This is a genomic window from Micromonospora orduensis (assembly GCF_006228125.1).
In the GTDB taxonomy this organism is placed as follows: Bacteria; Actinomycetota; Actinomycetes; order Mycobacteriales; family Micromonosporaceae; genus Micromonospora; species Micromonospora orduensis.
Genome location: NZ_VDFY01000208.1, coordinates 1 through 101,110, shown reverse-complemented (window position 1 = coordinate 101,110; position 101,110 = coordinate 1). Strand labels below are relative to the sequence as shown.

Below are 101,110 nucleotides of genomic sequence, written 5' to 3'. Positions count from 1 at the left end.
GCCCTGTACCCCGACGTGTTCGTGTCCGGCGCCCTGGATGCTGTACGCCTCGACCTGGACGGTGCCGCTGGCGTCGGCGTACCTGCGCCGGTTCCAGTTGGCCTGCGGCGTGTCGGTGGAGGTCGGTGTCTGGCTGAGACCGAACACGTTGGTCCACTGCTCGATCGTCTCCTGAAGGAGCGAGTACGGCACGAGCGTGTCGTTGGTGCCGTGCCACACCTGCACCCGTGGGCGGGGGCCGGAATAGCCCGGGTAGGCCTGGCGGACCGCGTCCCCCCACTGCTGCGGGGTGCGGTTCATGGCGCCGCCGGTGCACTGGCTGTTGGTGGGCGGGTAGTCGGCCGCGTTGGCGAAGCAGTTGAAGGGAACGCCCATGAACGCGGCGCCGGCCTTGAACACGTCGGGGTACAGGGCCAGCATGTGGTTGGTCATCATGCCGCCGGACGAGCTGCCGGTGGCGTAGACCCGGTCGGGGTCGGCGCCGTACTGCTGCTGCGCGTACCGGATCATGGAGATGATCGACACCGGGTCGCTGCCGCCGCCACGACGCTTGGCGGCGTCCGACCAGACGTCGAAGCAGTTGCCGAACCCGGCCTGCTGGGTCGCGGTCGGGTAGATCACGATGAATCCGTACCGGTCGGCCTGTGCGGCGAACTCGCTACCGGAGTAGAAGCCGGGGCCGGACCCGCCGCAGCCGTGCATGGCCACCACGACCGCCGGCCGGGCCGGACGGGTGTCCGGCACGTAGACGTGCATGCGCATCCGACCCGGGTTGTCGCCGAAGCTGGTGACCTCGACCAGCGACGCGGCGTACGCGGGCCGGATGGTGGGAACCATCAGGCCGGCGGCCACCAGCGACACGGCGAGGCCGAGCAGTAGCAGTTTCCTTCTGATTGTCACGGGGACGACTCCTTCGATCACCTGTGCGGGCTGGGACTGGCCGCGCGTTCCGGTCGCGGGTGTGCCCGGCCGCCCGCGTGATCGCGCATCGCCTGGTACGTGTGCATGCCCTGCCGGCTCCGTACGGGATCGCGTAGCAGATAGTGTTCCCTCCGGGCGGATAAGTGTCAATCGATATGCCTCGATCAAGAAGGTGGGCGGGTCCGGCGACGTTCGGTCTACAGTCGGGGCAACGTCCCCGAGCCGAGCCCGGAGGGCCTGTGGCGAGCCCGTTCGACATCGAGGAGATATATCCGGACGACGGGGAGCACTCGCTTCGGCTGCCCCGGCGGCAGGCCGGCAACTCGCCCCAGGGCGTCGCGGTGACCCTGCTGGCCGACTACACCGTGCGGACCCGCGCCGCGCTCCCGTCCGCCGCGATCGTCGCGCTGCTCGCCGAGTCGGGGGTGACCACGGCCGGCGCGCGGACCGCGATCAGCAGGCTCTCCCGTCGGGGCGTGCTGGAGGGCAGCCGGCACGGCCGGCGCAGCTCCTACCGGCTCAGCCGTGCCGCCGCCGCCAACCTCTCCGCCGGAGCACAGTGGATCCTGACCTCCACCGCCGCGACGACGTCGTGGGACGGCTGCTGGACGACAGTCGCCTTCTCGCTGCCACAGGACCGCAGCGCGCAGCGGCGGGCACTGCGCGGCCAGCTACGGTGGCTCGGATACGCGCCGCTGTACGACGGACTGTGGATCTCGCCGTACGAGCTGACCTCACCGGCGCGGGAGCTGCTCGGCCAGCTGGCGGCGGGCCGGGTCACCGTGTTCCGCGGCCGACAGTCCGCGCTCGACACGACCAGCCAACGCGCGCCCATCGAGGCCTGGGACATCGACGCGATCAGCGGACACTACGAGGTGTTCCTGCGGCGGTGGACGCCCCTGGTGCCCCTCGTGCGGTCGGGGCGGGTCGACGGCGCGGCCGCGGTGCGGGCGCGTACCGAGGTCATGGACACCTTCCGGCGCTTTCCCATCCTCGACCCGCGGCTGCCGCTGGAACTCCTTCCGGCCCGATGGCCCCGGCAGCCGGCCCGGGAGCTGTTCGCGGCCGTCTACGACGGCCTCGCCGAGCCGGCCGAGCGGCACGTCCGAGCGGTCGTCGCGCGGTTCATCGACAGCGGGGAGCCGGGCGTGCGGGCACACACCACCACGGACCTCGTGACCGGGGTACGCGGTGACGAGAGCCCGGGGGAGGGGTGCCGGGACGGGGCGGCCGGTTGATGATCACCGGGCCGTCGGCCGGGCATCGCGCCGGTGGTCCGCTGTGTACCTTGTGGAGGCGACGTGGCGATGGGAGGCCCGGGGTGACGTTCCGCAGCGGAGAGCTTTCGGCGGCAGACCGGATCGACACCACGGTCGCGCACCCCGCCCGCAGGTACAACTACCTGCTCGGTGGCAAGGACAACTTCGCCGCCGACCGGCAGTCCGGCGACGCTCTCGCGGCCGCCATGCCCACCATCCGGCTCGCCGCCGTGGAGAACCGGATGTTCCTGCACCGCGCGGTGCGGTTCCTGGCGCAGCAGGGTGTCCGCCAGTTCCTCGACATCGGAACGGGCATCCCGACCGCCGACAACACGCACGAGGTCGCCCAGGCGATCGACCCCGCGGTGCGGGTCGTCTACGTCGACAACGACCCGATCGTCCTCGCCCACGCCCGTGCGCTGCTCAACAGCACGCCCGAGGGCCGCACCGCCTACCTCGACGCCGACCTGCGTGACCCCGAACGGATCCTCGCCCATCCGGACCTGCGCGCCACGTTGGACCTCACCCGGCCGGTCGCGTTGATGCTGGTGGCCATCCTGCACTTCATCCGCGACGACGAGGGCCCCAGGAGCATCCTCGACCGCCTCGTCGCCGCGCTCCCGTCCGGCAGCTATGTCGTCGCCTCGCACGTGACCTGGGAATTCCTGCCGCCCGAGGTGACCGCGAAACTGGAGGCGAACAACCAGGACGGCCGGTTCCAGGCCCGTACCACCGAGCAGTTCGCGGGCCTTCTCGACGGGTTGGAGCTCGTCGAGCCCGGCATCGTCTCGGTGTCGCGGTGGCGTGCCGACGACGCGCCGCAGCCGCGACCATCCGTGCGGGACGTGTCGTTCAACGGCGCCGTCGCCCGGGTCAGGTGACGGGCCGCAACCGGTACGCGCTCCAGCTATCGACCATCGTCACCGCGTCGAGCTAGGCTGCGACCACGTTTCCCTCGAGATGAGGAGATGCTGTGTCCCGCCGTACCGGCAAGCCCTCCTACCTGCTGCCCACCGCCGACGCGCGTCGCCGGCGGGTCCCGCGTCTCGCGGCAACCATCGCGGCCGTCGGACTCGCGGCGGCTCTCGTCGGCGGTGCCGTCGGTTACACGGCCGGTCGACCGGACGGCACCGAGTCGGCCATCGCGGACATCCGCAAGGCCGAGGCGCACCGTGACAGCCAGCAGATCGTCGAGCTGACGTCGACCGCCCGTCGCCTGCGGGAGCAGGTACAACCCATCCTCACCGCCATCCAGGCGGATCCGTCGACATCCCGTCCCGCGAGCGCCGAACAGGCCCGCCAGTGGCAGCAGGCGATGGTCCGGGCGGCGGAGCCGTTCGCCGACCCGCCGTCCGGCACCACCGCGACGAACGTGGCCCGCACGGCTCTGCGCAGCGCCGTGGACCAGGCGTCCCTCGCCGTCGACGCCTATCTCCTCGCCGTCACCGTGCCGCCCGCGCAGCGGGCCCCGCTGGCCGAGCTGGCCGCGCGACAGGCAGCCCAGGCGGCTGCCGCGTGGTCCGTCGCCGCCACCCAGCTCGACCAGGTCAACGTCGACTCCGGCCAGGGGCACCAGCATGTCTACCTGGAGGGCGACAGTCACGACGGCGCGCAGGAGGGCTCCGGCGGCTGACCCGTCGCGGTCGCACCCCGCCCCTGTTCCGGCGGTGTCCGTCACCCGGGCAGGTCGGAGCCTCGCGCGGAGGCGATGACCCGCCCGCGTTCCGACTCGGGAAACCGGTCGAGCATGGCGCGCACCTCGGCGGCACTCACGTTGGCGCCGAACAACTCGCTGCCCGGTTCGAGCCGTACCCCCTCGGCGAGAGCTCCGGCGACGACCGGGTCGAAGCCGAGCGCGTCGACGAGGGACGCCACGGCGGCGAGATCAGCGGGGTCGTCGCCGGCGATCGCGATGGCCTTGCGGCCGGCGGCTCCGGCCGGCCGCGCCTCGTCCTCGAGATCGTGGTAGCCCATGTGGTTGAACGCCTTGACGACCCGCGCGCCGGCCAGGAACGCCTGGACGATCTCGCTGGACGACGTGCGTGGATCGGTCAGGTCGTCGCGGATGCCGTCGACCTCCCACCAGTAGTTCATCGCGTCGACGACGAGCTTGCCGCGCAGCGCCTCGGCGGGGATCGCCCGGTACTTGCCCAGCGGCAGGGCGAGGATGACGATGTCGGCGTCGGCCACGGCGTCGACCGACGTGGTCGCGGTCGCCCCGGGGGTGAGCACCTCGATGGTGAGGGCGATCTTCGCCGGGTCGCCGGAGCCGGCGACGAGCACCCGGTAGCCGGCGGCGAGCGCGAGCCGGGCGAGGACGGTGCCCACCTTGCCGGCCCCGAGGACGGCGAGGGTCTGCGGCCGGTCGTTGGCGTTCATGTCTTCCCTCCAGGGTGCCGGTGCGGTGGTTCAGCCGGCCAGGATGTCGCGGACCATGGGGATCACCCGGGAGCCGTAGAGCTCCACGGCACGCATCCGCGCGCTCACCGGCTGGGCTCCCGCCGTGTAGATGAGGTCGAACCGGCCGACGCCGAGGCTGCCGATGGCGCCTGCCATCCGGCGTGCCACAGTCTCGGGTGAACCGATGTACAGCGAGCCGTGCTCCACCTCGGAGTCGAACTCCTCGCGACGGATCGGTGGCCAGCCCCGCAGCGCGCCGATCCGGTTCCGCATGACCCGGTAGTGCGGCCAGAACACCTCCCTGGCCTCCTCGTCGGTGTCGGCGATGAAGCCGGGCGAGTGCATCCCGACCGGGTGGGCGGTGGTGCCGAGCTGGTCGGCCGCCCGCCGGTACAGGTCGATGTAGGGCGCGAACCGCTCCGGAGCGCCGCCGATGATGGCCAGCATGAGCGGGAAGCCGTACTGCGCGGTGCGGACGACCGACTGCGGCGAGCCACCGACACCCACCCAGGTGGTGAGGTGCCCCAATTCGGTCTTCGGGAAGACGTCGGCGTCCTTGAGGGGGGCACGCAGGGTGCCGCTCCAGGTCACCGGCTTCTCGTCGAGGAGCTTCGCGAACAGCTCGATCTTCTCCTCGAACAGCGTGTCGTAGTCCGCCAGGTCGTAGCCGAACAGGGGGAACGACTCGGTGAACGACCCGCGACCGAGGATCACCTCGGCCCGGCCGTTGGAGAGCGCGTCGACGGTGGCGAAGCGTTGGAACACCCGGACCGGGTCGTCGGAGCTGAGCACCGTCACGCCGGAGGAGAGCCGGATCCGCGAGGTGCGCGAGGCGATGCCCGCCAGCACGGTCTCCGGCGTCGACACCGAGTACTCCGGTCGGTGGTGCTCGCCGAGGGCGATGACGTCGACGCCGAGGTCGTCGGCCAGCACCGCCTCGTCGACGACCTGACGGATCGCTGCGGCGTGCGAGATCGGCCTACCGTTGTCGTCCTGCGGTACGTCGCCGAAGGTGTCGAGGCCGAACGCGAGGTCAGACATGGGTGGGCTCCTTCGCCAACAGCTCCCGGACGCGCGGCGCGACCTCGCTGCCCAGCAGCTCGATGGTTCGCGCGCGTGCCTCGCGAGGCAGGTGCATGATGTCGTATTTGAGGTCGAATCGACTCAGCCGCAGATCGCGGGCCATGGTGGCGATCTTCTGGGCGACCGTCTCCGGCGACCCGACGAACAGCGCTCCGTGGTCGATCTCGGCCTCGTAGCGTGCGCGGTCCGGTTTGTAGAAGCCGCGCTCCTCGGCGAGCCGCGCCACGGTCGGCTGCCAGTACCGCCACCATGTTTCCACCGCCTCCTCGTCGGTGTCCGCGACAAGGCCGAGTGAGTGCTGCCCGATCGGCTGTACGGGGTTCCCGAACTGCTTGAGTGCCTGGAGGTAGAGGTCGACATGGCCGGCGAACCGCTGCGGCCGCCCGCCGATGATCGCGAGCATGAGCGGCAGTCCGTAGCGGGCGGCGCGGACCACCGAGTTGGGGCTCCCACCGACGCCGATCCACGTCGGGATGCCGCCCGGCCGCATGCGCGGATGCAGTCGCTTGTCGACCAGGGGAGTTCGTACGGTGCCGGACCAGGTGACCGTTTCGTCCCGCTGGAGTCGGACGAAGAGGTCGAGCTTCTCCTCGAACAACCGCTCGTAGTCCGCCAGGTCGTAGCCGAACAGCGGGAACGACTCGGTTGCGGAGGCCCGCCCGAGGACCAGTTGGGCCCGACCGTCGGACACCGCGTCGAGGGTGGCGAACTCGTGGTAGAGGCGTACCGGATCGTTGGTGCTGAGCACCGTGACCGAGGTGCCGAGACGGATCCGGTCGGTCGCCGTCGCCATCGCCGCGAGCAGCACCGGTGTGGCCGAGTCGTTGTGGCCCTCCCGGTAGTGCTCACCGAGGCTGAAGACGTCGAGGCCGACCGACTCCGCGAGTCGGGCCTCGTCGACGAGCAGTCGTACCGTCTCGGCGTCGGTCAGGGTCCGGTCGCCGTCGGTGGCCACCTCCCCGAACGAGTTCAGCCCCAGTTCGAAGTGTTGAGCCGTCATGTCTCCTCCTCGGCGCTCCCGCCGGTGACCCGCGGGAAGCGGCCTTCCCTGTTGACGTGTCAATGCTGCTAACCTGCCGATTGACACGTCAATTCCATGGAGACAGACATGACCAGCGCCACACCTGAGCGGCGGAGGGGACGCCAGCTGCCGACCGCGGATGAGCTACGGATCTGGCGGGACTTCATTGAGACGACCGAGGCCCTGACCTCCCAGGTCAGCACCCGCCTCCAGGCCGACTCCGCGCTCTCGCCGGGGGACTACGCGGTGCTGCTCGCCCTCAGCGAGGCCCAGGGCCGGAAGATGCGCTCGTCCGCGCTGGCGGCCCACATCGGCTGGGAGCGCAGCCGGCTCTCGCACCACCTGGGCCGGATGGAGCGGCGGGGGCTCATCCGCCGCCAGGAGTGCCAGACCGTCCCCCGTGGGTCGGAGGTGCTCCTCACCCCGACCGGAGCGGACGCGTTCCGGAATGCCACCTTCCCGCACCTGCGCGCCATCCGGGAGTTGTTCGTCGACGCTCTGACTCCGGAACAGCTCCGCGCGGCCGGCGAGATCGCGGCGGCGCTGCGCGCGCACCTCGGCACGCGGCGCGAGGACTGACGGCAACGGCGACCCCGGTGATGTGTTCGGTGCAGTTCGGGCCGCAGCTCACGTCGGCGACGCCCGGCTCGGCAACGGCGTACCTGGTCGTGTCCGATGTCGAGGCGGCCCGCGACGCCCTGCTCGCCGTCGGCGTCGAGGTCAGTGGTGTCTTCCACGTCACCCCGACGGGCCGGATCCCGAGCACCGCAGCTACTTCTCGTGCGCCACGTTCCGCGACCCGGACGGCAACACCTGGCTCGTGCAGGAGATCACCACCAGGCTCCCCGGACGGATCGAGGGGGGAGTGACGTCGTACACCTCCGACAGCGACCTGGCGAGCGCGCTGCGGCGCGCGGCCGCCGCCCACGGCGAGCATGAGAAGCGCACCGGTACGACTGACGACAACTGGCCCGACTGGTACGCGGCGTACATGGTGAGCGAGCAGTCGGGGGCGAAGCCGCCCGAGTGATCCGGGCCGGCGCGGACGGCGGTCAGGCGTCCTTGTCGGCGAGGTGCCAGACCTCCGGCACGGGAACCCACCAGTCGTCGCTTCCCTCCGGGGCCAGCGACTGTTGGCACGGCTCGGTCAACTTCCACCACTCCTGCGTCTGTGGGTCGGCGGCGATACGCGCCTGGTCGGCGGCGTGGTCGTCGCCCACGTACTCGTAGTAGCCGAACAGCAGATCGTCGTGCAGGAAGATGCTGAAGTTGCGCATGTTCGCCTGCCGCAGCGTCTCCTCGACGGTGGGCCAGACGGCGGCGTGCAGCCGAAGGTAGGTCTCCCGGTGCTCCGGTCGGAGCCGGATGACCATTGCGTGTCGTCGCATCTCACGCCTCCGCGATAGTGGACCGTGGGGCGTCGGTGCGCGCCTGCGCGCGCCTGTCCCTCCCCGGACGCCGCGACCATACCGACCCGGCGTGGGCCCGTCGAGACACAGGCAGTGTATCGATGCCAATCGTTTGACGTATGACGTTGTGAACGCTAACTTTTGACTCGCGGGTCGCGTGGGCCGCCGGGGGCCCGGATACGCCGCAGCGCTCCATCGGGCCGGCCGCATCTCGCCCGCACCACACACCCCCCAACGTGCTGACGCCACCACCAGACGCCGGCACACACGCCAGGGCACGCGCGTGCGTCTCGCCCGTGGGTGACCCCGATCGAAGGAGTGGACCATGAAGGCCATCGGTGAGGCTCGTCCCGCCTCTCCACCGAGACGTCGCTGGCGGTCGGCGTCGGCCGCGGCGGCGGCCGCGGTCATGACCGCCGGCATGCTCGTCGCGGTCGACGCTGCGCCCGCGGCGGCGGCGACCGTGGACACCAACGCCTCGTACGTCCTGGTGAACCGCAACAGCGGCAAGGCGTTGGACCTGTACGGCTCGGCCACCAACGACGGCGCGCGGATCACCCAGTGGACGCGTAACAACGGCGCCAACCAGCAGTGGCAGTTCGTGGATTCGGGAGGCGGCTACTACCGGCTGAAGTCCCGACACTCGGGCAAGGTCCTCGACGTGTCCAACTTCTCCACCGCCGACGGCGGCGCCATCGTGCAGTGGTCCGACCTCAACGGCACGAACCAGCAGTTCCGGCTGGCCGACTCGGACGGCGGCTACGTCCGGCTCATCAGCCGGCACAGCGGCAAGGCTGTGGAGGTGCAGGGCGCCTCCACAGCCGACGGAGCGAACGTCGTGCAGTACTCCGACTGGAACGGCGCCAACCAACAGTGGCAGCTCGTCCCGACCGGCAGCACCGAACCGCCGCCGTCGGGCGGTAGCGGGTGCGGCAAGGCGCCGATGCTGGCCAGCGGCACGCACACGATCCAGAGCAACGGCAAGAGCCGGACCTTCATCCTGCGGGTGCCCGCCAACTACAACAACAGCAACCCGTACCGCCTGATCTTCGCGTTCCACTGGCGGGGCGGCACCATGCAGGACATCTCGTCCGGCGGCACCAGCGGGGCCGCGTGGTCCTACTACGGGCAGCAGGAGCAGTCGAACAACAGCGCGATCCTGGTCGCGCCGCAGGGGTTCGGCAACGGCTGGGGCAACGCCGGCGGCGAGGACATCACCTTCGTCGACGACATGATCAGCCGGATCGAGAGCGGCCTGTGTGTCAACCCGCGGCAGCGGTTCGCCCTCGGCTTCAGCTGGGGTGGCGGCATGAGCTACGCCGTGGCCTGCGCGCGGGCCAACGTCTTCCGGGCCGTCGCGGTCATCTCCGGCGCGCAGATCAGCGGTTGCAGCGGCGGTACGCAGCCCATCGCGTACTTCGGGCTGCACGGCATCTCGGACAACGTCCTGAACATCTCCCAGGGGCGGGCGCTGCGCGACACGTTCGTCCGGAACAACGGTTGCACCGCCCAGAACCCGCCCGAGCCGGCGGCGGGCAGCCGGACGCACATCACGACCACCTACTCCGGCTGCCGGTCTGGTTATCCCGTGCAGTGGGCCGCGTACGACAACGGCCACATGCCCGGACCGGTGGACGGGACGTACGCCGAGAGCGGCATCACGACCTGGACCAAGGGTGAGATCTGGAGGTTCTTCTCGCAGTTCTCGTGACGTCGGTCGGCGTCCGGCGGCGGCGCCTGCTCCCGTGTGCCGGGGGTGGGCGCCGCTTCGCCGTCCGCGACGCTCAGCGCTGGAGACGGACCGGCTTGCCCGAACCGCCGCGCCGCACCAGCCACGCCTCGGTGATGTGGGTGAACATCGCCTCGGCGGCGCCGTCCTGGTCGTGGGCGGCGATGCGCTCGTAGATGCGCCGGTGCCCCTTGTTGGACGCCACGCAGAGGGAGCGTTCGGTCCGGCCCATGTACCGGGCGGTGTTTATGACCTGACTCTCCAACGCCCGTACGACCCCGCGCGCGATCCGGTTGCCGGACGCCTGCATGACTTGGTCGTGGAACGCCCGGTCGTGCTCGTGGTACGTGACGTGGTCGTCGACGAGCTCGTCCATCCGGTCGACCAGGGCGCGCAGCCGGTCGATGGTGTCGTCGTCGGCGAGGCGGGCGGCGACGTTCGCCATGTCGGACTCCAGCACCCGCCGGGTGACGACGAGGTCGTCGAGGATGGCGAGACTGTCGTCCTCGGCGATGGTGGCGGCGAGGACGAGCTCGTCGAGCATGTCCCAGTTCGATGGCGGGGTGACCATGGTGCCGGCGCCCTGGCGGACCTGCACGAGCCCCTTCTCCTGGAGGATCTTCACCGCCTCCCGGACAACGGTCCTGCTGACCGAGAAGGTCTCGCAGAGGACCGGCTCGGGGGGTAGCGACGTCCCGGACGGGTGCACGCCGCGGACGATGCGCTCCACCAGTTCGGCGGTGACCGCCCTGGCGAGGTTGGCCGGCCGATGAACCCACGCCGGGGTCGCCGAGTTGTTCAGGGCTGTCTCCTGCGGTGGCGTCATGTCCCCCTCCGAACTGCTCGCCGTGGCACGACGTCCGGCTCAGTGTACGGCCGAGTATTGACGTCACACGTCATACGAGTTACCTTCCCGTCAACATTGGCTCGCGGGATGCCCGCCGGCCGCCCCACTTTCAGAGGTGACAACTGATGAGACAGCGAGCAATATGGTCGGCCGTCCTCGTTGTGAGCCTGGCCTTGGCCGGCTGTGGAAGTGCCAGCGATTCGGGGAAGTCCACCAGCTCGGACGGCAAGCTGGTGGTGTGGGACTTCAAGTCCGGTGAGGCGTTCGCCAAATCCTATCTGGACAAGGCGAAGGCGGACTTCAAGAAGAAGCATCCGGATGTCACTGTCGAGTTCGTCGCGCAGCCCTTCGACCAGTACTACACGTTGCTCGGCGCGGCCATCCAGTCCGGCAAGGGCCCGGACGTGATGATGTTCAACGGCGGCGGCCAGATCCGAGACCGGGTGGACGCGCTCGTGCCGCTCACCGACTACGTGGCCGAGGACAAGCAGCGCCTGGCCGGCTGGGACGCGTTCACCAAGGACGGCAAGATCTACGGCGGCCCGGTGACGCTGCAGGGCTACCCCATCTACTACAACAAGGGGATCTACGAGAAGGCCGGTCTCGACCCGGCGAGCCCGGCGACCACGTGGGACACGTTCGTCGCCAACTGCGCCACCATCGCCAAGGCCGGCGCCAAGTGCTTCGCCCTCGGCAACAAGGAGGGCGTCGGCATCCAGTTCTGGCTCTCCAGCCTGGGCTCTACCACCCTCACCGCCCAGGAGTACGACGCCTGGATCGCCGGCAAGCGCGACTGGAACTCGGCGAACGTGAAGCGGATCTTCCAGCTCTGGAAGGAGGCCGGGGACCGGAAGATGAACAGCGACGGAGCCAACTCGACGGCGATGTTCAACGACTCCTTCGCGTTCTTCCAGTCCGGCAAGGCCGCCCACGTCATGGGCCTGATGTCGGACGTCGGGCACTGGCAGGACTTCAACGAGTTCCTGACCCCGGAGAAGCTCGGCGTCATGAAGGCGCCGGTCGTCACCGCCGGCACCACCCCGAGCCTCCCGTACGACGGGGGCATCGGCTACGCGGTCGCCAAGTGGACGAAGGACCCGAAGGTGGCCGCCGACCTGGTGCGCTCGCTGACGTCGACCGAGGCGCTCAACGCCTTCTACTCCGGAGCGGGCGCGATCGTCGCCGACACCACCATCGACGTGTCGCAGGCCGGCCCGGCCGCCGCCACGATCGTCAGCGAGCTCAAGAGCGGTAAGCCGGCCCTGCACGTGGCGCTCTCCTCGAAGACGATCGACCTGATGGGGCGCCTCTCCCAGCAACTGCTCAGCGGCTCGGTCACCGTCGACGAGGTGGTGAAGCAGCTGGCCGCTTCCGACCAGGCGGGCTGAGCACGTGCCGATCGGAAACACGCGACCGTCGGTCCGTCCGGCTCCGGCCGGGCGGGCCGGCGGGCCCGCGGTCACCTCGTCCCCCCGGCGTGACGGCGCCCTCCGCCGTCGCGCCGGCGGCGGTTCTGGGGCCGAGCGTCTCGCCCCGTACATCCTGGTCGCCCCGGCCGTCCTGATCATCGTCCTGCTGCGGCTCTACCCGCTGGTCCTCGGGGTCAACTTCTCCTTCACCGGCGACGGTGCGCAGAACGGAACGGCGGTCGGGTTCGGCAACTACCGGGAGCTGTTCGCGGACCCGCTGTTCCGGACCGCGCTGAGCAACGTCGGGCTGCTGGTGCTGCTGCTGCCGGTGGCGGTGGCGATCCCCGGCCTGCTCGCCACGTTCATCTACCTGCGAGTGCCCGGGCACCGCCTCTACCGCAGCGTCTACTTCTTTCCCGCAGTGCTGTCCCCGGTCATCGTCGGCGCGATCTTCAACCTGCTGCTCGCCTTCGACGGCCCCCTCAACGCCGTCCTCGGTGCGGTCGGCGTCGGCCCGATCGACTGGCTCGGTGACCCGGGCATCGCGATGTTCATGGTGGTCGGCGTGCACATCTGGGCCACCTTCGGCATGGCCCTGGTGGTGTTCCTCGCCGGGTTCGCCACCCTGGACGCCGCGCTGCTGGACGCCGCAAGGGTGGACGGCGCGTCGATGCCCCAGGTCGTCTGGCACGTGATCGTCCCGAGCCTCTCGCGCACCATCCAGTTCGTCTTCGTGACCACGATGATCGGGATGCTGACCTCGATGTTCGGGCTGCTCTACGTCATGACCAGCGGCGGGCCGGAGGGTGCGACGTACCTGCCGGAGTTCTACATCTGGAAGCAGCAGGGCCAGATGAACCGCCCGGCTCTCGCGTCGGCCGCGTCGACAGTCCTCTTCATGATCATGCTCGTCGTGGGGCTGTTGCAGATCAAGCTGCTCGAACGATCCGGAAAAGAGGACTGATGCCTCGCCTCCGTCTGGGACGGTGGCTGATCGCCATCCCCATGTCGCTGCTCGCCCTGGCGACGATCTACCCCCTGCTGTTCACCGCCAACGTCGCGATGAAGACCCGCCGGGACTACATCCTGGACCGGTTCGGCCTGACCGATGCCCTGCGCCTGGAGAACATCGAGACGGCGTGGACAAGCGTCGGCTTGGGCCGCTACTTCGCCAACTCGCTGCTCGTGGTGACGTCGTCGGTGGCCCTGCTGCTACTGCTCGGGTCGATGGCCGGCTTCGCCCTGAGCCAGCTGCGGTTCCGCGGCTCGTCGGCGCTGTTCCTGGGCTGCCTGGCCGGACTCTTCATCCCCTTCCAGGTGATCATGGTGCCGTTGGCCCGGATCATGGCCGACACCGCGCTGATCGACACGTACCCCGGTCTGGTCCTCGTCTACGTGGCGCAGTTCCTGCCCTTCACCGTCTTTCTGATGACCAGCTACTACAGGGGCATCCCGCCGGAGATCGTCGATGCCGCCCGGATCGACGGCAACACCGTGTACGGCGTGTACCGCAGGATCATGCTGCCCCTGGGCACCCCCGCGCTGCTGTCGGTCGGCATCCTCAACGCCCTGTTCTGCTGGAACGACGTCCTCATGGCGCTGGTGATGATGCCCTCGGCCGAGCACCGGACGCTGATGGTCGGGGTGACCTCCCTGCGCGGGCAGTACTCCGACAACATCCCGACCTTCGCCTCGGGCGTTCTGATCGCCGCGATACCCGTCCTGTTGGTCTACCTGTTCCTCCAGCGCCAAATCGCCGACGGCGTCGCCGCCGGTTCCACGAAGGGTTGACATGCGGATCACTGGATATCGGACACTCGCCACTGTCCAGGAATGGGGGCGGTCCGTCGGCGATGCCAACGGCGTCTTCGCCGACGGAGTGGTCCCGGTGTCGATCGTCATCGTCGACACCGACGAGGGCATCTCGGGGATCGGCCTCGGGCCGCATGTCGAGATCGAGCGGATCTTCGCCGCCGTCGAGGGCGAAGATCCCCGAGCGGTGACGACCCTCTACGACCGCATGCTGCGGCACACCTTCAAGGCGGGCCACGCGGGCCCGGTCTTCGGCACCATCGGCGCCATCGACACGGCGCTGTGGGACATCAAGGCGCAGGCCGCCGGGGAGCCGCTGTGGCGGCTGCTGGGCGGACGCGACCGGCGCGTACCCGCCTACGCGTCCGGCCTGGACATCGGGCTCACCGACGACGAACTCGTCGCGGAGTACGAGGTCTACGCCAGCCACGGCCTGCGGGCCGCCAAGCTCAAGGGTGGCCTCGACATCGAGCGCGACAGGCACCGCCTCGCCCTGGTCCGGGACGTGCTGACCGAGGCCGGGAACGGGCTGCGGCCGGGTCTGATGCTCGACGTGAACGAGGCGTGGACCCGCAAACAGGCGGTCCGGCACGTCAGTGAGATCGAACGCGGCATGGACCTCATCTGGATCGAGGAGCCGGTCCGACGCTGGGACGCCGAGGGCCACGCGGCGGTCGGCCGGGGGATCAACGCGTCGGTCGCCACCGGCGAGAACCTCACCGGGCTCGAACAGTACCGGCCGCTGATCGCCGCCGGCGCTGTCGACATCGTCCAGATGGCGGCCGTCTGGGGGGTCACCCACTTCCTGCGGGCATCGGCCCTGGCGCACGCCTACGACCTGCCGGTCAGCCCGATCGGCAACAGCCCCATCGGACTGCTGCACGCGGCGACATCGGTGCCGAACCACCTGACCAGTGAACTTCAGGACCTGCGTCCACCGGTCGGCGTCTCCGTCGACCACCACGTCGAGGACGGCGCGTTCGTCCTCGCCGACACACCCGGACTGGGAGTCCGCGTCGACGAGGAGCGGATCCGGGCGGCCAACCGCCGCCCGCGGGCGCAGACGGCCGAGAGCCCCAACGTCCGGCCGGAACGGGCCGGGCGCCGGTTGCTGGCCGGAGTCGACGGCGTCTCCGCCCGCAAGGTCCCCGTGGTGCCGCTGAACTCGCACACCGAGGTCTCGTCCACCGCACGTCACTGACAACACGTGAGCTGACCACCCACCCGGTCGGGACTATCGACGTTCCGACCGCCGAGTTGGAGGATCGATGAAGGCAGTCGTCTACCGGGGGACACGAGACCTCAGGGTCGAGGAACGTGACCCGGAGGCACCGGGCCGCGGCCAGGTGCGTATCGAGGTGGCCTACACCGGCATCTGCGGCACCGACCTGCACATCTACCACGGAGACATGGACACGCGGGTCGGCGCCTCGGCGATCATCGGGCACGAGATGTCCGGACGGATCGCGGCCCTCGGCGAGGACGCCACCGGCTTGACCGTCGGCCAGGCCGTCACCGTCATGCCGACCCGGCCGTGCGGGCGGTGCGCCGCCTGCCGACGCGGGCTCTCCCACATCTGCCACGCCATGAACTTCCTCGGCATCGACTCACCCGGCGCCATGCAGTCCTCCTGGACCGTGCCGACGGACCTGGTCCTGCCGCTGCCCGAGGACCTGCCCCTGGACCACGCGGCGCTCGTCGAGCCGGTCGCCGTCGCGGTGCACGACGTCCGCCGGGGAGACGTGACCGCCGACGACCAGGTGGTCGTGGTGGGTGGTGGCCCGGTCGGGGTGCTCATCGCCACCGTCGCCCGGGGCCGGGGGGCGCGCGTGCTCCTCGTCGAGCCGGACCCGTTCCGCCGCGACGTGGCGGGCAGGATCGGGGTCGAGGCGGTCGATCCGACGACGACCGACGTCGTGGCGCTGGTCGACGACCGGACCGACGGCGCGGGCGCCGACGTTGCGTTCGAGGTCTCCGGCTCCGCCGGCGGTGTCGCCACCGCGGTCGACGTCCTCACCACCCGGGGCCGGCTGGTGATGGTGGCGATCCACCCCAGGCCGCGCGAAATCAACCTGCACCGGTTCTTCTGGCGTGAACTGGAGTTGCTGGGCGCCCGTCTCTACCAGCGCGACGACATGGTGGAGGCGATCCGGTTGGTCGCGTCCGGCGCGATCCCGGCCCGTCAGCTCATCTCCCGGGTGGAGCCCGTCGAGGCGGCCGACGCGGCGTTCGCGGCGTTGGAGGGTGGCGGCGTCATGAAGGTCCTGCTCGATCTGTCGGAGGGCAACCGATGACCCTGTTCGACCTGACCGGACGGACCGCCGTGGTGACCGGCGCCCGGCGCGGGATCGGGCTCGCGATGGCCGAGGCGCTGGCCCTGGCCGGTGCCGACGTGGTCGGCGTCTCCGCCCAGCTCGAAGCCGACGGCAGCGAGGTGGAACGCCTGGTGCGCGCCGCCGGCCGCCGGTTCACCGCCCTACGGGCCGACCTCGCCGATCGGGCTGCCGTACACCGGCTGGCCCGGGACCTCACCGCCCTCGGCCCCATCGACATCCTGGTCAACAACGGCGGCACGATCGCCCGTACGCCGGCCGTCGACCATCCGGACGAGATGTGGGACCACGTGATCGAGGTCAACCTGAGCAGCCAGTTCGTGCTGAGCCGGGAGATCGGTCGGACGATGGTGGAGCGTGGCCACGGCAAGATCATCTTCACCGCGTCGTTGCTGAGTTTCCAGGGCGGCATCACCGTCCCCGGCTACGCGGCGTCGAAGTCGGGCATTGCCGGGCTCACCCGCGCGCTGGCGAACGAGTGGGCCGGTCACGGGGTGAACGTCAACGCCATCGCCCCCGGCTACATCGCCACCGACAACACCCGGGCCCTTCGTGACGACCCGGACCGCGAACCGGCGATCCTCGCCCGGATCCCGGCGGGCCGGTGGGGTCGCGCCGACGATCTCGGTGGTGCCACGGTGTTCCTGGCGTCGGCCGCGTCTGACTACGTCAACGGGATCGTGCTGCCCGTCGACGGCGGCTGGCTCGGCCGGTGACGGGAGCGCGCCGGCCGGGACCGGCTCCGTTGCTCGGATGCCGGCCCCGACCGGGGCGCCGTGGTCAGCGCGGTTTCGTCACACCTGGGTGAACCTCCACTGCTGGTTGCTCGCGCCGTGGCAGGTCCACTGCAGGAGCCGGGCGCCGTCCGCCGTGGAGGCGGTGTTGACGTCCAGGCAGAGACCGCTCTGCACGTTGCGCACCGTGTAGACCCCGGAGGTCGTCGTGGCCGTGGCGGTGAACTTCTGCTGGTTGCTGTTGGTGCAGGTGGCCTGCTGGAGGAAGGCGCCCGCCGCGGTGGAGCCGCCGATCACCTCGGCGCACTTGCCGCTGTGGACCGCCTTGAGGTAGACCGCCCCGCTGCCCGCGTCGACCGCCTGCCACTTCTGGTTGTTGCCCCCGGTGGCCGCCCACTGGTTGATCTGGGCGCCGTCGGCGGTGGAGACGCCGCTGACGTCCATCAGCTTGCCGCTGTGCTGCGCGGTCAGCGTCCAGGTCTTCCCCGCCACTCCGGTGCCGGTGCCCGTGCCGGGCACGCCGACGCCGGCGCCGCCGAACGTGTGCGAGTCGAGGTCGAACCAGTTGTTGCCGCTGCCCTTGAACACCATGTAGAGCGTCTGCGTCCCCGCCAGGGCGGCGACGCTGACCGGTGCCGTGGACTGGTAGTTGTCCCAGCCGCCGGTGCTCGGCACCGGTGTGGTGGCCAGCAGCGTTCCGGTGGGTGAGCCGGCCCGCAGCTCGATGGTGCCACCACCGGACGGCGACGACAGCCGGTAGCTGACGGTCGAGATGCCCGACAGGCTCATCGGGCTGAACGCGATCCAGTCGTTGTTGGAGATGTCACCGACGCGCTTGGTGCTCTCCGCGGCCGCCTGGTCGACGACCCGGATGCCGGACTGGCTGCTGAAGTACTCGGACTGCTTGTGCTTCGGCTGGAGGATCGCCTGCGCGGTGCCGGTGAGCGGAGCCGCGCCCCCCGCCCCGCCGTTGTCGGTGTACCGCGCGTTCAGCACGTAGAACAGGTTGGCGCCGTCGGGGTGCCCGCCGAGCAGGTCGGTGGAGATGGTGCCCGAGCAGCCCGGGTACTCGGTGGTCTCGTGGGCGTGGTCGTCGTGACCCAGCGCCGGGTTGAGGATCACCTTCGAACAGTCGATCGTGCCGCCGTCCGGGTCGGTCACGGTGATCTGGTACGGCACCTTGTCGCCGAAGGTGAGCATGCCTCCGTTCGGCGGGGTGGTGATGGTGACCACCGGCGCGCTGTTGCCGACCGTGATCTGGACATTGGCGAAACCCGTCTTACCTGTGTTGTCGGTGACCTTCAACTGGGCCGTGTAGTTGCCGTTGGAGGTGTACACCTTCGACGGGTTGGCCGCCGTGGAGGTGGTGCCGTCGCCGAACGTCCACTGGTAGCTCAGCGTGTTGCCGTCCGGGTCGGAGGTGCCGGCGCTGCTGAACTGGACGGTGAGCGGCGCGGTGCCGCTGGTGGGCGTGCCGGTGGCCTTGACGATCGGTGACCGGCCGCCCTGGATGTAGTCGATCCGGTAGAGCCCGGAGTCGCTGTTGCCGCCACCGAAGTTGGTGCCCCACTCCAGCAGGTAGAGCGAGCCGTCCTTGCCGAACTCCATGTCCATCGGCTTGTTGAACCCACCACCGGGCAGGAACGGGTTGGTGCGGGTCACCGCCGAGGAGGAGTCGAAGTGCACCTCCTTGATGTAGTTGCGCGACCACTCGTAGAAGAAGTGCACGCCGTCGTAGTAGGGCGGGAACTTCGTCGCGGATGGGTTCGACGCGTCGTACCGGTAGACCGGGCCGCCCATCGGCGCGGAGCCGCCGGAGCCCAGCTCCGGGAAGGTCGGCGAGGTGCCGTAGCCGTACCAGATGTTCGGCGCGACGATCGGCTTGAGGGTGGTGAGGCCGGTGTTGTTGGGCGAGTTGTTGACCGGCGCGTTGCAGTTGAACTTCGCGCCGACGACGCCGGTGTCGGGGTTGTACGGCGCGTAGGGCTGGTTGTCACCGTGGCAGAACGGCCAGCCGTAGTTGCCGGGCGTCTTGATCACGTTGAGCTCGACCAGGCCCTCGGGGCCCCGGTTGGTGGTCGGCGGGTTGCGGTCCGGTCCGTAGTCGGCCAGGTAGACCCAGCCGGTGGCCGCGTCGATCGAGAAACGGAACGGGTTGCGGAAGCCCATCGCGTAGATTTCCGGCTTGGTCTGCGCCGTGCCCTGGGGGTAGAGGTTGCCGCTCGGGATGGTGTAGCCGCCGTTGGCTCCGGGGCGGATGCGCAGCAGCTTGCCGCGTAGGTCGTTGGTGTTGCCCGCGGTCCGGGCGGCGTCCAGGTTGGACTTGCCCGAGCGCCAGTCCAGCGGGGCGTAGCCCTGCCAGTTGGGGTCGAGGTTCGGGGGCGTGTCGTCGCCGGTGCCGATGTAGAGGTTGCCGTCCGGACCGAACTCGATGTAGCCGCCGGTGTGGCCGGGCTCCGGGAACGTCCGGTCACGGTACGCCGGGATGTCGATGATCGTCACACCGCTGGACATGTTCAGCGTGTCACCGCTGAGGGTGTAGCGGGAGACGCGGTTGACGTCGGTCGAGCTGCTCGCCGGCGAGTGGTAGAGGTACACGTACCCGTTGGTGGCGAAGTTGGGGTCCAGGGCCATGCCGGTCAGGCCATCCTCGCCTCCGGTGTAGACACTAAGCGTGGCGGCGGTGACGGTGCTGTTGGTGGAGGGCTTGAAGATCTTGACCTGTCCGCCGCGCTGGGCGTAGATGACCCGGCCGTCCGGTGCCACGGCCAGCGCCATCGGGTCGACGGTGTTGTCGTCGAGGGTCCGCTTCTCGAAGTTGCCCCAGACGGTGCCGCCGCAGTCGCCGGGGACGTTCCCGGCGGCCCACTTGACACCACCCAGGACGTGGTTGCGGAAGTTCGTCTCGCTGTACGAGTCGATGGCGTGGCCCATCGCGGTGGCCCACACCCGACCGCCGCTGACGTTGCGGCACCAGGAGATCGGGTGGTCCGGGCCCATGGCCCGGGATCCCGGGTTGTACGTCCGCTCGTCGGCGGTCACCAGGACGTGCACGTTGCCGCGCGGGTTGGTGTCGAAGTTGTACCACTCCTCGCTGCGGTTCCATCGGTCCGGCAGGCCGGCCGTCGACGGGTGCTGCTTGTCCGCGACGATGGCGGTGCCGGGCAGTACGCCGGGGGAGTGCTCGGGCATGTGGGCGCCGCCGTTGATGGTCTGGTCCCACCACGGGTATTCGGATTCGATGCCCATGTCGGTGGCGTTGTGGACGCCGACGATGCCCTTGCCGCTGGCGAGGTAGCCCTCGACGGCCTGGCGCTGGGCGGCTGAGGTCCAGACCATGCCGGAGGTCTGGAACATGATGATGACGTCGAATGTCGCGAGGTTGGCCGGGGTGAAGACGCTTGAGTCCTCGGTCTGCACCAGCTCGAAGTTGTTCGCCGCGGCCTGCTGCTGGAACATGGAGATCCCGGCGGGGATCGAGTCGTGCCGGTAGCCGGCGGTCTTGGTGAACAGCAGGGCGCGGAAGGCCGGGGCCGCCGAAGCGGGTGGCGCGAGGCCGAGCGACAGTAACAGGCCGGCGATCACTGCGATGATCAATGTGGTGCGGCGCATGCCGTCTCCTAGGTTGGGCGAGCAACTCCGATTGCGACCACGGGCCCCACGGCGCGTCTGGTTCCGCCTGGACGCGTGCGGGGGCGCGAGTGTGCTTGGTCGGTCCTCGTGCCGTTCGCCGAAACGGCAGTCAGACCCGCAGGTCGTCACACAGCGTGATGACCGCTGTGGTCCCCATCCCGTGGCCGACGAGGCCAGGATGAGCTAGCAATAGATGGCTGTCAATTAACGGAGCGACGCCCGTCGCCCTGCCCAGGTGACGACGGTCGTTATCGACTCCCTCGCTGCGGCGCCGCTGCCGATCGAGTGGCGGCCCTGGCAATCAGCCCCGGTCGAGGATTGCGGACCTGCATCCAAACATCTATCTTCATACGTGTGATGTTTCGTCTATGTCAAGGGAATGTTCGCAACGCGCGAACGTAAGCATCCGGCGGCGCCGACGAAAGTCTGTTCGTCCAGTGCCTCGAACCCGGCCGTCGTGCGGTGCCGGCTCCTGTCAATGACTACTGTCTGTGAGGGCTTTCCGGATGTCAGACCCACGGCCGGCGCCGCTGCTCACCCTTCGGGGCATCGGCAAGTCCTTCCTCGGGGTACGCGTGCTCGACGGTGTCGACCTCGATGTGGCGCCCGGCGAGGTCCACGCCGTCGTCGGTGAGAACGGCGCTGGGAAGTCCACCCTCATGAAGATCGTGTCGGGCGGGTACGCCCCCGACGGGGGGACCGTCGAACTCGCCGGCGAGCCACGTGTGTTCCGTGGACCGCGCGACGCCCAGCGGGCCGGCATCGGGATCATCCACCAGGAGTTCAACCTGCTTCCGGGGCGCACCGTCGCGGAGAACGTCTACCTGGGACACGAGCCGGTCCGCCGCGGGTTCGTCGACCGTCGGGAGATGCTCGACCGCACCGCTCGGCTGCTCGCCTCGATCGGGGAGACCGCCCTGCCGGCCGACGCCCGGGTGGGACGCCTCGGCGTCGCACAGCAGCAGGTCGTCGAGATCGCCAAGGCGCTCGCCCTGGACGCGCGCCTGCTCATCATGGACGAACCGACGGCGGCGTTGGCCGACCACGAGGTCGAGCTGCTCTACGGGCTGGTGCGCCGGCTCCAGGAGCGGGGCATCGGCCTGCTGTACGTCTCGCACCGGCTCACCGAGGTCTTCGACCTGTCCAGCCGGATCACGGTCCTGAAGGACGGCCGTCGGGTCACCACAGTGGACACCGCCACGACGACCGCCGACGAGCTGGTGCGGCACATGGTCGGCCGGGAGCTGTCCAGCTACTACCCCGAGCGGGCGGCCCCCGAGGATCTCGGCCCGGTACGGCTCACCGTCCGCGACGCGGGGAACCGGAAACTGCGCGACGTCGACCTCCAGCTGCGCGCCGGCGAGGTGCTCGGCATCGGCGGCCTCCAGGGCTCCGGGCGGTCGGCGCTGGCCCGCGCGCTCTTCGGCGTCTCCCCGTTCACGACAGGCGACGTCACGCTCGACGGCCGACCGGTCCGGCTCCGATCTCCGCGCACCGCGATGCGGGCCGGCATCGCCTACGTCACCGAGGATCGCAAAGGCGAGGGGATCGTGCCCCGGCAGTCGGTGCTCGACAACGCGCTGCTCGCCAGCCGGGCCGTCTTCGCCGCTCGGTCCGGCCGCGCGGCGAGGACGGTCCGGGTGCGCGAGTTGCTCGCCGCCGTGGAGGTCCGTGGCGCCGGTGACGACCAGGAGATCCGTTTCCTCTCCGGCGGCAACCAGCAGAAGGTCGTCCTGGCCCGGTGGCTCGCGCTCAACCCACGGATCCTGCTCTTCGACGAACCGACCCGGGGGATCGACGTGGGAGCGAAGTCGGCCATCCACGATCTCGTGCGCCGCCTGGCCCGCGACGGCGCCGCCGTGCTGATGATCTCGTCCGATCTGCCCGAGCTGTTGGGGATGAGCGACCGGATCGTCGTCATGCGCGACGGCCGGATCGCCGGCGAACTGCCCGCCAGCGCGAGCGAGGAGGACGTCGTGGCCCTGGCCGTCGGCACCGTACGGGAGGCCGCCGCGTGAGCGCGAGGAGTGAGCCGGGTTTGCGAGCCCCGCAGTCGCGAACGGAGGTGGCTCGGTGAGCGCGAGGAGTGAGCCGGGTTTGCGAGCCCCGCAGTCGCGAACGGAGGTTGGTCGGTGAGCGCCCTGTCGCTGCTGCCGGCCCGACGCCCCGTGCCTGGCGTGTTCGTGGCCCTGACCCTCACCCTCGTCATCGGCTGGCTGGTCGTCCTGGTCGACGGTGGTCAGCTGTTCAACCAGTCCACGACGGTGAGCCTCCTGCACGTCGCCGCCGGCCTCGGGCTCGTCGCCGTCGGCCAGACCCTGGTCATCCTCGGCGGTTCGTTGGACCTCTCCGTGGCGTACGTGATCAGCCTCAGTACTCTCGTCGCGGCCGAGACGATGAACGGCAGCGACGGCGCGCTGATGCCGGCGATCGGCCTGGCGCTCGCGGTCAGCGCGGCTGTCGGGCTGCTCAACGGGCTCCTGGTCACGAAATTCCGGGTCAACGCGTTCATCGCCACCCTCGGCGTCGGACTGCTGCTCAAGGGGTACCTCGACAGCGGCTACGACGGCCCGGCCGGCACCACCTCGCCCACTCTGGTGCAGACCCTCGGCTACCAGCGGATCGGTCCGGTGCCACTGTCGTTCCTGCTGCTGGTCGCCGTGACCGGGGCGGCCTGGTTCGCGCTCTCGCGGACCCGCTTCGGCCACCACCTGGTCGCCGTCGGCGGTGACCCGGAGGTCGCCCGGCTCTCCGGCGTCCGCAACGACCGGGTTCTCGTCACCGCCCACGTGCTGTGCTCGCTGTGTGCCGGGCTCGCCGGGATCTACCTCGCCAGCCGGCTCGGCTCGGGCGCCCCCCGGGTGGGCACCGAGGGCCTGTACGACCTGGAGTCGATAGCTGCGGTGGTGATCGGCGGCACCGCCCTCGCCGGTGGGCGCGGCGGTGTCATCGGCACCGTCGGCGGCGTGCTGCTGCTCGCCAGCATCGACGCCATCTTCAACCAGCTCGAGGTCGACGCCTTCTTCAAGCAGGTGATCCGGGGCGTCATCATCATCGCCGCGGTCGCCGTCTACGCCCGCCGGGCCATGCGAAAGGCGGCCTAGTCATGCAGACCGTCCAGCCCCGTTCGTTGCCGCTGCGTCTGCCGCGGGTGCGTCCCGGTGGTGTGCTGCCGATCCTCGCGATCCTCGCGGTGCTGCTGGTGCTCGTCGCCATTCGGCAGCCCGACTTCCTGGCCCCGTCGTCGCTGATGTCGTTCCTCGGCCGGTCAGCGCCGATCATCCTGCTCGCCGCCGGCCAGTACTTCGTGATCGTCTCCGGCGAGTTCGACCTCTCCGTCGGCTCGCTGGTCACCGCACAGGTGGTCGTGGCCGCCCGGCTGATCGACGGCGATCCGGCGCGCACCTGGCCGGTGGTCCTGCTGCTGCTCGCCTTCGGGGCGGTGGTCGGGTTGGTCAACGGCCTGATCACCACGCGGCTGCGGGTGCCGTCGTTCATCACCACCCTCGGCATGTTCCTGATCCTCGTCGGCGCGGTCTACCTGTGGTCCGACGGCGCGCCGAAGGGTCAGCTGTCCGAGGAGTTCCGGCGGTTCGGCCGGCGGGCCGTCGAGGACGTGCCGCTGCTGGGCCGCGTGCCGTACGCGCTGATGGTCCTGGTGGTCCTGGCGGTGGCGGCCGTGCTGCTGATGCGGTCCGACTTCGGCCGGACGCTTGTCGCCGTCGGCGACAACCCGCGCACCGCAGAGCTGAGCGGGGTACGCGTCTGGCGTACCCGGACCATCGCCTTCATCCTCAGCGGGCTCGCGGCGGCCGTGGCGGCGATCCTCCTGGGCGGCTACAGCGGCGTGTCGTTCCAGGCCGGCGCGGGCCTGGAGTTCGGTGCGATCACCGCGGTCGTCCTCGGTGGAGTGGCCCTGGGCGGGGGGCGCGGCGCGGTCGTCGGCGCGATGCTCGGCGCGCTGACCCTCGAACTGCTGTTCGCCCTCATGAATTTCTACGGCGTCTCCGGCGCCCTCAGGTCGACCGTCCAGGGCGCGATCATCCTGCTCGCCGTGGCGGTCTCGGCAACCCGTTCTTCGTCGAGATAAAGGGGAACCATAGTGCGACGTTCCATGGCGGCTCTGGCCGCCGTCACCCTGCTGTCCCTCGCCGCCTGCGCCACGGACGAGCCGGCCGCGAGCCCGTCGGGGAGTGCATCGGCCGCTGCTGGGTCCGGCACCGGGGACCAGTCGAAGTTCTTCGTGCAGGCCGACTACGACGCGGAGCTCGGGCTGCTCGACGCCGCCGCGACCGGCCCGGCCGACAAGCCGTGGGAGCAGGTGCTCAACCCGACGATGGTCGACACCGCCAAGTTCAAGAAGAACGGCCCGCACAAGATCTGCTTCTCGAACGCGGCATTGAACAACCCCTGGCGGCAGGTCGGCTTCAAGACCATGCAGGCCGAGGTCGAGGCACAGAAGAGCCGCATCAAGGAGTTCGTGCACGTCGACGCCGAAGGCAAGGACCAGAAGCAGATCGCGGACATCAACGACCTGCTCGGCAAGGGCTGCGACGCGCTCATCGTCTCGCCGAACACCACCGCCACCCTCACCCCGGCCGTCGAGGCGGCCTGCCAGGCGGGGCTGCCGGTCGTCGTCTTCGACCGTGGTGTCAACACGAAGTGCCCGGTGACGTTCATCAACCCGATCGGCGGCTACGGCTTCGGTCACGTCGGGGCCGAGTTCGTCAGCCAGAAGATGAAGCCAGGCGGCAAGGTCCTCGCCCTGCGGATCCTGCCCGGCGTCGACGTCCTGGAGACCCGCTGGTCGGCGGCGAAGGTGGCGTTCGACAAGGCGAAGGTCGACGTTGTCGGCGTCGAGTTCACCGACGGCGACCCGGCCAAGACCAAGAAGATCGTGGACGACTACATCCAGCGGTACGGCACCATCGACGGCGTCTGGATGGACGCCGGAGCCGTCGCCGTCGCCGCCGTCGAGGCGTTCCAGGACGCGGGCAAGCGCGTTCCACCGATGAACGGCGAGGACCAGCTCGACTTCCTGAAGATCTGGAAGGACAAGAACCTCACCGCGATCGCGCCGACCTACCCGACCTACCAGTGGCGTACGCCGATCATCGCCGCGCTGCGGATCCTCGACGGCGAGCAGGTGTCCAACCCCTGGAAGCTGCCCCAGCCGACAATCACCCAGGACAACCTGGACCGGTATCTCGACCCGAACATGCCGCCGCTGCACTACGCGATGTGCGGCTGCACCGACCTGCCCGGTTACCCGCAGCGCTGGAAGTAGGTGCCGGTGTACGCCATCGGCGTCAACCCCTGGGTGTGGGCCTCGCCGGTCGACGACGAGGCCCTCGCCGAGCTGATTCCCCGGATCGCGTCGTTCGGCTTCGACGCGGTCGAGTTGCCGATCGAGCAGCCCGGGGACTGGGACCCGATCCGTACCCGGGACCTGCTGGCCGCGCACGGTCTCGCCGCGGCCGGGGTCTGCGCGGTCACCCCGCCGGGTCGGGACCTGGTGGACGCCGCCCCGGTCGTCGTCGAGTCGACAGTCGCGTACCTCATGGGGTGTGTGGCGAGCGCGGTGGCCGTCGGGGCGCCGTGTGTCGGCGGTCCCGTGTACGCCTCGGTCGGCCGCACCTGGCGGATGTCGCCGGCGGCCCGGGCGGCCTGCTACGCGGACTTCCGGCGGGCTCTGGCGCCGGTGGCGGAGCAGGCCGGTGAATCGGGCGTCAGCATCGGTGTCGAGGCGTTGAACCGCTACGAGACGAGCGTCGTCAACACGGTCGAACAGACCCTCGAACTGATCGACGGACTGCCACCGAACGTCGGCATCATGATCGACACCTACCACATGAACATCGAGGAGTCCGATCCCTACGCGGCCCTCTCCGTCGCCGGCGGGCACATCAAGCACGTCCAGGTCAGCGGCACCGACCGCGGCGCTCCCGGCACTGACCACTTCGACTGGCCCCGCTTCTTCACCTTCCTGTGCGACACCGGCTACCAGGGCGCCGTCTGCATCGAGTCGTTCACGGCGGAGAACGAGACCATCGCCACCGCCGCGTCGATCTGGCGACCGTTGGCACCCTCGCAGGACCGTCTCGCCACCGACGGTCTGCGCTACCTGCGGGAGGTGCTCGCGTGATCCGCCGCCGCGTTCCGAACCCGCGCCGTCCAGGCGCCGCACCCCTCTCACGTCAGGAGAACCCTCCCGTGCCCGTCCCGTCCATCGCAACGCCGCGCCGGTTGCTGACCGGCGCCGCCGCGACAGCGTTGACCGCGCTGGTCGCGGTGACCGCCTCGGCGTCCCCGGCCCAGGCGGCGACCACCACCCTCTACGCGTCACCCTCCGGCACCGGCACCACCTGCTCCGCCAGCCAGCCGTGTTCGCTGTCCGCCGCGCAGACCGCGGTGCGGGCGGTCAACAGCGCGATGTCCGGTGACATCGTCGTGGAGCTGGCCGACGGCGCGTACCGACTCTCGTCGCCCATGCGGCTGACCGCGGCCGACTCGGGCACCAACGGCTACCAGGTGATCTGGCGGGCGACCGCCGGCGCGCGCCCGACCATCACCGGCGCCCGGGCCGTCACCGGCTGGTCGCTCGTCGACTCCGGGAAGAACATCTGGCGTGCCAACGTCGGCGCCGGGCTCGACAGCCGTCAGCTCTACGTCAACGGGGCCGTCGCCACGCGGGCGCGGACTGCCGTGAACCGCTCCGACTTCACCTTCACCACGAGCGGTATGCGGTTCAGCAACAGCGCGCTCAGCTACCTCAACAACCTGGGCAACCAGAACCGGGTCGAGGTGGAGAGCGTCGGCTCGTTCACCGACCGGTACTCGCCGGTGCAGAGCATCAGCGGGAACTTCCTCACCATGCAGCAGCCCGCGTGGAACAACAACACGTTCGGCTTCGACACGCTCTCCAGCCCGCACCGGGCGGGGCCGTTCTACCTGACCAACGCGTACGAGTTCCTGGACTCGCCGGGGGAGTGGTATCTCAACCCGGGCAACGGCCAGCTCAACTACATCCCGCTCGCGGGGCAGAACATGGGCACGGTCAGCGTCGAGCTGCCGCAGTTGCAGTCCCTGGTCAACGTCGGCGGCACCTACGACGCGCCGGCGCACCACATCTCGTTCAGCGGCATCACCTTCACCGGCACCAGCTGGCTCGGCCCGAGCAGCAGCAACGGCTTCGCCGACCAGCAGACCGGCGCCCACATCACCGGCACCTGGTCCCGCCCGTCCGACGCGCTGACGTCCTGCCAGGCCGGCTGCCCGCAGTTCGAGGCCACCCGGCCGAACTGGAACCAGATGCCCGCCGCCGTGCAGGTCTCCGCCGCCAACACCATCACCTTCAGCGACTCACAGTTCGTCAACCTGGGGCAGACGGCCATCGGGATCGGTAACGACGCCAACGCCCACGCCAGCGGCGTCGGGCTGGGCGCCAGCAACATCACGGTCACCCGTTCCGAGATCGCCCGCAACTCGGCAGGCGGCATCGTGGTCGGCGGCGTACGGGCCGACGCCCACCACCCCAGCGACCAGCGGATGGTCAACCGCAACATCACGGTCAGCAACAACCGGGTGCACGATCTCGGGCTGGAGTACCGGGGCGTGGTCTCGATCCTGACCACCTACGTCAACACCGCGCTGGTCTCGCACAACGAGGTCTACAACATGCCGTACACCGGCCTGTCGGTCGGTTACGGCTGGGGCGCGAACGACGCGGGCGGCAGCCAGCACTACGCCAACCGTGGCCTGTACAACTACCAGCCGCGCTACACCACGGCCACCACGGCGGCCAACAACCAGGTCATCGGCAACTACGTGCACGACGTGATGCAGCAGATGACCGACGGCGGGTGCATCTACACGCTCTCGGCGAACCCGGGCGGGACCATCAACGAGAACTACTGCCTGCGTACCAACGGGTGGTTCGGGCTCTACTTCGACGAGGGCTCCCGCTACTACACCGCCCGCAACAACGTGTTCTCCTCCACCGGCACCTGGGCCACCGCCAACTACTGGTACGCGGAGAACATGGGCAACTTCACCGTCACCAACAACTGGTCGACGAACAACAGCACGAACGTGACGAACGGCGACCGCGGCAACGTCGTCAACGGCAACGTGACGGTCAGCAACGGGAACTGGCCGGCGGGCGCGCAGACGGTGATCAACGCGGCTGGTGTGCAGAGCGGTGGCAGCACCAACCCGCAGAACGTGCAGATCGTGGGCGTCCAGTCGGGTCGCTGTGCCGAGATCGCCGGGTCCAGCACGACCAACGGCACGCAGGCCCAGATCTGGGACTGCATCAGCGGCGCCACCAACCAGCGGTGGACCGCCACCGCCAGCCGGCAGCTCATGGTCTACGGCACCAAGTGCCTGGACGCCACCGGCCAGGGCACCAGCAACGGCACCGCGGTGGTCATCTGGGACTGCAACGGTCAGGCCAACCAGCAGTGGAACATCAACGCCAACGGCACGATCACCGGTGTGCAGTCGGGCCTGTGCCTGGACGCGAACGGTGCCGGGACGGCGAACGGCACCATGTTGATCCTCTGGTCCTGCAACGGCGGCACCAACCAGCAGTGGCAGCTGCGCGGCTGAGACAGCGGCGTGCTCCAACAGGTCCGGGCCGGGGCGACACCGCCCCGCCCGGACCTGCGCGGTTACGGCTCCTAAACGACGGTCAGCCCGGTCGAGGAGCCGTACCGTACCGGAATGGGGTCGGTGAGTTCCCCGACGAACGTCTCGTCGACGTGGTCGAGGAAGCCGATGAGGGACCAGTCGTCGGCGGGCCCGGGGACCAGCCGGGGCGCGTACAGGTGCGGGTGTGCGAACGGCTGGGCGGACGCGATGTCCCACGGGCCGAGGGTGGTCTCGCCGGTCGCCACCCAGATCCGGTGGTCGTCCCGCCGGGCGCTGCCGGTGGCGTCGGTGGAGAACAGCAGCAGCGGCTGTCCGTCGAGGACCGCGACCTGGGGCACCTCGAGGTGGCCGAAGCCGGCCGGCGTCGACAGGGGTGGCCGCACCGTCCAGGTCAGCAGGTCGCTGGAGGTGGCGTGACCGACAACGCCGCGCGTGTCCGCCGGACCGGTGTTGGCGCGGGCGGTGATGAGCATGTGCCACCCCGCGCCGTCCGGGTCGGGGAAGACCCACGGGTCACGCCAGGCCTGCTCGTACCACAGGTCCGTGTCGAGCAGCTCGTACCACGTGGGGTCGGCCTGGACGATCGGCTCGGTGCCGTGCCGGTGCCAGGTCGTCAGGTCGTCCGAGACGGCCAGACCGATGCGCTGGACGAGCCCGCCCTCGGCGTGACCGACGCCGGTGTAGAAGAGGTACCACAGTCCGTCCGGGCCTCGGACGGTGCAGCCGGTCCAGGTCGCCAGGTCGTCCCAGCCGGGAGCGTCGGAGGGGACCACCGCGTCGGCGACCAGGCGCCACGAGCGCAGGTCCGCCGAGACGGCGTGGCCGATCGTGGCACGGCGGTGGCGTCGGTGCGGATCGTGCAGGGCACGGGACGCGCGCAGGAAGAAGACGTGCCAGAGGCCGTCGTCGTCCCGCGCGTACCAGCTGTCCCACACCCAGTGGTCGGCTAGACGAAGCATGGCCGGAAACCTAGCACTAAATCGTTTTAGCCAGCGAGGGCGTCGGACCCGTCGGGCCGGACCCAGGACGCGTCTACCCGGCGGGCGGCGCGAGGGACCTGCGTCGGCGCAGGGGCATCGGCACCAGCGCGTTGCCCGTCGGGGCGCCGTCCAGGAGCAGCTCGACCGCGCGTCGGCCCATCTGTTCGTGTGGCAGCGCGGTGGTGGCCAGACCCGGGCGCAGCCACGCGGCGATCGGGTCGTCGTCGAACGAGATCACCGAGATGTCGTCCGGGACGGTCAGCCCGGCCTCGCCGAGCGCCTGGTACGCGCCGAAGGCCAGGCGGTCGTTCATGCAGATGATCGCGCTGGGTCGGGGCGACCGGTTCAGGAGCCCACGCGTCGCGGCGTAGCCGTGCTCGGGCAGCCACTCGGTGCAGAAGCTCTCCGCCAGCAGGGTGACGCCGGCTTCGCCCAGCGCCTCCCGGATGCCGTTCAGGCGGGCCTCGGCGGCGAGCGACACCTCCGGGTCGCCCTCCTTGAGGCGGTTGCGGCCGATCAGGGCGATCCCGTCGCGGTGACCGTGTTCGAGCAGGACGGCGGCGACCGAACGGCCGGCCCGGTCGTCGTCGGGGAGTACGCACGGCAGGTCGTCGGAGCTGGTGGCGTTGAGCAGCACCACCGGGCCGCCCAGGATGGCCGGGGGCACCGTCAGTCGGCGGGTCGCCATCGCCGCGTAGATCACTCCGTCGACCTGCCGGTCGAGCATCGCCTCGATGGCGTACTGCTCGAACGTGGCGTCGCCCTGTGTCTCGGTGATGAGCAGCACGTGGTCACGTTCCCGAGCGGCGTCGAGCGCGCCCCGGATCAGGCCGCCGGCGAACCGGGTGGTGGCGACGATGTCGGAGACGAACGCGATGGTCGCGGTCTTGCGGGTACGCAGGCTGCGCGCGGCGACGTTGGGCCGGTAGCCGAGCTCCTCGGCGGCGGCGAACACGCGTTGGTGCGCGTCGGCCGAGAGGCGGGTGCCCTCCCTGCCGTTGAGCACCATCGACGCGGCGGTCTTGGACAGCCCGGCTCGCCGCGCGACGTCGGCCAGGGTTGCTCTGTTGCGGCCCATCAGTCCTCCGAATCAGGCGCGGTGCCACGGGCCCGCTCCTGCCCATCATGATGCGTCGGCGTCCGACGACACGTCCGGCGGGGTTGTGAACCCGGTGTTTCCGGACCGTTGCCAACTTGTCCTTGACAGCTTCCCGTGCCACGCGCATGCTCTGCTAAATCAGTTTAGCGACCACCTTTTGCACGTGGAGACACACCTCGTGGCCGTTCCCGCGGCCCCGAAATTTCCGGTGGGAGCGGTCGCGCGGCCGACGGCCGCGCGACGCGCGGAGGAGTCAAGGAGTCGTGAAGTGGCAGAGTTGTTGACCAGGTTCCCGCGACGTCGGATGGCGGTCCTCGCCCCGCTGCTCGCCGTCGGGCTGGCCGCGACGGCCTGTAGCGCGCCGGGCGCGGACAGGTCGTCGACCGCGGAGTCCGACGCCGTCGTCAAGACGGACCTCGGGACCGAACCGATCACCCTGGAGATGTACGCCGAGACCGGCTTCCCCCTCGCCAAGGCCCTGGCCGACGAGTTCTCCAAGCAGCACTCGAACGTGAAGTTCAACATCCGTGAGGACCAGTTCACGGTCATCGTGGAGAACGCGCCGCGGGTGATGGCCTCGGACAACTCGCCCGACATCATCCGGCTCCCCACCATGGTCGACCTGGTCAAGGACGACCTGCTCAAGAACCTGGACCCGTACTTCACCGCGTACGGCTGGGACAAGTTCCCCGCCTCTCAGCTGATGCAGCTGCGGGTCGGCGAGAACACCCGCGGCACCGGCTCGCTGTACGGGATGGGGCTCGGCTACAGCGTGACCGGCGTCTTCTACAACAAGAAGCTGGCCGCCCAGGTCGGCATGACCCAGCCGCCGGCCACCGTCGCCGAGTTCGAGCAGCTCCTGGCGAAGGCGAAGACCAGCGGCGTACAGCCGATCATGCAGTTCAACAAGAACACCGCGGGTATCAACTTCCCGCACCAGGCGTTGCAGAACCAGTTCGGCGACCCGACCCAGGTCGCCGACTGGATCTTCCAGAAGCCGGGGGCCACATTCGACACCCCGGCCGCGTTGAAGGCCACCCAGACCATCCAGAAGTGGGCCCAGGCCGGCTACTTCCCCAAGGACGCCAACGCCCTGGACTACGCCGCCATGGTGGGGGAGTTCCAGAAGGGCAACGGCCTGTTCATGTTCAACGGCGACTGGGAGTCGGCCAACCTCGACAAGTCGATGCCCGGCAACGTGGGCTTCTTCCTGTTCCCCGCCGAGACCGCCGGTGGCAAGCACGTCGCGATGTCCGCCCCGAACACCTTCGGTGTCTCCGCCAAGGCCAAGAACCCGGACGCCGCCGCCTACTTCCTGAACTGGGCCCACACCAACGCCAAGGCCCGCGAGATCGCCGTCACCGTCGGCGGGTCCAGCCCCGGCGGGCCGAGCGACCTGCCGGTGCCGGCCGCCGCTCCGAACACCGTGCTGGCCGAGACGCTGAAGGCGTCCCAGCAGCTCGGCGCGGAGAACGGCGCGGTGGACTTCACCGCCAACGCGACAGGTGGCATCTTCGCCGCCGCGATCACGCCGGAGATGCAGAAGCTGGTCGCCGGCCAGCAGACGCCCGAGGGGTACGTGAAGGCGGTCCAGGCCGAGTACGCGAAGGAACTGTCCCGATGACGTCTGCCCTCGGCAGCGCACCAACCGGGCGGGACGACCGGGTGTCGTCACCGGGTCGTCCCGCCCGTCCCACGCCCGCGCGGGCCCACCGACGTCGGTGGGCCCGCGCGGGCGGGACCGGCTGGTTGTACGTCCTGCCCGCCCTGGTGATGTACGCGGTCTTCGTGCTGCGCCCCCTCGCCCTGACCGTCCAGTACTCGTTCTACGACTGGAACGGCATCGGGGTGGCCCGGTGGACGGGCCTGGACAACTACCTCACCGTGTTCACCGACAGCGATCTGCTGAAGATCATCTCCAACGCGATCATCCTGATCGTCTTCTTCAGCTTCATCCCCGTCGCGCTCGGGCTGTTGGTGGCGAGCATGGTCCGCCGGGTCACCACCGGCACGTTCGGGACGGTCGTCCGCACGGTCCTGTTCCTGCCGCAGGTCATCCCCCTGGTGGCGGCGGGCATCGCGTGGAGCTGGCTGCTCTCCTCGAACGGCCTGATCAACCAGACGCTGCGCGCCGTCGGGCTGGGCGGCGTCGCCCGCGCGTGGCTCGGCGACTTCGGCACGGCGCTGCCGGCCGTGGGCGTGATCGGCGCGTGGGTCCTGCTCGGCCTCTGCACCATCCTGCTCGTCACCGGCATGAGCAAGATCGACCCGGCCCTCTACGAGGCCGCCCGCCTGGACGGCGCCGGGCCGGTCCGCGAGTTCCTCGCGGTGACCCTGCCCAGTCTGCGGCAGGAGATCGGCGTCTGCCTCACCGTCACGATCATCGCCGCGCTGGCCAGCTTCGACATCGTCTACATCTCCACCAGCGGCGGCCCCGGCCTGCAGACCACCGTTCCCGGTCTGGAGATCTACCGGCTGGCGTTCTCGCAGCGGCAGGTCGGGCTCGCCTCGGCGCTCGCCGTCGTCCTCATGGTGCTGGTGCTGGTGTGTGTGCTGCCGATCCAGCGTCTGACCCGAGGGGAGAAGCCGTGAACCTGAGCCGACGTGAACAGGTGACCGGACGGGTCTTCCTGATCGCCCTGATCCTCGTCACCCTGCTGCCGTTCGTGAGCATGCTCTCGGCGGCGTTGCAGCCGCGCGGCACCGTACCCAGCGGGCTGGCCTGGCCGTCGGACCCCCAGTGGGGAAACTTCGCCGACGCCTTCACCGCCGCCAACATGGGCGCCCTGCTGCGCTCCAGCCTGCTCATCGTGGCGGGTGTCGTACCCGTGTCCGTGCTCATCGCCACGATGGCCGGCTTCGGGCTCGGCCAGCTGCGGGTGCCCGGCGGCCGGATCGTCTTCGGCCTCCTCCTGCTCGGTCTGACCCTGCCCTTCGAGGCCGTGGTCACCCCGCTCTACTACCAGATGCAGGGTCTCGGCCTGCTCAACACCCGGTGGGCCATCATCCTGCCGCTGATCGGCCTGTACATGCCGTTCGCGGTCTTCTGGATGCGGGCGCACTTCACAAACGTGCCGGTCGAGCTGTCCGAGGCGGCGCGGGTGGACGGCAGCAGCACGTGGCAGCTCTTCTGGCGGGTCCAGGTGCCGCTCGCACGCCCGGCCATCGCCTCGCTGACGATCCTGATGTTCCTCTGGACGTGGAACCAGTTCCTGCTGGCCATCGTCCTGGTCGACGACGCCACCAAACGCACGATGGCCGGCGCGCTCGGGGCGTTCCAGGGCCAGTGGGGCACCGACCTGGTGCTCCTGTGCGCCGGATCGCTGTTGATCCTCACCCCCACCCTGATCGTGTTCCTGATCTTCCAGCGACAGTTCATCAAGGCCCTGATCCAGGGGTCACTGAAGGGATAGGCAGTGGTCACACAGCCGCAGATCCACGGCGACGTCGACGAACGCTACGGACGCGTCGCCGACGTCTTCCGCGACAACTTCGCCTCCAGGGGAGACGTCGGCGCGGCGGTCACCGTCTACGTGCGGGGTCGCAAGGTCGTCGACCTGTACGGCGGGATCGCCGACACCCGCACCGGCCGGCCCTGGGACGCGCACACGCCCGTCGTCGTCTTCTCCTGCACCAAGGGAATCCTGGCGATCTGCGCGTACCTGCTCGTGCAGCAGGGTCGGCTCGACCTCGACGCTCCGGTGACGCGCTACTGGCCGGAGTTCGGGCAGCACGGCAAGGAGCACATCCCCGTGCGCTGGCTGCTCACCCACCAGGCGGGCCTTCCCGCCCTGGACCGACCCCTGACCCTCGACGAGGTCCTCGCCTGGGATCCGGTCATCAAGGCGATCGAGGCGCAGGCCCCGCTGTGGCAGCCGGGCACCGCGCACGGCTACCACTCGATGACCTACGGCTGGCTGGTCGGCGAGGTGATCCACCGCATCACCGGCCAGCTGCCCGGCGCGTTCTTCCGGGACACCGTGGCCGGGCCCCTCGGCCTGCGTACCTGGCTCGGGCTTCCCGCCGCCGAGAACGACAGCGTGGCCTGGGGACTGGCGCCACCACCGGACGCCGCCCCGTTCGTCGACCCGGTCGCCGAGCGGGGAATCACCATGGGTGGCGCCTTCGCCTTCCCCGCCGACGCCGACGGCCTGGTCAGCTTCAACGACCCCGCCATCCGGGCCGCCGGCATCCCCGGCGCGGGCGCGGTGAGCACCGCGGACGGCCTGGCGCGTCTCTACGCCGCCTGCGTCTCCACAGTCCGGGACGAGCCCCTGCTCAGTGGGGCGTCCCTCGACGACGCGACGGTCGTCCGGTCGCGCGGTCAGCAGCGGCACGGCCCGCCGGACACCGGACAGCGCTGGGGCAGCGGCTTCCTGCTGCACTCCCCGCCGGCCCGGCCGCTGCTCGGTGAGCGCAGCTTCGGCCACGACGGCGCCGGCGGGAACCTCGCCTTCGGCGACGCGGATCACCAGGTCGGGTTCGGTTACGTGGTCAACCAGATGCGCGGCGTCGGCGACGACCGCGCGAACTGTCTCACCGCCGCCGTCCGGGACTGCCTCGACGCCTGACCCGCTCGCCCGCGCCGACGACCCGGGGCTCCCCGGTGTGTCCGCTGCCGCGTCGACACCGCGGAGCCCCGCGTCGCGTGCCCGGCCTCAGTCCGCCGTCTTGTCCTGGTCGAGCAGCCAGCGAAGGATGCCGCCGTCCTCGTAGGTCGGGCCGAACGCCGCGTGGTAGTCCGGCAACGAGAACGACCCGTCGGCGTACTCGGTGTAGCGGACCAGGTCGGCGGCCTGCTCCGGGGTCCGGCCCCGAGCCTCGTACGCCTGCCGCAGCAGCGCCGAGGAGTTCCGCGCACCGGAGACGTTGAGCAGGTGGTCGTGCTCGCCGTGCGTGATCCACAGTGGGATCTCGGCCGCCGCGATGGCGGTGGCCTGCGTCGCGTTGACCGGGAAGCCGCCGGTCACCAGTCCGCCGGCGAACAGGTCCGGTCGCTTCGCGAACGCCGCCCAGAGCAGCTGGGAGCCGTACGACACGGTGGTCGCGTACACCCGGCTGGTGTCCACGGCGAACTGCTTGACGAAGTCGTCGAGCAGCTTGACCAGCAGGTCCGCCTCGGCCGCTCCGCCGACCCGCTGGTGCTGCGGCGCCAGGACGATCACGTCCTCGGAGGTGCCGGTCCACTCCGGTTGAAGCCACGCGGTCGCCGGGATGTCGGCGGCGAGCTGGACGCCGAGGTTGTCGCCGTCCCAGCCCATCCCGTGGCCCGGCAAAACGACCATGAGCGGGTATTCACGTCCGGGCTGGTAGTTCTTCGGCAGGTGGTAGTGGTACGGCAGCACCATGCCGCCGCTGAGGAAGGAGCCGTAGGTGAACTCGTCGACCAGCCGGTTGACGGGCTTCTCGGTGAGCGGGCGGGACTCCCGAGGGGTCGCCCTGGCCAGCACCGGCCCCTTGCCGGACCCGCGGCCCGGCTGGCCGTGCACGTCCTTGCGCTGCACCACCCGGGTCGGCAGCTCGGGGTTGACCTTCACCGTGCACAGGAACGTCGGGCACTTGGAGACGATGACCGTCCAGCCACCCGGGTCGGCCGGGTCCAGCTCCACGATGACGTACCTGCCGGGTGCCGACCGCTGGTCGGCCCGGGTGTCCGGTACGCCGTTGGTGTAGGTGTGCGTGACGGTCCGGTCGGCGAGCTTCGGCAGGTCCTCGATGGGGTTGAACCGGAAGTTGTAGATCGTGTCGGCCACCGTGAACGTGGTGTTGTCGAGGCTGCGGGGGTTCACGGTGTCGGCGTACTCGATCGCCACCGCGGAGACCTTCTGCCCGTACGTCTGGACGGTGGTGATCGGAGTGATGCTGCGGATTCCGTCCTCGCGCGGGCCGCCGTCCGGGATGGCGTACGCCGTCCCGGAGGCGGCGGTCAGAACGAGGGTGGCGACGAGCGGGATCAGTCCTCTTCGCAGTCTCACGCGAGTCCTTTCTCGAAGGAGGTCCGGGTCGGTGCGGCACGGTCGCTAAACTGATTTAGCAGAGCATGGGGGTCGGCTCGGGACGTGTCAATACCTGGCCCCGGCCACAAACCGGGAGACCGTCGGGTGATGACGTCGACGCGCAGCGGTGACTCGCCTGGGCGGCGTTTCATGCGGGGAGTCGACAGGTCCTCGGACGCGGCCCAGCGCTGCCCACGGGCCAGGGGCAGTTCCCGGGCGACGATGACGGCGGTGACCGCGAGCGCGCCTGGCACGCTCATGGCGGGCTGCGCCCACGCGCGACAACGCTGAGCCGTTCGCATCTCGCCGACCAGCCGGCCGCCGGCCGCCCGGTCGGACAGCTCGACGACGAGCATCGGGCGACCAGCACCGTGACGGCCATCCCGGCCACGGATCGCGCCACCCGCACCCGGTCGGGCAGCGGCAGCCGAGCGGAGGTGCCGCCTCAGGTGCTCAACGGGCTCTCTTCGTCGGCCGCTTGCGCGGCGGCGTCAACAGGTCGGCGATCGCCCCGATGGCGGACGGCACCAGACTGTAGTACGCCCAGACGCCGCGCTTGTCACGCTCGAGCAGGCCGGCCTCGGTGAGGATCCGAAGGTGATGGCTCACGGTCGGCTGGGAGAGGCCAAGCGGCGCGGTGAGGTCACTCACCGAGGCCTCTCCCTCCGGAGCGGACTGGATCAGGCTGAGAAGTCGCAGCCGAGCCGGGTCGGCGAGTGCCTTGAGCACTCCCGCGAGTCGCTCGGCGTCGACGCGCTTGATCGGCTCGCCAACCAGCGGCGAGATAGCAGGCATATCGGTTTTCGCAGCTCCCACGCCCCCCATCGTCCCACCAACACCTGGAATTGACGTGTGGAACCGCCACGAGTACCTCGAAGGCGTCATCCGGCGGTGTCCACGTCGGCCACCAGACGCGCACGGTCGACGTACTCGTCGTCACGGGTCGGAACAGGAGACCTGTAGCATGCGGCGGACGACGGGCGACAGTCGGAGCGCGCTCCGACACGACTCGCCGCGACCGTGCCGGACCGGCGGTCGCGGTGCCGGTGCGGCCGGGGTCGCAGTGAGAGAGGAACCTGCTCGGCGTGTTCCAGGAACCGGACCGGAGTCAGATGACCGGCGGAGAGTCACTCAACGGGACGCGCCGCGGCGCGTCGGACACGCCCGCGCCGGAGGCGTGGGACGCGGAACTTGCCAGGGCGGTACGGCGGGTCGCCGTGGTCCGTACGGGGTTCTACGTCGTCGTCCTGCTGATCGCCCTCGGTGGTCAGGTGTCCGGGGCGATGGAACGGCTCGACATGCCCTGGTACGTGGCGCTCCCCGCCGTCGGCGCGCTGGAGCTGGGCGGTGTCGTGGTGCTGGCGAACGCCGACCTGCGGCGCCGGCTCGGCGAACAGGCGATCCTGTCCCGCGTGCTGTCGGGCGCCATCGCCGTCGCCGCCGTGGCCTTCAACTGGCTGGCACACAGCAACCACCTCGAGGGCGGCTTCTACGCCGGCATGTCCCTGCTCGGCTATCTGGTCTGGCTGATGAACACCGGGAACCAGCGGCGGGACCGGCTGCGCGCCAAGCGGCAACTGCCGCCCACGACGCCGGCGTACGAGCCGGTGGGGCACTGGTTGCGACACCCCTGGCTGACCCGTCGTGCCCGCTCGCTGGCCAAGGCCGACCCGGGCCTCGGGCTGTACGCGTCGCTCGACGCGGCCCGTGCGCAGATCCGCGCGGAACGGCGGCAGGCCGCGCTCAGCAAGGTGCTGCACCGCAAGATCACCCGAGCGTTGGACGCCACCACCGCCGACATCGCCGTCGCGGTGTACGACCTCGACGAGATCGCCCGACGGTTGGCCGAGCACGCGGACTACGACGGGTTGACCGCGCTGATCGCCGCCGATCTGGCGCCCGCGCGGGTACTGGCCGGAAACCTGCCGACGAACGGCCGCCGGCGACTGTGGCGTCGCTCCGGCCAACCGGACCCGGTCGCGCTGGCGTCGGCCGCGCGGCTGCTCGCCGACGCCCCGGAGCGGCTGCTCCCGGCCGTACCCGAGCCGGCCGTGGTCGCGGCGCCCGAGCCCGTCACGCCCCCGGTCGACGACGACCGGGACGGGCCGCCGGCTGACCTCTTCGAGCGTCCCAAGACCATCGAGCGGGTCGGCGACGGCGCCGAGCGACCGACGGCACGGCGCTCCCGGGCGACACCGGACCGTGGCGGCCAGCCGGCGTCGCGGTCGGAGAACCCGGACCAGGCAGCCTCGACCGGCGATCAGACCGACCCGCCCCGCGCCTCGGACTGGGCCGCGCTGCACGCGGAACTCGCCCCGCTCCTGCCGGCCGCCGCGCCGCGCCGCACGACGCGCAACACGCCGGACCGGTCGGACACGGGCCGGGCGGAGGTGCCGTCGACCACGGACGCGCGGGTGGCCGCGGCAGCGTCGGCCGCCACACCGCCGGCAGCTACACCGCCGGCCGCCGCAGCGCCGGGCGCGACGAACCGCAGCGCCGCACCGACGCCGCGAACCGCGACCGGACGGGCCCGGGTGGCCCGGGTCGCCGAACCGGCGGGGGAGCCGGGACCGCTCGCCGCACACACCCGGGAGCTGCCCCTGGTGGTCGGGCGGGACCTGCCGGACCTCGTGGACGCGGCGGCGAACCGCGTCACGCCACCCGCCGTGTCGTCCGATCCGGTCCAGGGCGCCACCGAGCAACGACCAGCGCCGCGGCCCCGACAGCGCCGGCGTGACGACGCGGACCCGCGACCAGCCTCGGAGACCACTCGTCGCCGGTCGGCCACCCAGTCGGCCGAGGTCGGCCGACCCTGACCACGCGGCCCGACCGCGCCCACGCCGTACCCGTCGAGGCGGTCGGCGCAGGGGTGGGCAGGTGTGAGCGGGTCACGCGAGGGGTAGGGACAAAAGCCACGACGGCCGCTACCGGTGAGATCCTGCCGGGCACCTGACGGGGTGACCGCCGGTCCCTGGCCCCGACCTGCCGGCGTACGCCGGTCGACAAGGACTTCCGCGATGACGCAGCCGAATCTGGATCCCGCCGACGCGCTCGCCGAGCTGGGCCGGATCAGGCTGGACGAGACCAGCCTCGAGGACATGCTGCTCCGCACCGCCGAGCTGGCCAGCCGGAGCGTTCCCGGTGCCAGGGAGGTGTCGGTGACGCTCGTGCGGGGTCGGGTCGGTTGGACGGCCGCGTTCACCGGTGACCTCGCCCGTCAACTGGACGAGTGGCAGTACGAGCAGAACCGGGGTCCGTGCCTGGACGCCTCCGCCAGCGGCGACACCATCTCGGTGCCGGACATGGTGGCCGAGCAGCGCTGGCCGATCTGGGCGGCCGTCGCTCGAGCCGCCGGGGCCGAGAGTTCGCTGTCGATCGGGTTGCCGATCCAGGAGTCGGTGGTGGGTGCGCTGAACGTCTACGGTGCCTCGCCGAATGCCTTCGATCCGTCGGCGATCGCCGTCGCGGAGGGCTTCGCCGCGTACGCGGCGGTGGCGCTGGCCAACGCGCACCTGTACGACAGCGCCGCCACGCTGGCCGAGCAGATGCGGGAGGCGATGCGGAGCCGAGCGGTGATCGAGCAGGCCAAGGGAATCATCATGGGCGAACGCCGGTGCTCACCGGAGGAGGCGTTCGCGCTGCTGTCGAAGATCTCCCAGGACACCAACCGTAAGGTGCGCGACGTCGCGGAGGCCCTCGTCGCGAGGGCGGCGCGGGGTGCCCGGGTATGAGGTCGGGTCCGGACCAGCGATCCGACGGACTGACGGAGACGCTGCTCGCCCTCGCCAGCCTGCCCGACGCCTCTCCGGCGCTGCCGGAACACCTCAGCACGATCGTCCGGCTGAGCGCGTCGGTGGTCGGTCCGGTCGACTTCGCCTCGGTGACCGTGCCCGCCGGACGGGGGCACCGTACTGACGCCTCCAGCAGCGACGTGGCCGACGCCGTCGACGCGGCCCAGTACAGGGAGGAGGCCGGTCCCTGTCTGCTGGCACTGCACTCGGGCGAGACGGTCGGCGTACCCGATGTGGCCGGCGCGGTGGTGTGGCCCGGCTTCCGGGACGTGGCCTGGCGGTACGGGATCCGCGCCTCGCTGTCGATCCCCCTCTTCGCCGGCAGTGGCGCTCCGGTCGCCGGACTGAATCTCTACGCCCGTGAGGTCGTCGGCATGCGGCTGCTGATCCAGCGGGTCCAGGACTGTTACGAGGCTTCGCCCACCTCGGCCCGACCTCTGATGGATGCCGGCAGCGAACAGCTTCTGGCGGGGCTCGCGGGCGCGCTGCAAACCCGTGACCTCGTTCAACGGGCGCTCGGGGTGCTGATGGACCGGGACAACGTCCCGGTCGGCACGGCTTACCGGCGGCTCGTCGAGGAGGCCGGACCCGGCGGGTCGTTGACTGGTACGGCGACCGCCGTTCTCCGTCAGTACGCGCATTGACGCGGGTGTGGTGACGGCGAGGGGCCGACCGTGCCGGGACACGGGCGGCCCCTTCGCCTGGTGGCCTCGGGTCAGCTGTCCGCAGGTCTGCGCACCGCGTCCCGGAGCCGGTCGATGACGGCCAGCGCCGGACCGGCGGCCAGGTTGCCCGTCGCCGACTGGGTGCTGGGATGTGGCCGGGTCGGCGCGGTCTTCTCCGCCGCCCGGACGGCGGTGGCGAGGCTCCGCAGCCGCTCGGCCGGGACGTGCTGGCGCAGCTGGGGGAACTCGTAGCGCTCCTCGTAGCGGGCGTGGGTGAGCACGGCGTCGCGCAGCAGGATGACGCCGGTCTCGAAGCCGTCGGCGTCCACACCGCCCGCGATCAACGTCCGCAGCGTCTCCTTCGCCTGCCGCTCCTCCTCGAGCCGGTCGTCGACCATGGCGTCGCCACCACCGCCCGGCAGCCCGCGGGAGAGCGGATGGATGATCTCCTCCTCGGCGGTCTCGTGTGCGGCGAGCAGCTTGACCAGGTCGTCGAAGGCATCCCGGCGGGTGTCGCCGGTGCTGCCGATGACCAGCAGGAAGAGCTGCTCGACCTGGGCGTGCTGGGCGAGCAGCAGGTCCACCACGTCCTCCTCGGGGCCGGGCGTGGCCGGGGCACGGGTGTCAGGCATGGCTACCTCCCCGGGGACGCAGCGACTCGACCGGGTGCGGCCCTTCGGTCTCGATGCGGTACTCGTCGCCGAAGCGCTCCCGGTGCAGGTCGATGACCTGCTCGCTCGGCGGCTTCTGGCCGTCGTGCAGTTGCTGCTGCATCCACTCGAAGCGTTCGTGGGCCTCGCGGACGTAGCCCTCGCCGAGCTTGTTCAGGTCGATCTGGGTCGCCAGCAGGTGGCGCAGGTAGTCCTTGTTGGGCTCGAACGTCAGCGGCTCGGGTAGCCCGGCACTGCCCACGATCTCCTCGGGTTCCCGGCCGTCGTGCCGGCGCAGCAGGTCGGCGGCCTGCTGGAGGTGGGCCAGCTCCATCTGCAGGTGCAGCTCCCAGACCGCCTTGATCCGGGGGTCGCTCTCCTGCTGGAGGAACGAGTAGTAGAGCCAGCACTCGTTGTACTCGTGGGTGAGCAGCCGCTCCCACCAGTTCTCGCCCGGGTCCAGCAGCGACTCGTAGTGGGTGACGTGTTCCTGCTCGATCAGGCTGATCTCCTGGTAGAGCTGGCGCGCGATCGGCTCCATGTACTGCGGGCCGACGTTCATGTAGTAGAACATCACCTGCTGCTCCGCCGAGAGGATCGTCAGCGCGTGCAGCTTGGATCGTGGGTCCACCGAGTCGCGGTCGTACGGGGTGCGGACCTCGTCGAAGGGGTGCCGGTGCTCGACGATGGTCGGCCGCCCCGGCATGACCTCGGTGAGACCGTTGACGATCTTCTCCGCCTTGCGCCGCTCGACCATCTCGTAGAGGTTGGCGTAGCGGTACAGGTGGTCGAAGTCCTCCAGTACGCCGAACTCATAGGCCTGCTTCAGGTACGGGTCCGGCTCGTGCCGGGCCACCCAGGCGGTGAGGTCGACGGCCACCTGCTCGTAGCCGAGCGTCGTCTCCAGGACGCTGGCGACACCGGGTAGGAGCCAGTTCACCACCCGCTGCTGCTGGCTCTCCACGTACCGGACGTAGGCGAGCTGCCGGCGGACCTCCTGGTCCGGACAGTTCCGGGCGAACTGGTGCTGGAAGTTGATGGCCTCGACCTCGATGCCGTTCATGGTGATGATCCGGCAGCGGGTGTACGGGTCGACGGCCTCGGGGCCGATCGGCTCCACGTTCAGTTCGCGCCAGTTGCGGATCTGGCTCTCCAGTGGGATCCCCTTGTGATCCAGTGGATTGAACATGTCTCTCCTTCAGCTGGGGGAATGTGGGCGCTGTCCGGCCAGGCGGTCTGCGGACGTTCGCGCCGGTGGGGGGCGGGCAAGCCGCAGGACGACGCCAGTGGGCGCAGCGCCGCCCGGCCTGGGCGCACCGTCGAGGTCCAGGTGAGGCATCACCCCGGCCGCGCCGAGGACGCGGAGCACGAACGGTGAGGGGTCACGCAGCGTGAGCCGGGCTCCGGCCGAGGTGACGAGTTTGCTGGCCTGGAGCAGGGCGGTGATCCCGTGTGCGCCGAGGAAGCGAACCGCCGACAGGTCCACCGCGATCAGGGGTACGGGCGACTGGCACAGAAACTCCACCAGCTCGGGGAGCAGGTGGGCGTTGCTCATGTCGATCTCACCGGCGACGGTGATCAAACTGGTGGAGCCGTCGCGGCTCCAGGCCAGGGACATGATCGGCGTGTGCAGGCCGGGTGGTAACGGCCGGCGGTCGGGGAATTGGTCTGTCACATGCTGTCTCCGCCCTCGACGAGGGTGGCCCACCCGCCGGCGCGGTGCCGAGGCAGGGTTGACCACTGGAGGGCGCATGTCTTGACCCGACAGTCACCCTACCCGCCGTCCGCGGAGGTGAAACAGCCGGTCGTCGGGGCGGCGTGGCGCGGACAGAGCCGCGTACCGGGAGCGGGTGGTTAGCTGTGCGGATGACGACCCCGGTCTCCCTCGGTACCTGGCCGACCCCCCTGGAGGCCGCGCCGCGCCTCGCCGCCCGGCTGGGGCTGGCGGAGTTGTGGTTCAAGCGCGACGACCTCGGTGGGCTCGGCGGAGGTGGCAACAAGATCCGCAAGCTGCGCTACACCTGCGCGGAGGCGGTAGCCCTCGGTGCCGCCACGGTGATCACCTCGGGTGGGCCGCAGAGCAACCACGCGCGACTGACCGCCGCAGCGGCGGCACGTCTGGGCCTGGCCTGCGTGCTGGTGCTCGCCGGTCCGCCCGCCCAGGACCGGCACGGCAACCTGCTCCTCGACGAGCTGGCCGGCGCGGAGATCGTCTGGAGCGGGGACCGGCCGCTCGCCGAGGTGGTGGCGGTCGAGGCGGAGAGACGGTCGGCGTATGTCATTCCGTTGGGCGGGTCCTCGCCCGCGTCGGTCCAGGGCTACGTGGACTGTGGCCGGGAGCTGCGCGCCCAGGTGCCGGACATCGACGGGGCCGAGGTCGTGGTGGCGCTCGCCTCCGGCGGCATGATGGCCGGGCTGGTCCGCGAGTTGGGCGCCGAGCGGGTGATCGGCGTGGACACCGGTGCGGTACCCGACCCCCGCGCCACGGTTGCCGGCCTGCTGGGTGGTCAGGTCGAGCCGGCCGCGTTGCGCATCGACGGGTCGCAGGTGGGCGAGGGTTACGGCACGGTCACCGACGCCGTGCGGGCGGCCCTGTACGCGACCGCCCGCGAGGAGGGCGTGTTCCTGGATCCGACGTACACGGGTCGGGCGATGGCGGCGTTGCTGGCCGGCAGCTTCCCGCACGGCGACCGGGTCGTCTTCGTGCACAGCGGTGGACTGCCGGGACTCTTCGGTCATCCCGAGGTCGGGGACCTCACTCCGGCCGGTCCGACTCCTTAATGACCCGGACGGAGTCGAGGTGGCGACGGTTCACGCCCGTGTGACGCGCTCCTCGGCCCCGGGCTCGGGGGCCGCAGCCCGTACGCCTCCCGGCGGGGGAGCGCAGGGCGGTGCCGGGGGGCGCAGCAGGCGTCACCTCGCCAGGCGTCGCGGAGAACTGCCAGGCGACCGCCGCGGCCGAGGCCACCATCGGACCGGTACGGAGCCGTTCCGGCCCGGATCGGAGTGGGCGTACATGCTCAGCGGCAGCTGCCGTATCAGCGCCGTCGACCATGAGGGGCGCAACTTCATCGAGGACGTCAAGGCGGGCGACCTGTGGTTCTTCCCGCAGGGGGTGCCGCACAACATCCAGGCACTCGACGACGGGGCGCAGTTCCTGCTGGTCTTCGACGACGGTGCCTTCTCGGAGAACAACACGTTCCTGCTCAGCGACTTCTTCGCGCACACGCCCCGGCACGTGCTGGCGAAGAACTTCGGCTGGACGAGGGAACAGATGGAGAACCTGCCCGAGCGGGAGAAGTACATCTTCCAGGGCGACGTCCCGCCGCCCCTGCAGAGCGACCGGGTGCTCAGCCCCACCGGCGACATCCCGCGCAGCTTCAAACACCGGATGACCGCCCAGACCCCGCAGCGCTTCCGTGGTGGATCGGTCCGGATCACCGACTCGACCAACTTCGCCGCGTCCACCACCGCCGCCGCCCTCGTGGATGTTGAACCCGGGGGGATGCGCGAGCTGCACTGGCATCCGACCAACGACGAGTGGCAGTACTACATCTCGGGCACCGGACGGATGGGCGTGTACGCGGCCCAGGCCAGCGCCCGCACGTTCGACTTCCAGGCCGGCGACGTCGGCTACGTGCCCTTCGCCTACGGCCACTACATCGAGAACACCGGTGACGAGCCGCTGGTGTTCCTGGAGATGTTCAAGCATCCCCGGTTCGAGGACATCTCGGTGATGCAGTGGATGGCGAACACACCCCACGAGATCATCGCCGACACGATCAACGTGGAGAAGTCGATCATCGACGAGCTGCCGGCCACCAAACAGACAGTGATCTGACCGTACGCGAGGTCCCGGCGACAACTATCCCTGACGTGCGACATCGGCACGACAACAGCTGACCGGTACGTCCGTCGGGTTGCCGACGGCCCGCGAACGCGGGTGGGGGATGCTGGGTGCGTGCAGATCACGATCCTCGGCCCGCTCGCCGTCGACGGTCGACCGGTCCGGGGCGAGCGGCTCGCGGCCGTGGTGCGCGCGCTTGTCGACGCGCGTGGGCGGGCGGTCTCCACCGCGCTGCTCGTGGACGCCGTGTGGGACGGCGCCCCGCCGGACGACGCGACAGGCGCCGTCCAGGCGCTGGTGTCGCGGGTACGCCGTCTCGGGCTGCCGGTCGTCGCGGTGCCGGGCGGATACCGGCTGCCATCCGACCAGATCACCGTCGACGTGGTCGAGGCGCGGGCACTCGTCGAGCGGGCGAACTCCGCGCTCCGGGCCGGGGATCCGTCGGCTGCCCGGGACGCGGCCGACCGGGCGCGGGAGTTGTTCCCCGAGGTCCCGGATCTCGACGCCACCGAGGACGCCCGCCTGTTCGCCGACGTCGCCGCGCTGCGCGCGCGGGCGGCGCTCGCCGGTGCGGGGCCGTTCGACGAGGCGGACCTGCGCCGGCTCGCCGCGCGTACCCCGCCGGACGAGCCGTCGGCCGCGCTGCTGGTCCGGGTGCTCGCCGCCCAGGGCCGCGACGCCGAGGCCCTGGAGGTGATCGAGCGGCTGCGCGCCGACCTGGCCGACCGGTACGGCACCGACCCGTCGCCGGTGATCGCCGAGGTCCACCTGGCCCTGCTGCGCGGCGAACTCACCACCCCGACCGTCGTGGCGCCGACCCGGCAGCCGGCACGGATCACGTTGCCCGCCGCGTGGCGCCGGCCACTGACCGCCCTCGTCGGGCGGGAGCGTGACGTCGAAGCCGTCACCGACGCGTTGACCGGGACGGCGCTGGTGACGATCGTGGCGACCGGCGGGGCGGGCAAGACCCGCCTCGCCGCCGAGGTGGCGCGGCGCGCGGCGGCGGCCGGGCAGGCGGTACGCGTGATCGAGCTGGCCGGTCTGCGCTCACCCGACGAGGTGCTGCCCACGGTGCTCGCCGCGCTGGGCGGTGCGGACACGTCGGCGACCGGCGGCAACCTGGGTCTGGAACGGCGGGTCCTCAACCCGGTGGAGCGGCTGCGCGCCGTGGCGCCGGACCTCGACGGGCTGCTGGTGCTGGACAACTGCGAGCACGTCCTCGACGCGGCGGCCACCGTCGTCGCGGACCTGGTGGCGGTGACGTCCGCGGAGGTCGCTGTCCTCGCGACGAGCCGGGCGCCGCTGGGCCTGGCCGGCGAACTGGTGCACCGGCTCACCGCCCTGCCGGACGCCGACGCGCTCGCCCTGATCGAGTCCCGGGCGCGGGCCGGCGGCGCGGTGCCGACCTGGGACGACGAACGGGCGCTCGCCCTGTGCCACCGGCTCGACAACCTGCCGTTGGCGCTCGAACTGGCCGCCGCGCGGCTGCGGCACATGCCGATCGACGACGTGCTCGCCGGTCTGACCGACCGGTTCGCGCTGCTCGACGACGCGCTGCGCGGCCTGCCGGAGCGGCACGCGAGCCTGTGGGCGATGGTCGACTGGAGCCGCGAGCTGCTCGCCCCGGACGACCGTGAGCTGCTCCAGCGGGTGGCGGTCGTCCCCGCCGCGTTCACCGCCGATCTCGCCGCCTCGGTCGCGGGAACCCCGGACGTACGGCGCGGTCTGGCGACGCTCGTCGAACAGTCCCTGCTGACCCTGGTCGAGGGGGAGGGGCCGCCCCGCTACCGGATGCTCGAAACCGTCCGCGAGTACGGCGAAGCCCGGCTCGACGCGGCCGGTGACCGGGACGCGGCCATGGCCGGCCTGGTCGACTGGGGCCGGACGGAGGCGGTGACGCTCGCCGACCGGTTCGTCGGCCCGGGTCAGATCGAGGCGCTCGCCCGCTGCGCCGCCGAGCAGGACAATCTGGTCGCGGCTCTGCGCTGGTCGCTCGCTGTCGACGACGAACCGGCCTCGGTCGACGTCGCCACCGCGCTGTTCCACCTGTGGTCCGTACGCGGCCTGCACCTGGAGGTCCTCGGCTGGGCGCGGGGCCTGCTGCACGTCGACGAGCCGCGGCGACGGCGACGCTCCGCGCTCCTGCACGGCCGGGCGACGGGGCGGCCACTGCCCGACGCCGACCGGATCGTCCGGACGGGCCTGCTGGTCGGGGTCAACGCCGGCATCAGCGGCGAGCTGCGGCTCGCCGCCATCGCCCGCCGGGCGCTGCGGACGGTACTCGCCGAACGGCCCACCCAGGTGTCGGTCCGGCAGACCGCGCTCGCGTCGGCGTTGCCGGAGTTCGACACGTCCGACCCGGAGCAGAGTGCGAAGGGCGTCACCGAACTGATCACCCACCCGGACCCGTACGTCCAGGGGCTCGGCTTCTTCGCCCGCGCCGCCATCCGGGAGAATGGTGGCATGCCCGAGGCGTCGGTGGTCGACGCCGAGCAGGCGTACGGCCGTTTCGAGGTGGCCGGTGACCACTGGGGGATGGCGATGGCGGCGGGAGCCGTCGGGCAGTTCCTCATGCCGCGCGACGACACCCGGTCGACCGACTGGCTGGCCCGCAGCATCCGGCACATGGAGCTGGTCGGCGCCGCGCAGGACGCCCGCTCGATCCGGGTCCGGCTGGACGTGCAGCTCGCCCTGACCGGCGACCGGGACGCGGAGCGGCGGCTCGTGGACACGGCGACGCTGGGCGAGGCCGAGGAGGTCGACGCCGCCCAGGCGCGGCTCGGGCTGGCTCACCTCGCGTGGCAGCGTGAGGGCTTCGACGAGGCCCTCGTCCACGCCGAGGGGGTGACCCGGCTCCTGGCCGCAGGGGCCGGCGCGCAGCCGCAGGCGCGTGTCGTCCTCCGGGTCGCGGTGGCCGTCCTGCGTCTGCGGCTGGGGCAGGTACGGCCGGACCCGGCCGCGGAGGCGGACGCCGCCGCGTTGCTGACGCTGTCCCGCGACGAGGCGTTCGCCTCCAGGGACCTGCCGGTGATCGGGGCGTGGGCGCTGGGCGGCGCCGAGCTGGCCGCCCACGGAGGTGACGGTCCGGTCGCCCGCGAACTGTTCGCGCTCGGCACGCGGATCGGCTCGCACGTCGGGTCGTTCTTCCCACCCGGGAACGCGGAACGGCTCACCGCCGCCCTCGGGGTCGAGGAGCAGCGTGAGCCGTTGCTGGCCGCGTGGCGCGAGCGGCCGGTCGCCGTCGTGGTGGCCCGCATCCGCGAGCTGATGGACGACCTGCTCGCGTAGGTCAGATCTTCCGGCGGTACGCGCGCAGCGCCAGTGGCATGAACACCGCCACGAAGCCGACGCACCAGGCGAGGGTCCACCACACGTGCGAGCCGAGCGGAGTGCCGAGGAACAGCCCGCGTACCGAATCCACCAGGTGGGTCATCGGGTTGACGTCCACGAAGGCCCGCATCCAGCCGGGCAGGGTGTCGGCGGCGACGAACACGTTGGACGCGAAGCTCAGCGGCATGATCAGCGCGAACATCAGGCCCTGCACGGCCCCGGGGGTGCGTACCTTCATCGACACGTAGACCGGTAGCCAGCTCAGGCAGAGCGCGAACAGCACCGCGAGCAGGCAGCCGGCGATCGCCCGGAACGGGTCGGTCTCGATCCGGAAGCCCATCAGGTAGCCGATCGCGAGGGTCGAGACCGTGACGATCACGTACCGGACGACGTCACCCAGTACCGCGCCGACCAGCGGTGCGGAGCGGGGGATCGGCAGCGACCGGAAGCGGTCGAAGATGCCCTTGGCGATGTCGGTGTTGAGGTTGACGCCGATCGCGATGGCACCCGTCGCGATGGTCTGCGCCAGGATGCCGGGCAGCAGGAACTGCAGGTAGTCGTGGGTGGAGCCGGCGACCGCGCCCCCGAAGACGTACACGAAGATGACGAGGAACAGCACCGGTTGCAGCGTGACGTCGATCAGGGCCTCGGGGGTACGCCAGGTCTTGATGAGACTGCGCTTGGCGAGTGCCAACGAGTGTCGTACGAGCCGGAACGGTCGTGGGTTCGGGGCGGCCGTCGACAGGGCGGGGCTCGCCGTGGGTGGTGCGCCGACCAGGGTGCTCATGCCGCGACCTCCGTGCGGTGGGTGGTGTCGTCCTCGGATGCCGTACGCCCGGTGAGGGTGAAGAACACCTCGTCGAGGCTCGGCAGGTGCAGGGAGAGTTCGGTGACCGCGATGCCGACGGCGGCGAACCGCGCGACGCTCTCGGTCAGCGCCCGGTCGTCGGTGACCGGTACCGCGAGCACGCCCTTGCGGATCTCGTCGGCCTGCGCGCCGGAGCCGACCTCGGACAGGATCGCCGCGATCCGGGGCAGGTCCGCGAGATCGGACGGCCGGACCTCCAGGGTCTGCCCGCCGACCACCCGCTTGAGCCCCTCGGGGGTGTCGTGCGCGATGACCCGCCCGTGGTCGATCACCGTGATCGAGTCGGCGAGCGCGTCGGCCTCCTCCAGGTACTGGGTGGTGAGCAGCACCGTCGAGCCGTTTGTGACGAGCGACCGGACCACTTCCCACATGTCCTCGCGCTTGGCCGGGTCGAGGCCGGTCGTCGGCTCGTCCAGGAAGATCACATCCGGTGATCCGACGAGGCTGGCGGCCAGGTCCAGCCGCCGGCGCATGCCGCCGGAGTACGTCTTCGCCGGCCGGCCGGCGGCCTCGGTCAGGTCGAACCAGTCGAGCAGTTCGGCGGCCCGCCTCCGGGCGCCGACGCGGCCCAGCTCCAGCAGCGTCCCGAACAGTTCCAGGTTCTGCCGTCCGGTCAGGTCCTCGTCGACCGAGGCGTACTGGCCGGTGAGGCCGATGCTCTGGCGGACCCGCTCGGCGTCGCGGACGACGTCGAAACCGCCGATCCGGGCGGTGCCGGAGTCCGGGGTGAGGAGCGTGGAGAGGATGCGTACGGCGGTGGTCTTTCCGGCGCCGTTGGGTCCGAGGACCCCGAGCACCGTCCCCCGGGGTACGGCGAGGTCGACGCCCTGTAGCGCCCTCGTCTTCCCGAAGTGCTTGACGAGGCCCTCGGCCTCGATCACCAGGTCAGCTGTCATGTCCCACAGCCTGCGCCGGTCTCCTGACACCGCGCCGACACGGCACCGACACCGCCACCGACACGGCCGGGTGGGCGGGCCGGTGGACCCATAACGCGGGGAGTACGACCCAGAGGGGATGACCCGCAACATCCACGTATATCAATATGATGACCGCTATCTCGATCAGGTGCGCTCACGAGGCGTGCCGTACCGATGCGGAGGAATGCATGGTTCGCTGGCGCACCCTCACCGGCCTGTTGGCCACCGCGCTGGCCGCGGTGACCGCGGGCAGCCTCACGCTCACGGCTCCGGCCGCCGCCGACAGCCCGATCACCCCGAACGTCGTCGGCGGCACCCGCGCCGCCCAGGGCGAGTTCCCGTTCATGGTGCGTCTCTCGATGGGCTGCGGCGGGGCGCTGTACAGCCCCCGGCTGGTGCTCACCGCGGCGCACTGCGTGGGCTCGACCGGCACCAACACCAGCATCACCGCGACCCTCGGCGAGGTCGACCTCCAGTCGTCCAGCCGGATCACCGTCCGGTCGAACTACGTCTACCGCGCCCCCGGCTACAACGGCAGTGGCCGGGACTGGGCGTTGATCCGGCTGGCCACCCCCGTCACCGGGTTGAGCACCCTGCCGATCGCCACCACGACCGCCTACGACAGCGGCACCTTCACCGTCGCCGGCTGGGGTGCCGCCCGCGAGGGTGGCGCCCAGCAGCGCTACCTGCTCAAGGCGACCGTGCCGTTCGTCAGCGACTCGACCTGCAACTCCTACTACGGCGGCGACATCATCGCCGCCCAGGAGATCTGCGCCGGGTACGCCAGCGGCGGCGTCGACACCTGCCAGGGTGACTCCGGTGGCCCGATGTTCCGCCGCGACGCCAACAACGCCTGGATCCAGGTCGGCATCGTCAGCTGGGGCAACGGCTGCGCCCGACCCAACTACCCGGGCGTCTACACCCAGGTGAGCTACTTCGCCTCGACGATCGCCTCGGCAGCCGCGAGCCTCGGCGGCTGACCCGCACGGCCCAGCGGGCGGTCCGGACGACGCTGTCCGGGCCGCCCGAGGGTCGTCAGCCGGGAAAGCGCAACGCGTCGTCGCGGAGCACCGCATGGGCGCCGACGGTCTCGTTGACGATCTGCGTCACCCGTACGTCGACCGCGACGCTTGCCAGCGCGGCGGCGTCCGCGCGGCTGACACCGTGTGACCGTTGCAGCAGGGTGAGCATCGAGTTCAGGGCCATGAACGTGGCGTCGTCGAGGGACGCGCCGACGCCGAGCGTCAACCAGGCGTCCGGGGTACGGGCCACCGGGCCGGTGATCGGGAAGTCGTCCCGGACGTCGAAGGTCAGCGTCACCTCCTCCATCGGGCACTCGATCGCGGTGCCGCCGATTTCCCCGTCGCCCTGCGCGGCGTGCCCGTCCCCGACCGAGAACAGCGCGCCGTCGACCGGGATCGGCAGCAGCAGGGTGCTGCCGGCCGTCAGGTCCTTGCAGTCCAGGTTGCCGCCGTGCGGTCGGGGCGGGGTCGTCGAGTGCCGCCCCGGCTCGGCCGGCGGCATACCGAGCACCCCCATGAACGGGCGCAGCGCGATCGTGTGGCCGTGCTGGTTGCGGCCGGTCATCGCCACCGGGTCCAGCTCCCAGGAGTGCACCACCTGGTCGTGCTCGACGCCGTAGCGCTCGTTGAAGCCGCTCGGCCAGCCACCGGCCACGGTGGTGCCCCAGGTGCCCGGGGTGATCGCGTCGACGCGTACCTCAAGGGTCTGGCCGGCGCGGGCGCCGCGCACCGCGACCGGGCCGATCAGCGCGTGCCCGTGGTCCGGCTGGCGCTGCGGAACCCGGGGGCGGTCGCCGTTGTACCCACCGGGGTACGGGCCGGCCGACCACCAGCAGTCCAGGGTGCGGTAGATGACGGTGTCGCCGGGGTCGATTGTCAGCACCGGCGGAAAGTCGACGGAGAAGTGGCCGTGCAGGGTGTCGTCGCCAGGGGTGAGGGTGTGTCGCATCTGGGCAGGCTATGCCCCGGCGTCCAGGACGTCCCGCAGTCGGGTGGCGAACTCCTCGGGCTTGCCGGCGTAACCGAACTCGCCGCCGAGGAACCCGCCGTGGTGGCTGGGGAACACCACGGGCTCCTGGCCGAGCAACGCCGCGGTGCCCAGGGCCGTACGCGCGGTGTATGTCCCCGCCGACTCCTCGCCGACCGCGATCACGATCCGGGTCGGGGCCGCGGTGAGCACTGTGGCGTCGGGCCGGTAGTCGGTGATCGCCCACGAGTTCTTCGACAGCAGCGGATCGTCGCGGGTGCCGTCGTCGTCGGCCGGCATGCCGAACATCGCCGGGTCGGGGGTGGGCTGGGCGAAGTAGGCGTCGGTGAACTCGCCCTGCCAGGACGTCATCGCGATGAACGAGGCCATCCCCGCGCCGCGGCCCTTCGCCTGGTACGCCTCGTAGAAGCCGGCCCGGGCGCGTTCGGCGGCCGTGGCGTCGGGCAGGACGGCGTTGATCGGCGGTTCGTGTGCCACAAGCGTGGCGACGTCCTCGGGGTGGGTGGCGACCAGTTCGAGGGCGGTCACCGCGCCGCCGCTGCTGGCGAACACGTCGACCGGCCCGACGCCGAGCGCCTCGATCAGCGCGTGCAGGTCGGCCGCCTGCTGCTGCGGCGTGTGGTCGGACCGGCCGTCCGTGCGGACGCTGCGACCCAGGCCGCGCGGGTCGTAGGTGACGACTGTGCGGTCCGTGAAGTGCGGGGCGAGCGCTCCGAAACCGTCCGCCGTCATCGGCTGGCCGATCATGAGCAACGTACGGTGGCCGCCGGAAGGAGGCAGCGGGCCGCGGACGTCGTGGACGAGCTCGACGCCGGGGATGGAGAGGGTGTGCGTCCGGATGTCCGTCATGTCGGTGAGCCTACGACCGGCGGGGCCGGTTCCGGGTGCGACGAGGATCGCCCGCGAGTCGGCCCGTCGTGCCTGTCACCCGCCCCGACGACGCGGCGGCGGCTGGCGGAGCGTCCCGTCGATGATGTGCGGCATCCGCCGGGCCACCCCCGCGAGGAGGTCCGCGACCTGCACGCGCGGATCGTCGCGGGAGTCCACAGTCACCAGTCCGGCCAGGGGCGACACCCCGTCGGGCAACACCCCGGTCGGGTCGGCGTCCGCCACCGAGGCACCTCCGGTGGCCAGCACCCGCTGGAGACGGGTCAACCGGTCGGCCGTCAGGGCGCTCTGCTCGTCGTGCGTCACCAGCACCTGCCGCCGGCCGTCACTCCACGACAGGACCGTCTCCGCCAGCGCCGGCAACAACGGCTCCAGCGGCGGAGGGACCGACCGGTCGTCCCCGTCGAGCCGGGCCACCAGGGCCCGCACGCGACAGGGGTCGAGCCCGTCGAGGACGGCGTCCGCCGCCACGCCGAGCCGGTGCCGCCGCAGCGCGTCCCGGGCCTGGAAGAACCATTGCACCGTCCGGTCGACCGGCAACCGCCGCTTCATCCGGACGAGATCGACGAACGCCGACAGGAAGGCGGCCCAGTCGCTCCCGGCCGAGCGTCCGGCCTCGTACAGGGCGAGGGAGGCGGGATGGTGGTCGCGGGCCAGGCGGGTGCCGGCCGCGTACGACGGCTCGGTCAGCAGGAAGTCGACGATGCGGGTGACGAGGAAGAACTCCTTGTCGATCAGGTGGACGTGCGCGCGACCGGCCAACGCCGCGAGGAACCATTCCAGGGCCTCGTCCGCGCCCGAGCGGCGCAGGAAGTGCCCGGACTTGAACTCGTGCGGCGAGAACCGGAACCCGGACCGCAGCGCGGTGATGAGCGCGACGGCCTCGTCGACGACCAGGTCGACACTCGCGTGCGTGATCACCGGGGCGGTCGAGTGCAGCAGATTGGTGCCCGAGAACCCCGACTCGTCGCAGGCGATCTCCACGACGGCGCCGACCACCGCGCCCGTCGGCGGCAGCCCGCCCTGAAGTGGCGACCTCACACCCGAGCTCCCGCCATGCCGACCATGGTCGCCCGCGTACCGACACCGGACAACCCGATTGTGTACGGCGGGGCGCGGGGCGACCGACCGGGCCGGCCAGGGATCAGCGCAACCGACGGATGTCGCCGTACGCCCGGTAGAACCCACCCCGGCCGGACTCGCGGACCTCGGTCACCAGGTAGCGGGCGCCCGGCTCCCGGATGCCCTTGGGGAACTGCACCGACCAGTCGCGCCGGTACCCGTCGGACACCACCTGCACCCGCAGTCGCCCCCGATCGTCCAGGCACTGCACCACGACGCCGGCGCCGGAGTCGCCGGTCACCTCGACGATCGTCGGCTGCACGGTGCGCGGCGCCTCGCGGGGCGCCTTGATGTCGCGCACCTGCGGCACGTCGCCGACCTGGGCCGCCCGGATCGCCGGCTCACTGGCGTCGACGCAGGCCAGGTGACCGCCGGTGGTCACCACGTAGAGCCGACCGTCGTGATACTGCATCGAGTACGCCGAGCCGCAGCCGGTGCCGAGCTTCCACAGGCGGTTACCGGCCGCGTCGAAGCAGTAGATCGAGGACTGGCTGTCGCCGGCGAAGACGTACTCCCCGCCCTGGGCCGTCGCGCAGGAGAAGACCGGGGCGTCGCACCGGTAGCTGCGCTCAACGCGACCGTCCTTGGCCAGGCGTACCACCTCACGGGTGCCCGTCCCGGCGAACACGCTGCCGCGCTCCTGCCAACCGAACAGCACCGAACCGGTCCTGGTGTGCCACAGCTCGCGGCCGGTGCGCCAGTCGAAGCCGGTCACGCCCTGGGAGTGGCCGTGGTAGAGCGCGTCGGCGTCGCAGCGAACCATCCAGGCCGAGCGGCCCCGCCCGGGACGACGCCAGAGGAACTCGTCCTCGTGGTCGATGGCGGCGATCCCGCCGTCGGCGTCCGAGACGCCGAGGACGCCGTCGTGGATGTCGAGCCAGTAGATGTCGATCTCGGGGGCGATCGCGTAGGCGACCCGGGGCACCTTGCCGGAGAGGTCGTAGACGTTGCCGTCGTCGCAGCCGGCGTAGACCCAGGAGTCGTCGGCGACTATGCACTTCACCCCGTCGGGCAGGCGGACCTGGCCGCGCACCTGGGCGTCGTGCCCGAGGGTGGTGATCACCCCGTGCTCGTTGCCGACCATGCAGTGCTCGTCGTCGACGAAGATGCCGAAGGCGGGCGCACCGGAGTCGTACCGCCAGAGCACGGGCGCGGTGTGCGCCGTGGAACGGGTGCTGACGATCTGCCGCCGCGAGACGCTGCGTTTCTGCCGGACGCCGGGGACCGCCGGGGCGTACCCCTTGCGGACCTTCTCTCCGATCTTCTTCGCCGCGGCCGCGCGGGCGCGGGCGTTGTCCGGGTAGGCGTTCGCCTTGACCTGCCCCTGGTCGCCGATCCGGCCGTAGCGCACGGTCAGCGTGGCGTCGTCGACGACGACCTCGTAGAACTTGTGGGCACCGTCCACTTCGGACAGTTCGAGGTAGGTCGTCTCCTGGGACATGGGGGCCTCCGAGGGGGGTCAGCTACCGGCCCGACGTGGCCGGCGCGGCGACAGTGCCCACACGCTAACCGCGACCCCCGACAAGATCCGGCGCGCGGGCCGCACCGGCGCGCGGCCGACCCGAGGGGTCGGCCGCGCACCCGGGGAGTGGATCAGTCGACGACCGGAGGTGCCGTCCTCGCCGCCTCGGCGAGCGCCGCCGCGGCGGTGGCGTACGGGTTGTGGCTGTAGGTGCGTGCCAGGCCGGCCGGGACCGTGAAGTACTCGGCGGAGAGCTTCGCCGGGTCGCTTGCCAGCTCGCCCCGGGCCGGCACGTCGTTGCCGTCGTCCCAACCCCACGGCGCGTTCGCCGAGTTGGTCGAGCAGCTCCAGGTGCCGACGCCGCAGTCGCCGGAGGTGTCACCGGCGAACGTGCCGAGCCCGGCGAAGAGGCTCGCGTTGGCGCGCTGCGCCCACAGGCCGCCGGTGGCGAAGATGTCGATCAGCTGGTACCGCACGTCCCGGTCGTTGCCGTCGCTCGGCGTCTCGGCGACCGTCGACGGGTAGTAGACGACGCCGTCACCGTTGATGGCGTACTGCGGGTAGGCCTTCAGGCCGTGGCCCTGCGCCTCCTGCGCGGTCACCGGATGCGGGAACGTGTCGTGCGGCGACGCCTGGAACTGCAGGGTGCCGTCGACACTCTCCCGACCGCTGGTCCACGTGCTGCCGGCCGGCGTGTACGAGAAGAAGTCGCTGTGCGCGACGGTGACCGCCGCGCGCAGGACCCCGTACGTGGAGCCGTCGCGCTCGATCGCGAACAGGACGCCCTCGCCGTCGTTCTCGTGCTCGGTCTCGAAGAACGGGTGGTCGGTCCAGTCCCGGGGGTGGAAGAACAGGTACGTGATGTACCAGTGGCTGCTCGTCTCGACGACGGAGTAGTAGGCGTGTGCGGCCAGCGAGGTGCCGCTCTGCCCGGCCCGGTCCCAGTTGTCGCGACCGTCCAGGTTGCCGTCGAAGTCGACCCGGGTGATGTAGTCGGACCGGCCGCCCAGCGCGTGCGTACCGGTGGCGTCGACGTCCTGGTGGTGGATGGGCGCCCAACGCAGGGCGAGGTCCGCCCGGCTGACCGCCGCCACGGCGGGCGTCGGCGCCGCGAGCGGGGCGGCCACCAACACGGCCGCGGCACCCGCCGCGGTCAGTGCCCTCGCCACCCGGGATCGCCGGAGGGTGCTGCGGTGATCGAGCATGGTGTTCTCCCGTGTCCGAACCGATTGATCGAGACGAATCATTATCGGCCCGGACGCCCGCCGCGTGTCCGTCCGGCGAAGAGAAGGCGGACGGTCCCCGACGGGGTCGTGCCGCCCTTGTATCGATGAATGTCGACTGCCATGCTGTGGTTCGGTCGTGCTCGGGAGCCAGCGCGCACCGCGTCCTCTCCGGCCCACGGGACGTACGAGGTGGCCACGCCACCCGTGCCGGGCAGTCCTCGTCGGTGGCCGGACACCCGCGTGCGGCACCGGCAGCCAGCTCGGTCACCCGGTGCCCGGTAACCACCGGAGGTACCGATGCTCCGCATGTTCCTCGCTGTCACCACCCTGGCGCTGGCCGCCTGGACACCGACGAGCAGCGCCACCGAGGCGACGCCCACGCCCACCCCGTCGGTCACGCCGACGCCGACGCCGACGATCGCCTGCCCGCCGGCACTGCCGATCACCGCCAACCTGACCGGGGTGACCGCCACGAGCCTGACCATCTCGTACTCGATCTTCTTCCGGCCGCCCTGCGGCTACGACACCCCGATGACCGTCCACCTCTACACCAGCCGGGACGACGCCATGAAGTGGCTGAACCCGGTGGCGGAGGCGGTGTCCGGGCCGGAGCGGAACGGGACCGTGACCGTCGACCGGCTGACGCCGGACACGGAGTACTGGTACCGGTTCAGCGACGTCGAGGGCCGCCGCGACCCGTACGTCATCGGTGGGCCGGCCCGCACCCTCGCCCAGTCGTCCTGCCGGGCGACGGCCACCATCGACGCCCGCTGGGGGAACGGCTTCGTCGCCACGGCCACCGTCCGCAACACCGGAACGGAGCCGATCGACGCGTGGCGGGTCTCCTGGCGCTGGTCCGGGGACGAGCGCGTCCAGACGGTCTGGGGCGGTGTGGCCGAGACGGCCGGCGCCGACGTCACCGTGCGCAACGCCCCGTACAACGGGATGCTGGCACCCGGCGCCGCCACGACGTTCGGGCTGCTCGTGTCGACAAGCGCGGTGCCCGACGGGCTCACGTTGACCTGCTGACGGGTGAACGACGCCGCCCCGCTCCCGCCGTCGTGGCGCGAGCGGGTCGGCGGCACACCGGTCAGGGCTTGCGGGCCACCGCGCCGTACGCGTCGATCCCCTCCGCGTCGGCCTCGTCGGGGCGCCACAGCGGGATCGGCACCAGACCGGGCTCGACCATCGTCAACCCCGAGAAGCAGCTCGCGAGGTCCTGCGGGCTGCGCAGGACGTACGGCACACCACCGCTCTGCGCCAGCCGTTCGGCGCCGGAGACCACCGCCGGACTGGTGTTGGTGCCGTCCCACAGCACCAGGTGACTGCCCGACGGCATCGCGTCCATCGTCCGCCCGACGATCGAGCGCACCACGTCCAGATCCGGCTCGTAGCCCATCACGCCCATGTACATCACGGCGATCGGCTGGTCGAAGTCGAGAGTCTGCGCCGCCTCGGCGAGGATCTTCTCCGGGTCGTGGTAGTCGGCGGGCACGTAGGTGGTGACACCCTCGGACGTCGCGCTGGACAGCAGCGCCCGGGCGTGCACGAGGACCATCGGGTCGTTGTCGACGTAGACGATCCGCGCGTCGGGCGTGATCCCCTGGGCGACCGCGTGCGTGTTCTGCATGGTGGGCAGGCCGGTGCCGATGTCCAGGAACTGCCGGATGCCGGCCTCGGCGGCCAGGTAGCGCACGGCCCGCACGAGAAACACGCGGGACTGCTGCGCCATGAGGACGATCTCCGGGTAGACCTCGGCCACGGCGTCGCCGGCCGCCCGGTCGGACTGGAAGTTGTCCTTGCCGCCCATCCAGTAGTTCCAGATCCGCGCCGCGTGCGGCACGTCGGGCTGAAGCTTCGCGGCGAGTTCGGCATCCGGGCCGGCCATGCCAGGCTCCTATCGAGGGGTTCGACGAACGGACCTACAACAGACCGGGATCGTACCCCCGCGCCGTCCACTGTCGAGCCCTGCCCGAGCCGCCGCGAGAGGCGCTACGGTCGGGTGGTCACGGTTGTCGATCCCCGCAGGAGTGACCGCATGCCGCTCTCCCCGTCCCGGGTCTTCTCGCAGTTGACGACCGCCGAACGACCGGCGCAGACAAGCGTGGTGATGCGGCGTGCGGTGGTGCTCGGCGGCAGCATCGCCGGCCTGATGGCCGCGCGGGTGTTGAGCGACCACGCCGAGGAGGTGCTGATCGTCGAGCGTGACCCGTCCGACGTCGGTGGCGGCCCGCGCCCCGGCGTTCCCCAGGGCAGCCAGGTGCACGCCCTGCTGCCCGCCGGCCAGGTGCAGTTGGAGCGCTGGTTTCCCGGCTTCGCCGAGGAGGCCCTCGCGCTCGGCGCGCCGCAGCCGCCGAGCGACGGCGGCGCCCGGGCGAAGATCTTCGTGAACGGCGAGCTGGGCCTGCCCCCGGCGCCGTCCGGCGCCGGTCCGGCGCTGATCACCACGCGGCCGTTCCTGGAGGCGCTGGTACGCCGGCGGACCCTCGCCGTCGACAACATCACGATGGTGTACGGGCGTGCCGACGGCCTGGTCTTCGCCGACGGACGTGTCACCGGCGCCCGGTACGTGCCCGAGGGCGGCGCCGAGCCGGTCGTCGAGTCAGCCGACTTGGTGGTCGACGCGATGGGGCGGTCCAGCCGGCTGAGCGACTGGCTTGCCGACAATGGCTGGCCCCGGCCGCCGATGCGGCGGATGCCGATCAAACTGAACTACGCGACGGCGCTGTTCAGACGCGACGAGACGGTCAGCGACGCCTGGGTGGCGGTCTACCACACCATGGCCGGCAAGGGCCGTACCGCGCGCATCGGCGGCATCAACTCGGTCGAGGGGGACCGTTGGATCATGTTGGTGGCCGGTTACGACGAGGACCGGCCCAGCCGCGACGTCGCCGACTTCGTCACCCGCTGCCGCGAGCACTATCCGCAGATGTTCGGCGACATCGCCGAGCGGGGGGAGATGCTCGGCGACGTGGTCACGTACCACCAGGCCGACAGCCGACGACGGGACTTCGACAAGCTCGACCGGCTGCCCGCCGGGCTGGTCGCGGCCGGCGACGCCGTCGCGTCGTTCAACCCGGTGTACGGCCAGGGCATGACCTCCGCGACGCTGCACGCCTCCTGCCTGTCCGCGTACCTGCGGTCCGGCCCGAGACCGCACGAGCAGCCGGCGCGGGCGTACTTCGAGCAGGTACGGGTGATCGTCGACGCCGCCTGGCAGATCTCCACGTCGGCCGACATCGAGCTGCCGCACGTCGACGGGCCGTACCCGCCGGGTTACCGGGTCACCAAGTGGTTCGGTGACCTGCTGTTCCGTACGTCACTGACCGATCCGGTGCTGAACGACCGGCTGGGTCGGGTCACCACCATGCTGGAGCATCCGGCGACCCTGAGCCGCCCCGGCACCCTGCTGCGGGCGCTGCGACTCGGTCTGCTCCGGCCGCGCCCGGCAGCGCCGGCCACCGTCAGGGCTCCTCGGTGAGAGGCCGCCGGGCGATCCCCAGCAGGTGCGTGTCCGGCCAGTCCAGCGGCCGACCGTCGGTGTCGGTAAGTGTCGCCACCGGGGCGATCCGGTTGTCGATCACCCAGTCGTTCCGCAGCGGCGCGGACGCCGGGTCGACCTCGAATCCGGCCTCCGCCAGCAGGTCCAGCCACTCGTCGAAGCTGAGGCCGCAGAACTGCTCCCGCGTCTCGGACAGCCAGTTGTCGACGTAGTCCTTGCGGGTCAGGTAGTCCATCGCCGAGCCGAGTTCGAGCCGGACGCTGCCCTCGTCGACAACCTCGTACTCGAAGGGGAACGCGAAGTCGACAGCGAACTGGGCCAGCCGCGCCCGTGTCGACAACCCACCGACGTACCGCCTGACCTCGCCTTCGGAGAGTTCGGCGAGGTCGTGACGCGGGGCCGGGGGGTTGGCGCCGTCCTCGGTGGCCAGGCGCAGGAGCACCGGGCGTCGCCGCTCGGCCGGTCCGCACACGTCGCTGTTGATCCAGACTCCGCCGGGCACGGTGTGGTCGTGGATGCGGCGGGCGAACTGCAACAGCGACTCACGCTGACGCCCGTACGACCAGATCTCGTGGGTCAGGGCGAAGGTGAGCGTGGTGTCCACGGAACGGTCGGCGAAGATCGCGCCGCCGAGGACGTTGCGCTGGTAGAAGTACACGTTGGCATTGCGGAAGACGCCCTGCGCCTTCTTGTGCACGCACTCCTGGTAGAGGTGCCGGGCGACCTCGACACCGATCAGGTCGCTCTCGTGCAGCGCGGCCTCCCGGTCGGCCAGCTCCAGCACGGAACCGGCGCCGCAGCCGATGTCGACGATGCGCCCGGGCTGCACGTGCCGACGTACGGCGGTCCACTTGCGCTCGGCGGCCTCGGTGAAGGCGTCCACGTACGTCCGGTAGTCCCGGGTGGCGGTGAGCCCGCCCTCGTCACCGACAAGCGGGTCGTTGACCACCGATCGGACCTGCTCGACCAGGCGGTAACGCTCGAAGACGTCGGTCGTCGCCGGGTGGGCCAGCGTGCGCCAGGTCGGGTCACCCCCGGCCAGGCGGAGCAGCACGTCCCAGGGGCGCTCGGGGACGACGTCGAGCTCGGCGTCGGCCTCGACCTGCGCGATCGGGAAACCGATCCGCTCGTAGAGCTTCGCGACGGCGGGCGTGGAGCAGGCCACGACGGTGTCGGCGGGGGTGAGGTCGAGGCCCGTGGCGACGGCGATGGTCTTGAGGGTCACCTCGGCGAAGGCGTCCGTGGGCGCGGTGTCGAAGACCGGGACGACGAGCGAACGCAGCCCGGTCAGCACGCTGAACCGCTCGATCGCGGCCTCCCGGCGGTGGTACGGCACCGGGTTGCGCCTGGTGTTGTCGTGGTTGGCGGAGGTCACCGCCCAGACGATCGTGGTGCCGTCGGAGCGGGCGAGCCGACCGAGGTAGTCCGCCTGGAAACGGGTCAGCAGATGGTGGCGGCCCGGGAAGAGCACGAACCGTGGCGGCAGGCCGATCGTGACCACCCCATGTGGTGCGGAGCCGATGTGGGACGCACGAGCATAGCGAGACGGCACCGCGCGTCACCTGAACGGGGGAGCACCCCGGGACCTCGTGCCCGGCATCATGGCGGAGTGCGGCGGCGAATCAGGCACATCCTCACGGACCTGCGGCACCGCCGGTTCATCGACCTGTACGCCACCACTGTCGTCGCGTTCGTCTTCGCGGCGTTGCTGCTGGTCGGCGCGGATCTGCCGGACAGCGTCCGGTGGTCGCTGCTCTTCGCCGGGTTGGGGTTCCTGCTGCTGCGGCTGGCGTTCGCCAACCACCGGGAGGACCGGTTCCTGGACCGCGGCGACTACGACCGGAACCCGATCACCGAGGACCTCCGCACGGCCCGCGATGTGTGGATCTTCGCGCCGGTCGGTTCGAACTTCCTCACCGAGGAGCGTTGTGACGTGCTGCGCCGGGGCCCGCTGGCGCGGCCCGACGGCACGGTCCGGGTCGTGGTGTTGCAGGAGTTCGATGCGGGTGACCCGATATCGGAGCAGCTCGACGCGCTGCTCGACTTCCCGGTGCAGCGGGCCGCCGACTCGCTGCGCGAGACCAGGGCGCGGCTGGCGTCGATGCGGCAGTGGACGGTGCAGGGCACCTTCGCCTGGGGTGAGATCGGATTCAATCCCGGGTTCAGCCTGGTCGCGGTGAATCCGCACGCCGCCGGCGGGTACGCGAACGTCGAGTTCCACGGCTTCCGCAACGACGCGATCCGCTCCCGCATGCACATCCACCTCACCCGCGACGACGGCCAGTGGTACACGTACTGGCTCGACCAGTTCGAGGAGATCTGGCGCTCGACGCTCGACGCCGACGGGTCGTGACGGTGGCCCGGCCCCACGTCGCGCCGGCCGCCGTGTTCACCGGGGCGGGCATCAGCGGTGACGATCCAGCCGCCCTGCCCCGCGGGTTCGGCCTGCGCGACGACGTGCTGGCGACGATGCACGAGGCGGCGCGCCGCCGGCTGGCCGGCCTGGTCACCGACGCGCAGCTGGAGGCCGTCCGCGCGGAGGCGTACAAGCTCGAGGTGGTCCTCGGCCGGCTCTGGGGCACGGTCGGGCCGGACGCTCTGGACTGCGTCTTCGCGCTGCGGGTGAGCGTGCCCAACGAGGCGCACATGCTGGCGGGGCTGCACCTGTTGCGCGGCGGCACACACGTCACTGTCAACTTCGACGTGGGGATCGAGCTCGCGTACGACCTGATCTGCGGCCGGGCGGACCTGCCCGCCGACGCGCCGCGCGACTATCACGACGCTCTCCCGGCCTGGCGGGCGCTCGCGCCGTCCGATCCGCCGGCGCTGCTCTCCGTCTCCAGCCACGAGGAGTTCGCCGCCTGGCTGCGCGCCGGCCGACCTCCCGCGCTGCTGAAGGTGCACGGCGGCCTGGACCGGCAGCAGAGCACGCTCGCCGACGTGGTCGTGGTGGACATCGAGGAACTCGCCCAGCTCACCGCCGAACGCGCGGCGGCGGTCGAAGGTCTCGGCTTCGCCGATCGTCTCCTCATCACCGGGTACTCCGGCGGCGACCCGGACGTGTACGGGCCGCTGCTGGCGGCGGGCGCACGTACGTCCACCACCTGGTGCTGCCTGAGCCTGCCCGCCGCCTCGACAGTCCCGGCCGACGCGCGCCGGCACGGCATCGACCTGGTGCAGGGGGTGCCGGACGGGCTGGCGGTCACCGCGCTGCGTGGGCTCCTCGGCGGGGTCCCGCCGCCGGTCTGGCCGTCGGTGCGCCTCGCGGGCGACGGCTACCGGGTGCGCTTCGCGAGGTGGAGGCGGCGACTGCGCGCGGCGCATCCGGACGAGCTGGTCGCGCAGTCCTGGGCGTGGCTGATCGCCGACATCGGCGACCTGGACGCGGCCGAGGCGATGCTCAGCGCCCTCCCCGAGGACGCGCCGGGCGCGCGGCTGCGGCACGCGGAGATCCTCTACAACCGGGCCCGCGGCGACGACCGGGTCCGAGCGGGCCGGATGTTCCGCGCGGTGGCGGCCGGCGCGGCGGACGCGGCGACCCGGCTGCACTGCCTGCTGCGGCTGGGCGACATCGCGCGGGGCCGGGCGGCGCGCGACGCCAGGGGCGTACGGATCGTGTCGGATCTGGTCGAGGCGTACGCGCGGCCGGCGCACGTCATCGTCGTCACCCGCAACGGTCGCCGTCAGCCGGAGGAGGCCGGCGACGCGTACCGCGCGCTCCAGCAGACGTCGTTGCGCCTGCTGGAGCGACTGGTGCTTGTCGCGCCACGGCCGACCTGGCCGGTCGTCGCCATCCTCTGTCGGGGCGCCGCGGTCCTGGGTGGACGGGCGGCACGCCTGGCCCGCAACGGCAACCGGCTCGCGCTGGTCCGGCAGCATCGGGGGTTGCTGCGGGCGCTGGCCGCCCTGCTGGGTGGCCGCCCCGGCCCGGTGGACGTCGGCAACGACATGCGCGCGCTACGCGCCACCTACCGGGCCGCCGACGACCTGCCCGGCGCCGCCGGTTGTGCGGTCACCCTCGCCGTGCTGGCCGGCGCCGACGGTGACCTTTCGGCAGCGCGCGCGCTGATCGCCGAAGCCCTTGGCGAGTACGCCGCCGGTCGACCCGACGGACGGCCCCTGTTCGCCGGGGAGGCGCTTGTCGACGTCGCGACCCGGCTGATCGACCGGCTCGACGGCGTCAGGCCATAACGGACGGTTGGTCTCGCGAGGAAAACTTAGTTACCGATAGGTATTGTTCGCCGTCCGAAGATCCAGACCAGCGCCGCTACTATGACGGCAGCCTTGCACAATTGATCAAGGTTGACGCGGAGGTTCCGGTGAGTCCCTACCTTCGGAACGAGATCGTCGAAGCAATCAGGCGCGGCGACGCGATCTTTATCGTCGGCGCCGGCGTCTCTCTGCTCGCCTCGGACGGTGCGGAGAGCGCCTCGTGGAAAGGGCTGATCCGGGCCGGTGTCGACCGTTCCGTCGATCTCGATCAATCCCTTTCCGGGCGGTGGCGGTCGAGCAAACTGAAGGCCCTGACGTCCACCGCCGACAGTGCCCAGATGATCAGTGTGGCGCAGGAGGTGGAACGCCACCTCAAGCAGATTCCCGGTAATCACTACGGCAAGTTTCTCGCCGAGACGGTCGGCAGCCTGCCGATGCTTCGCCGGGGCATCATCGACGTCCTGAAAGACTCCGGGGCGCCGGTCCTGACGACGAACTACGACAGCCTCCTGGAACAGGGCACCGGTCGGGACGCCGCCACCTGGCAGCGGATCTCCCATCTCCAGGACGAGATCAAGCAGCCGGGCCGATTCATCGTCCACCTGCACGGGCACTGGCGTGAGCCGGAGACGATCGTCTTCGGTTACGAAAGCTACGCCCGGGTCATCGGTGACTCGGAGTCGCAGGCGATGTTGCGCGCTCTGCTGGCCACCAAGGCGATCGTCTTCGTCGGTTTCGGCCAGGGCCTGGAGGACCCGAATTTCGCGGCCCTCACGACGTGGCTGACATCCACCCTCGGGTCGAGTGGCATCGCACCCGCTGTTCTGGTCAGAAACAAGGAACTCGCGTCCGCGCAGTCCCGATTCCGGGCGCTCGGCGTGAACGCTCTGGCCTACGGCGACGCGTACGACGATCTGGAGCTGTATCTGGCCGACATCGTGCGGGAGGCCAACGCGGTCCCGACACCGGGTATCAAGGAGTTCACCTGGGAGTCGCTGGCCCCCAAACTGATGCGACTTCACCGACGTATCGCGAGAAGTTTCGCGCCCGACTTCGTGGTGGCGATGTCGGGTCCGGGAAATTTCGCTCCGGCGTACTGCCTGGCGCACTCCAGTGAGGATCCACCGCTGCTGGCGGCGGTGACGTTTCCCCGCCGACCCGATCGCAGCCGGCACAATCTGGCGTTCGAGAAATTGGCGTCGAACGGCGGCTGGCTCCACCACGAGTCCGATAAGTGGGACGTGTTCCTTCCCAATGTGATCCGGGACTTCCCGGCGGGTTCGCGCGCCCTCATCTTCGACGACCGGGTCGTGGGCGGGAGGGTGCAGCACGCGATCGCGGAGCTGCTCAAGGGCTTCGGCTACGAGGTTCGGCGTGCCGCCCTGGTGGTCGATCCCCGACAGACATCCGCTGTGGACTTCTACGAGGAGGTAGTCGATGGAGACTTCGTCTTTCCCTGGGGTGGCAAGCACGGCAGGGGTGAGCCAGCTTCTTGAGCGGGCCGAGGCCGGCCTCGCCGCGATGCAGGAGGCACAGCGGGCGTACGACGACGCGATGTGGGACATCGAGGACCCCGCCTTCGCGAAGTTGCGCCACGTCCACATCCACCTGTCGGTCACGGTCGGAAAGATCGCCAAGCTCGTCGAGCCGGCGGACCACACGGACCACCGTGGCGAGGCGGTCGAGGTCGGCGAGCTGCGTGAGTCGCTGGCGTCCGCCGTCGCGGACCTGCTCATGCACTCGGCCCAGATCGCGAACCTCGTCGACGGCGACCTGGGGGAGTTCCTGCGGAACCGGTACCGGCAGAACGCCTCGCGCTTCGCGCCCGACTCGGACTTCGCCGCGCTGTAGGCGTCGCGCTCCGGGTCGTGTGCCGCACGGCCCGGGGCCTCGCGGTCCATCCGGCGCACGGCTCGCGGGCGGAAAAGCGTAATTCGATCTCCTCCTGACCGGTCGGCCCTGACCTGCGGAGATAACGCTCTCACGGATGGTGGGAGAACGCTTGACGCGCATGTGATCGAGCCGTAACGATGCATGCACATGGCTCGTCTCCACCGCCTGGCGTGATCGGCGCACGCCGTCCCCCGCACCGCGAAAGGACCTACCGTGCGCAGATCCCTGAGATCGTGGCTCGGTGCCGTGCTGAGCGCGATCCTCGTGATGGGCGGCGTCGTCGCCGCGCCCCCCACGGCCAGCGCCGCGCCGTTCACCGTGCTGGTGTTCAGCAAGACCGCCGGATTCCGGCACGGATCCATCACCCCGGGCATCGCCGCCATCCAGCAGCTCGGCGCCGCCAACGGGTTCACCGTCGAGGCCACCGAGGACGCCGCCCAGTTCACCGACGCCAACCTGGACCGGTTCGCCGCGGTGATCTGGCTGTCCACCACCGGCGACGTGCTCAACGCCGCCCAGCAGGCCGCGTTCGAGCGCTACATCACCGGCGGCGGCGGGTACGTGGGAGTGCACGCCGCCTCCGACACCGAGTACGACTGGCAGTGGTACGGCGGCCTCGTCGGCGCGTACTTCGCCTCGCACCCCGCCGAGCAGACCGCCACCGTGAAGGTCGCCGACCAGGTGCACCCGTCCACCAGGGCGCTGCCGCAGCGGTGGAGCCGGTTCGACGAGCTGTACAACTACCGCACCAACCCCCGGGGCAACGCGCACGTGCTGGCCACCCTCGACGAGAGCACCTACACCGGCGGCAGCATGGGAGCCGACCACCCCATCTCCTGGTGCCAGAACTACTCCGGCGGTCGAGCCTGGTACACGGGCCTCGGCCACACCGACGCGTCGTACACCGAGGCGGCCTTCCGTCAGCACCTGCTCGGCGGCATCATGACCGCGGCCGGCGCTGTCGACGCCGACTGTGGGCCGACCGTCACCAGCAGCTTCCAGCAGGTGGAGCTGGCCAGGGGGGCGGCCGAGACCGGCGAGCCGATGAGCCTCACCGTCCTGCCCGACCGGGGCGTGCTGCACACCTCCCGCAACGGCGTGATCCGGCACACCGACGCCGCCGGCAACACCAAGGTCGCCGCCACCCTGCCGGTCTACACAGGCGACGAGGAGGGCCTGCAGGGCATCAAGGCCGACCCGAACTTCGCCAGCAACCGCTGGGTGTACGCGTACTACGCGCCACCACTGAGCACCCCGGGCGGCGGCGCCCCGGCCACCGGCACCCCGGCCGACTTCGCCGTCTGGGACGGCGTCAACCGGCTGTCCCGGTTCACAGTGAACGCGGACAACACCATCAACCTGGCAAGCGAGACGCTGATCCTGAACGTGCCCACCAGCCGGGGCATGTGCTGCCACGTCGGCGGTGACATGGACTTCGACGCGGCCGGCAACCTGTACCTGTCCACCGGGGACGACACCAACCCGTTCGACTCGGCCGGCTTCACCCCGATCGACGAGCGGGCCGGACGAAACCCGGCGTTCGACGCGCAGCGCACCTCGGCGAACAGCAACGACCTGCGCGGCAAGGTGCTCCGGATCAAGCCGAGCGCGGCCGGCGGTTACACCATCCCGGCGGGCAACATGTTCGCCCCGGGCACCGCGCGGACCCGCCCGGAGGTCTACGCGATGGGCTTCCGCAACCCGTTCCGGATGAGCGTGGACAAGGCCACCGGCATCGTCTACCTCGGCGACTACGGCCCGGACGCGGGCACCGCCGACCCGAACCGGGGACCGGCGGGCAACGTCGAGTTCGCCCGGATCGACCGGCCCGGCTTCTACGGCTGGCCGTACTGCACCGCCCGCAACGACGCGTACAACGACTACACCTTCCCGTCCGGGCCGTCCGGGGCGAAGTTCAACTGCGCGGGCGGGCCGGTGAACAACTCGCCCAACAACACAGGCATCACCCAACTGCCGCCGGCCATCCCGGCGTGGCTGCCGTACGGCGGGTCCGGCTCCCCGCCGGAGTTCACCGGCGGTGGCCTGTCGCCGATGGGAGGGCCCGTCTACCGGTACGACCCGAACAACACCTCCCCCGTGGCGTTCCCCGAGTACTACGACGGGACCTACTTCGCCGGCGAGTTCGGCCGTCGCTGGATCAAGAACATCAAGCTCGACGCGTCCGGCCAACCGCTGAAGATCAACCCGTTCCCGTGGACCGGCACCCAGGTCATGGACATGGAGTTCGGCCCGGACGGTGCGCTCTACGTGCTCGACTACGGCACCGGCTGGTTCAACGGCGACGCCAACTCCGCGCTCTACCGCATCGAGTACGCCCGCGAGGGCAGAGCGCCCGTCGCGAAGGTGTCGGCCACCCCGACCAGCGGCACCGCACCGCTGACCGTGGCCTTCTCCTCGGCCGGCACGCTCGACCCGGACGGCGACCCGTTCACCTACGCCTGGGACTTCGACAACAACGGCACCACCGACTCGACCGCGGCGAACCCGAGCTTCACGTACACCACAAACGGAACCCGCAGCCCGACACTGACGGTCCGGGACACCACAGGCAAGACGGCCACCGCGAGCGTGGTCGTCACGGTCGGCAACAGTGCCCCGGTGGTCACCGTGAACACCCCGCTGAACGGGCAGACCTTCAGCTTCGGGGACGCGGTGCCGTTCTCCGTCACCGTCACCGACGCCCAGGACGGCGCGGTGAACTGCGCCCGGGTCAAGGTGAACTACGTCCTCGGGCACGACTCGCACGGGCACCAGCTTGGCAGCGCGCAGGGCTGCACCGGGGTCATCCAGACCTCGGCCGACGGTGAGCACGACACGGCCGCGAACATCTTCGGCATCATCGACGCCGAGTACACCGACCTGGGCGGCGGTGGCCAGCCGCCACTGACCACGCACACCCAGGCCGTGCTGCAACCACGGGTACGCCAGGCCGAGCACTTCGGTGACTCGTCAGGCGTCCAGATCGTCGCCGGGGCCGCCGGGCACGGCGGGGCCGCGGTCGGCTACATCGACAACAACGACTGGATCTCGTTCCGGCCGTACAACCTGACAGGCGTCCAGTCGTTCAGCGCCCGGGTGGGCGCGCCGGCCGGCGGTGGCGGCACCCTGGAGCTGCGGGTCGACTCACCCACCGGGCCGCTTGTCGGCTCGGCCACCGTCGTACCCACCGGCGGGTACGCGAACTTCGCCACGGTCACCGGCGGGGTCACCGCCCCGACCGGCACCCGGACCCTGTTCCTGGTCTTCAAGGGCGCCGGCCCGTGGTTCGACGTCGACGAGTTCACCCTCTCCGGCAGCCCCGGCGGCCCGGGACCGGATCCCAACCCGCCGGGCGCGAACCTGGCCCAGGGCAAGCCCGCCCGAGCGTCCAGTTTTGAGGGCGCCTTCGTCGCGGCCAACGCGTTCGACGGGGCGGTGGGCACCCGGTGGGGCAGCTCGTTCAGCGACCCGCAGTGGATCGACGTGGACCTGGGCGCCACGTACGCCATCAACCGGGTGAAGCTGACCTGGGAGGCGGCGTACGGCAGCGGGTACCAGATCCAGACCTCGACCGACGGGGTCACCTTCACCACGATCCGGACGGTGACCGGCGGCGACGGCGGCGTGGACGACCTGACCGGGCTGACCGGCTCCGGCCGGTACGTCCGGCTGCTCGGCACCACCCGGGGCACCGCGTGGGGCTACTCGCTGTTCGAGTTCGAGGTGTACGGCGGCACCGGCACCCCGACCGGCGGCAACCTGCTGCTCAACAAACCGACAGTGACGTCCAGCAACGAGGGGGCCGACGTGACCGGCGCCCAGGCCGTCGACGGCAGCCTCACCACCCGCTGGTCGAGCACCTTCTCCGACCCGCAGTGGATCCGCGTCGACCTCGGCAGCCCCACCGCGATCGGTCGGGTCAAGCTGAGCTGGGAGGCGGCGTACAGCAGCGCGTACCAGATCCAGACCTCGAACGACGGCACCACCTGGACCACCGTGAAGACGGTGACCGGGGCCGACGGTGGGGTGGACGAGCACACCGCGCTCGGGGCCAACGGCCGCTACCTGCGGATCTACGGCACGGCCCGGGGCACCGGATACGGTCACTCGCTCTGGGAGTTGGAGGCGTACGGCAGCTGACCCGGCACCGGTGACGGGACCGGCACGGAGTCTTCCGTGCCGGTCCCCGCCGTCACCGATCGTGCCGGCCTGGGCAGTGACGAGCGCTACCCGCGTGACCCGCCGGTTCAGTCGTCGGCGACGGCCACCGGTTCCGAGCCGATGCAACGCACCTTCAGCTCGTGCTCGCCGGCCGACCCCGCGAAGGTGACCTCGACGTCGTCGTCCGGGCCACGGTCGACGTCCCGGACCCGGTAGCCCTGCGCGGGCGCCCAGGAGACGAGGCGTACGCCGCCTGCGCCGCACTCGGCCACCGCCGTGCCGCCGTCGGTGGCGAACACCCGGCGGACCCCGGAGCTGGTGCTGGGCGCGACGGTCCCGCTGGACGCGCCGGGCGATGTGCCGCCCGTGGCCCCGGTCGTCACCGGTTCGGGCGAGGCGAGCGCCCGTTCGATCTCCGCCTCGCCGCGCACCCCGCCCGGGGTGCCGGTGATGCTCTCGCCCACCAGCCGGATGGCGCCCAGCCCGATCAGGGTGGCCACGGCGGCGGTGGCCACCCAGCCGGCGGCGATGAGGATCGAACGACGGCCCATCCCCTGACTATCCCCGATCCACTGTTGTCGCCGGCACATCCGGACGCTAAGGGACTGTTAACGTGCGCCTCGCCGCCAGCGGTAGCGGTTAGCCTGCCACCTGTGGCCCGCCTACTGCTCATCGAGGACGACCTGACGATTCGTACCCCGCTGATCCGGGCGCTGCGCGAACGCGGGCACGCGGTGGCCGCCGCCTCGACCGCGATGACCGGTCTCCGCGACGCCCTGGACGACCGGCCCGACCTCGTCGTGCTCGACCTGGGCCTGCCCGATCTGGACGGACGCGAGCTGCTGCGGATGCTGCGCGCGGTCAGTTCGGTGCCGGTCATCGTGGCCACCGCCCGCGACGACGACGCCGAGATCGTCCGGGTGCTCGACGCGGGCGCCGACGACTACGTGGTCAAGCCGTTCACCGCCGCGCAGCTCGACGCCCGCGTGCGGGCGGTGCTGCGGCGTGGCCCGTCCGGCACCGACGGGCAGGACCCGTCGCTCGTCGTCGGCGGGCTGCGCGTCGACCCCCGGTCCCGGCAGGTCACCCTGGACGGCGTGGCGGTCGAGCTGACGCCGCGCGAGTTCGACCTGCTGCACCACCTCGCCGGCCGTCCCGGTCAGGTGGTCACGAAACGCGAGCTGCTCACCGAGGTCTGGCAGATCCCGTACGGCGGCGCCGACAAGACCGTCGACGTGCACCTGTCCTGGCTGCGCCGCAAGCTGGGCGAGAACGCCCAGCAGCCCCGATACCTGCACACCGTCCGCGGCGTCGGGGTACGCCTCGAAGCGCCGGCGGCGCAGCCGTGAGGGCACGCCTGGCGCTGCTCGTCGCCGCGGTCAGCGTGCTCATCCTCATCGCGTTCCTGGTGCCGCTGGCGTTGCTCGTGCGCACCGTCGCGGAGGACCGGGCCACCGTCCGGGCCACCGCCGACGCGCAGAGCCTGGTGCCGGTGGTCGGCACCGCCGACGCGGCCACCATCCGACTCACCGTCGAGCAGCTCGCCGCCGAGTCCGGTCGACCGGTGAGTGTCTTCCTGCCCGACGGCACGGTGCTCGGCGCCCCGGCGCCGCGTACGCCGGCGGTGGCCCTGGCCGCGCGCGGGCAGAGCCTCACCGGTGAGTCGGCGGCCGGGCGGGAGGTGGTCATCGCGGTGCAGGGCCGGGCGGACGGCACCGGCGTGATCCGTACCGTGGTACCCCGAGACGAGCTGACCGCCGGCGTGACCCGGGCGTGGCTGGTGCTGGCCCTGCTCGGTGTGCTCCTGGTGCTGATCGGGCTGGCGGTGGCCGACCGGCTGGCGCGCACCCTGGTCCGGCCGATCAGCGACCTGTCCGCCGTGTCGCACCGGCTGGCCAACGCCGAACTGGACGCCCGTGTCACACCCGCCGGTCCGGCCGAGCTGCGCGAGGTGGCCGGCGCGCTCAACCACCTGGCCGGCCGTATCCAGGTGCTCCTGGTGCAGGAACGCGAGCAGGTCGCCGACCTGTCGCACCGGTTGCGGACGCCGTTGACGGCGCTGCGACTGGAGGCGGAGTCGCTGCGCGACCCGGACGACGCGGCCCGGATCACCGCCGCCGCCGACGGACTGGAACGCGCGGTCACCGGACTGATCCGGCAGGCCCGGTGGCGTCACTCACCGGCGAAGGCGCCGGCCGCTTCGGACGCGGCGGCGATCGTCGCCGAGCGGGTCGCGTTCTGGTCGGTGCTGGCCGAGGACACCGGCCGGGCCGTCACGCTCGACCTCGCCGCCGGTCCGCTACCGGTCGGTGTACCGGCCGACGACCTGACCGCGGCCGTGGACGCCCTGCTCGGCAACGTCTTCGCGCACACCCCCGACGGGACGCCGTTCGCGGTCCGGCTCGCCCGGGAGGCGGGGGAGGTGGTCCTCACCATCGCCGACGAGGGGCCCGGCATGCCGGACGGCGCGGTCCGGCGGGGCGCGAGCGCGGCCGGGTCCACCGGTCTCGGCCTGGACATCGCCAGGCGTGCCGCGCAGGGCGGCGGTGGTCGCCTGGAGTTGCGGACCGGCCCGCGGGGCGGGACGCGGGTGCTGCTCCGGCTCGGCCCCCCGACGTCGCGGCCGGAGGCATAGGCGCTGCGGTGCCGGGTAGCTGCCCCCTATGGCGCGGTATACGAAACCCGAGCTCAGAGAGCAGATCAAGGAAGAGATCAAGGCTTCCGACAAGGGCGGCAGGCCGGGGCAGTGGTCGGCGCGCAAGTCACAGCTTGTCACTCAGGAGTACAAGAGGCGCGGCGGGGGATTCCTCGGCGAAAAGGACGAGCGGCAGAAGTCGCTCCAGCGCTGGGGCAACGAGAAGTGGCAGACCAAGGAGGGCGACACCCGGGCCCGCAAGGACGGTACGACGAGCCGTTACCTGCCCAAGAAGGCCTGGGACGAGATGTCGGAGGGCCAGAAACGCGCCACCGACACCAAGAAGCGTGAAGCCTCCCGGACGGGCAGGCAGTACGTCGCGAACACCGGGCCGGCCAAGCGGGCACGTCGAGACGCCACCACGGCCGGCCGGATGTCGGAGATGTCGGTGGCCGAGGCCGCCAAGCTGGTCCGTGGGCTCGATACCCGGCAGCTCAGGACCGCACTGCGCAACGAGCGTGCCAGCAAGGACCGCAAGACGCTCGTCCAGCGACTCGAGGCCGAACTCAACAGGCGCGGCTGAGCCCTCCCTCGACCCACCACCGCCTTAACCCGGCCTTAGCGTCGCGACAGCGCGGTGCTATCCCGATCCGACCGATCCTCGGAGTCGACAACCGAGGAAAGGTGGACACCACGATGAAGCGCACCAATCTGCTTCTCGCGACGGTCGGCGGGTCGGCGGTGCTGGCGGTGGCCGGGGTCGCGCTCGGCGTCAACGCCGCGAACGACTCTCGCAGCGGCGGCACGGCACTGGCCGCGGCGACAGTCGCTCCGACCGCCACGGACGCGCCGGAGACCAGCGGTTCGCCGTCGGCAGGCACCCCGTCGGGTACGCCGACGAGCGGCACCCCGTCGGGTACGCCGACGGCCGGCAGCGCGCCGGCCGGCGCAGCGGTCGACGAGCAGCGCGCCGGGGAGATCGCCCTCGCCAGGGCCGGTGGCGGGCGGATCGTCGAGGTCGAGGCCGAGCAGGAGAACGGTCGACAGGTGTGGAGCGTCGAGATCGTCGCTGGCGACACCGAGCACGAGGTGGACGTCGACCGGGACAACGGCTCGGTGGTCAAGGCCGAGCAGGAGCCGGCCGACGACGACGACAAGGACGACCAGTCCGACGACGACGGTGACGACGACAGCTCCGACGACGACTGACCGCCCGGTGCCGCCGCCCGCCACCGGGAATCACCCGGGGCGGGCGGCGACGCGGGGTCAGATGCCGACGCGTTGCTCCTGGACCGTCGGCTGCTCCTGGTCGAACTGGGTGCGGTACAACTCCTGGTACCGGCCCCCGGCGGCGAGCAGGTCACCGTGCCGTCCGCGTTCGACGATGCGTCCGTCTTCGACAACGAGAATCTGGTCGGCCGCCCGGATGGTGGAGAGCCGGTGTGCGATGACCAGGCTCGTCCGGCCCGTCAGGGCTTCGGCGAGCGCCTCCTGAACTGCCGCCTCCGAGGTGGAGTCGAGGTGCGCGGTGGCCTCGTCGAGGATCACCACGCGGGGACGGGCCAGCAGCAGTCGCGCGATGGTGAGCCGTTGCCGCTCACCGCCCGACAGGCGGTACCCGCGTTCACCGACGACGGTGTCGAGACCGTCCGGCAGTGAGCGGATCAGGCCGTCGAGCCGCGCCCGCCGCAGCGCGTCCCACATCTCCTCCTCGGTCGCGTCCGGCTGGGCGAACGCCAGGTTGGCGCGGATGCTCTCGTGGAAGAGGTGCCCGTCCTGGGTCACCACGCCCAACGCGCCACGGATCGACTCGGCCGACAGGTCACGGACGTCGACGTCGGCCAGCTTCACCGCGCCGCCCTCGACGTCGTACAGCCGTGGCACGAGCTGCGCGATCGTCGACTTGCCCGCCCCGGACGAGCCGACCAGCGCGACCATCTGCCCCGCCTCGGCGCGGAACGACACGTCGTGCAGCACCTCTTCGCCGCCGCGGGTGTCGAGCTTCGCCACGTCCTCCAGGGACGCGAGCGACACCTTGTCCGCGGACGGGTAGCCGAACCGCACCCCGTCGAACTCCACAGCGACCGGCCCGTCGGGGAGCGTACGGGCGTCGGACCGGTCGAGGATCAGCGGCTTGAGGTCGAGAATCTCGAACACCCGCTCGAAGCTCACAAGCGCGCTCATCACCTCGACCCGGGCGCTGGCCAGCGACGTCAACGGCGCGTAGAGACGCGACAGCAGCAGCGCCAGGGCGACCACCGTCCCGGCGTCGAGGCTGCCCCGCAGCGCGTAGAGCCCACCCAGCCCGTAGACCAGGGCCAGCGCAAGGGAGCCGACAACGGTGAGCGCGGTGATGAAGACCCACTGAAGCATGGCGGTGCGGATGCCGATGTCCCGGACCCGTCGTGCCCGCGCCGCGAACTCGGCGGACTCCTGCTCGGGTCGCCCGTACAGCTTGACCAGGGTGGCGCCGGGCGCGGAGAAGCGCTCGGTCATCCGGGTGCTCATCGTCGCGTTGTGCTCGGCCGCCTCACGCTGCAACCGGGCGAGCCGGGAACCCATCCGGCGGGCCGGGATGACGAAGATGGGCAGCAGGACCAGCGCCAGCAGCGTGATCTGCCAGGAGAAGGTGAGCATCACCGCCAACGTCAGCATCAACGTGACGGCGTTGCCGACCACACTCGACAGGGTGCCGCTGAACGCCCGCTGCGCGCCGATCACGTCGTTGTTCAGACGGCTGACCAGCGCACCGGTCCGGGTACGGGTGAAGAACGCCACAGGCATCCGCTGGACGTGGTCGAAGACCGCCGTCCGCAGTTGGACGATCAGCCCCTCACCGATGCTGGCGGAGAGGAATCGTGTCAGCAGGCCCAGCCCGGCCTCGGCGAGCGCGATCAGGGCGATCAGCACCGCCAGGCGGACCACCACCCCGCCGTCGGCGCCGTCGACGATCGCGTCGACAACCCGACCGGCGAGGATGGGCGCCGCCACCGTGAGAGCGGCAGTCACCACGCTCAGCAGCAGGAACCTGATGAGTGCCCTACGGTGCGGTCGCGCGAACTGCGCGATGCGCCGTACGGTGACCCGGGACACCGGTCGCTCGTCCTGCGCGTTCATCGCGTGGTGCAGGGACGTCCACGCGGTAACTTCCATGCTCATGCCGTACCTCCGCGATGAGGCTAGAACCTCGCGTGAGGTTGAGGTCAAGCCGACGCGCAGGACTGCCCGGCCGTGACGGTCACAGGCCGGCGTGCATCGTCAGGCTCTGCCGCAGGTGCAGCTTCGGCCGGGACCCGACGACCGAGCCGACGACCTCGCCCCCACGGAACACCAGCAGCGTCGGCAGGGACATGACGCCGTAGCGCCGCGTGGCCTGCGGGTTGTCGTCGGAGTTGAGCTTGGCGATGACCATCCGGTCGCCGAACTCCCCGGCCAGCTCGACGAGGCTCTTCTCGATCATTTTGCAGGGCGGGCACCACTCGGCCCAGAAGTCGACCACGACGGGCCGGTCGCTGGCCAGCACCAGCTCGGCGAACGTGTCGTCGGTGACGGTGATCAGGGACCCGACTGTCGTTTCCTGGGGCATGTTTCCTCCCGGTGCGCGATGGCGTGGCTGAGCTGGGTGTGCAACTGCTGACGGACCGCTGTGAGCCGATCGAGGTAGAGGTCGACCTCGGCGAGCTTGCGCCGCAGCACCAGCACCGAATCCGGACAGATGTCGCCTGACGTGTTGCCCGCTCGAAGGCAGGCGACGAACGGACGGACGTCGTCGAGGCCGAAGCCGACGTCGAGCAGCGCCCGGATCTCCCGGACGACCCGCAGCTCCGCCTCGTCGTACACGCGGTAGCCGTTGGCCGAGCGCCGTGGGCGAACCAGCCCGTGGGCCTCGTAGTAGCGCAGGGTCCGGGTGCTCGTGCCAGCCCGTTCAGCCAGCTCACCGATCAGCATCAGACCTCCTCGACCAGCCCGTCGCGACCAGGCTAAACCTTGTCGTCAGCGTCAAGGCAAGGTCGCGCCCGGGGTCCCCGAGCACGACTCAGGGCGCCGCGGCGGCGCCCTGAGCGTCTGCGCGTACCGAGGGGTCTAGCCGATGCGGAACTGGTCGCCGTAGACGGCGAACACCAGCGGCGTGTTCAGGTTGACGTTGCCGTTGTTGAGGAAGACCCGCTGGGCGGTGTCGACGCGGGAGGTGTCCGAGTGGGCCTCCTCCTTCTTCATCTCGACGACCCGCTCGTCGAGGAAGGCGTTGAGCCAGGCCCGCTCGTCGCCGCCCTGGGCCGGCGGCTTGGCCCGGGCCAGCGCCCGGTTGCGGATCTGGCGCATGCCCTCGTACCCGTGCATAACCGCCGCGTCGTAGTAGGCGAACTGGCCGAGCGCCCGGACCTGGTCGTTCTTGCCGTCGCGTACCGACGGGTTGAAGTAGACCCGGTCCCGCTCGGCCTCCTGGGCGGCCTGGAACACCGGGTCGTTGGCCGCCGTCCGCCAGTCGCGGGGGAAGTTCGGGTCGAGGCCGGCGTGCGACGGGGTGCCGTTGACGGCGCGCAGCGCCGGCAGGTAGCCGGCCAGGACGTTGCCCGGCTTGGTGCGGGTGTACGCCTCGACGAGTTCGAGCATGTCGCCGGTGCCGGAGCAGAAGCCGATGATGCCGGCGGTGTAGCCGCGCCCGTCGCCGATGTCCTCGATGTAGGAGAACTGCGCCCGCCAGTCGAGCGAGGAGTTTTCCGCAGCCGAGACGAGCTGCATGGCCACGTCCTTCTTTGCGGGGTCGTCGAGGTTGGTCCCGGCCGGGGTGGTGGGCGTGGGGTTACCGCCGCCGCCGGGCAGGGTCCACTGCTGGTTCGTGGTGCCGCCGCAGGTCCAGATCTGCAGGCGGGTGCCGTTCGCGGAGTTCCGGTCGGTGACGTCGAGGCACTTTCCGGAGCCGGAGTTGACAAGCGCGCCGTTGCTGGCGGTCCACTTCTGCGCACCTGTGTTGTTGCAGTCGTACAGCTGCACCTTGGCGCCGTTGGCGGTCGACGCGGCGGTGACGTCGAGGCACTTGCCGAGTGCGCGGATCGAGGTGTCGGAGTTGCCGACGGTCCACGTCTGGGCCGCGCTGCCGTTGCAGTCGTAGAGCTGGACGGCCGTGCCGTTTGCCGAGTTGGCGCCCGCGACGTCGACGCACCTGCCGCCGAGGCCGGTGATCGGGCCGGCGGTCGCGGCGCTGGCCGACGGCAGGCCGTAACCGAGCCCTGCGACCGCGATCAGCAGGGCGCCCACGGCGGAGGCGGCTGTTCTCTTGTGAACCATTGTGTTCCTCGGGGAAGGGGCGGCGTGCCGCCGGCCGGTCGGTGGCCCGGCGCGGCGGTTCGGCCCCGGCAGACACCGCGAGCATCAGGAAACTGTATTAACAGATACCAGTGCGTCGATTCCTCGTCAATCGATGACCGCGAGGGGTGACAGGTCCTGTTCAGTCCGTCGATGACCCGGCGCGCGTCGTCCCCGCCCAGGTCAGGCGGGGACGAGCCGGAAGGCGGACGGCACCCGTGGGTGCCGTCCGCGCTCGTCACTGCTCCCGGTAGGTGGCCAGGTCGAAGTCGGCGTACACACCGTCGCCGCCGAGGTCCTGCACCCAGAGGCCGAGGAACGCCCCGGTGAAGCCCCACGCCGCAGGCTCCCCGTCGATGATCAACGCGGCGTGCTCGTCGGACAGGATCGTCGCGTCCAGGTCGACGGGCAGCCGCTGCCAGCCGGCGCCGAGGTCGTAGTCGAAACGCACCACCGGCCCGTCGAACACCGCCCGCAGGCCGACCCGGGTGACGCCGCTCGCGTCGACGGTCAGTTCGGGGTACGGGGTGCGCCGCCCGTTGTCCGAGCTGAGCAGCTCCAGCACCGTGCGCCCGTCGTCCGCCCGGGTCAGGTAGAGGTGGTGCCAGTTGAGGGTGTTGTAGTAGGCGGTGACCCCGGCGAGCTGGCGGTGGTCGACCGGGTCGAACTCGACGACGGTCTCCAGCGAACACCGGGTGGCGCCGACGCGTCGCGCGACAAGACTGGGCGCCTGCCTGCCGACCGGCGATTGTCCACCGTGGATGCGCAGGTGTGACGGACGGGTCCGCAGGTCGACCCAGTCCGCGGTGGCCGGCCGACGCAACGTCGACCAGCAGTGACCCAGCTCGGCGTCGTCGAAGTGGTCGGTGGCCGGTTCCGCCGGCCACGGGTGGGTGGGCAGGTCGGGTGCGGCCACCTCGTCGGCGGGCACCCCGCCCGGCACCCGGGGCCAGCCGCCGGCCGGCCAGTCGACCCGCTGGATCGCGGTCTCCCTGCCCAGCACGCAACTGCCCAGCGGGGAGTAGGGGCGGCCGACCAGGTGCGCCAGATACCACTCGCCGTCCTGCGTACGGACCAGGCTGCCGTGCCCCGCCTTCTGCAACCGCAGATCCGGCCGGCCCACGGAGGTGAGCAGCGGCCCGTCCGGATCCACCTCGTACGGCCCGAACAGATCGCGCGAGCGCGCCACGGTGACCTGGTGCTCCCAGCTCGTGCCACCCTCGGCGGTGATCAGCCAGTACCAGCCGTCGTGGCGGTACAGGTGCGGCCCCTCGGTCACCCCGACCGGAGTGCCGGTGAAGAGAATGCGGGGCCTCCCGACGAGGGTGCGGGAGGCCCGGTCGTACTGCTGGATCTCGATGCCGCCGAAGCGGTCCCGCCCGGGCCGCCAGTCCGCGCTCATGCTCAACAGCCAGGTGGTGCCGTCGTCGTCGTGGAACAGCGCGGCGTCGAAACCGCGTCCGTGCAGTTTCACCGGATCCGACCAGGGGCCGGCGATGTCCGGTGCGGTGACGAGGAAGTTCTGCGGGTCCCAGTAGCCACTGGCGAAGCTCGCCACATCGCTGTAAACGAGGTGGAACTCGCCATCGTGGTACGTCAGGTCGGGCGCCCACACCCCGTTGGAGTCGCCGCAGCCCCGCAGGTCGAGCAGGCGGCGATCGGTGATGACCCCGCCGAGGGGACGCCAGTTGACGAGGTCGCGCGAGTGGTGGATCCGTACCCCCGGATACCACTCGAAGGTCGAGGTGGCCAGGTAGAAGTCGTCGCCGACGCGCAGGATCGACGGATCCGGGTGGAACCCGGCGAGGACGGGATTGCGGATCGACCGGGCAGCGGTCGCCACGTCAGCGGTGTCGGTCGACACGAAGGCTCCTCTAGATGACTCTGAAAACTTCCGGAAACTTGCGGTCCAGGATGACTGGCAGTCCTGCCTACGCTAGCCGGTCTTCGCGCGATAGGACAGAGGGTCTTGACCGGTGGGGAAACTGCTCGTAGCGTCCCCGCCATCGATCGGTAATACCGGCGAAGCAATGAAAGTTCCGGAGATCCAGGTTCGAACCCTTGCCGGCTCGGCCGGCGTTCCGAGCAACCCGTGAGTCCCCGAAGGGATGGATCATGACAGCGCACCTTTCCCGCCGAACGCTGCTCGGCCTCGCCGGCGCCGGCGCCGGCGCCTACCTGCTCAGCGCGTGCAGTGATGGAGAGTCGGCCGACCCGAACGCTCCGCAGACCATCAACTGGTGGCACATCCAGAACACCGAACCGATGCTGCCGGTCTGGGCGGCGATGGCCAACGAGTACAAGACCGCGCACAGCAACGTCACGTTCACCATCCAGCCGCTGGAGAACGAGGCCTTCAAGGCCAAGCTCACCACCGCCACGCAGGCCGGTGACCCGCCGGACCTGTTCCAGTCCTGGGGCGGCGGCGTGCTCAAGCAGCAGGTGGACGCGGGCCTGGTCAAGGACCTCACCGACGACGTGAAGGATCTGGTCGCCGGGATCCTGCCCGCCGCCATGCAGCCGTACACGATCGACGGCAAGATCTACGGCATCCCGTTCGACATCGGCATGGTCGGGTTCTGGTACAACAAGGACCTCTTCACCCGCGCCGGCATCACCGAGACCCCCACCACCTGGGCCGGCCTGCTCGACGCGGTCCGCAAGCTCAAGACCGCCGGCATCACCCCGGTCGCCATCGCCGGCAAGGACAAGTGGCCGGCCCACTTCTACTGGTCCTACCTGGCCATGCGCATCGGTGGCGCCGGTGCCCTGCAGAAGGCCGTCGACGACAAGAACTTCGACACCCCCGACCTCGTCGCCGCCGGTGAACGACTCAAGGAGCTCGTCGACCTTCAGCCCTTCCAGAAGGGCTTCCTCGGCGCCGAGTACGGCTCTCCGGACGGGCAGGCCGCCACCATGGGCAACGGCGGCGCGGCCATGGAGCTGATGGGTCAGTGGGCGCCGGCGGTCCAGGCCTCCAGCTCGACCAGCAAGAAGGGCATCGGCGACAAGCTCGGCTTCTTCCCGTTCCCCTCCGTGGACGGCGGCAAGGGCTCCGCCACGGAGGTCTTCGGCGGCGGCAACGGCTTCGCCGTCGGCAAGGACGCGCCGGCCGCCACCATCGACTTCCTGAAGTTCCTGCTCAGCGTCGACAACCAGAAGCGGTCCGCGCAGACCGGCGCCGTGCTGCCCACGGTGAAGGACGCCACCTCTGCGATCAGCGACGCCAACAACAAGGTCGTCGCGGAGACCCTGGCCAAGAACACCGGCTTCCAGCTGTACCTCGACCAGGCGTACGCGCCCGCGCTGGGCCAGCAGATCAACGACAGCGTCGCCGAGATCATCGCCGGCAAGAAGTCGCCCGCGGCGATCCTCAAGGACATCACGCAGGTGGCGAAGACCGTCTGACCGTGACCCGTCATCCATCCGTAGCCGGCCGTAGAACCCGAGTGGAGCAGGAATGACCAGGCCATCGACCGTGTCGTACCCGAGGCGCGGCGACACGGCGACCGATCCGCCGGCACCGGGGCCGGGCACCGCGCGACAGCGCGGCCGCCAGCCCCGGCCCGGCCGGGGCGGCGTCCTCGCCGTGTTCCTGGCGCCTGCCCTGGCGCTGTTCCTGCTGCTGGTCGTCGCCCCCATCCTGGTGGCCGCCTACGCCAGCCTCTACAAGTGGAACGGCTTCGGGCTGCCGGAGAACTTCGTCGGGTTGGACAACTACACCCGCGCGTTCGCCGACCCGACCTTCCGCGGCGACCTGTGGCGCGGCTTCGTGCTGGTGGTGCTGTCCCTGGCCGTGCAGCTGCCCGCCGCGCTGGCCCTGGCCATGCTCCTCAACCAGCCGTTGCGCGGGCGGGCCTTCTACCGGCTGATCTTCTTCGCCCCGTACGTGCTCTCCGAGGTCACCACGGCCGTGCTGTTCACCCTGGTGTTCTCGCCCAACCGAGGGCTGGGCGAGGGGGTCGCCCAGTGGCTGGGCGCCGACGCGGGCACGGTCTTCGCCGACCCGGACACCGTGCTGATCGCCGTCTTCATGGTGGTGTCCTGGAAGTACTTCGGCCTCTACATGATGCTCTTCCTGGCCGCCCGTCAGGGCATTCCCAAGGAGCTGTCCGAGGCGGCGGTCACCGACGGTGCCACCGCCTGGCAGGCGTTCCGCCACGTCACCCTGCCACTGCTCGGTCCGACGATCCGGATCAGCGTGTTCCTGTCGGTCATCGGCACCATCCAACTGTTCGACATGGTCTGGGTGCTCACCGGTGGCGGTCCGATCCACTCCTCGGAGACCCTGGCCGTCACGATGTACCAGTACGGCTTCCGCCGCTTCGAGGTCGGCTACGCGAGCGCGATCAGCATGGTCATGTTCCTGCTGAGCCTCGTCTTCGCCCTGTTCTACCAGCGCGTAGTCCTACGTCGTGACACCGCGGGCGCGATCACCAACCAGGGAGGCCAGCGATGAGCGCCACGGCGCTTCGCGCCCAGCGGACCCGCAGCCTCGTGCTGCACCTCATCTGCATCGCCGTCGGCGCGCTCATCGTCGTGCCTGTCTGGTTCGGCGTGCTCGGTGGTTTCAAGGACAACGGCCAACTGTCGTCCAACCCGTTGGGCTGGCCCGACCCCTGGGTGCCGAACTACCTCGAGATCCTGAGCAACGGGGTGTTCTGGCGGCAACTCGGCAACAGCATGCTCATCGCCGTCAGCAGCACCGTCATCGTCGTGGGTTCGGCGGCGATGGCCGCGTTCGTCTTCGCGCGGTACGCCTTCCGGGGCCGCGAGTTCCTGGTCACCCTGTTCGCGATCGGTCTGATGTTCCCGTTCGCGGTGGCCATCCTGCCGCTGTTCGTGCTGCTGCGCGGCATGGGCCTGCTCGACAACCCGCTCGGCGTCATCCTGCCCCAGGCCGCCTTCGGGCTGCCGATCACCATCATCATCCTGCGACAGTTCTTCCGTACCATCCCCGCCGAGGTCGAGGAGGCCGCCGTCCTCGACGGCTGCGGCTCCTTCGGCTTCTTCTGGCGGGTCCTGCTGCCGATGGCCCGCCCCGCGCTGGCCACCGTCTCGGTGCTGGCCATCGTGACCAGCTGGAACAACTTCATGCTCCCGTTGGTCGTCTTCAGCGACCAGAGCTGGTGGACCCTGCCCGTCGGGGTCCAGGCGTTCCAGGGTCAGTACGCCGACGACACGGCACGGGTGCTCGCCTACGTCGTGCTGTCCATGCTCCCGGCGCTGGGGTTCTACGCCGTGGCCGAACGCCAACTCATCGGCGGCCTGACCGGCAGCGTCAAGGGCTGAGAACGAAGGGCGGACCGTGGGCTCCGACAACGGCCGAAATGTCACCATCGCCATGATCGCGCGGCTGGCCGGTGTTTCGGTGCCCACGGTCTCCCGGGTCATCAACGGGCGCTCCGACGTCGCCCCCGACACCCGGGAACGCGTCGAGGCCCTGCTCAACCACCACGGCTACCGCCGGCGGTCACCGGCACGGCGCGACGACGCCGCGCTGATCGACCTGGTCTTCAACGACCTCGACAGCCCATGGGCCGTGGAGATCATCCGTGGGGTGGAGGACGTCGCCCGCAGCAGCGGCGTCGGCACGGTGGTCTCGGCCATCCACTGGCGCATCTCCTCGGCCAAGCAGTGGCTCGACAACATGCGTACCCGATCCACCGAGGGCGTCATCTTCGTGACCTCGATGGTCAACCCGCCACTGCAGGCCGAGCTGCGCCGGCTGCACCTTCCGGTGGTCATCATCGACCCCGCCGGCGTCGACCCGCAGGAGTCACCCACCATCGGCGCCACGAACTGGGCGGGCAGCCTCAGCGCCAACCAGTACCTGATCGGGCTCGGCCACCGCCGCATCGGGTTCATCGCCGGCCCACCGCACCTGATGTGCAGCAGGGCCCGACTCGACGGCTACCGGGCGGCTCTCGGTGCCGCCGGCATCGCCGTCGACGACGCCCTCATCCGACCCGGCAACTTCTACCACGAGGCCGGCTACACCGCCGGTACGCAGCTGCTGGCACTGCCCGACCCACCCACCGCCATCTTCGCCGCCAGCGACCAGATGGCACTCGGCGTCTACGAGGCGGTCCGCAAGAGCGGGCTGCGGGTGCCCGACGACATCAGCGTCGTCGGCTTCGACGACCTGCCCGAGGTCCGCTGGTGCTCGCCCCCGCTGACCACGGTCCGCCAGCCCCTCGCCGAGATGGGCATGATGGCCGCCCGGACCATCCTGCGGCTCGCCGGGGGAGAGAAGGTCGAGAGCCCCCGCGTCGAACTCGCCACCGAACTCGTCGAACGCGACAGCGCCGCGCCACCCCGGTCGTGACCCGCGTCAGCCGTCGCGCAGCGCATCGTCGACGCCGGTCTCCGGCGACCGAAATGAGCCGGATCCCGACCGGACAGCAGATCCACCGCCGCCTTCACACAGGCGCCGTACTCCCGGGACGAGCTGAACCACCACGTGTGGGCGTACCGTTTGGCGCTGTCGTCGCCCACGCCGTTGGCGTCGATGCCGAGCCGCCGGCACAGCGCGACGGCGCGCGGAAGGTGGAAGGACTGGGTCACCACCGTCGCCCTCCGCACCCCGCGTCGAACAACCGCCGCGCGATCTCCAGCCGGGCCGCGAGCACAGGCGACGGGGTGCCGTCCGCGTCCACCTTGGTGCCCAGGACCAGCGCGACAGGCGCCTCCGGCACGTCGGCCTCGCCGTAGAGATGCCCCTGGGCGGTGTCCCGGATCCACGACACGCTGGCCACCGTGTCGGGACGGGCCGTTCAGCCGAGGTCGTGCTCATCCAGGCCCGTGTTGAGGACCCAGGCGAGCGGCATGGTCGCGCGCGTCACGTACTCGCCGCCGTCCAGGCGGTGCATGGTGACGGTCTGCGCCGAATCCTGATCCACCACCCAGTACTGGGGAATGCCCGCGGCGGCGTACTCGCTGCGCTTCGTCACCGTGTCGACCCCCTCGGAGCCGGGGGAGACGATCTCGATCACGAGGAGCACGTCCGCGACAGGCAACCAGACCCCGTCGGCCTGCGGCTTGCTCCACACCACGAGGTCGGGGATCCGTCCGCCGACACCGCCGTCACGGCCGGGTATCCGCAGCCCGACGGCTTGGGCGACGCGGTCGGCCGGGACACCGCCCTGCGTGAGCCAGACCATGAGCCGGGTCGCGATGATCGCGTGGGCATATCCCGGCGGCGGCATGATCGAGACGACTCCCTCGGGGCTGATTTCGTACCGGTGGTTTTCGTCTGCGGCCATCATCGCCGTGAGGTCGTCGAGCGTCACGACCGGGGGCATATACCTGCCAACCGCCTCTGAGCTCATGGGCGCATCGTACCGTTCAACTCCCGAAACCTGTGGTGGGAGCCGCTTCGACGCTCGTTCCACGCGCCTGGTCGCGACCCGGGCCGCCAGTCGGCGGACTGGCCGACACTCGGCTACCCCGGATCATTCGATCCCGGGAACCCGGCCGAATAGCTCGCGTCCACGAGCTCCTGAAGGCGGCGGATGACGTCGCCCTTCTGCTCGGTCTCGGGGAGCTGCGCTTCGCCGGCCTCGACCAGACTCTCGCGCCACAGCCTGACGACCTCCCGCTGTGCTGCGGCGGGGAGATCGTCGACCCAGAGCGAGCCGAGATTGTTGTCGACGATCTCCTGTAGGTGGTTGACGGCCTGCCTGTCCGAGAGGCGCGAGATCAGAAACTCCAGCGTCCAGTCGAACAAGCCGCCCGTCGCGGTCCAGTCGACGCCGGGTTTCAGCACGATGAGGCCAGCCATCATTTCCCCACGATGAACACTCGAGGACCGAGGCCTCGGTCCGTGATGAACTGTTCGAGCTGCGCAACCTGTGCCGGCGTGAACGTCGAGACGTCCACCGGCACCAGATCCGCCTTTTCCAGGTGCCGCACTATCTGATACTGCAGTCGGGGCCATTGGCGGTCAAAGAACTGTGCCGGAAAGTTGCCCACCGCATCGTAGGTCCGCTCGGCCTCGTCGACCCAGTCCGCCGACGACTCCACCGGAGCGCGGGTCAGCCTCACGCCCAGTTCCTGCTCCAACCGGACAGCTGTCTCTGCCTCGCCGGGCCGGAACTTCCCAGTCGCCGGATCCATTCCGAGGTCATGAATCCGTTGCTGCTCCGTCCTCGGAGAGGCGGCGGGTGTCTCGCGACGCGGATCGGATCCTGGGATGTCTCGGCCCGGTGGCGGTTCGCCCCTCCGGAGCCGTCGGAGGAGCTGTTGGAGTTTCTCGATGAGTCCACCGAGTTGGCGGATCATCGGGATGAGCCGGCGGAGGCTGGTCAGCAGTGCGCGGAGCAGCCGCGCGATCCGCGCCCCCCAGGACGCGACAAGTGTCGTGACCTGTTCGGCGACCAGTGGTACGGCGAGTCCGCCGGTGGCGACGAGTTCGCCGGCGTACACGATGAGGCGGGAGACGCAGGTGGCGATGGCGTCGCGGACGAGGAGCCGGACGGCGGCGACGAGGCCGGCGGCGCCTTCGGTGATCGCGGCCAGGGTGTCGGCGCCCTGGGCGAGCCCGATGATGGCCTGTTGCTGCTCTCCGGCCCAGGTGCGGTAGGCGGGGCCGGCGCTGCCGCCCCAGGCTGCCAGGTCGGTGCGGACGGCGGCGGCCAGCCCGGTGGCGTCGTCGCGTAGCGAGGCTGCGACGTTGCGCCAGGTCTGGGCGTGGGCGGTGATCTCCGCCGGGTTGCCGGCGAGCCAGTCGAGGGCTTCGCTGAGCGGTTTGACGTGTTCGATGAGCCAGGCGATCCCGTACTGCAGGAGCGCGCCGACCGGATCGGAGACGAGGGCGAGGGCGTCGAGGCCGGCGCTGACCACACCGAGGGTGCCGTCGATCCAGCTACCGTTCCGGATGCCCTGGGCGACGAGTTCGATGTCCTCGCAGATCCAGATGCCGGCCCAGGCGGTGGGGCCTGTGTCGGCCGCCGTGCCGACGAGCGGGTTGGCCGTCACCGGTCAGCTCCGTTGGCGGCGCAGGCGTTGTTCGGCGCGGGCGTCGGACGCCCGGTAGCGGTCCGCGCCGGTGCGCAGCCGGTCGGAGGTGTCGCGTGCGGACTCGGCGGCCGCGCCGATGCCGGCGACCAGGGTGCGTTGCAGGCCGTCCAGGAGGACGGGCATGAGCGCGCAGAGTTGCCCGTACGCGTCGGCACCCAACTGGACGTGCTGACCAGCCCGGCGGGCGGTGTCGACGCGGTCGGCGAGGCGGTCGATGTGACAGGCGTGCGAGGTGAGGGCGTCCGGGTCGACCTGGATGCCGTCAGCGCCGGGCATGCGGCTCGTCCTCGGTCGGGTCCAGCCGGCGCCGGTAGGAGTCGATGATGGCCTGCCCGGTCGGGTCACCGGCGCCGAGGATCTCGACGGTCGTCCCGGTGAGCCGCTTGAGCAGATCGGCGTGGGCGACCCGGGTGGTGTCCGTGATCTGCCGGGCGGTGCGGGTCGCGGACTGCTGCCGGATCCGTTCGTCGAGGCGCAGGTCGGCGAGCAGGCCGTTCGAGTCGACGGTCACCTCTACCGCGCCGTCGGGGCTGGTGGCGGTGCCGGTGATCGCCCGTAGTCGGGTGGAGAGGGTTGTCGCGCGGGAGGCCTGCTCGGCAAGGGACGTCTCCCATTCGTCGAGGCGGCGGTCCGCCGCGTCCAACGCGGCATCATCGGCCCACACGTCGACCCCCTGGGAACATCGGCGACCATCACCGCGTGCCGCCGCCACGTTACCAACCGGTGGCGCTGCGTGGTGTCCTCGGCACCCCTTGAGGTCCCCGATCCGGGCGTGACATTCTTGGCCGTCGATTGCAGGCCACGCGCGGGCCGACGCCGTCCACTGGGCAGCCGGGATCCGACCACGGATCCCGGGGGACGGGCACCAGCGACAGGGCACCGGGGCCTGTCCGTCCACGAGTCCGCCCGTCCTGCGCGGGGCACCCTGCCGGCCGGGCGACTCACTGTCGTTCACCGCGAAGGAAACCCCGCCATGCGCATCCCCCGAAGCCGGGCGACGGTGCTGGCGAGCCTGCTGCTCGCCGCGACCGCTCTCTCCGGCGTCAACCCATCGACCGCCAGCGCGACACCCGAACCGGCCGCCGTCGCGGTCACCGTCAACGCCCGCGCGGGACTGGCGACGGTGCCGAACACCGCGTTGGGCGTCAACCACGCCATCTGGGACCAGAACCTGGGCACCACCGAGACGTCGGACCTGCTGCGTGACGCCGGCGTGCAGATGATGCGCTACCCCGGCGGCTCGTACGCCGACATCTACCACTGGAAGGACCACACCGCGCCCGGCGGGTACGTCGCGCCGAACACCGACTTCGACACCTTCATGGCCGCCGTCCGGCGGGTCGGCGCACAGCCGATGATCATCGCGAACTACGGCACCGGCACGCCCGCCGAGGCCGCCGACTGGGTGCGGTACGCCAACGTGACGAAGGGCTACGGCGCGCGGTACTGGACGGTCGGCAACGAGAACTACGGCAACGGCCACTACGGCTCGGCGTGGGAGGCGGACGACCACCCGGACAAGAGCGCCAGCCAGTACGCGCGGCTGGTCGTCGAGTACGCCGACGCCATGAAGGCGGTCGACCCGAGCATCAAGGTCGGCGCGGTGCTGACGATGCCGGGCAACTGGCCGGACGGGATCACCGCCGGCAGTGACCCGGGTCCGTGGAACCAGACGGTGCTCTCCCTCGCCGGCCCGAAGATCGACTTCGTGGACGTGCACTGGTATCCCGGTGGCACCGCCGCCGAGTCGCTGGCCCGCGTCAACCACCTCCCGGACGCCACCTACCTGCTCCGGCAGCAACTCAGCCGGTACGCCGGCGCGAACGCCGACCGCATCGGCGTCAGCTTCACCGAGTTGAACGTCGACGCGGGCCGGACCACCCAGCCGGCGGCACTCTTCCTGGCCGACGTCTACAGCGGGCTGCTGGAGAGCGGCGTCTTCACCGTCCAGTGGTGGAACGTCCACAACGGGTTGGGCGCGGTGACGCAGGTCGCCGGCCAGACCGACTACGGCGACTTCGGGATGCTCTCCAGCGGCTCCTGCAACGAGGACGGCTCGGTCTGCGAACCGCCACTGAACACGCCGTTCGCGCCGTACCACGCGCTGAGCATGATGAAACTGTTCGCCAGGACGGGGGACCAGTTCGTACGCGCGGGCACCGATGAGCCTCTGGTCACCGCCCACGCCGTCCGTCGGGGCAACGGTGACCTCGCCGTGCTGCTGGTGAACAAGGACCCGGACAACGATCACCCGGTCACCATCGACTACGCCGGGTTCACCCCGTCGACCGTCGCGCCGACGGTGTCCACCCTCACCAACGGCGCCACCGGCATCGCGACCAGCCAGTCCGGTTCGGCGACCAGCCGCACGCTGCCGGCGTACTCGTTGACCACGATCGTGCTGCGACCGGCCGGCACGTCCGCCGGGCGCCCCTCGGCCCCGGGCCAACCCACCGCGAGCGGCGTCACCGACCGCGCCGCGACGATCACCTGGCCGGCGGCGACCCCGGGTGGCAGCCCCATCGCCAAGTACGAGGTGTACCGGCAGAACGGCGCGGTCAGCGAGCAGCTGGGCGAGACCGGCGCGACCTCGTTCACGGTCGGCAACCTGGTGCCGGGGAGCCGGTACACGGTCAACGTGCTGGCCCGGGACACCGCCGGTCGGGTGTCCTGGTCCTCTCCGCCGCTCACCTTCGCCACCGGAAGCCCGACCGCCAGCGCGTGCACCGTCCGCTTCACCACCGCCAACGACTGGGGCAACGGCTACATCGGCGGCGTCGAGATCACCAACAACGGGACGAAGCCGATCAGCGGTTGGACGCTCACCTGGACCTGGCCGACCGGATGGCAGCAGGTGAGCAGCGGCTGGAGCGCCACCTGGGAACAGGTCGGCACCGCCGTGCGGGTCACCCCGACCGACGACAACCGGCAGATCGCCGTGGGCGCGAGCGTGAGCGCCGGCTTCGTCGGCGCGTACAGCGGGCCTAACGTCCTGCCCACCGCGTTCACCCTCAACGGCACGGTCTGCGCGACCGGCTGACCGGGCCGCCAGCGGCGTCGCTGGTGGCTGGCCCCTCGATGTCGGTGATGCCTGTGAGTCATCGTGATGACTCACAGGCATCACGCTCGTCAGGGTAGGGCGCACGCACCGCGATTGTCGGTTGGTCGGCGCCTGCTCGGTCGACCGTCGCCGCGTTGCGGAGGGGTTGTGGGGCCGGGCTGCCTCCGCGCCGGCGCAGTGGCGCGTTGCGGCCCGGGCGTATTCGCCCGCGCACCGGGAGGGGGACATGGGATACCTAGCGCACGGACGCCCAGCCGGTGAAGCGGTCGCTCAGATCGGCCGGTGTGGTGCCCGGGTTAAGCGCGGCGAGGTTGGCGGCGGCCTCCGCCTGAAGCACCGCCAGGCGGGCCAGCAGGGCCGGGCGGTCCAACCGGTAGATCGCGAGGAGACGCAGTTTGGCGGCTGAGCAGGGCCAGGCGATGCCACACGTGCCGCAGCGCCACGTCGGGCGGGCTGGCTGGTGGTCGGGAGCGCGACGGGGCATCAGCCGACCCGCGCCGGTCCGCGCCGGACCGGCCGCCGAGCATCACGCCGGGGTGGCGCAGCCGGCTGGGCGGGCGCAGCCGGGCGAGGCGGCGCGGCAGCCCGGGAGGGCGGCGAGGCCAGCCGCTGTGCGCCGGCCGGCATGAGGTACAGCTCGCGTCGGGCGATGGCGTCGCCGTTCGGGCCGAGCTGGTAGGCGTCGATCCACAACCAACCGTGGTACGTGTGCCGGTCGGTGAGGGCGCGGATCACGCGCACGGTGATGGGGCGGACGAACTGCGGGCTCGCGGTACGGGTCAGGTGCAGCAGATCGCCGGACCGCACCTGCACTGGCTGGTCTGTGGGCATGGTTTTCCCCTGGCTCGCGTTGGGAGGGGCCGCCCCGTGAGTGCTCGCCCAGAGGGGCGGCCCCGGTACGAACGCGTCCGCCGGGTCTCGGGTCCTCCACCGGCCGCGCCGCTGGTGACACTCTGCTGTGGAGTCCACTACGCTCGGAAGGGGCTTCGCTGGTTCGGGCTGAGCTGGCGAAACGTTCCACGCCGGGCAGTGGCGTGAGTAGTCGATCTTCCGGTTTGGGGAGCATTGAATGGCCGACTTGCCGCACCCGCTCGCCGCGTTCATCGTCGGAGAGATCCGTCGCGCCCGAGGGGCCGCCGGTATGACGCAGGAGGCGTTCGGTCGGGGTGCCGGCTTCAGCGCGTCACACGTCAGCGCGGTCGAGGGCGAGACGCGTGCACTGACGATGGACTTCATCAAGGGCGCCGACCGCGCCCTCAACAACGCCGGCCTGTTCGAGCGCATGGTGGGGAAGCTCGGCACCCCGTCGTGGTTCCTGCCGTGGCTCGACGCGGAGCGCACCGCGACGCAGCTCAGGTGCTTTCAGCCGAGCCTCGTTCCGGGCCTGCTCCAGACGGAGAGCTACGGCCGGGCCGTCATCCGCTGCAACCAAACGCTGAGTGACGACGAGGTCGAGAAGCGGCTCGCCCACCGGATGGACCGGCAGGCGACCCTCACGAAGGCGACCGCACCGCACTTCATCGCCGTCATCGCCGAGGCGGTGCTGCGTCGCGCCCGCGCGGACTTCCGCGAGATCATGGCGGGACAGATAAAGCAGTTGACCACCCTCGCGGAGCGGCCGAACATCAGCGTTCACGTGTTGCCGGACGAGGTCAGCATGCACGTCGGCCTGACCGGGCCATTCAGCCTGGCCCGGCTGCCCGACCACAAATGGGTGGCCGAGATGGAGAACCAGCTCGGCGGGGTTGTCGTCGACCGCGACGACGATGTGGATACCCTCATGTCGAGGTGGGAGATGGTTCGCAGCGAAGCGCTACCCCGCCGTCAGTCACTCGATCTGATGAGGGAAGTGGAGACGTCATGGACCTGATCGACGCTGTGTGGCGTAAGTCCACCCGCAGTGGCTCCGGCGGCGGCAACTGCGTCGAGGTTGCGGACAATCTGCCGGGCATCGTGGGCGTGCGGGACTCGAAGGATCCCGAAGGGCCGGCACTGGTCTTCGGGCCGGCGTCGTGGCGGGCGTTCGTCGCCGAGGTCGCCCGTCGGCCGTAACCGGCACCCCGAGCGACAAGCGCCCGACCCCGGAACAGCGGGGACGGGCGCTTCGCTGCGCAGGGGACCGGTCAGGCGACCACCGACCGCAGTGGCACTCGCGCGTCGCGCAGCGCGCGTACCAGATCCTTCGCGAACGGATGCTCGTCGGCCTGGAGTCCCTGCGGGTTGGGGATCACGACGTACGCCGAGGTGCCCTTCGCGGACGTCCGGGCGTCGGTGGTGAAGCGTTCGACGATGGCCCGCGCGCGCGGCAGGTCGGTCGCCGCCACCTCGATGGTGATCGGCCGCCACCCGCCGCCCAGGTCCGGCGTCACCGGCGCGGCGGCGGCGCTGGCGCGCGCCGCGTCGACGCCCGGCGTCCGTCGGGTGTCCGGCGCGCCGGCCGGGTACAGCAGCGCGTTGGCCACCAGGTGCAGACCATTCTCGTTGTACGCTCGGAAGAGCGGATTGAACGCGAACAGCACCGCCCGGCCGGCACCTGTCGGCTCGTCCACGACGGCGGCCGTGCCCTTGAGCACGTCCGCGCCGACGGTGTAGCCGTTGGCCCAGAACGTGTCGCCCGTCGGGTAGGTGAGCACGTTCGTCCCGGTGGTGCTCGGGTTGAGGATCGGGTCGCTGTTGTTGAACTCGAAGTCCTCCGCCGGGCGACCCAGAGCGACCGGGTTGTCGGTGTCGACGTCGACCCGCAGGTGCGAGCCGATCACCAGGTAGTCGGCCGGTTTGGTCCTCTCCGTCGTGGAGGTGAGGCCGGCGGCGCGGGCCAGCCGGGTGCCCTCGTTGCGCAGCCCGACGTACGTGTGGCCCTGGGCGATCCAGTCGCGCAGGTTGGCCTGCCCGGCGGCGGTCAGACCGCCGGTCGGGCTGCTGCCGTCCGGGACCAGCAGCACGGTACGCCCGGTGAACGCCTCGGTGTTGTCGTTGATGTCGGCAGTGGTGACCGGCTTGAGGTCGAGGCCCCACCGCTTGCCGAGCACGTACCGGGCCTCGCCGTGCGAGCCGGACGTGGTGGAGATGCCGGTGCCCTGGAACAGCCCGACGTCCGGCAGGCCCAGTCGGGTGCCGGTGACCCGCCCACCCGGGGTCAGGGTGACGCCGAGCGACCGGGCCAGGTCGTCGACCGTACGGCTCAATCTGGTCGCCGGGACGGCCACCGTGTTCGTCGCCAGGTCGCGCGTCAACGGCACGTCGCGCCCCAGCAGGGTGAACGTGAACTCCGCGGCGGCCGCCGAGTCCAGCCTGTACGTGTACGAGCCCCACGGCCACGCCGGCGCGGTCCGGCCGCCGGAGACCTCGCGGACCAGTTGGGCCTTGGGGCGGACGTTGTCGCCCGTGTAGATCGTGGAGACGCCCATCAGCAGCGGGTTGCTCCAGGACGACACGTCGTAGAAGTAGGGGAACGGGACGTACGGGTCCTCGCCCATGATCGCCTGGATCCAGTGCTTCTGCGGCTGGTCCATCGGGATCCAGTACGCGCCCTTCGGCACCGTCACGTTTGTGGCACTGCGGCCGCCGAAGATCCGAGCGGTGGGCACCCGGGTGGGCTTCTGCACCTCGTACACCTCGACGTCCATCCGGCGTAGCCGCTCGACGAGCTGGCGGACGTCGGCGAGCTGCCGGTCGGGCAGCAGGAAGTACGAGCGGATCGTGACGTCGGGCACCGGGAACTGGACCTCGTTGGTGGGTTGCACCACCTCGTTCGGCTCCAGGGTGCCCGCCCTGCCCTGGGCGAGCGCGTCGGTCCAGATGTCGAAGTACCCGCTCAACACCTCGCGCTTGTTCGCGGCGGCCCAGCCGAGCGTCGACCACTGGGTGTGGAACTGCTGCTGGACCCGGTCCGCGACCGCCGAGGCGCTGCCCTTCTCGTACGTCATGCCGGCCGCGCCGAAGCCGGTCGTCGGCACGGTGTCGCCGTAGCCCATGAAGAACATGTCGTACGTGTCGTAGTTGAAGTAGCACTCGGTCGTGACGGCCTCGTCGCAGGCGCCGTTGAAGCCGAAGCCCGCCTTGTTGGCCTCGCCGATCCGGTTGATCCAGTCCACCGCCTCGCCGGCGATCTCGTGGTGGATCGGGTCGGCGTTGGGCGGGAAGAAGTACTGCCGGCCACCCATCTCGTGGGCGTCGATGAACACCTGCGGCGGGTAGCGGCGCAGCAGTTCGAGCTTGCCGTCGGTCTCCTGCTGGGTGCGGGCGAACCAGTCCCGGTTCATGTCGAAACCGAACTCGTTCTGCCGTCGCGTCGCGTCGCGGCCGTCCGGGTTCTGCGTCGGCACGATGATGGTGACCAGGTTGTCGTTGCGGCGCGCGACCTCGCAGGACAGGCCGGCGGCCAACTCGTACAGCGTCTTGAGCGCGGCGTCGGTGCCGCTCTTCTCGCCGCCGTGCACGTTCGCGGTCACCCAGACGATGGCCGGGCTGTCCTTAGCCGTCCGGGCGGCCGTCCGCGCGCTGGTCCGGCGCGGATCGCGCAGGTCCCGTACGTCGTCGGCGATCTCGCGCAGCGCGGCCGGTCGCACGTTGCGCTCGGTGGACACCACGGCGTACGGCAGCGGCTGCCCGAGCACGCTGGTCGCCATCACGCCGGTGACGACGCGGTCCGAGGCGCTGTCGACGGCCCCGAGGTAGGTGCGGACCTCGTCGTTGGTGACGACCCGCTCCTGACCCACCCCCAGCGGGAAGCCGAGCACCGACTCCGGGGTGGGCACACGGCCCAACCGTGCCGTCGGATCGTCGCTGCAACGCAAGGGTTGGGCGGCGCTCGCGGCCGGGGTGCCGCCGAGCAGGGGGGTCATGCCGAGCAGGAGAGCGATCGTGGCGGCACTCGCCAACCGCCGCGCGGGGACCATCCGGAATGGACGCGTCGATGGGACCATGTCTCGTGTTTCCCTTCTCGGGAACATGCCTCGCAGTGGCCGGAGCCTATGAACCGGCCGACACGGGGGTCAAGGCCCGATCGAGTTCGGTGACTGCGTGAGGTGCCGGCGTCCGGCTCGGCTGGCAGGATGGTGGCGTGGCCCGTCGTCGCCCGGAAGGAGGGGACCGTGCCGGACGCGATCAGGCTCGCGGTCTGTCCGGATCTTCCATCTGCCGACGCTCAGCGTTCGCTGGCGTCCTGGCTGCGTGCCGATGACCGGCTTCGTGAAGGGGTGACTCTGACGCCCACGGAGGGGACGGCCGAGGGCGGCGCGGACGTGCTGCGGGTGGCGGTCGACGACGCGGGTGCCGCCATGATCCTGGTGCAGGCGGTCGCCGGCTGGCTGACGCATCGCCGCGACGACGTGACGGTGACACTCAGTCGGGTCGACGGCTGGTCGGCGGAGCTGGACGTCCAGCAGGCTCGGGACATGGACCAGGTGACCGCGCTCATCGCCGAAGCGGTGCGCGCGGTCACCCCCGGGTAGCGGCTACCAGGTCGTCAGGCCCAGGCCGATCGTCTTGGTCAGGGTGGCGTTGTCGTCGTCGCCGTCGAGCGACCAGATCATCGCGCCACCCAGGCCGGCGCGGCGGATGTAGAGCATCTTCTGCAGCACGACCGCCGGATCGTCGTACGTCCAGAACGTCGTACCGTCGAAGAGCCAGGCGTGCCCGGCGCGCAGGTCGCGGTGCACGGTGTAGCCGTTGCCGGCCAGGGTCTTGAGCTTCTTGTAGTCCTCGTACCCGGCCTCGAAGGTGGCCGGCGCGGGCCCGGCGGCCGGCCCGAAGAGGCCGTTGCCACCGCCGGTGACGCCGGTCCAGCCGCGACCGTAGTAGGGGATGCCCAGGACGAGCTTGTCGCGCGGCGCTCCACGGGCGATCCAGCCGTCGACGGCCACCTCGACGGAGAAGTCCGGGTTGTCCGGCGAGCCGGCCGGCACCCGCAGCGCGGACTGCTGGTTGGCCACCGCCTCCCAGCCGCCGTGGAAGTCGTACCCCTGCACTGTCGCGAAGTCCAGGTACTTGAAGATCTTGCGGCCCTCGTAGCCGGCGTCCATGGTGGCCGGGTTCGCCGGCAGGAAGGCGGTCAGCGGGTGGTGCGTGCGGGTCGTGCGCCCGTACGCGTCGAGCTGCCTGCGGAATTCGGCGAGCAGCTTGGTGAAGTTCTCCCGGTCCTGCGGGCGGATGATGTTGCCCGGCTCACCGTCCCAGTTCGGCCACTCCCAGTCGAGGTCGATGCCGTCGAAGACGCCGGCGGCGGCACCCGGGGCGCCCGGCAGGTTGCCCTTGAGGTAGAGGTCGATGCAGGACGCGACGAACGCCTTGCGGGAGGCGTCGGTGAGTGCGGCGTTGGAGAAGTACGTCGACCAGCTCCACCCGCCCAGCGAGATCAGCACCGTCAGGTCGGGGTGCCTGGCCTTGAGCTTGGCGAGCTGCCCGAAGTTGCCGTTGAGCGCCTGGCCGGGGGCGTCGGCGACCCCGTCGACGCTCTCCTCGGCCGGGACGGGACGCTGGTAGTCGGCCCAGGCGTCGCCCTCGCCCGGCCCGCCGTCCAGGTAGCAGCGTCCGTCCTCGCTGACGTTTCCGAAGGCGTAGTTGAGGTGGGTGAGGCGGCTGGCCGCACCGGAGGTGTCGAGTTTCTTGACCGGGAACGCGCGTCCGTAGATGCCCCACTGGGTGAAGTAGCCGACCCGGTGGTAGCCGGCCCGGTCGGTCCTGCCGCCCGCGCTCGCGGCGACGGGCGGAGCAGCGGTGATCAGTAGGGTCGCCAGGGCGACGACGGCGGTGAGACGGCGGTGGCGGAGTTGTCGCATCGGCACACTCCCACGAGACTCAGACAGGATTAGTAAAGATACTTGTCTGATTGATGAAGCTAAGCCGATCACTGTCCACGGTCAAGAGCCGCCCCGCCACCGCGGCACCCTCAGCCGACCTGGCTGTTGTCCTTGAGCGACCCCCAGCCGTGCCAACGGTCGATCTCGATCAGGGCGCTGACCCGGGCCCGATCCCGCCGCGGGTACGCGTTGCCCGTGTAGTGCCGCGACAACCGGTCGATGTCGGCGAAGTCCTCGTCCGCGCGCAGCTCGGCGACGTGCCCGATGATGCTGACGTGGGTGTACCAACCCGCCTCGTCCAGCACGGTGAGGGACACCCGGGGATCGTTGCGGACGTGCTCCAGCCGGCGGCGGCTCTCGTCCATGTTCACCAGGATCCGACCGTCCTCCCACAGGTACCACGTGGCGGCCGACACCGGCTGACCACCCTTGCGAAGCGTGGTCATGACGGCCGGGTTCGGCTTGCGCAACATCTCGACCGCGGCCTCGGGAAGCGGTGGCTTGGACATGTGCGTCTCCTCCTCGCGTCAACGTTTACCCCTGCACGTTACGCACCCCCGGAGGCCCCGACCGCCGTCACGGGGAGATCTCCGCACGTACCCGCCTGAGCGGCGCCCCCGGCCGGCGGAGAGGATGGGGTCATGACCGACCCCGCACGCCCCGGACGCGTTGTCGTCACGGGCGCCACCGGCAAACTCGGCCGCGCCGTCGTCGCGCACCTGCGCGGCGTGGGCGTCGACGTCCTCGCCGTCGACCGCGTCGGCGGACGCGACCCGCGCGACGTGGACGGCGAGTTCCTCCTCGTCGACCTCACCGACTACGGGCAGGTGGTGGAGGCGTTCACCGGAGGCGCGGACGAGCACGCCGGTGGGATCGACGCGGTCGTGCACCTGGCGGCCGTACCGGCGCCCGGGTTGATGTCGAACGCGACCACGTTCGCGAACAACTCCGCCGCGACGTACAACGTCTTCGCCGCTGCCCGGGCGGCCGGGATCAGGCGGGTGGTGTGGGCGTCGAGCGAGACGGTGCTCGGGTTGCCGTTCGACACCCCGCCGCCGTACGCCCCGGTCGACGAGGCGTACGCGCCGCGACCGGAGTCGACGTACTCGTTGAACAAGGCGCTGGAGGAGGAGATGGCGCGGCACTTCTGCCGCTGGGACCCGGAGCTGGTCATGGTGGGTCTGCGCTTCTCCAACGTGATGGATGTCGAGGACTACGCGCCGTTCCCCTCGTTCGACGCCGACCCGACGCTGCGCCGGTGGAACCTGTGGGGTTACATCGACGCCCGCGACGGGGCGCAGGCGGTCGAGCGGGCGCTGGCGTACGACCAGCCGGGCGCGGACGTCTTCATCATCGCCAACGCCGACACCGTCATGACGAGGTCCAGCGCCAGCCTGATGGCGGAGGTCTACCCGGACGTCGAGATCCGCAAGGACCTCGGCGAACACGAGACGCTGCTCAGCATCGACAAGGCACGCCGGGTGCTGGGGTACGAGCCGCGCCACTCGTGGCGGAACCACGTGCGGCAGGCGTAGCCCGGGTCAGCGGGCGGCCTGGTAGACGCGGCCGACGGCGGTCGCCGAGCTGCCGTTACGGAACAGGCCGCTCTGGTCCTTGTCCGTGGCGGGCAGGCCGAACCAGGCGTACCTGTGCAGCCAGGACAGGCCGGCCAGCATCCGGGTCGCCGCGGTGAGGAACGCCGCCTGCTGTTCCTGGCTGGGAAACCGTACGCCGTCGGAGAAGTCGATCAGGGCGAACTCGGTGAGCCAGACCGGCAGCCGGTACCGGTCGTGCACCGCCTGGAGGTACGACCTGAGCTGGCTGACCGCGTTCGCGGTGGTGAAGTCGCCGCCGTACCAGTGCAGGGCGATGAAGTCGACCCGGTAGCCGCGCTGCTTCGCGCCGGTCATGAAACGGTCGAGCCACTCACCGGGCCGGTCGCCGCCCCACGCCACGGCGGGGCTGCCCAGGGCAAGGCCGGTGGCCTCCAGTTGCGGCCACAGTTCCAGCGCCTGCTCCACACTCATGTTCGCCTGACCGCCCATGTCCGGCTCGTTGAACCCGAGGAGCTGCCGCCCGTTCCTGCTGGCCTGTCGCAGATTACTGGCGGTGACGCTCTTCGCTCCCCAGATCATCGGGACGAACTCGGTGTCCTTCGGGCTGGTGACGCCCGAGTGGGCGACGTCCCAGGTGTAGTACCAACTCGCCCCTGAACTGGCCAGCGCCCGGTCGACCCCGTCGAAGGTCCACACCCCGACGCCCTTGCGCCTGGACGTCACCGCGGACGCCGCCGGAACGGCCGGACGTCGCGCCGTCGGCTTCGCCGTCGTCGGCGTCGGGGTGGCCGTCGCCAGGCTCGCCGCCGCGGCGGGGGTGGTCGGTGCGGGTGGGCCGGCTGCCGGGTCGGCGGGCGGCCCACCCGCAC

91 protein-coding genes are annotated in these 101,110 nt (G+C 70.8%); 49 read left to right on the top strand and 42 right to left on the bottom strand.

Going from position 1 to position 101,110, the window contains the following annotated elements; all coding sequences use genetic code 11:
• The coding region (locus FHG89_RS24235; RefSeq protein WP_208761083.1) for an extracellular catalytic domain type 1 short-chain-length polyhydroxyalkanoate depolymerase at nucleotides 1–900 on the bottom strand (900 nt) is incomplete at its 3' end.
• A gap of 260 nt (nucleotides 901–1,160) precedes the next feature.
• Here FHG89_RS24235 and FHG89_RS24230 point away from each other — a divergent pair.
• The 3 genes from FHG89_RS24230 to FHG89_RS24220 all read left to right on the top strand — a co-directional run bounded on the left by FHG89_RS24230 (nucleotide 1,161) and on the right by FHG89_RS24220 (nucleotide 3,813).
• Entirely contained in the window at nucleotides 1,161–2,159 is a 999-nt protein-coding gene (locus tag FHG89_RS24230) for a PaaX family transcriptional regulator (RefSeq protein WP_139586711.1), read from the top strand.
• Between the two features lie 83 nt (nucleotides 2,160–2,242).
• Complete coding sequence (locus FHG89_RS24225; protein ID WP_139586710.1) at nucleotides 2,243–3,061, top strand: SAM-dependent methyltransferase; 819 nt, start codon at nucleotides 2,243–2,245, stop codon at nucleotides 3,059–3,061.
• Nucleotides 3,062–3,153: 92 nt separating this feature from the next.
• Nucleotides 3,154–3,813 (top strand): hypothetical protein, encoded by a 660-nt coding sequence (locus FHG89_RS24220; protein ID WP_139586709.1) that lies wholly within the window; start codon nucleotides 3,154–3,156, stop codon nucleotides 3,811–3,813.
• Nucleotides 3,814–3,854: 41 nt separating this feature from the next.
• Here the strand turns inward: FHG89_RS24220 and FHG89_RS24215 are convergent, their stop codons facing one another.
• Genes FHG89_RS24215 through FHG89_RS24205 form a run of 3 tightly spaced genes read right to left on the bottom strand, consistent with a single transcriptional unit; the run spans nucleotide 3,855 to nucleotide 6,663 of the window.
• Nucleotides 3,855–4,559 carry an NADPH-dependent F420 reductase gene (locus FHG89_RS24215; RefSeq protein WP_139586708.1) on the bottom strand — a complete coding sequence of 235 codons (705 nt, stop codon included), beginning with the start codon at nucleotides 4,557–4,559 and terminating at the stop codon, nucleotides 3,855–3,857.
• A 30-nt stretch (nucleotides 4,560–4,589) separates the two neighbouring features.
• Nucleotides 4,590–5,621 (bottom strand): LLM class flavin-dependent oxidoreductase, encoded by a 1,032-nt coding sequence (locus FHG89_RS24210; protein WP_139586707.1) that lies wholly within the window; start codon nucleotides 5,619–5,621, stop codon nucleotides 4,590–4,592.
• On the bottom strand, nucleotides 5,614–6,663 hold the full coding sequence (locus tag FHG89_RS24205; protein ID WP_139586706.1) for an LLM class flavin-dependent oxidoreductase: 1,050 nt from the start codon (nucleotides 6,661–6,663) through the stop codon (nucleotides 5,614–5,616). Before FHG89_RS24205 ends, FHG89_RS24210 begins: the two co-directional genes overlap by 8 nt.
• 108 nt (nucleotides 6,664–6,771) lie before the next feature.
• Between FHG89_RS24205 and FHG89_RS24200 the strand changes: the two genes are divergently transcribed.
• The gene (locus FHG89_RS24200; RefSeq protein ID WP_139586705.1) at nucleotides 6,772–7,263 is read left to right on the top strand and encodes a MarR family winged helix-turn-helix transcriptional regulator; all 492 of its coding nucleotides are present in this window, start codon (nucleotides 6,772–6,774) and stop codon (nucleotides 7,261–7,263) included.
• A gap of 241 nt (nucleotides 7,264–7,504) precedes the next feature.
• A complete protein-coding gene (locus tag FHG89_RS33400; protein WP_208761082.1) occupies nucleotides 7,505–7,714 on the top strand; it encodes a hypothetical protein in 210 nt (69 codons plus the stop codon).
• A gap of 22 nt (nucleotides 7,715–7,736) precedes the next feature.
• Here FHG89_RS33400 and FHG89_RS24190 read toward each other — a convergent pair whose 3' ends face one another.
• The gene (locus FHG89_RS24190; RefSeq protein ID WP_139586704.1) at nucleotides 7,737–8,072 is read right to left on the bottom strand and encodes an L-rhamnose mutarotase; all 336 of its coding nucleotides are present in this window, start codon (nucleotides 8,070–8,072) and stop codon (nucleotides 7,737–7,739) included.
• Between the two features lie 346 nt (nucleotides 8,073–8,418).
• Here FHG89_RS24190 and FHG89_RS24185 point away from each other — a divergent pair, with 346 nt between their 5' ends.
• Complete coding sequence (locus FHG89_RS24185) at nucleotides 8,419–9,804, top strand: RICIN domain-containing protein (protein ID WP_139586703.1); 1,386 nt, start codon at nucleotides 8,419–8,421, stop codon at nucleotides 9,802–9,804.
• A 73-nt stretch (nucleotides 9,805–9,877) separates the two neighbouring features.
• Here the strand turns inward: FHG89_RS24185 and FHG89_RS24180 are convergent, their stop codons facing one another.
• Nucleotides 9,878–10,648 carry a FadR/GntR family transcriptional regulator gene (locus FHG89_RS24180; protein ID WP_139586702.1) on the bottom strand — a complete coding sequence of 257 codons (771 nt, stop codon included), beginning with the start codon at nucleotides 10,646–10,648 and terminating at the stop codon, nucleotides 9,878–9,880.
• A 182-nt stretch (nucleotides 10,649–10,830) separates the two neighbouring features.
• On the opposite strand from FHG89_RS24180, the gene FHG89_RS24175 reads away from it, so the two are divergent.
• From FHG89_RS24175 to FHG89_RS24150, 6 genes are all read left to right on the top strand, one after another.
• On the top strand, nucleotides 10,831–12,057 hold the full coding sequence (locus tag FHG89_RS24175; protein ID WP_244295768.1) for an ABC transporter substrate-binding protein: 1,227 nt from the start codon (nucleotides 10,831–10,833) through the stop codon (nucleotides 12,055–12,057).
• Between the two features lie 4 nt (nucleotides 12,058–12,061).
• The gene (locus FHG89_RS24170; RefSeq protein WP_139586700.1) at nucleotides 12,062–13,042 is read left to right on the top strand and encodes a carbohydrate ABC transporter permease; all 981 of its coding nucleotides are present in this window, start codon (nucleotides 12,062–12,064) and stop codon (nucleotides 13,040–13,042) included.
• On the top strand, nucleotides 13,042–13,869 hold the full coding sequence (locus FHG89_RS24165) for a carbohydrate ABC transporter permease (RefSeq protein WP_139586699.1): 828 nt from the start codon (nucleotides 13,042–13,044) through the stop codon (nucleotides 13,867–13,869). The genes FHG89_RS24170 and FHG89_RS24165 overlap by 1 nt, the downstream gene beginning before the upstream one ends.
• A gap of 1 nt (nucleotide 13,870) precedes the next feature.
• The gene (locus FHG89_RS24160) at nucleotides 13,871–15,091 is read left to right on the top strand and encodes a mandelate racemase/muconate lactonizing enzyme family protein (RefSeq protein ID WP_139586698.1); all 1,221 of its coding nucleotides are present in this window, start codon (nucleotides 13,871–13,873) and stop codon (nucleotides 15,089–15,091) included.
• A gap of 67 nt (nucleotides 15,092–15,158) precedes the next feature.
• Nucleotides 15,159–16,184, top strand: a complete 1,026-nt coding sequence (locus FHG89_RS24155; RefSeq protein ID WP_139586697.1) for a zinc-dependent alcohol dehydrogenase — start codon at nucleotides 15,159–15,161, stop codon at nucleotides 16,182–16,184.
• Nucleotides 16,181–16,939: an SDR family oxidoreductase gene (locus tag FHG89_RS24150; protein WP_139586696.1), complete on the top strand. Its 759-nt coding sequence runs from the start codon at nucleotides 16,181–16,183 to the stop codon at nucleotides 16,937–16,939. Before FHG89_RS24155 ends, FHG89_RS24150 begins: the two co-directional genes overlap by 4 nt.
• Nucleotides 16,940–17,017: 78 nt before the next feature.
• Here FHG89_RS24150 and FHG89_RS24145 read toward each other — a convergent pair whose 3' ends face one another.
• Nucleotides 17,018–20,569 carry a ThuA domain-containing protein gene (locus FHG89_RS24145; protein WP_139586695.1) on the bottom strand — a complete coding sequence of 1,184 codons (3,552 nt, stop codon included), beginning with the start codon at nucleotides 20,567–20,569 and terminating at the stop codon, nucleotides 17,018–17,020.
• Between the two features lie 527 nt (nucleotides 20,570–21,096).
• Here FHG89_RS24145 and FHG89_RS24140 point away from each other — a divergent pair.
• The 6 genes from FHG89_RS24140 to FHG89_RS24115 all read left to right on the top strand — a co-directional run bounded on the left by FHG89_RS24140 (nucleotide 21,097) and on the right by FHG89_RS24115 (nucleotide 29,200).
• On the top strand, nucleotides 21,097–22,608 hold the full coding sequence (locus FHG89_RS24140; protein WP_139586694.1) for a sugar ABC transporter ATP-binding protein: 1,512 nt from the start codon (nucleotides 21,097–21,099) through the stop codon (nucleotides 22,606–22,608).
• Between the two features lie 114 nt (nucleotides 22,609–22,722).
• Complete coding sequence (locus FHG89_RS24135; RefSeq protein WP_139586693.1) at nucleotides 22,723–23,694, top strand: ABC transporter permease; 972 nt, start codon at nucleotides 22,723–22,725, stop codon at nucleotides 23,692–23,694.
• A gap of 2 nt (nucleotides 23,695–23,696) precedes the next feature.
• Nucleotides 23,697–24,680, top strand: coding sequence for an ABC transporter permease (locus tag FHG89_RS24130; RefSeq protein ID WP_139586692.1), 984 nt, complete (start codon nucleotides 23,697–23,699; stop codon nucleotides 24,678–24,680).
• Between the two features lie 12 nt (nucleotides 24,681–24,692).
• A complete protein-coding gene (locus FHG89_RS24125; protein WP_244295765.1) occupies nucleotides 24,693–25,877 on the top strand; it encodes a substrate-binding domain-containing protein in 1,185 nt (394 codons plus the stop codon).
• A 6-nt stretch (nucleotides 25,878–25,883) separates the two neighbouring features.
• Nucleotides 25,884–26,735 (top strand): sugar phosphate isomerase/epimerase family protein, encoded by an 852-nt coding sequence (locus FHG89_RS24120; RefSeq protein ID WP_139586691.1) that lies wholly within the window; start codon nucleotides 25,884–25,886, stop codon nucleotides 26,733–26,735.
• A gap of 68 nt (nucleotides 26,736–26,803) precedes the next feature.
• A complete protein-coding gene (locus tag FHG89_RS24115; RefSeq protein WP_139586690.1) occupies nucleotides 26,804–29,200 on the top strand; it encodes an RICIN domain-containing protein in 2,397 nt (798 codons plus the stop codon).
• A 71-nt stretch (nucleotides 29,201–29,271) separates the two neighbouring features.
• On the opposite strand, the gene FHG89_RS24110 is transcribed toward FHG89_RS24115, so the two are convergent.
• Together FHG89_RS24110 and FHG89_RS24105 are read right to left on the bottom strand one after the other, a co-directional pair.
• Nucleotides 29,272–30,267 (bottom strand): family 43 glycosylhydrolase, encoded by a 996-nt coding sequence (locus tag FHG89_RS24110; protein WP_280116086.1) that lies wholly within the window; start codon nucleotides 30,265–30,267, stop codon nucleotides 29,272–29,274.
• A gap of 7 nt (nucleotides 30,268–30,274) precedes the next feature.
• A complete protein-coding gene (locus tag FHG89_RS24105; protein ID WP_139586688.1) occupies nucleotides 30,275–31,300 on the bottom strand; it encodes a LacI family DNA-binding transcriptional regulator in 1,026 nt (341 codons plus the stop codon).
• Nucleotides 31,301–31,589: 289 nt separating this feature from the next.
• Between FHG89_RS24105 and FHG89_RS24100 the strand changes: the two genes are divergently transcribed.
• Genes FHG89_RS24100 through FHG89_RS24085 form a run of 4 tightly spaced genes read left to right on the top strand, consistent with a single transcriptional unit; the run spans nucleotide 31,590 to nucleotide 35,892 of the window.
• Nucleotides 31,590–32,945 carry an ABC transporter substrate-binding protein gene (locus tag FHG89_RS24100; protein WP_139586687.1) on the top strand — a complete coding sequence of 452 codons (1,356 nt, stop codon included), beginning with the start codon at nucleotides 31,590–31,592 and terminating at the stop codon, nucleotides 32,943–32,945.
• Nucleotides 32,942–33,913: a carbohydrate ABC transporter permease gene (locus FHG89_RS24095; protein WP_139586686.1), complete on the top strand. Its 972-nt coding sequence runs from the start codon at nucleotides 32,942–32,944 to the stop codon at nucleotides 33,911–33,913. Before FHG89_RS24100 ends, FHG89_RS24095 begins: the two co-directional genes overlap by 4 nt.
• Entirely contained in the window at nucleotides 33,910–34,734 is an 825-nt protein-coding gene (locus FHG89_RS24090; protein ID WP_139586685.1) for a carbohydrate ABC transporter permease, read from the top strand. Before FHG89_RS24095 ends, FHG89_RS24090 begins: the two co-directional genes overlap by 4 nt.
• 3 nt (nucleotides 34,735–34,737) lie before the next feature.
• Nucleotides 34,738–35,892 carry a serine hydrolase domain-containing protein gene (locus FHG89_RS24085; protein WP_139586684.1) on the top strand — a complete coding sequence of 385 codons (1,155 nt, stop codon included), beginning with the start codon at nucleotides 34,738–34,740 and terminating at the stop codon, nucleotides 35,890–35,892.
• Between the two features lie 87 nt (nucleotides 35,893–35,979).
• Here the strand turns inward: FHG89_RS24085 and FHG89_RS24080 are convergent, their stop codons facing one another.
• The 3 genes from FHG89_RS24080 to FHG89_RS24070 all read right to left on the bottom strand — a co-directional run bounded on the left by FHG89_RS24080 (nucleotide 35,980) and on the right by FHG89_RS24070 (nucleotide 38,112).
• Nucleotides 35,980–37,296, bottom strand: coding sequence for a prolyl oligopeptidase family serine peptidase (locus FHG89_RS24080; RefSeq protein WP_139586683.1), 1,317 nt, complete (start codon nucleotides 37,294–37,296; stop codon nucleotides 35,980–35,982).
• Nucleotides 37,293–37,673, bottom strand: coding sequence for a hypothetical protein (locus FHG89_RS24075; RefSeq protein ID WP_139586682.1), 381 nt, complete (start codon nucleotides 37,671–37,673; stop codon nucleotides 37,293–37,295). The genes FHG89_RS24080 and FHG89_RS24075 overlap by 4 nt, the downstream gene beginning before the upstream one ends.
• A gap of 97 nt (nucleotides 37,674–37,770) precedes the next feature.
• Nucleotides 37,771–38,112 (bottom strand): ArsR/SmtB family transcription factor, encoded by a 342-nt coding sequence (locus FHG89_RS24070; protein WP_139586681.1) that lies wholly within the window; start codon nucleotides 38,110–38,112, stop codon nucleotides 37,771–37,773.
• Between the two features lie 290 nt (nucleotides 38,113–38,402).
• On the opposite strand from FHG89_RS24070, the gene FHG89_RS24065 reads away from it, so the two are divergent.
• The 3 genes from FHG89_RS24065 (at nucleotide 38,403) to FHG89_RS24055 (ending at nucleotide 41,752) form a co-directional block, all read left to right on the top strand.
• The gene (locus tag FHG89_RS24065) at nucleotides 38,403–40,133 is read left to right on the top strand and encodes a hypothetical protein (RefSeq protein ID WP_139586680.1); all 1,731 of its coding nucleotides are present in this window, start codon (nucleotides 38,403–38,405) and stop codon (nucleotides 40,131–40,133) included.
• A 201-nt stretch (nucleotides 40,134–40,334) separates the two neighbouring features.
• Nucleotides 40,335–41,048 carry a GAF and ANTAR domain-containing protein gene (locus FHG89_RS24060; protein WP_139586679.1) on the top strand — a complete coding sequence of 238 codons (714 nt, stop codon included), beginning with the start codon at nucleotides 40,335–40,337 and terminating at the stop codon, nucleotides 41,046–41,048.
• Nucleotides 41,045–41,752: a GAF and ANTAR domain-containing protein gene (locus FHG89_RS24055; RefSeq protein WP_139586678.1), complete on the top strand. Its 708-nt coding sequence runs from the start codon at nucleotides 41,045–41,047 to the stop codon at nucleotides 41,750–41,752. Before FHG89_RS24060 ends, FHG89_RS24055 begins: the two co-directional genes overlap by 4 nt.
• 71 nt (nucleotides 41,753–41,823) lie before the next feature.
• On the opposite strand, the gene FHG89_RS24050 is transcribed toward FHG89_RS24055, so the two are convergent.
• From FHG89_RS24050 to FHG89_RS24040, 3 genes are read right to left on the bottom strand one after another with little or no spacing between them, the layout of a single operon-like run.
• Nucleotides 41,824–42,405 carry a hemerythrin domain-containing protein gene (locus tag FHG89_RS24050; protein WP_139586677.1) on the bottom strand — a complete coding sequence of 194 codons (582 nt, stop codon included), beginning with the start codon at nucleotides 42,403–42,405 and terminating at the stop codon, nucleotides 41,824–41,826.
• Nucleotides 42,398–43,612 carry a hypothetical protein gene (locus FHG89_RS24045; protein WP_139586676.1) on the bottom strand — a complete coding sequence of 405 codons (1,215 nt, stop codon included), beginning with the start codon at nucleotides 43,610–43,612 and terminating at the stop codon, nucleotides 42,398–42,400. Before FHG89_RS24045 ends, FHG89_RS24050 begins: the two co-directional genes overlap by 8 nt.
• Nucleotides 43,613–43,621: 9 nt before the next feature.
• Nucleotides 43,622–44,098: an STAS domain-containing protein gene (locus tag FHG89_RS24040; RefSeq protein WP_167517506.1), complete on the bottom strand. Its 477-nt coding sequence runs from the start codon at nucleotides 44,096–44,098 to the stop codon at nucleotides 43,622–43,624.
• Nucleotides 44,099–44,289: 191 nt separating this feature from the next.
• On the opposite strand from FHG89_RS24040, the gene FHG89_RS24035 reads away from it, so the two are divergent.
• The 3 genes from FHG89_RS24035 (at nucleotide 44,290) to FHG89_RS24025 (ending at nucleotide 49,558) form a co-directional block, all read left to right on the top strand.
• The gene (locus tag FHG89_RS24035; RefSeq protein WP_139586674.1) at nucleotides 44,290–45,204 is read left to right on the top strand and encodes a pyridoxal-phosphate dependent enzyme; all 915 of its coding nucleotides are present in this window, start codon (nucleotides 44,290–44,292) and stop codon (nucleotides 45,202–45,204) included.
• Complete coding sequence (locus tag FHG89_RS24030) at nucleotides 45,137–46,264, top strand: cupin domain-containing protein (protein WP_341874273.1); 1,128 nt, start codon at nucleotides 45,137–45,139, stop codon at nucleotides 46,262–46,264. The genes FHG89_RS24035 and FHG89_RS24030 overlap by 68 nt, the downstream gene beginning before the upstream one ends.
• 120 nt (nucleotides 46,265–46,384) lie before the next feature.
• Entirely contained in the window at nucleotides 46,385–49,558 is a 3,174-nt protein-coding gene (locus FHG89_RS24025) for an ATP-binding protein (RefSeq protein WP_139586672.1), read from the top strand.
• 1 nt (nucleotide 49,559) lies between these two features.
• Here the strand turns inward: FHG89_RS24025 and FHG89_RS24020 are convergent, their stop codons facing one another.
• Both FHG89_RS24020 and FHG89_RS24015 read right to left on the bottom strand, forming a co-directional pair.
• The gene (locus tag FHG89_RS24020) at nucleotides 49,560–50,387 is read right to left on the bottom strand and encodes an ABC transporter permease (protein WP_139586671.1); all 828 of its coding nucleotides are present in this window, start codon (nucleotides 50,385–50,387) and stop codon (nucleotides 49,560–49,562) included.
• Nucleotides 50,384–51,364 carry an ATP-binding cassette domain-containing protein gene (locus FHG89_RS24015; RefSeq protein ID WP_139586670.1) on the bottom strand — a complete coding sequence of 327 codons (981 nt, stop codon included), beginning with the start codon at nucleotides 51,362–51,364 and terminating at the stop codon, nucleotides 50,384–50,386. The genes FHG89_RS24020 and FHG89_RS24015 overlap by 4 nt, the downstream gene beginning before the upstream one ends.
• A 209-nt stretch (nucleotides 51,365–51,573) precedes the next feature.
• On the opposite strand from FHG89_RS24015, the gene FHG89_RS24010 reads away from it, so the two are divergent.
• Nucleotides 51,574–52,365 (top strand): S1 family peptidase, encoded by a 792-nt coding sequence (locus FHG89_RS24010; RefSeq protein WP_139586669.1) that lies wholly within the window; start codon nucleotides 51,574–51,576, stop codon nucleotides 52,363–52,365.
• A gap of 55 nt (nucleotides 52,366–52,420) precedes the next feature.
• Here the strand turns inward: FHG89_RS24010 and FHG89_RS24005 are convergent, their stop codons facing one another.
• From FHG89_RS24005 to FHG89_RS23985, 5 genes are all read right to left on the bottom strand, one after another.
• Nucleotides 52,421–53,356, bottom strand: coding sequence for an acetamidase/formamidase family protein (locus tag FHG89_RS24005; protein ID WP_139586668.1), 936 nt, complete (start codon nucleotides 53,354–53,356; stop codon nucleotides 52,421–52,423).
• Nucleotides 53,357–53,365: 9 nt separating this feature from the next.
• Nucleotides 53,366–54,244, bottom strand: a complete 879-nt coding sequence (locus FHG89_RS24000) for an alpha/beta fold hydrolase (protein ID WP_208761081.1) — start codon at nucleotides 54,242–54,244, stop codon at nucleotides 53,366–53,368.
• Nucleotides 54,245–54,319: 75 nt separating this feature from the next.
• Nucleotides 54,320–55,324 carry a hypothetical protein gene (locus tag FHG89_RS23995; RefSeq protein WP_139586667.1) on the bottom strand — a complete coding sequence of 335 codons (1,005 nt, stop codon included), beginning with the start codon at nucleotides 55,322–55,324 and terminating at the stop codon, nucleotides 54,320–54,322.
• 103 nt (nucleotides 55,325–55,427) lie between these two features.
• The gene (locus FHG89_RS23990) at nucleotides 55,428–56,846 is read right to left on the bottom strand and encodes a WGR domain-containing protein (RefSeq protein WP_139586666.1); all 1,419 of its coding nucleotides are present in this window, start codon (nucleotides 56,844–56,846) and stop codon (nucleotides 55,428–55,430) included.
• 152 nt (nucleotides 56,847–56,998) lie between these two features.
• Entirely contained in the window at nucleotides 56,999–58,072 is a 1,074-nt protein-coding gene (locus FHG89_RS23985; RefSeq protein ID WP_139586665.1) for a hypothetical protein, read from the bottom strand.
• A 318-nt stretch (nucleotides 58,073–58,390) separates the two neighbouring features.
• On the opposite strand from FHG89_RS23985, the gene FHG89_RS23980 reads away from it, so the two are divergent.
• Nucleotides 58,391–59,122, top strand: coding sequence for a cellulose binding domain-containing protein (locus tag FHG89_RS23980; protein ID WP_139586664.1), 732 nt, complete (start codon nucleotides 58,391–58,393; stop codon nucleotides 59,120–59,122).
• Nucleotides 59,123–59,183: 61 nt separating this feature from the next.
• On the opposite strand, the gene FHG89_RS23975 is transcribed toward FHG89_RS23980, so the two are convergent.
• Nucleotides 59,184–59,981 (bottom strand): SAM-dependent methyltransferase, encoded by a 798-nt coding sequence (locus FHG89_RS23975; RefSeq protein ID WP_139586663.1) that lies wholly within the window; start codon nucleotides 59,979–59,981, stop codon nucleotides 59,184–59,186.
• Between the two features lie 150 nt (nucleotides 59,982–60,131).
• Between FHG89_RS23975 and FHG89_RS23970 the strand changes: the two genes are divergently transcribed.
• Nucleotides 60,132–61,574 carry an FAD-dependent oxidoreductase gene (locus FHG89_RS23970; protein WP_139586662.1) on the top strand — a complete coding sequence of 481 codons (1,443 nt, stop codon included), beginning with the start codon at nucleotides 60,132–60,134 and terminating at the stop codon, nucleotides 61,572–61,574.
• Here the strand turns inward: FHG89_RS23970 and FHG89_RS23965 are convergent.
• Entirely contained in the window at nucleotides 61,558–63,096 is a 1,539-nt protein-coding gene (locus FHG89_RS23965) for a class I SAM-dependent methyltransferase (RefSeq protein WP_244295763.1), read from the bottom strand. The two genes, FHG89_RS23970 and FHG89_RS23965, sit on opposite strands and share 17 nt — an antisense overlap.
• Nucleotides 63,097–63,204: 108 nt before the next feature.
• Here FHG89_RS23965 and FHG89_RS23960 point away from each other — a divergent pair, with 108 nt between their 5' ends.
• The 5 genes from FHG89_RS23960 (at nucleotide 63,205) to FHG89_RS23940 (ending at nucleotide 71,840) form a co-directional block, all read left to right on the top strand.
• Nucleotides 63,205–63,948, top strand: a complete 744-nt coding sequence (locus FHG89_RS23960; RefSeq protein ID WP_139586661.1) for a hypothetical protein — start codon at nucleotides 63,205–63,207, stop codon at nucleotides 63,946–63,948.
• A gap of 2 nt (nucleotides 63,949–63,950) precedes the next feature.
• Complete coding sequence (locus FHG89_RS23955; RefSeq protein ID WP_139586660.1) at nucleotides 63,951–65,786, top strand: hypothetical protein; 1,836 nt, start codon at nucleotides 63,951–63,953, stop codon at nucleotides 65,784–65,786.
• Nucleotides 65,787–65,887: 101 nt separating this feature from the next.
• Nucleotides 65,888–67,303, top strand: coding sequence for an SIR2 family protein (locus FHG89_RS23950; RefSeq protein ID WP_139586659.1), 1,416 nt, complete (start codon nucleotides 65,888–65,890; stop codon nucleotides 67,301–67,303).
• Nucleotides 67,287–67,658, top strand: a complete 372-nt coding sequence (locus FHG89_RS23945; protein WP_139586658.1) for a hypothetical protein — start codon at nucleotides 67,287–67,289, stop codon at nucleotides 67,656–67,658. The genes FHG89_RS23950 and FHG89_RS23945 overlap by 17 nt, the downstream gene beginning before the upstream one ends.
• A gap of 255 nt (nucleotides 67,659–67,913) precedes the next feature.
• Complete coding sequence (locus FHG89_RS23940; RefSeq protein WP_208761080.1) at nucleotides 67,914–71,840, top strand: ThuA domain-containing protein; 3,927 nt, start codon at nucleotides 67,914–67,916, stop codon at nucleotides 71,838–71,840.
• A 107-nt stretch (nucleotides 71,841–71,947) separates the two neighbouring features.
• Here the strand turns inward: FHG89_RS23940 and FHG89_RS23935 are convergent, their stop codons facing one another.
• Nucleotides 71,948–72,412: a septum formation initiator gene (locus tag FHG89_RS23935; RefSeq protein WP_139586657.1), complete on the bottom strand. Its 465-nt coding sequence runs from the start codon at nucleotides 72,410–72,412 to the stop codon at nucleotides 71,948–71,950.
• A gap of 102 nt (nucleotides 72,413–72,514) precedes the next feature.
• Between FHG89_RS23935 and FHG89_RS23930 the strand changes: the two genes are divergently transcribed.
• The 4 genes from FHG89_RS23930 to FHG89_RS23915 all read left to right on the top strand — a co-directional run bounded on the left by FHG89_RS23930 (nucleotide 72,515) and on the right by FHG89_RS23915 (nucleotide 75,705).
• Nucleotides 72,515–73,210, top strand: a complete 696-nt coding sequence (locus FHG89_RS23930) for a response regulator transcription factor (protein WP_139586656.1) — start codon at nucleotides 72,515–72,517, stop codon at nucleotides 73,208–73,210.
• Nucleotides 73,207–74,496 (top strand): sensor histidine kinase, encoded by a 1,290-nt coding sequence (locus FHG89_RS23925; protein WP_139586655.1) that lies wholly within the window; start codon nucleotides 73,207–73,209, stop codon nucleotides 74,494–74,496. The genes FHG89_RS23930 and FHG89_RS23925 overlap by 4 nt, the downstream gene beginning before the upstream one ends.
• A 28-nt stretch (nucleotides 74,497–74,524) precedes the next feature.
• Entirely contained in the window at nucleotides 74,525–75,079 is a 555-nt protein-coding gene (locus FHG89_RS23920; protein ID WP_139586654.1) for a DUF5872 domain-containing protein, read from the top strand.
• A gap of 113 nt (nucleotides 75,080–75,192) precedes the next feature.
• On the top strand, nucleotides 75,193–75,705 hold the full coding sequence (locus FHG89_RS23915; protein WP_139586653.1) for a PepSY domain-containing protein: 513 nt from the start codon (nucleotides 75,193–75,195) through the stop codon (nucleotides 75,703–75,705).
• A 57-nt stretch (nucleotides 75,706–75,762) separates the two neighbouring features.
• On the opposite strand, the gene FHG89_RS23910 is transcribed toward FHG89_RS23915, so the two are convergent.
• The 5 genes from FHG89_RS23910 to FHG89_RS23890 all read right to left on the bottom strand — a co-directional run bounded on the left by FHG89_RS23910 (nucleotide 75,763) and on the right by FHG89_RS23890 (nucleotide 81,667).
• Entirely contained in the window at nucleotides 75,763–77,655 is a 1,893-nt protein-coding gene (locus FHG89_RS23910; protein WP_139586652.1) for an ABC transporter ATP-binding protein, read from the bottom strand.
• 79 nt (nucleotides 77,656–77,734) lie between these two features.
• On the bottom strand, nucleotides 77,735–78,082 hold the full coding sequence (trxA, locus tag FHG89_RS23905) for a thioredoxin (RefSeq protein WP_139586651.1): 348 nt from the start codon (nucleotides 78,080–78,082) through the stop codon (nucleotides 77,735–77,737).
• Nucleotides 78,052–78,444: a MerR family transcriptional regulator gene (locus FHG89_RS23900; protein ID WP_139586650.1), complete on the bottom strand. Its 393-nt coding sequence runs from the start codon at nucleotides 78,442–78,444 to the stop codon at nucleotides 78,052–78,054. Before FHG89_RS23900 ends, trxA begins: the two co-directional genes overlap by 31 nt.
• A 135-nt stretch (nucleotides 78,445–78,579) precedes the next feature.
• Nucleotides 78,580–79,785, bottom strand: a complete 1,206-nt coding sequence (locus FHG89_RS23895) for a chitosanase (protein ID WP_208761079.1) — start codon at nucleotides 79,783–79,785, stop codon at nucleotides 78,580–78,582.
• Nucleotides 79,786–80,041: 256 nt separating this feature from the next.
• Nucleotides 80,042–81,667 (bottom strand): glycoside hydrolase family 43 protein, encoded by a 1,626-nt coding sequence (locus FHG89_RS23890; protein ID WP_139586649.1) that lies wholly within the window; start codon nucleotides 81,665–81,667, stop codon nucleotides 80,042–80,044.
• Nucleotides 81,668–81,918: 251 nt separating this feature from the next.
• On the opposite strand from FHG89_RS23890, the gene FHG89_RS23885 reads away from it, so the two are divergent.
• The 4 genes from FHG89_RS23885 to FHG89_RS23870 are packed head-to-tail and all read left to right on the top strand — an operon-like array spanning nucleotide 81,919 to nucleotide 86,131.
• Nucleotides 81,919–83,211, top strand: coding sequence for an extracellular solute-binding protein (locus FHG89_RS23885; RefSeq protein ID WP_139586648.1), 1,293 nt, complete (start codon nucleotides 81,919–81,921; stop codon nucleotides 83,209–83,211).
• Between the two features lie 52 nt (nucleotides 83,212–83,263).
• Entirely contained in the window at nucleotides 83,264–84,262 is a 999-nt protein-coding gene (locus FHG89_RS23880) for a carbohydrate ABC transporter permease (protein ID WP_139586647.1), read from the top strand.
• The gene (locus FHG89_RS23875; protein WP_139586646.1) at nucleotides 84,259–85,095 is read left to right on the top strand and encodes a carbohydrate ABC transporter permease; all 837 of its coding nucleotides are present in this window, start codon (nucleotides 84,259–84,261) and stop codon (nucleotides 85,093–85,095) included. The genes FHG89_RS23880 and FHG89_RS23875 overlap by 4 nt, the downstream gene beginning before the upstream one ends.
• Nucleotides 85,096–85,147: 52 nt before the next feature.
• Nucleotides 85,148–86,131: a LacI family DNA-binding transcriptional regulator gene (locus FHG89_RS23870; RefSeq protein ID WP_425280211.1), complete on the top strand. Its 984-nt coding sequence runs from the start codon at nucleotides 85,148–85,150 to the stop codon at nucleotides 86,129–86,131.
• A gap of 235 nt (nucleotides 86,132–86,366) precedes the next feature.
• On the opposite strand, the gene FHG89_RS34345 is transcribed toward FHG89_RS23870, so the two are convergent.
• From FHG89_RS34345 to FHG89_RS23840, 6 genes are all read right to left on the bottom strand, one after another.
• Nucleotides 86,367–86,552 (bottom strand): hypothetical protein, encoded by a 186-nt coding sequence (locus FHG89_RS34345; protein ID WP_341874272.1) that lies wholly within the window; start codon nucleotides 86,550–86,552, stop codon nucleotides 86,367–86,369.
• Nucleotides 86,553–86,579: 27 nt separating this feature from the next.
• Nucleotides 86,580–87,095: a Uma2 family endonuclease gene (locus FHG89_RS23860; RefSeq protein ID WP_244295760.1), complete on the bottom strand. Its 516-nt coding sequence runs from the start codon at nucleotides 87,093–87,095 to the stop codon at nucleotides 86,580–86,582.
• A gap of 152 nt (nucleotides 87,096–87,247) precedes the next feature.
• Nucleotides 87,248–87,589 (bottom strand): hypothetical protein, encoded by a 342-nt coding sequence (locus FHG89_RS23855; protein WP_244295757.1) that lies wholly within the window; start codon nucleotides 87,587–87,589, stop codon nucleotides 87,248–87,250.
• The gene (locus tag FHG89_RS23850; RefSeq protein WP_139586644.1) at nucleotides 87,586–88,782 is read right to left on the bottom strand and encodes a WXG100-like domain-containing protein; all 1,197 of its coding nucleotides are present in this window, start codon (nucleotides 88,780–88,782) and stop codon (nucleotides 87,586–87,588) included. The genes FHG89_RS23855 and FHG89_RS23850 overlap by 4 nt, the downstream gene beginning before the upstream one ends.
• Nucleotides 88,783–88,785: 3 nt before the next feature.
• Complete coding sequence (locus FHG89_RS23845; protein WP_139586643.1) at nucleotides 88,786–89,100, bottom strand: type VII secretion target; 315 nt, start codon at nucleotides 89,098–89,100, stop codon at nucleotides 88,786–88,788.
• Complete coding sequence (locus FHG89_RS23840) at nucleotides 89,087–89,488, bottom strand: YbaB/EbfC family nucleoid-associated protein (RefSeq protein WP_139586642.1); 402 nt, start codon at nucleotides 89,486–89,488, stop codon at nucleotides 89,087–89,089. The genes FHG89_RS23845 and FHG89_RS23840 overlap by 14 nt, the downstream gene beginning before the upstream one ends.
• Before the next feature lie 309 nt (nucleotides 89,489–89,797).
• Between FHG89_RS23840 and FHG89_RS23835 the strand changes: the two genes are divergently transcribed.
• Complete coding sequence (locus FHG89_RS23835) at nucleotides 89,798–91,864, top strand: cellulose binding domain-containing protein (protein ID WP_139586641.1); 2,067 nt, start codon at nucleotides 89,798–89,800, stop codon at nucleotides 91,862–91,864.
• A 256-nt stretch (nucleotides 91,865–92,120) separates the two neighbouring features.
• Here the strand turns inward: FHG89_RS23835 and FHG89_RS23830 are convergent, their stop codons facing one another.
• Together FHG89_RS23830 and FHG89_RS23825 are read right to left on the bottom strand one after the other, a co-directional pair.
• On the bottom strand, nucleotides 92,121–92,369 hold the full coding sequence (locus FHG89_RS23830) for a flavin reductase (protein WP_139586640.1): 249 nt from the start codon (nucleotides 92,367–92,369) through the stop codon (nucleotides 92,121–92,123).
• Nucleotides 92,369–92,716 carry a hypothetical protein gene (locus FHG89_RS23825; protein WP_139586639.1) on the bottom strand — a complete coding sequence of 116 codons (348 nt, stop codon included), beginning with the start codon at nucleotides 92,714–92,716 and terminating at the stop codon, nucleotides 92,369–92,371. The genes FHG89_RS23830 and FHG89_RS23825 overlap by 1 nt, the downstream gene beginning before the upstream one ends.
• Nucleotides 92,717–92,954: 238 nt before the next feature.
• Here FHG89_RS23825 and FHG89_RS23820 point away from each other — a divergent pair, with 238 nt between their 5' ends.
• Both FHG89_RS23820 and FHG89_RS23815 read left to right on the top strand, forming a co-directional pair.
• Nucleotides 92,955–93,755, top strand: a complete 801-nt coding sequence (locus tag FHG89_RS23820) for a helix-turn-helix domain-containing protein (RefSeq protein ID WP_139586638.1) — start codon at nucleotides 92,955–92,957, stop codon at nucleotides 93,753–93,755.
• Nucleotides 93,746–93,937, top strand: coding sequence for a DUF397 domain-containing protein (locus tag FHG89_RS23815; RefSeq protein ID WP_139586637.1), 192 nt, complete (start codon nucleotides 93,746–93,748; stop codon nucleotides 93,935–93,937). Before FHG89_RS23820 ends, FHG89_RS23815 begins: the two co-directional genes overlap by 10 nt.
• A gap of 71 nt (nucleotides 93,938–94,008) precedes the next feature.
• Here the strand turns inward: FHG89_RS23815 and FHG89_RS23810 are convergent, their stop codons facing one another.
• Entirely contained in the window at nucleotides 94,009–96,729 is a 2,721-nt protein-coding gene (locus tag FHG89_RS23810; protein ID WP_244295754.1) for a M14 family zinc carboxypeptidase, read from the bottom strand.
• A gap of 210 nt (nucleotides 96,730–96,939) precedes the next feature.
• On the opposite strand from FHG89_RS23810, the gene FHG89_RS33935 reads away from it, so the two are divergent.
• Nucleotides 96,940–97,338 (top strand): effector-associated constant component EACC1, encoded by a 399-nt coding sequence (locus tag FHG89_RS33935; RefSeq protein WP_244295751.1) that lies wholly within the window; start codon nucleotides 96,940–96,942, stop codon nucleotides 97,336–97,338.
• Between the two features lie 3 nt (nucleotides 97,339–97,341).
• Here the strand turns inward: FHG89_RS33935 and FHG89_RS23800 are convergent, their stop codons facing one another.
• Nucleotides 97,342–98,664: a glycoside hydrolase family 18 protein gene (locus tag FHG89_RS23800; protein ID WP_139586634.1), complete on the bottom strand. Its 1,323-nt coding sequence runs from the start codon at nucleotides 98,662–98,664 to the stop codon at nucleotides 97,342–97,344.
• Nucleotides 98,665–98,774: 110 nt separating this feature from the next.
• Nucleotides 98,775–99,194, bottom strand: coding sequence for a PPOX class F420-dependent oxidoreductase (locus tag FHG89_RS23795; protein WP_139586633.1), 420 nt, complete (start codon nucleotides 99,192–99,194; stop codon nucleotides 98,775–98,777).
• A 132-nt stretch (nucleotides 99,195–99,326) separates the two neighbouring features.
• Between FHG89_RS23795 and FHG89_RS23790 the strand changes: the two genes are divergently transcribed.
• Nucleotides 99,327–100,220: an NAD-dependent epimerase/dehydratase family protein gene (locus FHG89_RS23790; RefSeq protein ID WP_139586632.1), complete on the top strand. Its 894-nt coding sequence runs from the start codon at nucleotides 99,327–99,329 to the stop codon at nucleotides 100,218–100,220.
• 6 nt (nucleotides 100,221–100,226) lie between these two features.
• Here the strand turns inward: FHG89_RS23790 and FHG89_RS23785 are convergent.
• On the bottom strand, nucleotides 100,227–101,110 hold an 884-nt coding region (locus FHG89_RS23785; RefSeq protein WP_208761078.1), incomplete at its 5' end, for a glycoside hydrolase family protein.

Coding starts and splice junctions, on each gene's coding strand:
- FHG89_RS24215 (WP_139586708.1), bottom strand. CDS start 4,559: ATGAACGCCAACGACCGGCCGCAGACCCTCGCCGTCCTCGGGGCCGGC.
- FHG89_RS24210 (WP_139586707.1), bottom strand. CDS start 5,621: ATGTCTGACCTCGCGTTCGGCCTCGACACCTTCGGCGACGTACCGCAG.
- FHG89_RS24205 (WP_139586706.1), bottom strand. CDS start 6,663: ATGACGGCTCAACACTTCGAACTGGGGCTGAACTCGTTCGGGGAGGTG.
- FHG89_RS24200 (WP_139586705.1), top strand. CDS start 6,772: ATGACCAGCGCCACACCTGAGCGGCGGAGGGGACGCCAGCTGCCGACC.
- FHG89_RS24190 (WP_139586704.1), bottom strand. CDS start 8,072: ATGCGACGACACGCAATGGTCATCCGGCTCCGACCGGAGCACCGGGAG.
- FHG89_RS24185 (WP_139586703.1), top strand. CDS start 8,419: ATGAAGGCCATCGGTGAGGCTCGTCCCGCCTCTCCACCGAGACGTCGC.
- FHG89_RS24180 (WP_139586702.1), bottom strand. CDS start 10,648: ATGACGCCACCGCAGGAGACAGCCCTGAACAACTCGGCGACCCCGGCG.
- FHG89_RS24165 (WP_139586699.1), top strand. CDS start 13,042: ATGCCTCGCCTCCGTCTGGGACGGTGGCTGATCGCCATCCCCATGTCG.
- FHG89_RS24160 (WP_139586698.1), top strand. CDS start 13,871: ATGCGGATCACTGGATATCGGACACTCGCCACTGTCCAGGAATGGGGG.
- FHG89_RS24155 (WP_139586697.1), top strand. CDS start 15,159: ATGAAGGCAGTCGTCTACCGGGGGACACGAGACCTCAGGGTCGAGGAA.
- FHG89_RS24150 (WP_139586696.1), top strand. CDS start 16,181: ATGACCCTGTTCGACCTGACCGGACGGACCGCCGTGGTGACCGGCGCC.
- FHG89_RS24145 (WP_139586695.1), bottom strand. CDS start 20,569: ATGCGCCGCACCACATTGATCATCGCAGTGATCGCCGGCCTGTTACTG.
- FHG89_RS24140 (WP_139586694.1), top strand. CDS start 21,097: ATGTCAGACCCACGGCCGGCGCCGCTGCTCACCCTTCGGGGCATCGGC.
- FHG89_RS24130 (WP_139586692.1), top strand. CDS start 23,697: ATGCAGACCGTCCAGCCCCGTTCGTTGCCGCTGCGTCTGCCGCGGGTG.
- FHG89_RS24105 (WP_139586688.1), bottom strand. CDS start 31,300: ATGGGCCGCAACAGAGCAACCCTGGCCGACGTCGCGCGGCGAGCCGGG.
- FHG89_RS24095 (WP_139586686.1), top strand. CDS start 32,942: ATGACGTCTGCCCTCGGCAGCGCACCAACCGGGCGGGACGACCGGGTG.
- FHG89_RS24075 (WP_139586682.1), bottom strand. CDS start 37,673: ATGCTCGTCGTCGAGCTGTCCGACCGGGCGGCCGGCGGCCGGCTGGTC.
- FHG89_RS24070 (WP_139586681.1), bottom strand. CDS start 38,112: ATGCCTGCTATCTCGCCGCTGGTTGGCGAGCCGATCAAGCGCGTCGAC.
- FHG89_RS24060 (WP_139586679.1), top strand. CDS start 40,335: ATGACGCAGCCGAATCTGGATCCCGCCGACGCGCTCGCCGAGCTGGGC.
- FHG89_RS24055 (WP_139586678.1), top strand. CDS start 41,045: ATGAGGTCGGGTCCGGACCAGCGATCCGACGGACTGACGGAGACGCTG.
- FHG89_RS24050 (WP_139586677.1), bottom strand. CDS start 42,405: ATGCCTGACACCCGTGCCCCGGCCACGCCCGGCCCCGAGGAGGACGTG.
- FHG89_RS24045 (WP_139586676.1), bottom strand. CDS start 43,612: ATGTTCAATCCACTGGATCACAAGGGGATCCCACTGGAGAGCCAGATC.
- FHG89_RS24035 (WP_139586674.1), top strand. CDS start 44,290: ATGACGACCCCGGTCTCCCTCGGTACCTGGCCGACCCCCCTGGAGGCC.
- FHG89_RS24020 (WP_139586671.1), bottom strand. CDS start 50,387: ATGAGCACCCTGGTCGGCGCACCACCCACGGCGAGCCCCGCCCTGTCG.
- FHG89_RS24015 (WP_139586670.1), bottom strand. CDS start 51,364: ATGACAGCTGACCTGGTGATCGAGGCCGAGGGCCTCGTCAAGCACTTC.
- FHG89_RS24010 (WP_139586669.1), top strand. CDS start 51,574: ATGGTTCGCTGGCGCACCCTCACCGGCCTGTTGGCCACCGCGCTGGCC.
- FHG89_RS24005 (WP_139586668.1), bottom strand. CDS start 53,356: ATGCGACACACCCTCACCCCTGGCGACGACACCCTGCACGGCCACTTC.
- FHG89_RS24000 (WP_208761081.1), bottom strand. CDS start 54,244: ATGACGGACATCCGGACGCACACCCTCTCCATCCCCGGCGTCGAGCTC.
- FHG89_RS23990 (WP_139586666.1), bottom strand. CDS start 56,846: ATGTCCCAGGAGACGACCTACCTCGAACTGTCCGAAGTGGACGGTGCC.
- FHG89_RS23985 (WP_139586665.1), bottom strand. CDS start 58,072: ATGCTCGATCACCGCAGCACCCTCCGGCGATCCCGGGTGGCGAGGGCA.
- FHG89_RS23980 (WP_139586664.1), top strand. CDS start 58,391: ATGCTCCGCATGTTCCTCGCTGTCACCACCCTGGCGCTGGCCGCCTGG.
- FHG89_RS23975 (WP_139586663.1), bottom strand. CDS start 59,981: ATGGCCGGCCCGGATGCCGAACTCGCCGCGAAGCTTCAGCCCGACGTG.
- FHG89_RS23970 (WP_139586662.1), top strand. CDS start 60,132: ATGCCGCTCTCCCCGTCCCGGGTCTTCTCGCAGTTGACGACCGCCGAA.
- FHG89_RS23935 (WP_139586657.1), bottom strand. CDS start 72,412: ATGGGCCGTCGTTCGATCCTCATCGCCGCCGGCTGGGTGGCCACCGCC.
- FHG89_RS23920 (WP_139586654.1), top strand. CDS start 74,525: ATGGCGCGGTATACGAAACCCGAGCTCAGAGAGCAGATCAAGGAAGAG.
- FHG89_RS23915 (WP_139586653.1), top strand. CDS start 75,193: ATGAAGCGCACCAATCTGCTTCTCGCGACGGTCGGCGGGTCGGCGGTG.
- FHG89_RS23910 (WP_139586652.1), bottom strand. CDS start 77,655: ATGAGCATGGAAGTTACCGCGTGGACGTCCCTGCACCACGCGATGAAC.
- trxA (WP_139586651.1), bottom strand. CDS start 78,082: ATGCCCCAGGAAACGACAGTCGGGTCCCTGATCACCGTCACCGACGAC.
- FHG89_RS23900 (WP_139586650.1), bottom strand. CDS start 78,444: ATGCTGATCGGTGAGCTGGCTGAACGGGCTGGCACGAGCACCCGGACC.
- FHG89_RS23895 (WP_208761079.1), bottom strand. CDS start 79,785: ATGGTTCACAAGAGAACAGCCGCCTCCGCCGTGGGCGCCCTGCTGATC.
- FHG89_RS23885 (WP_139586648.1), top strand. CDS start 81,919: ATGACAGCGCACCTTTCCCGCCGAACGCTGCTCGGCCTCGCCGGCGCC.
- FHG89_RS23880 (WP_139586647.1), top strand. CDS start 83,264: ATGACCAGGCCATCGACCGTGTCGTACCCGAGGCGCGGCGACACGGCG.
- FHG89_RS23875 (WP_139586646.1), top strand. CDS start 84,259: ATGAGCGCCACGGCGCTTCGCGCCCAGCGGACCCGCAGCCTCGTGCTG.
- FHG89_RS23870 (WP_425280211.1), top strand. CDS start 85,148: ATGATCGCGCGGCTGGCCGGTGTTTCGGTGCCCACGGTCTCCCGGGTC.
- FHG89_RS23855 (WP_244295757.1), bottom strand. CDS start 87,589: ATGATGGCTGGCCTCATCGTGCTGAAACCCGGCGTCGACTGGACCGCG.
- FHG89_RS23845 (WP_139586643.1), bottom strand. CDS start 89,100: ATGCCCGGCGCTGACGGCATCCAGGTCGACCCGGACGCCCTCACCTCG.
- FHG89_RS23835 (WP_139586641.1), top strand. CDS start 89,798: ATGCGCATCCCCCGAAGCCGGGCGACGGTGCTGGCGAGCCTGCTGCTC.
- FHG89_RS23830 (WP_139586640.1), bottom strand. CDS start 92,369: ATGCCCCGTCGCGCTCCCGACCACCAGCCAGCCCGCCCGACGTGGCGC.
- FHG89_RS23825 (WP_139586639.1), bottom strand. CDS start 92,716: ATGCCCACAGACCAGCCAGTGCAGGTGCGGTCCGGCGATCTGCTGCAC.
- FHG89_RS23820 (WP_139586638.1), top strand. CDS start 92,955: ATGGCCGACTTGCCGCACCCGCTCGCCGCGTTCATCGTCGGAGAGATC.
- FHG89_RS23815 (WP_139586637.1), top strand. CDS start 93,746: ATGGACCTGATCGACGCTGTGTGGCGTAAGTCCACCCGCAGTGGCTCC.
- FHG89_RS23810 (WP_244295754.1), bottom strand. CDS start 96,729: ATGACCCCCCTGCTCGGCGGCACCCCGGCCGCGAGCGCCGCCCAACCC.
- FHG89_RS33935 (WP_244295751.1), top strand. CDS start 96,940: ATGGTGGCGTGGCCCGTCGTCGCCCGGAAGGAGGGGACCGTGCCGGAC.
- FHG89_RS23800 (WP_139586634.1), bottom strand. CDS start 98,664: ATGCGACAACTCCGCCACCGCCGTCTCACCGCCGTCGTCGCCCTGGCG.
- FHG89_RS23795 (WP_139586633.1), bottom strand. CDS start 99,194: ATGTCCAAGCCACCGCTTCCCGAGGCCGCGGTCGAGATGTTGCGCAAG.
- FHG89_RS23790 (WP_139586632.1), top strand. CDS start 99,327: ATGACCGACCCCGCACGCCCCGGACGCGTTGTCGTCACGGGCGCCACC.